This window comes from Synechococcus sp. Minos11, assembly GCF_014279855.1.
Lineage (GTDB): Bacteria > Cyanobacteriota > Cyanobacteriia > PCC-6307 > Cyanobiaceae > RCC307.
This window is the reverse complement of the sequence record NZ_CP047953.1, coordinates 2100102-2212836: the sequence shown is the minus strand read 5'-3', so window position 1 is coordinate 2212836 and position 112735 is coordinate 2100102. Positions and strand designations below refer to the sequence as shown.

Sequence of the window (112735 nt, the reverse complement as noted above, 5' to 3'; positions counted from 1 at the left end):
GCGCACCCTGCCTTTGATGCAATTCTCCCCCCAAGATTTTCTGCGCCTGGGTGAGCGCTTGGGCGAGATTCGCCAGGCCTTGGGGCTGCGCGACTGTTGTCAGCCTTAAAGCAAGAAGTAGCGCTGGGCCATGGGCAGCACCTCCGCCGGCTCGCAGGTGAGCAGTTCGCCGTCGGCAAACACTTCATAGGTCTCGGGATCCACCTCCACCTTTGGTAGGGCGATGTTGTTTTTCATCTGCGCTTTGCCGATGCCGCGGGTGTTCTGCACCGGCACGCACGGCGTGCGCAGCCCTAAGGCTTCAGGAACGCCGGCATCGAGGCCCGCTTGGCTGAGGAAGGTGAGGCACGAGGGGGCCATGGCCCCGCCGAAGCTGGCGAACATCGGCCGGCCATGCACAGGGCCGGGTGTGGGAATCGAGGCATTGGCATCGCCCATCTGAGCCCAGGCAATTGAGCCGCCCTTGAGCACCAGCTCGGGTTTGACGCCAAAGAATCCCGGCTTCCACAGCACCAGATCCGCCAACTTGCCCACTTCCACCGAGCCCACTTGATGGTCGAGGCCATGGGCGATGGCGGGGTTGATCGTCACCTTGGCGATGTAGCGCTTCAGGCGCGTGTTGTCGTTGCGGCTGTTGTCGCCCTCGAGCACCCCCCGTTGCACCTTCATCTTGTGGGCGGTCTGGAAGGTGCGGGTGATCACCTCACCCACGCGTCCCATGGCCTGGGAGTCGCTGGCAATGATGCTGAAAGCGCCCAGGTCGTGAAGGATGTCTTCGGCGGCAATGGTTTCGCGGCGAATCCGCGATTCAGCAAAGGCCACGTCCTCGGGAATCGAGGAATCCAGGTGGTGGCACACCATCAACATGTCGAGGTGCTCCTCGAGCGTGTTGCGCGTGTAGGGCCTGGTGGGATTGGTGCTGCTGGGCAGCACATTGGTTTCACCGCAGATGCGGATGATGTCGGGGGCATGGCCGCCGCCAGCACCTTCGGTGTGGAAGGTGTGAATCGTGCGGCCTTTGATGGCGGCGATGGTGTCTTCCACAAACCCCGCCTCATTAAGGGTGTCGGTGTGGATGCAGACCTGCACATCGAAGCGATCGGCCACGCTTAAACAGCAATCGATCGCTGCTGGGGTGGTGCCCCAGTCCTCATGCAATTTGAGGCCGCAGGCACCGGCACGCACCTGCTCATCGAGGGCTTCAGGGGTGCTCGCATTGCCCTTGCCGAAAAAGCCCAGATTCACCGGCAACCCATCGGCGGCCTGCAGCATGCGGCTGATGTGAAACGCCCCTGGCGTGCAGGTGGTGGCGTTGGTGCCCGTGGCTGGTCCGGTGCCACCCCCCAGCAGCGTGGTGACACCACTGGCGAGCGCCGTTTCGATCTGCTGCGGGCAAATGAAGTGGATGTGGGTGTCGATGCCGCCGGCCGTGAGGATGTGCCCCTCACCGGCAATGGCTTCGGTTCCAGGTCCGATGGGGATGGTCACCCCATCGCTGATGTCAGGATTGCCCGCTTTGCCGATGGCGCAGATGCGGCCGTCTTTGAGGCCCACATCGGCTTTGACGATGCCCCACCAATCCAGGATCAGGGCGTTGGTAATCACCGTGTCGACGGCACCCGCAGCGCGGCTGGTCTGGCCTTGGCCCATGCCATCACGGATGACCTTGCCGCCGCCAAACTTCACTTCATCGCCATAGACGGTGTAGTCCTTCTCGACTTCGAGGATCAGCTCGGTATCGGCGAGCCGAACCCGGTCGCCTGTGGTGGGGCCATAGGTCTCGGCATAGGTCCGACGATCAATCCGATACGGCATCAGAGGTCTCCGTTGATCTGGGCGTTAAACCCCACGACGCGGCGGGCGCCGCTGAAGGGGACGAGTTGCACTTGGCGTTCATCACCAGGCTCAAAGCGGATCGCCGTTCCAGCGGCGATGTCGAGCCGTTGGCCGCGGGCCGCCTCGCGATCGAAGCGCAGGGCTGCGTTGGCCTCCGCAAAGTGGAAGTGGGATCCCACCTGCACCGGGCGATCACCGGTGTTGGCCACCAGCACGGTGGTCACGGGCCGGCCGGCGTTGAGCTCCAGCTCGCCGGGTTCGGGAAGCAATTCGCCGGGAATCATTGCTGCCATGGTTCAGCGGATCGGTTGGTGCAGGGTGACGAGCTTGGTGCCGTCGGGGAAGGTGGCTTCCATCTGAACCTCACTGACCAGTTCAGCCACGCCGTCCATCACTTGATCACGGCTGAGCCAGGTGCTGCCCACCTGCATGAGTTCCGCCACGGTTGTGCCGTCACGGGCCCCTTCCAGGATTTGCAGGCTGAGGAAGGCCACCGCTTCGGGATGGTTCAACTTCAGGCCCCGCTGCAAGCGTCGCTCAGCGAGCAGGGCGGCGGTCACCACCAACAGTTTGTCTTTCTCCTGGGGAGAGAGATGCATCACAGAGCGGCTGCTTCTGACACGCTGGCAAAGAAGCGTGAGCCGTAAAGGTTTGCGCTGAACCTTTTTGCCAAGGCCCAGTGCTGCAACTGATGCTGGAACTGTTGCCCTGCCTGGGCTTTGGCCTGCTTTTTGGTTGGCACCGCCCGTTGTGGCCCGTGCGCTTGGCACCGCCTTTGGTGCGCTTTGGCGTGCCCTTGAGCATTGCGGGGTTGGTGCTGCGCTCGGGCGTGCATTGGGATGTGCTGGGCGCGGCCCTGCTCACCTTGGGCTTGATTGGCGGCAGCCTGCTGCTGCTGTTGTGGCCGCTGTGGCGTCGTTGGTTGCCCTGGGGGGTAACGCGCCTGGGAGCGGTCACGGGGAACACGGGTTATTTCGGTGTGCCGGTGGTGCTGGCCCTGTTGCCCCCGGCTGGCCTGGCCTTTGCCGTCATCTACGACATCGTCGGCAGCCTCATCACTTGGACGGTGGGGCCGCCCTTGATCAGTGGTGTCCGGATCTCAGGCCGCAGCCTGGTGGCTCATCTGGTCCGCAGCCCCTCGGTGCAAGGCATGACCCTGGCTGTGCTGCTGCAGCTCACGCCCCTGGCGCCAGTCATGGCGAGTTGGTTGTGGTGGCCAGCTCGGGTCGTGATTGTGCTGGCCTTGTTGCTGCTGGGCATGCGGCTTGGCGTGATGCTGCGCAGCGGCGAGGTCAACGCCCCTGCGCTTGAGGTGTTGCGTCCCGCATTGCTGGCCAAATTGCTGCTGCTGCCGGCTGTGATGTGGGCTTTGGCGGCCATGACGGCTCAGCCGGCGTTGGTGCGTGATGTGTTGGTGTTGCAGGCGGCGGCCCCAACGGCGATCTCTGTGTTGTTGATCGCTGAGGCATCGTCGCGTGATGTGAGCGAAGCGGCGGGCTTGGTGTTTGCCAGCACGCTGTTGGCGCTGTTCAGCGTGCCGCTGTGGTGGCTGTTGTTGCAGGCTCTGGGTTGAGGGCCAATTCAGCTTCTTGAAATGGCCAGGTGCGCGGCCAGCTCGGTTCACTCAGGCCCTGCACGGCGCGAATGCGCCGCCACAGCCGGAAGAACCAGAGGCGTGCGGCTTGGCTGGACCCACCTCGGTAGCGCGCGATCAGGCCAGGCTCGAGTGGCCCGATGGCCATCGTGCCGCTGAGCCCCTCGCGGTCGGCTCTTCCACCCTTCAAAAGCTGGGCTAGCTGTTCGTTTTCCAGGGGTTCTGGAGCGATCCAGATCAGCGTTCCCAGCACCGGCTCGCCGCCCATGCCGTGGGGATTGGGCAGTTGTTCCTGCTCCAGGGAGAGCCGCTCCACCACAGACCACTGCTCACCGCGGCGAATGCTGAGGCTGTTGCAAAAGCGCCCGGCGCCCAGGTCTTCGCCGCGGGCCGTGCGGCCCAAGCGCACCACATCAGCCCCCAGCCAACTGGCGCCAGGCGCCACCGTGATCTGTTGCTGCTGCTCCAGCAAGGCTCCGGCGAACACCACGGTTTCCTGCGGTAGCCATTCCAGATCGGCGCCGGCTTCGAGCTCGGCCTGCAACGTGATTTGGGCCCAGCGCCCCTGCGGTTGCACCCGGGAGCGGCCGCGACTGCCATAGATCTTTTGGGCCGCCACGCTGGTGAGGAAGCTGCGGCTGCCGGCGGCGGCGTGCAGGGCAATCTCGAGCTGATCGCCGCCCACCAGTCCGCCAGCGGTGTGGAGCAGCGGCATCACACAGCGGCCATCGCCGGCTGTGAAATGACGCAGCAGCTTGAGCGGTGAGCGGGCTCCCCCCTGCCATTGGGTGGTGCCATCGGCTGCTAGTTCAAAGTCCAAGCTCACCGAACCACGCCAGGGCGGCAGCTGGTTTGGGGTGTCGGTCATGGTTTGGTTGGTAGCGGTTATGACCGGATTGGCGCCATCGCGCCGCAAAGCTGACCCAAAGAGGACGTGCTTTTGACCCAAGGCGACACTCCCATGGTGCTGACGCAGCAGTTGGATGGTGATGCATCCGCCACCTTGCCGCGCTTGCCGTTGAGCGCTGCTGAACGGCGGGTCTGCCGAGGTCGCCGCTATTTGGAGGATGGCCGCGCCGTGTTGCTTCAGTTGCCGCGCGGTCAACAGCTGATCCCCGGATGCGGCCTCGCCGATGCCGAGGGCACACCACAGGTGGTGGTGGCCGCGGCGCCAGAACCAGTGGTGGTGGTCAGAGCGTCTCAGCCGTTGGCTCTGCTGCAGGCGGCGTATCACCTGGGGAATCGCCATGTGGCGTTGGAGGTGCACCCCCAGGAATTGCGTTTGCTGGCGGATTCGGTGTTGGAGCAGATGCTGCGCCAACGGGGACTGCAACTCGACCAGCAAGAGGCGCCCTTTTGCCCCGAGGGAGGCGCCTACGGCTCAGCTGATCATCACCACCACGCATGAGTGCTCCTCTAGCGCTGCTGCAGTTGGTCAGCCCTGCCTTGCCGGTGGGCGCGTTCAGCTACTCCGAAGGCCTTGAGGTGCTGGTGCAACGCGGCCAGCTCGCTTCGCCGCAGGACGTGGGCGATTGGCTTGAGGCTGAGTTGCGTCAGGGCGTGGTGCGGCTGGAGACTGCCGCGCTGGAACCCATGCAGCAGTGGTTGCAGCAGTGGCAAACCGCTGCTGAAGCCGGCGCTGAAGCACAACTCCGCGATCTTGATGGTTGGTTGCTGGCGCAGCGCGAAGCCTTGGAGTTGCGCCAGCAACAGCGGCAGATGGGCCGCTCTCTCTTGCAACTGCTGGCTGAGTTGGGCTGGCCCTTGCCCGATGGCGCCTTGGATCTGAGCTGGCCGGCGGCCTGGTGCTGGGCTGGCTGTTGTTTGGGTGTTGAGGCTGAGGCCCTGCGCCAGGGCTATTTGTTCAGTTGGGTGGCCAATCAGATCAGCGCTGCTGTGCGCTTGGTGCCGCTGGGCCCCACGCAAGGTCAGCGCTTGCAACTGGCGCTGGCTCCAGTGATTGATAGCCAGGCCAAGGCGTTGGCGGGGGTGGATCCCCATCAGCTATGGAGTTCCGGGGTTGGAGCGGGGTTGGCCCAGCTCCAGCACGCTGAGCTCTACAGCCGCCTGTTTCGCAGTTGAGCCTTCTAGGCCAAGGCTCCCATCAGGTTTTGCGGCAGCCCAAGGCGCCAGAGGAAGCTCAGCACTTCCAAGCCCACCACGGCAATCAGGGCGCGGAAGATCAATTGCGTGGCCCCATCCCCTAGGGCGAGCCTGGCGCCGAGATGGGCTCCGGCCATGCCGGATAGGGCCAGGGGCAGCGCCCAGAGCCAGTTGATGTCGCCCCTGAGCCCAAAAATCAGCAGGGCCACCAGGCTGGAGCTCAAGCGCACAAAGCATTTGAGGATGTTGGCGGTCTTCAACGGGATGCCGCCGGCGAGCACCAACACCAGCAGCGTCATCACACCCGAACCGAGGGCGATGAAGCCGGCCCAAAAGCCGGTGGCGGCCATCAATAGATAGAAGAGTGGCCCGAGCTGGGTCTCGGTTGCCTCGGAGCTGGGCTCGTCTTGCTGCAGCAGCCGTGTGGGCTGGCTGATCAGGCAGATCAGCACAAACAGCAGTGAGCCTGCAATTGCCCAGGTGATCCATTGATCACTGAGGGCTGTGGCCAACAGGGACCCCGCGATCGCTCCAGCCACCATTGGCACGGTGGCTTTCAGCGTGAGCAGCCAGGGGATGGCACCGGCTTGATGGAAGCGCCAGGTGGCTGTGGCCAGGCCCGCCACTGCGGCCAGCCGGCTGGTGCCATTGGCCACTCCAGCCTCCAATCCCAGCCCAATCATTGAAGGCACCACCACGGTGGCCCCACTGGCAGCCACGGTGTTGATGAAGCCGCCTGCGAGGCCGCAGATGATCAACGCCAGCAGGGTGATGGCGTCGATGACCTCTCAGCGAAGAAATTCAGATTACGAGGCGCTTTGGCTTGCCAACATGCAGCTAGTGCACGCTGCGCTATGAGTCGTTTGCGGGTTGGGGTGGCTGGCCCCGTGGGGTCTGGCAAAACAGCGCTGGTTGAGGTGCTCTGCCGCCGCTTGCGGGATCAGTTGCAGCTGGCTGTGGTCACCAACGACATCTACACGCAAGAAGATGCCCAGTTTTTGACTCGCGCTGGAGCGCTGGAGCCCCAGCGCATTCGCGGTGTGGAAACCGGCGGCTGCCCCCACACGGCCATCCGTGAGGACTGCTCCATCAACCGGGCGGCGGTGGAAGAACTCGAGCAGGCCTTTCCTGGTTTGGATCTGGTTTTGGTGGAGAGTGGCGGCGACAACCTGGCGGCCAGCTTCAGTCCTGAGCTGGTGGACCTTTGCATCTATGTCATTGATGTGGCGGCCGGCGACAAGATCCCGCGCAAAGGCGGGCCAGGAATCACACGCTCTGATTTGTTGGTGATCAACAAGATCGATTTAGCTTCCTTGGTGGGCGCTGATTTGGCTGTGATGGAGCGCGACACCGTCATGATGCGAGGTGATCGCCCCTGGTGTTTCACCAACCTGCGCAGTGGTGAAGGCGTCACCGAAGTCGAGTCATTTTTGTTGCAACAGCTACCTGGAGCGTCAACTTTGGCTCGCTAAGAGCAAAACGGTAGCTGTCATTACAAGAAGGGCATTTGTGATCCGTATTGTCGATTCTTCGCCCTTTGGCGTTCCGCTTCATTCCGTACGGATTGACTCATGAAGTTCTCCCTTTCCCGGCGCCTGATGGCCGCTGCTGCGGCTTCGGCTCTGGGCCTGAGCGTCACCGCTTGCGGTGGTGGTGATCAAGCCTCCAACGTCGAGTACGACGACACCGTGACGGTGGGCATCCTCCACTCGCTCACCGGCACGATGGCCATCTCTGAGTCCACCCTGGTGGATACCGAGAAAATGGCGATCGATGAAATCAACGCTGCTGGCGGCGTTGAAGTCGACGGCAAGAAGTACAAGATCGAGTACATCGTCGAAGACGGTGCCTCGGATTGGCCCACCTTCGCTGAGAAGTCCAAAAAGCTGATCGATCAGGACAAGGTGCCTGTGGTCTTCGGTGGTTGGACCTCGGCGAGCCGTAAGGCCATGCTGCCGGTCTACGAGTCGAAGAACGCCTTCCTCTACTACCCGATTCAGTACGAGGGTCAGGAGTGCTCCAACAACATCTTCTACACCGGTGCAACTCCGAACCAGCAGTCGGAGCCTGCGACGTTCTTCATGTACAAGAACTCGCCCGCCGCTGGTAAGCCCTTCTTCCTGGTGGGTTCGGACTACGTCTTCCCCCGCACCTCCAACACCATCACCAAAGAGCAGCTCAAGTCGCTCGGCGGCGAGGTGGTGGGTGAGGACTACCTGCCCCTGGGCAACACCGAGGTGGCTCCGATCATCGCCAAGATCAAGAAGGCTCTGCCCGATGGCGGTGTGATCATCAACACCCTCAACGGCGACCAGAACGTCGCCTTCTTCAAGCAGATCCAGGACGCAGGCATCACCCCTGCCAATGGCTACTACGTGATGAGCTACTCCATCGCGGAAGAAGAGATCAGCACCATTGGACCTGAGTTCCTCGAGGGCCACTACGGCGCTTGGAACTACATGATGTCCATCGACACCCCGGCTTCCAAGAAGTTCGCTGCTGACTTCAAGGCCAAGTACGGCGCTGACCGTGTGGTGGCTGACCCTCAGGAGTCGGCTTACAACATGGTTTATCTGTGGAAGAAGGCGGTTGAGAAGGCCGGCACCTTCGACGACGACAAAGTTCGCGAAGCCCTGGTTGGCGTCACCTTCGACGCTCCCCAAGGTCCGATCGAAGTGCGTCCGAACCACCACATCTCTCAGATCGTGCGGATCGGCAAGATCACCTCAGATGGTCAGTTCGAAATCATCGAGGAGTCCGACAACCCCATCGATCCCCAGACCTGGAACCAGTTCGAGCCCACCTCCAAAGGCTTTGCTTGCGACTGGACCGATCCCAGCAAGGGCGAGAAGTACAAGCTCTGATCCTTTGAATCAGGCTGACTCACTCCTTTGAGTGATTCCTCTGGAGGAGTCCCCTTTGGGGCTCCTCCTTTCGTCTTTTCATTGGCTGTTTTCGTCTCCCCCCACTTCCGTGCAACTGCTTTTTGAAAGCTTGTTCAACGGGGTTGCCATCGGCTCGGTTTTGCTGGTGGCAGCACTTGGACTGGCGATCGTCTTTGGCCTGATGGGTGTGATCAACCTCGCCCATGGCGAGCTGATCATGCTCGGGGCTTACACCACCTATGTGGTTCAGCTGATTTTCAAACTGCCTGCGCTGCAGCCGGTTTACAACCTCTACGTCTTGGTCGCGATCCCGATTGCCTTTATCACCAGCGGTGTGGTGGGGATCCTGCTCGAGCGCACTGTTATTCGCCGTCTCTACGGCAGTCCACTGGAAACTCTATTGGCGACTTGGGGCGTGAGCTTGATCCTGCAGCAGTTCGTGCGCAGCGTGCCGCTGGCCCAAGCCGCCGGTGTGGTGCTGGCCTTGGTGCTGGGCTTTTCGCTTCCCTTGGTGCTGCCGCAGGATCTCTTGCAAGGTCCCCGCAGCCGTTGGGTGCGGGCCGGTAGCTGGGGCGTTTCGGCTCTTGCTGGAGTGCTGTTCGGCAGCGTGTTGGCCTCCCAGATCAGCAAGATTGCCCGTGCCACATCCCGGAACGTGGATGTGACCGCACCGAAATGGATGCGTGGCGGCATTGAATTTATGGATCTCACCTTCCCGGTGCCGCGCCTGGTGATCATCGTGATCACGATCCTTGCGGTGGTCGGGGTCACCTGGTTCTTGAATCGCAGCGTCTGGGGGATGCGGATTCGTGCGGTGACCCAAAACCGCGAGATGAGTGACTGCCTTGGCATCCCCACCGACACGGTGGATGTGCTCACCTTTGGCATCGGCTCTGGCCTAGCTGGGATCGCCGGAGTGGCCGTGTCGTTGCTGGGATCGGTGGGCCCGAATGTGGGCACCTCCTACATCGTTGGCTGCTTCATGGTGGTGGTGCTCGGTGGTGTGGGCAATTTGCTTGGCACCGTGATCGCCTCCTTTGCGATCGGCTTACTCACCGACTTGATCGGCGCCGGACGCTTGTTGACGATCTGGCCCGACATGCCGGCACCGCTGGAGAGCACCGTTCAGTTTTTTGCCACCACGAGCATGGCCCAGGTGCTGGTCTTCGCCTTGATCGTGGTGTTCTTGCAGTTCCGTCCCGCGGGCTTGTTCCCGCAGAAGGGACGCATGGTGGAGGCCTGAGCTGATGTTCCAAGCCTTTCAACAACAGCGCTGGCGGTGGCTGGTGTTTTGGGCGGTGATCGTGGCCGTGGCCATCGCCGCCCCGGCAGTGCTGCCAGTGTTTCGCCTCAACCTGCTCGGCCGCTTTCTATCGCTGGCCATCGTTGCTTTGGGAATTGACCTGATCTGGGGCTTCACCGGATTACTCAGCCTCGGTCAGGGCATCTTTTTTGCCTTGGGTGGTTATGGGGCTGCGATGTATTTGCAGCTCAACAGCTCGTCTGGCCAACCCAATGGCATCCCTGAGTTCTTCAGCTTGTACGGCGTAGATCGGTTGCCGTTTTTCTGGGAGCCGTTTCACAACCCGTTGTTCACGCTGATTGCCATCTGGTTGGTTCCATCACTGTTGGCTGCGCTGCTCGGGAACATGGTGTTCCGCAATCGCATCAAGGGGGTCTACTTCTCGATCCTCACCCAGGCTGCGCTGTTGGTTTTTTTCAACTTCTTCAACGGCCAGCAGAAGCTGATCAATGGCACCAATGGCCTCAAAACCGATGTGACTCAGCTGTTTGGTCAGATGGTGGGCTCCCCAGAGATGCAGCGGTACTTCTTCTGGGTGACCTGTGTTCTGGTGTTTCTGGCTTGGCTGTTCGTGCGTTGGGTGGTGAAGGGCCGCTTTGGCGATGTGCTGATTGCCATTCGTGATGACGAACCACGGCTGCGCTTCACCGGCTTCAATCCCACGCTGTTTAAGACCATTGTCTTTGCCATTGCTGGTGGCTTGGCCGGCATTGGCGGCGCGCTGTTCACCGTGCAGTCCGGCATCGTTTCACCGCAATACATGGCGGTTCCCTTCTCCATTGAGATGGTGATTTGGGTGGCCGTGGGCGGCCGCGGCACGCTCGTGGGGGCGATCTTCGGCGCCGTTGTGATCATGTATGCCAAGAGCCTGGTGTCTGAGGCTTGGCCTCAGGGCTGGCTGTTTATCCAGGGCGGTTTGTTCATCCTGGTCGTCACGGTGTTGCCGGAGGGAGTGATCGGGTGGTTCAAAACCGATGGCCCTCAAAATCTGCTCTCAAAGGTGGGCTGGGTTCGCAAGTTGGCGACCTATCCCAAGCTGGAAATTGATGGCAATGAGGAGGTGCAGCCATGACGGCTCCTCTCTTGGAGTTGCGCCAGATCACCGTCAGCTTCGACGGCTTTCTGGCCCTGCGGGATCTCAATCTCAGCCTCCAACCGGGCGAGCTCAGAGCGGTGATTGGCCCCAATGGTGCTGGCAAAACCACGTTCTTGGATGTGATCACCGGCAAGACCAAGCCCACCGAAGGCCAGGTGGTGTTCAAGGGACGCTCGTTGGTGGGTGCCCGTGAGCACCGCATCGCCCGGCTCGGCATTGGCCGCAAGTTTCAAAGCCCGCGGGTGTTTGAAAAGCTCAGCGTTCAAGAAAACTTGGCTCTGGCGGTCAGTCGCCCGAAGCAGCCCCTGGATTTGCTCTTCGGCCGGCTCACGGCTGATCAGCGTGATCAGGTGCAGCACTTGATGGAGATCGTCAATCTGCAGAACCGCGCTGATTGGCTAGCTGGCTCCCTCTCACACGGCCAAAAGCAGTGGCTGGAGATCGCCATGTTGGTGGGCCAAGACCCCGACCTGCTGCTGGTGGATGAACCGGTGGCTGGGCTGACTGATGAGGAAACCGATCTAACGGCTGACTTGCTCAAGTCGTTAGCCGGGGATCACACCGTGTTGGTGATTGAGCACGACATGGAGTTCATTCGCCGGCTCAACAGCCCGGTCACGGTGCTGCATCAAGGCCATGTGTTGTGTGAGGGGTCCATGGATCAGATCCAGCAGGACCCCCAAGTCATTGAGGTTTATCTCGGCACCCAGGAGGAGATGTGATGGAACAGCTCGAGATTCGCGCCTTGAACACCTACTACGGCGAGAGCCACATCCTGCGGGATGTGGACCTCACCGTGAATTCTGGGGAGATGGTGTGTCTGATCGGCCGCAATGGCGTCGGCAAAACCACCTTGCTGAAAAGCATTATTGGTTTGCTCAAGCCCCGCAGCGGTCAGATCAACTTTGCTGAGCAGTGCCTCGACCGGCAGCCGCCCCATCAGCGGGCTCGCGCCGGTGTGGGCTATGTGCCACAGGGGCGCGAAATCATTCCCCAACTCACTGTTGAGGAAAACCTGCTGTTGGGCCTAGAAGCGCGGCCGGGGGGGATGGGCCGTCAGAAACGGATTGATCCTTTTGTGTATGAGCTGTTTCCGATTTTGCGTGACTTCTTGCCCCGCAAAGGAGGCGACCTCAGTGGCGGGCAACAGCAGCAATTGGCGATTGCCCGGGCCTTGATGGGCAAGCCGTCGCTGTTGCTGCTGGACGAACCCACTGAAGGCATTCAGCCCAACATCGTGCAAGACATTGAACAGGCGGTGCGGCGCATCATTCGCGAGCAAGGAATCAGTGTGCTGCTGGTGGAGCAGCACCTGCATTTCGTGCGGCAGGCTGATCGCTACTACGCGATGCAGCGCGGCGGGATTGTGGCAAGTGGTCCCACCACCGAACTCAGTCAGGACGTGGTGGAGAAGTTCCTCAGCGTTTAAACCGCAGCGTTAGTTGCTGCTCACCAACTCGGCTGGTTCTGGGGCGACAAGTTCTCGAATGGGATGCGTCGCCACCAGTTCGGGGCTGCCGATCGAATGGCTCCAAATCTCAACTTCAGCCTCTGGAGGAGCCACAAAGTTCAGAACTTCAAATGGGAAGATGACGCGCTCGAGATAAAAACCATCGCTGCCAAAACAGCGCAGGATCACCATCCGATCGTCGTCGTTCCTGTAGCTGCAGCAGCCCAGAGACATGGATCAAGACCTGTTGGACCACCATCAATGCACAAGCACCCATGGGAAACCGTGTCAATCGTCACGCCCTGATGATTCCGGCGTGGATTTTCATTTTTCTTTCAAATTGAAAAATTGAACGGTTCAATCTGAACCCAAAAGTTGCACAAACAGAGGCTCCGCGAGCGGCTCAGCGATGTGATTTAAGGGGCGGCAATCCAGGCTGTTGAGCAGCAGCGCGGGTTGCTCATTCGGGAGCGAGTCGGCCAGGCGCGCTTCTTGGATCAGCCCCATCGCGACACCGCGAGCTCGCATCACTCCGGGCAAGGCGCCGCTGCTGAGCGGCGGCGTGAGCCATTGCCCGCCCTCTTGCACCAGCAGATTGGCGCTGCTGCCGCAGCAAAGACCGCCTTGGCTGCTGCGCAGCAGCACATCGCTGGCACCGGCTTGGCTGGCTTCCAGTCGGGCCAGCACCATGGCGCTGTAGTCGAGGGTTTTGCATCCTTTCAATGGGTCGTCGGCCCAGCGCTGCACCCGTTCGCTGATCACCACTTGTTGCCGCTGGAAGCTTGGTTGGTGGGGATACAAGCTGCCCCAGCAGCGCCCTTTTGCTTGCGCAGGAGGTTGCAGGCCGCGGCCGCCGCTGCCCCGGCTCCAGTTGATGCGCAGGGCTCCATCGGCAATGCCGCTGCGGCGAATGGCTTCGGCGATCCATTGCTCCACCTGCTGTTGATTCGGTGGTTCGGGAAGCTGCAGCCAAGTGGCCCCATCCCGCCAGCGCTGCAGATGCTCGCCGAGCAGTTGAGGCACGCCGCCTCGAATCAGCAGGGTTTCAAACACTCCATCGCCGAGGCCGAGGCCGCGATCACTGACGGGCACTCCTAAGCGGTCGGGATGCCCCCATTGCTGCTCAACCCAGGCGATGGCGTGGCTCATCTCAACTCAAGGCCCGCAGCAGTGGTTGCACTTTCCATCCCAGTTCTTCGGTTTCCAAAGCTGGGTCGGAGTCGGCCACGATGCCGCAACCGCCATGGACGCGCACGGTTGAACCTTTGAGCAACAGGCTGCGAATCAGGATGTTGCTGTCGAAGCTGCCATCGGGGCGGCGATGGAAAAAGCTGCCGCAATAGGGACCGCGCGCCACAGGCTCCAATGCATTGAGTTGCTGGCAGGTGCGAATTTTTGGGGCACCAGTGATCGAGCCGCCAGGCCAGCAGGCCCGCAGCAGTCCAGCTAGATCGCTGGGATCGTTCAGTTGGCCAGTCACGACGGAGGTGAGGTGATGCACTTGCCGGTAGCTCTCAAGCCCCACCAATTGGGGAACCTCGATGCTGCCGCTGCGGCAGACGCGGCCCAGATCGTTGCGCATCAGATCGACAATCATCACGTTCTCGGCGCGGTCTTTGGCGCTGCAAACAAGCTCGGCAGCTGCATCGGCATCGCGGCTTGGATCGCTGTGGCGGGGCCGGGTGCCTTTGATTGGTCTGGTTTCCACCAGGCCATGGGCGCTCACCTGCAGGAACCGTTCCGGTGATGTGCTCAGCACGCCTTCATCGCGGCTAGCCAACATCAGCCCGCCAAAGGGGGATGGGCACTGGCGGCGTAGGCGCCTGTAGAGGGCCAGGGGGTCGACCGGGCCGTTGAGCTGCTGTTCGGCGCAGGCCGTGAGGTTGGCCTGGAAGAGATCACCAGCGCTGATCCATTCGCGCACCTGCTGCACTTGGCGGCCGTAGTCGGCATTGCTGGTGAGCCACTGCCACCCCGTGAGAGGGATCGCCTCATCGCAGCTCTCCAGGCTGGGTTGTGGTTGCAGCAGCAACTGCTCCAGTTCCGAGCGTTGTGGGCCTTCACCGCGCAACTGCAGTTGCCGTTGCTGCAGATCCAGTTCGACCACCACCTCGTAATGGCCGGCCCAGAGCTGAGCCATCGCCGGGCGGTGCCAGTGCTCTCCAGGTTCAATCCAGGCGGCGGCCTCATAGCTGAGCCAGCCCAGCCAGTGCCCGGGTCCGCGGGCGAAGGCCTGCTGTAAGGCTGCAAACGGATTGCTGGCTCCTGGGTCATTCGGCAAGCCATCGCATCGCACCTGCTTGCTGGGGCCAGCTGCCAGTACGGCATAGCGGCCCCGCTGACTGCCATCGCCATCAAGCCACACCAAGCCCTGGTGCCCGTAGCGCTGCTGCAAGGCCGCCGCGAGCTGCAGCGGCTCCCACCAGGGCAGCGGGTTCATCGGCTGGCGAGATCAGGGCGCCCGGCTTCGCGCAGGGCCGCATCACGAATGCGGCAGCTGTCGCAGACGCCGCAGGGATGGTCCCCGCCGGCGTAACAGCTCCAGGTGCTGGCAATCGGCACGTTCAGCCGCAGGGCCTCCTCCACGATCTTGGTTTTGCTCCACTCCACCAGCGGTGCCCAAAGCTGGGTGCCATGACCCTCGCGGCCGCTGCGGCTCGCTAGATCCGCCAGGTGCTGATAGGCATCGAGGTAGTCCGGCCGGCAGTCGGGATAGCCGGAGTAGTCGATGGCGTTGACCCCCAGCACCAGGCGCTCGGCGCCTTTGGCTTCCGCCAGGCTCAGCCCCAGGGCAATGAACACGGTGTTGCGGCCGGGCACGTAGGTGCTTGGGATCACGCCGTCTTGCACGCCTTGATCGGGAACGGGTTGATCCAGGTCGGTGAGGGAGGAGCCACCCCAGGCCGCCAAGTTGACATTGATCGTGTGGTGCTCAGCGAGGCCCAGAGCTTGCGCCACCTCAGCGGCCGCCCTGAGCTCCCGTTGGTGGCGCTGGCCGTAATCAAACGACAGGCCAATGACGCGATGGCCGGCTTCTCTGGCTAAGGCTGCGGCGGTGGCGGAATCCAGCCCGCCCGACAGCAGGGCAATGGTGGTGCTGCTCATAGCAACGGCTTAGCGCACCCCCAGCCATTTGTGGCTTTGCAGGCTCAGGCGCCAGAGCGGGTGGTTGCGCACAAACTCAACGGCTAGCTGCTGTCCTTGGGGGCTGTCCCAACCGGGCTGCAGCAACCAATGCGCTTGGGGTGCCTGGGCGGCCATGGCCTCGGCAAAGGCCAAATCCTCGGGCCCATGCACCACCGCTTTGAGTTCATCGCAGCAAGCCAGCAGCTCTTGCGTCGGTGGTTTGTGGGCTTTAGGAGAAAGGGTGATCCAGCTAAAGCTTCCGCTTAGGGGGTCCACTCCGCTGGTTTCCAGATGGCGCGGCAGGGTTGGCGCCATCTCCGCGAGGGTTTGGCAGAAGCCATCGAGGTTGTGATGCAAGGGCTCACCACCGGTGATCACCACAAAGGCCGCCCCTTGCTGTTGGGCCTCCGCGGCTTCGGCGGCGAGGGCTTGGGTCTCCAAGGCTGGGTGAGCCGTTTGCGGCCAGGAGTGTTTGGTGTCACACCAGCTGCAGCCCACCGTGCATCCGCCCAAGCGGATGAAGAAGGCGCTGCGGCCGGCATGCAGACCTTCCCCCTGCAGGGAATGGAAGGTTTCCACCACCGGCAGGCTGCTCACGCGCGCTGGCTGATGGCTTCGCTGGGGGATTGGGGCAGCCGCTGGCTGGCGGCTTGGATCAAGCCGGTGAACAGTGGATGGGGCCGGCCCGGTCGCGACAGGAATTCGGGGTGGTACTGGCAGGCCAGGAAGTAGGGATGCCCTTTGAGTTCGATCAGTTCCACCAAGCGGCCATCCGGCGACACACCGGAGATCTCGTAGCCCGATTCCAGGAACAGATTGCGGTAGGCGTTGTTGAACTCATAGCGGTGACGGTGGCGCTCGTAGACCACCTCTTCGCCATAGAGCTCATGGGCTTTGCTTCCTGGTGATAGCCGGCAGGGGTAGACGCCAAGGCGCATGGTGCCTCCCAGATCAACCACGTCTTGCTGCTCAGGCAGCAGGTGAATCACCGGATGGGTGGTGGCTGGTTCCAGCTCGGCGCTGGTGGCCCCCACCAGCCCGGCGGTGTTGCGGGCCCACTCGATCACAGCTGTCTGCATGCCCAGGCAGAGGCCCAGGAAGGGCACGCGCTGTTCACGGGCCCAACGGATGGCAGCGATCTTGCCGTCGACGCCGCGATTGCCGAAGCCGCCTGGCACCACCACCGCGTCCATACCTTTGAGCAGGCCATCGGCACCGTCTTCTTCGATCTGTTCGGCGCAGATCCAGTGCAGATCAAGGGCGCTATCGCAATGGATGCAGGCGTGGCGCAGCGCTTCAACAACCGAGAGGTAGGCGTCGTTGAGTTGCACGTATTTGCCCACAAGGGCCACCTTCACGGCGGGACCGGGATTGCGCAGCTTCTGCACCAACGCTTCCCAGGAGGCCATGTCGCTCTCATGGTCCTGCAGGCTCAAGACATCGAGCACCTGACGGCAGAGCCCGCCTTTCTCAAGGGCAATCGGCACGGCATAGATGCTGTCGGCGTCGAGGGAGGGCACCACCGCTTTGGTGGGCACGCCGCAGAAGCCGCCGATCTTGGCCTTGAGTTCGTCATCGATCGGCCGATCGCTGCGGCACACGAGGATGTCGGGCTGGATGCCGATCGAGCGCAGCTCCTTGACGGAGTGCTGGGTGGGCTTGGTTTTCAGTTCACCGGAGGTGCCGATGTAGGGCAGCAGGGTGACGTGCACATAGGCCAGGTCGTTGCGGCCCACATCGCCGCGGAATTCACGGATGGCCTCCAGGTAGGGCAGCGATTCGATGTCACCGACGGTGCCGCCGATCTCGGTGATCACCACATCGGCATTGCTGTTGGCGGCCACCCGGTGGATGCGCTCGCGAATCTCGCCCGTGATGTGGGGGATCACCTGCACGGTGCCGCCGTTGTAATCACCGCGGCGTTCTTTGTTGATCACCGATTGATAGACCGAACCGGTGGTCACGCTGTTCAGGCGTGACATGGCGGTGTCGGTGAAGCGCTCGTAGTGGCCCAGGTCCAGATCGGTCTCGGCGCCGTCTTCGGTGACGAACACTTCACCGTGTTGGAACGGGCTCATCGTGCCCGGATCCACATTCAAATAAGGATCCAGCTTCAGGATCGAAACCCGGTAGCCGCGGCTTTTCAGCAGCCGGCCCAAGCTGGCGGCCACGATTCCCTTGCCGATGCTGGAGACAACTCCGCCGGTGACAAAGACGAACTTGGCCATGGGCTGATCGGCAACATGCCAATTTACCGCTGCAGTCCACCAGCTTTGTCGCCGTGCGCACCCTCTTGATCAGTGGCGCTAGCCGCGGGATTGGCCGGGCCATTGCTGAGCGCCTGCTGGCCGATGGCCACCGGCTCAGCTTGGGGCTCAGAGATCTGCAAGCCTTGGCTGGCACCGCCTTGGATCCAGCCGTTGCTGGCGCTGATCGGGTGCTGCTGCATCCCTATGACGCCGAGGACCCGGCGGCGGCGGACGCTTGGGTGCAGGCCAGCGCCGCTCACTTCGGTGGGTTCGACAGCGTGATCCACAGCGCTGGGATCTTCAGCCGAGCAGGGGTGCTGTTTGAGGCGGGCCAAGAGGAGGAGATCAATCGCACCATGGCGGTGAATTTGATGGGGCCCTGGTGGCTGACGCGGGCCGCTTGGCCGCAGCTGGCGGCCCATGGCGAAGGGCGCTTGCAGGTGCTGGTGTCGATGAGTGGCAAACGCAGCAAGGGGCGTTTGGCGGCCTACACCGCCAGCAAATTTGCCCTGCTGGGGCTCTGCCAAACCATGCGCAACGAAGGTTGGGAGGCGGGCATCCGCGTGACCGCCATTTGCCCAGGCTGGGTGAACACCGACATGGCCGCGGCCGTTCAGGCCATCCCTGCTGAAGCGATGACCCAACCGCAAGACATCGCTGATCTTTCGGCGGACTTGCTGCGTCTGCCCAATTCGGCAGTGCCGTTTGAGCTGGCGATCAACTGCACCCTGGAGCGCTGAGCTCAGCCCTCGAGCAGCGCCCGCAGCATCCAGGCGGTCTTTTCGTGGATTTGCAGGCGCGCATTGAGCAGATCAGCGGTGGGACCATCACCAGCGGCTTCTGCTAAAGGCAGCACGCCGCGGGCGGTGCGGGCCACAGCTTCATGGCCCCGCACCAGCTCAGCCACCATGGCCAGGGCTTCCGGTGATTCGTTGCACTCTTCAATGCTGGAGAGTTCGGCGTAGCGGCGGCCGCCAGTCGGGGCCAGCTGGCCGAGGGCGCGAATCCGCTCAGCGATTTCATCGAGGGCTGTCCACAGCTCGGTGTACTGCTCCATGAACATCGTGTGGAGCGAGGTGAACATCGGCCCGGTCACGTTCCAGTGGAAGCCGTGGGTCTTGAGGTAGAGCACGTAGCTATCGGCCAACAGGCGGCCTAAGCCTTCGGCAATTTCCAGGCGTTGGTTGGTGGGGATGCCGATGTCGATGGGTGGAGCGAGATGGGCCATGACGGCTGGGGTTGGAGATGAGGCGGTGGGTTGGTGGAAGAACAGGGAGACCTAATCAAGGTCTTCCATGTAGTCGCGGACGCGGCCGCGGCGTTCGGGCAGGCGCAATTTGTGCAGGGCCCGCGATTCGATTTGGCGCACCCGCTCGCGGGAGAGATCCAGGGTTTTGCCAATTTCCGCCAGGGTTTGGGGCGTGTCGTCATCGAGCCCGAAGCGCAGCCGGATCACGCGGGCTTCGCGGCCGCTGAGCTCATTCAGCAGCACGAGCAGGTCGTCGTGCAGCTTTTCGCGGGTGAGCCGCTGCTCGGGGGTGGGCATGCCGTCTTCGAGCAGGTCGCCCAGTTCGGTGTCCATGTCACGGCCAACGCGGGTGTCGAGTGACACCGAGCGCGGCACGCGCATCAGGGTCTGGCGCACCACCTCCTCGGAGAGCTGGAGTTCTTGGGAAAGATCCTTGAGCGTGGCGGTGCGGCCCAGGCGGCTGGCGATATCGCGTTGGGCTTTTTTGATGCGGTTGAGCTTTTCGGTGATGTGCACCGGCAAGCGAATCGTGCGGCTTTGGGTGGCGATGGCACGGGTGATTCCCTGCCGGATCCACCAGTAGGCGTAGGTGCTGAAGCGGAAGCCGCGGGTGGGGTCGTATTTCTCAACGCCCCGCTCCAGGCCGAGGGTGCCCTCTTGCACCAGATCGAGCAGTTCCATGCCGCGGTGCTGGTATTTCTTGGCAACGGCCACCACCAGGCGCAGGTTGGCTTGGATCATGCGCTCTTTGGCGCGGCGTCCATGCAGCAGTTGCCGTTGCAGATCGCCGGGGCTCATGTCGAGCAATTCGGCCCAGGCCTTGTTGCCCGCCTGCACCTGGGCGCGCAGTTCACCCGCGCTTAGCCCGCAAGCCTGAGCCCATTGGCTTTGGGAGGGTTGATGGCCCAGCTTTGAGGTTTCCCGTAGCCGTTGCTCCTCAAGAGCCTCCAGGCGAGCCACGTCGGGATGTTTGCTGCAAAGGCCGCGGCGCTCCACCACAAGCTGCTCTCGCTTTTGGACAAGCCGGGCGAGGGTGAGCTCTTCTTCGTGGCTGAGCAGGTCGACGCGGCCAATGTCCTGCAGATACAGGCGCACGAGGTCCGCTGTCGAGCGGCGTTTGGAACTGGCCTGACGGTTTGTCATGGCCGCTCCCATAGGACAGTCTCAACTTGGACTTATCTGCGACAAGAGGAAAATTCTGATTCAGTTTTCTTCCGGTTCCACCCAGGTGCTGGCCACATGCAATTCCTCGAGTTGCTTGTCGCTGGCACCGCCTGGGGCAGATGTCATCAGGCAGCGGGCCTGTTGCGTCTTGGGGAAGGCAATCGTGTCGCGGATCGACTCCTCACCCGCCAGCAGCATCACCATGCGATCGAGGCCAAAGGCAATGCCGCCGTGGGGTGGGGCGCCCATCTCCAGGGCTTCGAGCAGGAAGCCAAATTGCTCTTGGGCTTCCTCTTGGGCCAGGCCAATGGTCTGCAGCACCTGGTTCTGCAAGGCCGCATCGTGGATGCGCAGCGAACCCCCGCCCAGCTCCAGGCCATTGAGCACCAGGTCGTAGGCCTGGGCGCGAGCCGTGGGCAGCCGCTCGCTCCATAGGGCTGGATCGTCGCCAAGGTCCTCGGGGTTGGCAGCGCAGAACGGGTGATGCAGCGCTTCGAGCCGGTTCTCGTCGGCGTTGAATTCGAACATCGGGAAATCCACCACCCAGAGGAAGTTCCAGGCCTCAGCCGGCACCATCTCCAGCTCTTTGGCCAGGTATTGGCGCACCCGATCGAGAGCCTTGTTCACCGTGGCGGTATCGCCGGCACCGAACAGGATCAAGCTGCCGGGCTCGGCGCCGGTGCGCTGCAGCAGCTCAGCTTTTTTCTCATCGCTGAGGTTGTCTTTGATGGCGCCGATGGTGTCGATCTCACCGCCGTCGCGCACCCGGATGAAGGCCAAGCCGCCTGCTCCAGCCTTTTGCGCTTCGCTGAACACATCACCGCCGGGCTTGATGCGCACATTGCTGACCTTGTCATTGCCGCCGGGCACGGTGATGCATTTGACCGAGCCACCAGCGGCAACCGCGCCGGAGAACACCTTGAAACCCATGTCAGCAACGATGTCGCTGACGCTCACCAGCTCCATGCCGTAACGGGTGTCGGGCCGATCGGTGCCGTAGCGCTCCATGGCCTCATGCCAGGTCATGCGCGGTAGCGGCAGCGAGAGCTCCACACCTTTCACCAGCTTCCAGATGCGGGCGATCAGGCGCTCATTGAGATCGAGGATCTGCTCTTGATCCAGGAAGCTCATCTCCATGTCCAGCTGGGTGAATTCCGGCTGGCGATCGGCCCTGAGGTCTTCGTCGCGGAAGCAGCGGGCCACTTGGTAGTACCGCTCCAGTCCGCCCACCATCAGCAGCTGCTTGAACAGCTGTGGTGATTGGGGCAGGGCAAACCACTCACCACCGCACACGCGTGATGGCACCAAGTAGTCGCGGGCGCCCTCTGGGGTGGAGCGGGTCAGCACCGGCGTTTCCACTTCGATGAAGCCCTCGTCTTCGAGGAAGCGGCGCGCGGTTCGCACCGTTTGGTGCCGCAGGCTGAGGTTGCGGCGCATGCGCTCGCGGCGCAGATCCAGATAGCGGTGCCGCAGGCGCAGCTCCTCGCGCACCTGCTCGTCGTCGTGCACGGAAACCGCAAACGGCAGGTTGCGGCTGGGGGCATTGAGCACCTTCAGGCGCTGGGCCAGCACTTCCACCTCGCCAGTGGCCAGGCGCTCGTTGCGGGATTCATCGGGGCGGGCGCGCACCCGCCCTTCCACCTGCAGCACCGTTTCATTGCGCAGGTGTTCAGCAACAGCGAAGGCCTCGGCGCCGAGATCGGGATCCACCGTGATCTGCACGGTGCCACTGCGATCACGCAGGTCGATGAAGATCACCCCGCCATGGTCTCGGCGGCGATCCACCCAGCCGCTGAGCAGAACGGTGCTGTCGATGGCATCGCTGCGCAGATCGCCGCAGGAGTGGCTGCGCATGGTGGGGGAACGTCAGTAACCCCGGATGATCCCACGCGGGGGGTGCCTACCCCTGCCGCCGGTAGAAGGGCCGCTTGACCACCACCGCTGGTTCTTGGCGGCCGCGGATCTCCACCATCAGTTCGTTGCCGAGCTTGGCCAAATCCGCCCGCACCGAGGCCAGGGCGACCGGGTGCTCCAGGGTTGGCGAGAAGGTGCCGCTGGTGACAACCCCCACGGGCTCACCGTTGTGCAGTACCGGGTAGTCGTGGCGAGCAATGGCCCGGCCTTGCAGCTGTAGCCCCACCAGCTTGCGGCTGACGCCTTCGGCGGTTTGGCGCTCGAGCGCTTCGCGGCCCACAAACTCGATCGGCATCTCCAGGTGCACCAGCCAGCCGAGGCCGCATTCCAGCGGGCTGGTGTTGGCATCCATGTCGTTGCCATAGAGGTGCATGGCCGCCTCCAGGCGCAGGCTGTCGCGGGCGCCCAGGCCGCAAGGCGCCACGCCGTCCTCAAGCAGCTGGCGCCATAGGGCTTGGCCGGCGCTGGCTGTGAGCAACAGCTCAAAGCCGTCTTCACCGGTGTAGCCGGTGCGGGCGGCAAACACGGGCTCTCCCTTGATGGTCAGGTCGCGGTGGCCAAAGCGCGGCACGCCCGCCAGGCTCTCGCCGCAGAGCTGCTCCAGGCGCCCCACGGCTTCAGGGCCCTGCAGCGCCAGCAGCACGCCACCAGCTTTGCGGTCGCTAACGCTCACCCCTTGGGGTTCGAGTTGTTGCTTGATCCAGGCGGTGTCGCTGTCGGCGCAGGCGGCGTTGATCACCACCACCACTTCGGTGTCGCTGCGGTCGTAAACGATCAGGTCGTCGCGGATGCCACCGGCTTCATTCAGAAGAACCGTGTATTGGGCTTCGCCGGGGCCAATGCGCTGCAGATCGCTGGGCACCAGCCCCTGGAGGTTGTCTTTGACGCCTGATCCCGTGAGCGTCAGCACGCCCATGTGCGAGATATCGAACACACCGCAGCGTTGCCGTACAGCCCGGTGCTCGGCCATCAGGCCCTCGAATTGCACCGCCATCTCCCAGCCGGCAAACGGCACCATGCGGCCACCGGCTTCACGGCAGAGCTCAAATAGGGGGGTGTGCAGCATCGCGGCGGGCCACAGATTTGCTTCAGTCTCCCGTAGACAACCTGGGGATTGTGGTGCGGACCATTGGCGCCACTGGTGACGTCATTACGTTGAAACCACTTCAGTTGGGTGGATGTCAGCGAGGCCTTGCTGCCGCAGTTGTCGCCACTGCCATCCGGCAGCGGATTCCTCCTGGTGCCGCCTGCGCAGGGTGATGCTCCATCCCGACCTGACTGCGGATTTGAGCTGCCACCACTGGACCGCCAAGCCGCCAGAGCTGCCGGACTGGGCCCATCACGAGCATCAAGGCGTCAAACCCGCCGATAGTCAGCAGCTGCGCCTCTCAGGCCTCACGGCGCCGCGAGGCTGAGCAGCAGGCTGCGCACCACCTTGGCGGCCAGCACGCTGCTGCAGCCACTGGAATCGAGTCCGGGGGCTAGCTCCACCACATCAGCGGCCACCAGGTTCTGCCCCTGCAGCAGAGCCGTGAGTTCAGCGAAATCTGCCCACAGGTAGCCGCCTGGTTCGGGGGTGCCAGTGCCGGGCATCACCGAGGGATCAAACCAATCCAGATCAACGGTTAAGTACAGCGGCCGGCCTTGGATGGCCTGCAACCGCGCGGCGAGCTGTTGCATCCCCACCAGCCGTTGTTCCCGCCGCAATTCTTGGAATTCCTGCTTGGTGCCGCTGCGGATGGCGAGCTGCAGGAGCTCACCGCTGGGCAACACCTCCAGGCAGCGCCGCATGGCGCAGGCATGGCTATGGCGGCCTCCTAGCCAGCTCTCGCGCAGATCGGCATGGGCATCGAGCTGGAGCAGAACCAGATCCGGATAGCGCTCCGCCACAGCCGCCACCGCGCCGCTGCTGATGGAGTGCTCGCCGCCGAGCATTAAGGGTTTGAGCCCAAGGTCCAGCACGGCATTGGTGGCTTGCCGCACGGCCTCCACCACCGGCTCAGGAGCCCCAAAGGAGATCTCAACAGCGCCCAGATCCGCGAAGGCGATGTCCTCGAGATCGGCATCCAGTTGGGGGTCATAGGTCTCCAGGCCATCGCTCACCTGGCGGATGGCGGCCGGGCCAAAGCGGGTGCCGGGGCGAAAGGAGGTGGTGCCGTCGTAGGGCACGCCAAACAGGCCTACCTGGCAGCCGGCTGGATCGCGCTGGGCCCCCATGTAGATGGCGCCGTCGCGGTTGAACAACTCTTTGGGTATCGCCGTCATCGTTTAAGTCTCCAAGGCCCGCTCGATGCCGGCGGGAATCGCATCAAACCCCCCCCGTTGCCAGCGGGGGCTCCAGATCTCACAGCTGGCGGCCACGGCAGCAGCGCGTTCCGGCTTGGCCTGGCGGTAGCGGGCGCCATCCGTGGCGGCGAAGGTCCAGCTCCACCAGCCGCTGGGATACATCGGCACCCAGCCATAGAGCGGATCGGCATGGCCGAACACCTCCCGCAGCAGCTGCACCGTGTCGAGATGCACCTGGCGGAAGGCCTCAGGTGATTCGCTTTGGGTGCCAAACACACCGCCAGGCCGCAATAGGCGGCGGCAATGTTCAAAAAAGGCGCGATTGAAGAGCCCTTCGGCGGGGCCAGCTGGATCGGAGCCATCCACCAGCACCACGTCGTAGCTCCCGTCAGCGGCATTGGCGGCCCAGGCAATGCCATCGCCAATCGTGAGCTGCAGCCGGCGATCGCTCCAGGCACTGCCGCCGATGCTCGGTAGGTGCTGCTGGCTGAGCTCCACCACACGGCCATCGATCTCCACCAAATCCAGCTGCTGCACCTCCCCATGGCGCAGGCACTCGCGGGCTGTGCCGCCATCACCGCCGCCGATCACCAGCACTCGCTCAATGCGCTCGGCGCTGCACAGGGCCGGATGCACCAGGGCCTCGTGGTAGTGCCGTTCTTGCCGCTCAGCGGTCATCCAGCAGCCATCGAGCAGCAGCCCTTTGCCGTAGCGGTCGCTCTCAATGATCGTGACGCGCTGAAACGGGCTGTGCTCTTCGTGCAGCACCGCACCGGCTAGGCCGTAGCGCACCCCGTTGTGGTGTTCATCAATCCAACCGGAGCTGGTCATGGCGGGTTGTGGTGGCGGCCGATCACTCCAGCTAAGAACGGAGCAAGCACCCTTGTCAGGAGGGACCTCGATGGGCAGCAGCCGCAGGCAGCTTTTGCAGACCTTGGGACTGGCGAGCTTGGGGTTGGCCTGGCGGCCGCAGCCGGCGGTCGCCGGCGCTGCGGACCCTACGCTGATGGAGCGGCTGGCTGTGTGCAGCCCCCACGACGACCCTCTGCAGGCCTTGCAGGCGGGCAATGCCCGCTTCGCAGCGGCCTGGAGCCGGGCGGCCCAAGAGCAGGACCCGCAGCTGCGGATGACCTTGCTGCAGGCCTTGCTGGGGGAGCACTGCCAGGTGGATCCCAAGGCCCTGGCCAAAGGCCAGCACCCCTGGGCGGCCGTGCTCACCTGCGCCGATTCACGCATTCCAGTGGAGTGGATTTTTTGTGCTGGAGCTGGGGAATTATTTGGTGTGCGCAGTGCTGGCAACACCGCCTTCAACGAAGGGGTGGCCTCGCTGGAATATGCCGTTGAGCTGCTGCAGGTGCCGCTGATCCTGGTGATGGGCCACAGCGGCTGCGGTGCAGTCACGGCGGCTTTGGGCAAAGACCCGTTAACCCCCTTGTTGGAGGAGTTGGTGACGCCGATCCGTGCGGCTTTAGAACCGCGCGATGACCTGCCGCGAGGCATTCAGCACAACGCGGTTTATGCCGCTGCCCAGCTCTCTGAGCGCAGTGCGGTGTTGCAGCAGGCCGTTGCTGAAGGCCGGCTCAAGATTCAGCCGAGTTATTTCGATATCGCCTCAGGCGCCGTCACCTTGCTCTGAGCGCAGCTCAGCTTTGGCTTTCTGCCAGAGGCCTTCGAGTTCTTTGATGTTGCGGCCGGAGAGGTCACCACCCAGGGCGGCTTCCACCTTGGCGAAGCGCTGCAGGAAGCGCTGGTTGGTGCCGTTGAGGCCTTCTTGGGGGCTGAGTTCACACCAGCGCGCCACATTCACCAGGGTGAACATCAGATCGCCGAGCTCGCTTTCGGCGTGGGCTTGATCGCCGCTGGCCACCGCTTCTTTGAGCTCATCGAGCTCCTCGTGCACCTTCTCCCAGACCCCCTCCATCGAGTCCCACTCGAAGCCCGCTGCTGCCGCTTTGCAGGAGATCACCATGGCCCCAGCCAAGGGCCCTAAGCCGCGCACTTTGCGGCGTAGGCGATCACTGAGGCTGGCGTCGCTCTGGCCGCGGGCTGCTCGCTCCTCAGCTTTGATCTCATCCCAGCTGCGGGCTTCCCCGCCAAAGACATGGGGATGGCGCCGCACCAACTTGGCGCTGATGCCGTCAGCGATCTGGGCCAAATCAAAGGCCTGACGCTCGGCAGCGATCTGGGCATGCAGCACCACCTGCAGCAGCAGATCACCGAGTTCATCGCCGAGCTCTGTGTCATCTCCCGAGCGCAGGGCATCGGCCACCTCGTGGGCCTCCTCCAGCACGTAGGGCAGCAGGGATTGGTGGGTTTGCGCCAGATCCCATGGGCAACCGCCCTCGGGGTTGCGCAGTTGGGCCACCACGGCCATCAGCTTCTCGATGGCGGCGCTGCTGGTAGAGGGATCAGTCACCGGCGCAACGGGGGTGGCATCGGGTCGCCATCCTGCAGCAGATGCAGCCAGGCGCTGGCTTCAATCGCCACTAGGGCTGTGATCAGTTGCTGTGGATAAGCCCGCCACAGCGTTTCGATTTGTTGGATGCCCCACAGCGGCCCTGGCCCGCCGATGGCTTGTAGCCCAACCAGGGCCAGCAGCAGCCAGCCCAGCAGCAGCAGCAGCCGGCAAGCGCTACCCAGCAGTGGGGTGTGGGACATCCAGCCGCGATGGCGCACCAGGCGGCGGTAGGGCCACCAAAGCACCGCTAGCCAGCCCCAACGTTTGCTGGGGCGGCTGAGGGTGTCGAGATCCGGTGAGAGCCACAGCCCACCAACCAGAAAAGCCAGCCCGGCCGTGAGCCCGGTGGGCCAACCCAGCAGGAGTGCAATGACCAGCCCCAGCAGCCAGCTGATGGCCCAGGTGGCTTGATCGTGGCGGCGGCCGCTGGCCAGGTTGCGGTGTTCCAGCTGAGCTCAGGATCCAGGCTCAAGCCACTTGGCACAATGGTCAAACCGCCCGGTTAGCTCAGCGGTAGAGCGCCTCTCTTACAAAGAGGATGTCGCTGGTTCGAACCCGGCACCGGGCATGGTTCTCAGGCAATGTTCAGCCCATTCATGGCTGCCCTTTCATTGCGCCGGGCTTGCCGGAGCGAAGGTCGATCTAGGTGCTCTATCGACCCATGCATGGCGAGTTCATTGCCTTAATCGCGGTTGTCCTGGCGCTGATGCCGTTGGGAGCTCCCGCATTGGCACAGCACAACTCTGCGGCATCCCAGGCGCGAAGTGTCAGCTGGCTTCTGAATCGCATGCAGTCGCCCCAATACAGCGACTGGCGAACGTCGATGGAGCAACCAAGCTCCAAATTTCGCTCGCATTACTGCATGGATTGCTCGATGGATCAGCGCTGGCGCTGATCCATCTCCTCAGATGTGGGAGTGAGGATCGGCGTTGGGGTTCAGCACAAAAGAGCCCTTACCAGTGTTTTGGTATTCAGCGGCGAAGGCTTTGAGCCGTTCTTTGGATGCGGGGTTGGGATCACCCCAACAGCGGCACGACACCTTGCTGCAGCAATCAATCAGCTCCCCCAGTGGTTTGCTGGCGGCAGGGTCATCGAGGTGGGAGGCGAAGGTGTCGTCGTTGGCATAGATCTCCACCCATTCGCTCAGATTCGGCTCGGGGTAATCGGCGTGGTAACAGATCACTCCGGGGTGATGGGGCATCACCTCGGCCAGTGCTTTCTCGCTTTGGCAGAACTGGTTGTGTAGGCCCGGCTTGATCTCCCAGCGGACCTTGAGCAGAAAAGCCATGGGTGTTGCTCCTATTGGGGGGCGCCGTTGTAGATGACCTCTTTGACCTGGTTGCCTTCTGGGCCGATCAAGATTTTGGTTTGCACGGAGGCTGGCTGCTGATTCACTTCCCAGCCAGGTGCTCCACCCAGGAAGTTGAACAGGTAGCCATCGGCACTCTCATTGACGAGGCAGTTGCCGCCGCCTGAGCGGTGCATGCAATTGGCGGTGAAGTATTTGCTGAGTCCGCCATTGATGCGTTCAGCCTCCATGCGAGCCAAATTGGCTGCTCGCACTTGGCTGGGGGGAACTTGTGCCAGAGCCGAACCTGCAGTGGCAACAACGAGAAGAGCTGCACTGGTCAACGCTTTGAACATGGCTCAAACAGCAATACCTGTTGCTCTTAGCTACCGCTTGGGCTGGTCAATGCCTGACGCCTAAATGGATTGTTTTTAGGGTTCTGATATCTCGTTACCAGAGCTGTGCAGATCACCCAGCAGCAGCAGGGGTTGATGGTGGATGGCTCGCTGATGCGGCTCCATGTCGCCCAGCCCAAGCCTGAAGGCCGCTATCCGGGGGTGGTGTTCTTCTCCGACATCTACCAACTCGGTGAGCCGATGCTGCGCTTGGCAAACCGTTTGGCTGGATACGGCTACGTCGTGGCGGCACCGGAGATCTTTCACCGACTTGAGCGCCCCGGCACGGTGATGGAACCCGGTGGTGTGGGCCGCCTGCGCGGCAATGCCGATGCCAAAGCAACGCCGGTTTCCGCTTACGACGCTGATGCTGGTGCCGTACTCGATTGGCTCAGTGAGCAATCCAGTGTTGATGGGCAGCAGTTGGCGAGCTTTGGTTTTTGCCTGGGGGGCCATCTAGCCCTGCGCGCAGCCTTAGATCAGCGCGTGAAGGCGGCTGTTTGTTGCTACCCCACTGGTTTGCAAGACGGGGTTCTCGGTGCTGATCGTGCCGACACCCTTGAGCGTTTGAACCAGATTCAAGCGGCGGTGTTCACCGTGTTCGGCAGCCTCGATCCCCACGTGCCACCTGAAGCGTTGCAGCAGGTGCTTGCCGCTTTTCAAGCCAGCGGGATCAACCACAGCAGCAGGCTGTTTGAGGCCGATCACACGTTCATGCGGGATGACGGGCCCCGCTGGGACCCTCAAGCTGCCGATGAGGCCTGGTTAGCTGCGATGCGGTTCCTGGTTGATCAGCTCTCGGGGAACAGCAGGTTGGTCAGCTCGTCGGCGTCCACGTCGTAAGCCAAGGCCAGGGTGCTCTCCACGGTGGATGTCACTTCCGCCGGCAGGAAACGCAGGGCGTTCATGGCGTCTTCTGAGATCTCATCGGTGGCGAGCTTTTCGCCCTCGGGATTGAGCTTTTCGTCGTTGAGGACCGCCAGCACCCAGGTCTGATAGGCGAACAGCAAATCGGACAGCTCGAGATCGGGATCGTTGAGGTCGAGGGCCATGGGAAGGCGTGTAACAGCATCAGTCTGCCTGCAGCAGGCCCAGCTGCTGGCCTTTGCGGATCGCGAGGTGGCGGCTGGGCACCTCCAACTTCTCGTAGAGCTCCCGCACATATCCCTTCAAGGTGCTGTGGGCCACGCCCAGCTCCTGGGCCAGATCAGCCAGGGAGTGCTGGCTTTGCAGGCCCTCAAGCACCTGCTGTTGCCTTGGCGATAGGTGCGGATGGCGCTGGGCATTCACCCGTTTCAAGGCTGGATCGATGAAGCAGGTGCCGTCGTCTTGCAGGTGCTCCAAGGCCTGCAACAGCACGCCACGGCCCAATTGCTCGCTGCTGCAGGCAGCATCCACGCCCAAGCTCAGCATTTGCCGCCAAGGGAAGTGCTGTGGCCGGCTGACGATCAACAGCGTCTGCAAACTCGGTTGCATCTGCTTGCAGTGGCTCACCAGGTTGAGCCCGGATCCCTGTTGCAGCTGGTCGTGGCTGATCAGCAGGTGCGGGCGGCGCTGCTGCACGTGCCGGCGGGCTTCCGCTTCGGTGGTGCAGGCCGCCACCACATCAGCGCCGCCTTGCAGCGCTGTGGACTGGCTCACCAGCAGCGGCCAGCTTTGGCTGCAGAGCACCACCCGCTGCCCTGCGAGGAGGGCTTGCCCCCTCTGGCGCCGTTCCCGCAGCATCCCCAGTTGGGTGGTGCAGTCCATGGCCGGCGCGCGTCTGATCTGCTGGTAGGAGAGATGGATTGTGGTGCGGTTAGCCAGTGGCGGAAGCGCAGTCCAACAACGATTTGCAGGGGGCATTGCTGCACTTTGCGGTGCAGGAATTGGTGCGCCATCAGCGTGAGGAGTTCCCGCCGCTATGGACCCGGGAGAGCTGGGCCAAGTTTTTGATCTGGTTGGCGCTGCAGTGCGGCGCGGGCGTGCAACAGCAGGAATTGGAAGCCTTTGCCCATGCCTTGGGGCCGGTGTTGACCGGCCGTTTGCGGCGTTTGTTTTTTGAGCGCGAATTGAGTGATCTCGATCTCAAAGTGATGGCGGATCCGGCTGAAGCCCAGGTGCTCGTGATGCCGCTGGGCCCAGCGCGGCCTTTGGCTAAAGCTGATGTGCGAGCTGCTCTCGAGCAGGTCCAGCTCACTGAGCTGGTGGTGGTTGATCCCGGCAGCTGGCAGCAACTGGATGCGTTGGTGGCGATTCCGTGGCGCGCCGCCCCAGAAGCCTGAGCTGCCTTTTGCGAGCATGGCCGCTTCGCGCGCGCCGCTGCAGTGATCGAACTGGCCAAGACCTACGACCCCCAGGCCACTGAGGCGCGCTGGCAACAGGCCTGGGAATCTTCAGGGGCGTTTCACCCAGATCCTGAGGCGCCTGGCGAACCGTTTTCGCTGGTGACGCCGCCACCGAACGTGACCGGCAGCCTGCACATGGGCCATGCGTTCAACACGGCGCTGATCGACACGATCGTTCGTTTTCAGCGGATGCAGGGCAAAAACGTGCTCTGCCTGCCTGGCACCGACCACGCCTCGATTGCGGTTCAGACAATCCTGGAAAAACAGCTCAAGGCTGAGGGCAGCAGCAAAGAGGAGCTGGGCCGTGAGGGATTTTTAGAGCGCTGCTGGGCCTGGAAGGGCGAAAGCGGCGGGCGCATCGTCAGCCAGTTGCGGCGTCTTGGTTTCTCGGTGGATTGGCAGCGCGAGCGATTCACCCTTGATGCCGGCTGCAGCCAGGCCGTGATCGAAGCCTTCGTCAACCTGCATGAGCAAGGCCTGATTTACCGGGGCGAATACCTGGTGAATTGGTGCCCGGCTTCCGGTTCAGCGGTGAGTGATTTGGAGGTGGAGATGAAAGAGGTGGATGGTCACCTCTGGCATTTCCGCTACCCCCTCAGCGATGGCAGTGGCCATCTTGAAGTCGCCACAACGCGCCCCGAAACGATGCTGGGCGACACGGGCGTGGCGGTGAACCCCAGCGATGGGCGCTACAGCGCCCTGGTGGGTCAAACCCTCACACTGCCGTTGGTGGGGCGCCAGATTCCGATCGTGGCCGATGAGCACGTTGATGCTGAGTTCGGCACCGGGTGCGTCAAGGTGACGCCCGCCCATGACCCCAACGACTTCGCTATTGGCCAGCGCCATGGTTTGCCGTTGATCACGGTGATGGCCAAGGACGGCAGCATGAACAGTGAAGCCGGCCGCTTTGCCGGTTTGGATCGCTTTGAAGCGCGCAAAGCCGTGGTGGCGGCCATGGAAGAGCAGGGCTTGCTGGTGAAGGTGGAGCCCCACCGCCACAGCGTTCCCTATTCCGATCGCGGCAAGGTGCCAGTGGAGCCGTTGCTCTCCACCCAGTGGTTTGTCAAAGCCGAGCCGTTAGCGGCCCGTTGCCGGGAGGCGCTCGATCAGGCCAAGCCGCAGTTTGTGCCGGAGCGTTGGAGCAAGGTCTACCGCGATTGGCTCACCGACATTCGCGATTGGTGCATCAGCCGCCAGCTGTGGTGGGGCCATCGCATCCCGGCCTGGTTTGTGATCAGCGAAAGCGGTGGCCGCTATACCGACACCACGCCCTATGTGGTGGCGCGCAATGAAGCTGAGGCGCTGGAGAAAGCGCGCGCCCAGTTCGGCGCTGAGGCGCAGATTGAGCAGGACGAAGACGCCCTCGATACTTGGTTTTCCAGCGGCCTGTGGCCCTTCTCGACCCTGGGTTGGCCTGACCAGAACGCGGCTGACCTGCAGCGTTGGTATCCCACCAGCTTGCTTGTGACGGGCTTCGACATCATCTTTTTCTGGGTGGCCCGGATGACGATGATGGCCGGCGCGTTCACCGGCGAGACGCCGTTTGCCGACGTCTATATCCATGGGTTGGTGCGCGATGAAAACAACCGCAAGATGAGCAAATCAGCGGGCAATGGCATTGATCCATTGCTGCTGATTGACCGCTACGGCGCTGATGCCCTGCGCTTTGCCCTGGTGCGCGAAGTGGCTGGGGCCGGACAAGACATTCGCCTGGATTACGACCGCAAGAGCGATACCTCCGGCACGGTCGAGGCCTCCCGTAACTTCGCCAACAAGCTCTGGAACGCCACACGCTTTGCCCTGATGAATTTGGGCGGCAAGACCCCAGAGAGCCTTGGTAAGCCGGACCCTGCGGCGCTGCAGTTGGCCGATCGGTGGATCCTCTCCCGCTTGGCCCGCGTCAACCGCGAGACGGCAGCCCGCTACAGAAGCTATGGCTTGGGGGAAGCAGCCAAAGGCCTCTATGAGTTCGCCTGGAACGAGGTTTGCGATTGGTATCTGGAGCTCAGCAAGCGGCGGCTCAACCCTGGTGAGAACCCCAGCGCTGAGGCCTTGGCTGATCAGCGCACTGCCCGTCAGGTGCTGGCCCAGGTGATGGAGGAGTTGCAGCGGATGTTGCACCCGCTGATGCCCCACCTCAGCGAAGAGCTCTGGCATGCCCTCACCGGCGCTGATGACGCCACCTATCTGGCGCTGCAGAGCTGGCCTGAGCTGGATGAGGCCGCCCTCGATGAGGCCCTGGAGCGTTCCTTCAGCGAGCTGTTTGAAGCCATTCGCGTGGTGCGCAACCTGCGCGCTGTGGCGGGGTTAAAGCCCTCGCAAGCCGCACCGGTGCGGTTCATCACCATGCGTTCTGATTTGGCCGAAAGCCTGTGGCGCGCCAGCGTTGATATTGCGGCACTCACCCGCGCTGAATCCGTTGAGGTGCTGGCGGATGCCCCGGCTGGCCGCGCTTTAGCAGGCGTCAGTGGTGAGCTGCAGGTGCTGCTGCCCATCGATGGCCTGGTGGATCTTGAGGCCCTCAAGGGCCGCCTGTCGAAAGACCTCTCCAAGGCGGAGAAGGAGATCGCTGGGCTGCAGAAGCGCCTCGACAACCCCAACTTCGCCGATAAGGCCCCAGCCGCCGTGGTGGCTGAGTGCCGCGCCAACTTGGCCGAGGCTGAAACCCAAGCCCAGCTGGCCCGCCAGCGCTTGGCTGATCTGAGCTGATTAGGCCACGTTGAGCTTGCGGATCGCGTTCTCCTCAGGCAGCTGGGGCGCTGGGTAGAAGGTGGTGGCGGGGAAGGCGAAATCAGCGCCTGCGCCTTTGACGATCTGGGCAATATCGAGGAACACCTGCTGCTGCACATCAAGCCACTCTTTCCACACCGTGGTGTGGGTGAAGCAGTAGATCATCACGTTCACCGACGAGCTATCCCACTCGTTGAAGTTCACCAGGATCGTCTGGTTCTGGTCGATCTTGGGATGGTTTTCCAGCATCGAGCGGATCTGCTCGGTGACGGTTTGGACCCGGGTGATGTCTTCGTAGCGAAGGCTCAGGCTGGTTTTGATGCGGCGGTTGTACATCTGCCCCGGGTTCTCAATCGGGTTGGTGGCAAACACTGCATTGGGGATGTACAGCGGGCGGCGGTCAAAGGTGCGCAAACGGGTGTGGTACCAACCGATGCTTTCAACGGTTCCCTCCAGGCCGGTGGTGCTGATCCAATCGCCTTCTTTAAAAGGGCGATTGAAAAACAACATGAATCCGGAGAGGAAGTTTTGGGAGATGTGTTGGGTGCCAAAGCCGATGCCGATGCCCGCGCCGCCCAGCAGCGTGGCGACAGCGGTGGTGGACACACCGAAGGTGACCATCAGCGCAGCGCTGGCTACCACCAGCACGCCGATCACATAGAGCCGGTCCAAGAGGCTGATCAACATCGCCTCGTCTTTTGGATCTTCAACCTTCAGCCACTCTTCAAAGCTGCGGGAGCGCAGCACGGCATGGCCCAGGCGAATCGTTGCCCAGCTGATGGCCACGATCATCAAGCTGGCCGACAGCCGCGCACTGGCCAGGCCATTGAGTTTGCTGGTGGCCGGCTCCAGCAGTTGGGTGATCCAGCCGGCGTAGAGCGCAGCAGCTAGGCCCAGGGTGAGCGGGCGCTTCACCGTGCGGGAGACCAGCGCACCCACCCGGCGGCCGCGGCGTTCCAGCAGCGTGAGGGCGACCCACAGCACCACCAAGCCAGCGGTGCCGATCAGCACACCCTGGTTGCTGTGTAAGAGATCGAGTTCGCCAAAGAGCGGCTGCGACATCCAGCGGGATTCGGTTACGGCCAGCCAGTCTCAACAATCTTATTGATTAATGCAAGTTAATTCCGGATGTCCTATCCACTCGGCTGGTCAACGCGCCTGACGGCAGAACCGGTCACCATGGCGGGATCCTTTTTGTTGGCGGTTCTGGCCATGGCCGAGCTGACCCCCGCTCTGGACACGGTTTTGGAGCTGCTGCGCAGCCCCCTGGGGGCTGTGTTGTTCGTGCCGCTTTATGCCCTGTGGGTAACGCTGTTGCTCCCTGGGGTGTGGGCGTCGATGTTGGCCGGAGTGCTCTATGGCACCTGGGGCGGCAGCGCTTTGGTGTTTTTAGGGGCCTGCTTGGGTGCGGTGGCAACGTTTTTGCTGGGCCGCCATTGGTTGCATGACTGGGCTAGCCAACGGCTGGCCAGCTGGCCGCGGCTCCAGGCGATCGAAACGGCCGTTAGCCGTGAAGGGTTGCGGCTGGTGCTGCTCACACGGCTCTCCCCGGCTTTCCCCTTCAGCCTGCTCAACCTGGCCTATGGCCTCAGTGCCGTGTCGCTGCGCGACTACAGCATTGGCTTGATCGGCATTCTTCCGGGCACGGTGCTGTTCTGCGCCCTGGGTGCGCTCGCAGGCGATGTGGCCCGTTTTGGTGAGGTGCTCTCCGGGGAAGCGGATGGCTTCACCTGGGCTTTGCGCATTGTTGGTGTGCTGGCCACCTTGGCCGTGGTGTGGCTGGTGGGCCGGGCAGCGCAGCGGGCTTTGCAGAGTGATGGCCCCAACGCAGATGGCTAAGCAGCAAGCGGCCTGCCAGTCAGATCACTCAGGCTTGATCAGTGCTCTTGAGGGGTAGATCGCGCAGTGCTGCAATCAGCACAAACCAGCCCAGCCGCAATTTGGAGGCAAACCCTTGCCGGCTTGCCAACTCGGCGTATTTGGCACGGCCGCAGTCGGTTTTGATCCAGCGGTGAATGGCAGAGCGGCTCATGGGTTGATCAGGTCTTGCAATGCCGACTCGTCGATGATGGCAACACCGAGTTTTTCGGCTTTTTGCAATTTGCTGCCCGCTTCGCTGCCGGCCACCACGTAGTTGGTTTTTTTACTGACGGAGCCCGTCACCTTGCCGCCTGCGGCTTCGATCAAAGCTTGTGCCTCAAGGCGGCTGAGGTTGGGCAGCGTGCCGGTGAGCACCAGGGTTTGACCCGTTAGAGCGCCGATGGCACCAGCAGCCTCTGCACTGTTGTCGTCGCTGGCTAGCGGCAGTTCTAGGGCTGCGAGCTCAGCCATCAAGCTTTGATTGGCCTCGGTGCTGCACCACTGCTGCATGGATTGGCTGATCTCGGGGCCAATGCCATAGAGCTCGTTCAGCGCTTCTTCGCTGGCGCTTTGCAGCGCCTCCCAGCTGGGGAAGGCGGCGGCCAATGTTTTGGCATTGACGCTGCCGATGTGGTGGATGCCGAGGGCATAGAGCAACCGGTGCCATGGCCGTTGGCGTGAGGCGGCAAGCGCTTCAATCAAGTTGCTGGCTGATTGCTCACCCATGCGCTCGAGACTGGCTAGCAGGGCGGCATCGAGTCGGTAGAGATCGGCGATGGAGCGCACCAAGCCGCGGTCGACGAGCTGTTCAATCAATTTGCCTCCCAAGCCATCGACATCCATCGCCTGACGGCTCACCCAATGGCGAAGAGCACCGCGAAGGATGGCCGGGCAGCTGCTGTTCACGCAGCGGGTGGCGGCTTCTCCGCTCTCACGCACCAGCAATGAACCGCATTCCGGGCAGTGGCTGGGTAGCTCTAGCCGTTCGGCTCCCTCGGGCCGCAGTTCAGGCAGCACCCGCAGCACTTCCGGGATGATCTCGCCGGCTTTGCGCACCACAATCGTGTCGCTGCTGTGGAGATCCAGCTCCTCGAGCCGATCAGCGTTGTGCAAGGTGGCGCGGCTGACGCTGGTGCCCGCGAGCGGCACCGCTTCAAATTCCGCCACGGGAGTCACCACCCCGGTGCGGCCCACCTGGGCTACCAGGCGCAGGAGCCGGCTGGGGGCTTCTTCGGCGGCGTATTTCAGGGCGATGGCCCAGCGCGGCGCCTTTTGCGTGAAGCCCGCGAGCTGCTGACGCTCGAGCGCATCGAGCTTCACCACCACTCCATCGGTGGCGTAGGGCAACTGATGGCGCTGCTCCTCCCAGCGGTCATAGAAGGCCACCACGCCATCGGCTCCGCTGGCGCGTTCGCGGTGGGGATTGACGCGGAAGCCCGCAGTTTCCAGCCATTGCAGAGCATCCCATTGGCTCTTGGGCCCCATTGCATCGGCTGGCAGGTGCACCGTGTAAGCGAAGAAGTCCAGCCGTCGGGCGGCCACCACCTTGGGGTCGAGCTGCCGCAGGGTGCCCGCGCAGGCATTGCGCGGATTGGCAAAGAGGGCTTCCCCGCGCTGCTGGCGCTCGGCGTTGATGGCCTCAAAAGTGTCGTCGGGGATGAAGGCCTCGCCGCGCACTTCCACCCAGGCCGGTGGCTGCTTGAGCTGCAATCGCAGCGGCACCGCTTGGATGGTGCGCACGTTGGCGGTGATCTCCTCACCGCGGCTGCCATCTCCGCGGGTGGCGGCGCGCACCAGCACCCCATCGGCGTAGCTCAAGGCCAAGGCATTGCCATCGATCTTGAGCTCGCAGACGTACTCGCGCTGGCGCTCAGGGTTGTCCTCCAGCTGGCGCCCCAGGCGTCCATCCCAGGCCTGCAACTCTTCGGCGTTGAAGGCGTTATCAAGGCTGAGCATGCCGATGCGGTGCTCAACGCTGCTGAACCCCTCAGCTGGAGGGCCGCCCACCCGCTGGGTGGGACTGTCAGCGCTTAGTAGTTCGGGGTGTTGCTGCTCAAGGTCCAACAACTCCCGGTAGAGCCGGTCGTAGACGGCGTCTTCAAATTCAGGGGCATCCAGCACGTAATAGGCGTGGGCTGCCCGGTTCAGGAGCTGCCGCAGTTCGGCAGCCCGCAGCTGCTGCTGGGCGGTGAACGCCATGGCTTGCGGGCTCAGTCGCTGATAGGGCTAATGCGCTCAACGCGCCAGCTGTCCTCGGCTTTGACGAAGGTGAAGTCCAAGGGCAGCTCCTCGCCGCCTTCGCTTTTGAGCTTCACGGTCAGCATGATCTGACCCTCTTGGATGCGGGGGCGGCCGGAGCGCAGGTTGCGGTATTTGTTCAGCTTGAGCCCGGCCAGGAAGCGGATGAACTGCTGGCGGTTGACGTGTTGCCGGTAGGTCTTGGTGGTGAGCAGGTAGGCCCCATCGATTTGACCGGAGGCCACCTTGGTGAAGAACTGCTTGATCAGTGGGTTGATGCCCCGGGCGCTGATGACCAGGCGCACCGCGCTGACGGTCCAATAAAGAAGCAGCGCGCCGCCGCCAGCGAGCAGCAGCTTGGTGCCGAGATCACGGGCTAGTGACCAATCCATTTCCATGGCAGGGGCGGGGCATCAGCTGGGCTGGCACGAGTCTGCAGGACTGAGGCCACGATTGCGCGCACAATCGCTTCAATGCCCGTCGCGCCGCTACCGCCGCTGTTCCACCGGCTCGACCGGGAGCACTTTTCCGGTTGTCTGGGAGAGCTCGGGCGGCCAGCGCTGAAATTGCGTTGGAGTGATGGCCGCATGACCCGCACGGCCGGTCTTTATCGGCGGGGTCCAGGCATCTGCGAAATCGTCTTGTCTCGGCCGGTGCTCGCGCCGTTGCCCCCTGAGGCCACCCTCAGCACGCTCTGCCACGAAATGATCCATGCCTGGGTGGATCGGGTGCAGCGGGTTAAGGAGGTGCATGGCCCCCAATTCCGGACTCGCATGGCCCAGATCAATGGGGCCCAGCAGGAGTTTGAGGTGAGCCTGCGCCATAGCTATCCCTTGCCAGCGGTTGTGGCTGGCTGGATTGCTGTGTGTCCGGTCTGTGGACGCACGGCGGCCTACCGGCGCCGGCGCCAGGGGTTGGCCTGCCGGTCCTGCTGCGAGCAGCACAATGGCGGCCGCTGGGATGCGCGCTTTCTGCTGCGCTTTGAGCGGCCTCAGGAGGTGTGCAGTGGCTGAATTTCTGGCGGGCGTGGTGGTGAGCGGCTGGGTGATCAGCTGGCTGGGTCTGCGGCGTGAGGCGACCTTGCGGCCCCGCCTGCCTAAGGTGCCTCAACGGATGAATGGGTGATGGTGGATCGGTTCTTCGACGGTGGTCTGGAGGAGCGCCTCGAAGGTTGGATCGATCGCGGTCGCGAGTTTGTGGATGGTGTGGCTGCCAACGCAGCAGCCAGCAATCGGCCCCGTCCGAGCTTCTCTGGCACCTCCAGCAATTCGCGCCGGCGGCCCCTTGATGCCATCTCCAGGCGCGGTCAACGCCCAGCTCCTACTGAGCCGGTGCCGGGCTGGAATGATGCCGATAGCGAGTGGCCTGATGACGATGTCTTCAGCCTGCCCCGCTGGCAGCGCCCGGAACCGGCGCGTCAGCCTGCGCCTGATCCGTTAAACAGTGCGCCGCCGCGGCGCCAGCCCAGCAACCAGCGTCCGTTGCCCCGTTCGTCTCGGCGTCGCAGCCAGGGCTAGGTCTGTTCACGCGGGCTTAACCCAGCGGTCAAAGGCTCAAGGGACAACGCCGTGTTGCTCATGGGCCAACTGATCGTGCTCGGGTATCCCGATGCCGCCGAAGCAGAAGAAGTGCGCCGTGAGCTGGTGGGCTTGCAGCAAGACCATCTGATTGCCCTGGAAGATGCCGTGGTGGTGGTGCACCACAGCGAGGGCAAGGTGGAGCTGCGCCAAGCCCTCAACCTCACGGCCGCTGGTGCGGTCAGTGGTGGCTTTTGGGGCACGTTGGTGGGCTTGTTGTTCCTCAATCCCCTGGTGGGAGCAGCCGTCGGTGCCGGCGTGGGTGCTGCCTCAGGTGCCATGACCGATCTCGGCATCAATGACGGTTTCCTCAAGGAGGTGGGCGAAGCTCTCAAGCCCGGCAAGGCAGCACTGTGCTTGCTGGTCAAAGAGGCCACCACCGATCGGGTGATTGAGAAATTGCGCCGCCATGCCGGCCATACCCAACTGCTGCAGACCAACCTCAGCCACACCGATGAAGACCATCTCAAGGAGTTGCTGGATCAGGCCAAGCAGCAAGCTGAGGCGCTGCGGCTTAGCTGAGCAGCGCTTGGCCGTTGCGGCGGTGGATCACCACCACCCCGGGCTTGGGTAAGCCTCCGGTCGGCCAGTTGGAGCCCAGGGGAACCCAGCGCAATTGCTCCAGTGGTTCGCCATTGGTGAGTTTCAGCTGAAAGCTGCGCGCTTCTTCGGCGTTCTGCTCTCGTCTGCCGTGGCGCTCGCCAGGGTGCTGCACGGCTAAAAACAGCTGATCAGCTTGGGGAGTGAGGGCCAAGCCGGTGAGCTCGCATTCCATGGGTCCTGTGGCAAAGCAGAACGCCTCTCCTGCTTGGCTGCCGCTGGTGGGAATCACCCAGCAGCTGTTGTTGCCAAAGACGCCGCCATTTTGTTTGTCGTTGTTCTGGCTGCCGGTGCCGATATCGGTGACCATCCACAGCGCGCCTGTGGGATCCACCGCCAGGTTGTCGGGATTGGCAAACCCCAAACCACCATCTGCTGGCTCGCCACCGGTGGCCACCATCTGCCAGCGAAAGCTGTTCTCGCCCTGCTCGCTGAGGCGCATGATCCAACCCTCATTCCAGGGGCTTTGGCCTTGGGGACCGCGGAAGATCGCTGGATCGGGAGTGCCGTCGTTGCCGGGCATCCCTGAGGTGAAGGTCACCAGCAAATCCCCAGTCGCTGGGTCAAGAACCGTGTCTTCCGGCCGCGCTGTGGGGGTGATGCCAGCGGCATTGGCGGCCAGGTGGGCATCGATCAACAGAGCACCGAGTTGAGCCTCGCCTTTGCCTGCGTAGAGATCGCCCAGGGTTGAGTAGCGCTGGCGGTAGGCGGCAGTGGCAGCGGGGCTATCGAGGCTCTCGGCGCCGGCCCGCGTGCGGTCGCTGTGGGGCACCTTCACTGGGGCCGGCAGTGGGTTCACTGGGGTGTTGGCTGTGAGAGCCACCCAGCTGCCGGTGCCATCGGAGTTGAACACAGCTCCATAGAGGGTGCCGCTGTGAAACAGGCGGCTGTTGGCTGGATCACTGGGGTTGTTGACGATGCCATCGCTGAGGAACCGGTAGAGGTGGCCGCCGCGGCGATCGCAGCCGGAGTAGACGTGCAGCGGCTGCCCTGCGCGGGCTCGCACGGCCACAGCCTCATGGCGGAAGCGGCCGAGGGCGGTGTGTTTCGTTCCAGGGTCGCCGGGGTTGGCTGGATCGATCTCCACCATCCAGCCGTATTTGTTGCCAGCCAGGCCAAAGGGATTGCCCAACCCATAGAGCCGTTTGGCCTGACAGGTGAATGGCCGCGCTGACGGTGCCATTGCGCTGCCGTCGGCGTAGACATCTTCTGGCACTTGGCTTTGGAAGTTCTCTTCAGCGCTGAGCACCGTGCCCCAGGGGGTGGTGCCGCCGGCGCAGTTGGCGAAGGTGCCAATGATTCGATCGCCGAGGCCATCCTCGTAGCCCTGGCGTTGGGCGAGACGGAAGACGGCGCTGGCAGGACCGGTGGCGCGCAAGCGGCGCTCAGGATCATCGAGGCCAGCAAGGCCCGTGATGCGGCGGTCTTCTGGGCCGGGCTGCCGCTGCCAGCGGCCTTGGCCATCGCGTTTTAGGCGGATCACGCCGATGCCCTGATCGGCGAGGGCTTCTGCGGCAACGCTGTTGATGGCGGCTGTTACATCTGCAGCCGGTGCATCCGCCCAAACATCGCGCTTGCCGTTGCTGCCAGCGAGTGCCTGCACGACTTGTTCGTAAGGCAGGGCTGATCCGGTGACCTCAGCGAAGCCTTGGCTCCAGGGCAGCGGGCTGATGTATTCGAAATTGACGGTCAGTAGGGCGCTATTGGTGTCGAGTTGGCGAAAGGCCAGGAAGTCGTTGTTGAAGCCAAAGCGGCTGGAGCCAACGGGGTCGCCCCAGCTGGCGAGCAGTTGTTGGTCGTATCCCTCGGGCAGGCTGAGGGCATCGTTGATGCGCACCACCCGGTAGGCCTCGCGTTGCTGGCTGGGGGTTAATCCGTCGCTTGGTAAGGGCAACGGCGTGCGAACGGGTGCAAAGGGCAGCTGGGTTTGCTGCTGGCTGCAACCGGTTGTGGTGCTCAAGGCAACGCCGCCCACTCCAGCACCAAGCAACAGCAAAAACTGCCGTCGTTGCAGGGCCATGTCTGGGATGGTTGGGGATGGCCTTGAGCCTAAAGGGATTGGATCGTGAGCATTCCCCAAAGCAGTGGCGCGAAGGCCGAATCCTTGGCTAAAGAAAAATGAGACTCACTTAAGACTCATGGACCCTTCCGTGCTCGGCCTCTTGGCCATGGGCGTTGGGATGGCTGCCGCTGATCCCGCTCAGATCGCAGCAGCCCCTGATCCGGTTCTGATGCAGCCGATGGTGATCGAAGTGGCCAACCCCTGCGATCAGGGCGTTGAGTTCCTGCACGACTACGGCAGCTTCACGTTGCAGCAGTACGGCTACCAGAGCTGCCCTGTGCCACTGTTTTGAACTGACTGACCTGAAAGCCGCAGCCCAGCAATTGCAGCCGGGCATTGACGGCAGCCACTAGGTGCTTGGGCATGTCCTCAGCCATTTGCTCAGCTGAGGCGCTGATGGAGGGTGAACCTTCATCAAGGGCTGAGAGCAGATCGGCCCACTGGCTCACCAGCTGCTGTTCATCAATGGCGTGCAAGCCCAGGCTTTGCAGCAGCTCGGTGCAGCGCTCTTCATGCCAAAGCACGGAGCGGTTGGCATTTTGATCGGGGCGCCGGTAGGCGTAGCCGCCATCGAGGGCGACATCGCTGGGCAGTCCATCGTCATCGCGCATGCCAGCGGTGCTGAGCATGCGGCCGCAGCTCACCGCTGAGAGGCCAAAACGGCGTCCCAGGTCGGTGAGCGTGAGCCAATTGACTTGGGATTCCATAAAACCCTCGTCGGATGCCTTAATGCTGACGCGAGGGAAAAAGCGCGCAACCTGTCAACAGGGTTTCGCAGCATTACCGAACATATTTAAAAAAACTTCATTATTTTCTGCGTCGATGGCCCGCCCCAGCCAGCGCTCCAATTTTGGTGAAAACACCTCGCGGATCACAGTCAGGGGCTGGCCTTTGCGGAAGAAGCGGTAGTGGCGGCTCCAAAACGGACCCTCCCCTTGCAAACGCTCATTCAACCAATCGGCTTGCACCAGCGCTACCCCATCCACCTCGCGAAACAGCTCGGCGCGGTTGCTGGTGAGGCTGCGCCAGATCGGTTGATCCTTTTCCTTGAGATGTTCTTCGGCTTGCTGCTGGTTCCACCAGCTCTCAGCCCAGGCCAAGGTTTCACCGCCGCAGGTGAGCCACACCTGGCGGCGCAGGAGTGGGGCTTGCAGCTCCTGCACCTCCCTGGGGGTGTGCAAATCGCTGCCGGTGTCTGGAGCCATGGCCGCCAGATCAATGGTCACCGGATGGCCGGTTAGGAGCTGCAGGTGGCGCGTGGGGCTGCCATCACCCAGCAGCCACAGCCGCCAGGGGCCTCGGAGCAAGCTGCCGCTGAGGCTTAGATCACGCCACAACACCTCTGGTGAGGCGCGCAGCAGCCTTGTTTGAGAAGTGGACGGCAAAGCGTTGATGCCAGGCCAACTGTTTTGACGCTAACGGCCCAGGCTCAGTTGCAGCGTGTCGTTGCCTTGGCGGATCACCACCCGATCGGCCTGCACCTGCTCAAGGATCCAGCCGCTGCTGCCAATCGGTTCGCCAACGCCGGTACTCAGTGAATTTCCGCCTGTTGTGAAGATGGCGCTACCGCTGCGGCCGGGCACTTTGACCACACCCAGCAGTTCTGGCACCACAGCACTGACGGGTGAAGGTGAACCAGGCTGCTCAGCTGCAGGATCCAGCGTTGCGGCCGGGGGAATCACCGGCGGAATTTCAACGCGCAAGGGCGGCATCGGGGCCGGAGCATGAGCGGGCTCGCTGGCGGGCTTGAGCCGCTCGATTAATTGCAGTTGGCGCTGATGCTGCAGCTCATCGCGGGCTTGCATCCAGCCGCGCCATAGGAGCCCGGCAGTGATCGCAGCGCTGCTGCTCAATAGGCACAGGGCTCCCAGCAGTAGCCACCAGCGCCGCTGCCGCCAGGGCGAGGGGGGTGCTGCAACGTCGGCGTCCTCTTGAATTGGAGCTGTTGCAAGAGCCGTTGGCTCAGCAACGGCTACCAGAGCCGTGCCATTGAGGGGGTTCACAGCGGCAAACACCCGGTCCATCACTTCTTCGGCGCGCAAATCCCAGTAGGCCAGATGGCGGCAATGCCGTTGGTGCAGATCTGGCAGGGTTGAGCTGGTCAGGGATTGGGGCGCGAACGCACCAACCTATCGATCAGCTCAAGGTCTGGCGAGGGTGGTGGTAGCCGCTTGGCGATCCTGCAACTCCAGCCACAACAGCAGCGCTGTGACATCGGCTGGGCTCACCCCCGGCAGGCGGGAGGCTTGGCCCAGGTTCAGCGGTTGGGCTGCGGTGAGCCGTTCGCGGGCTTCCCGGGAAAGGGTGGTGATGCTGTGAAAGTCGATGCCGCTGGGGATCGGGCGCTGGCCTTGGCGCTGCACCCGTTCGATCTGCTGGGTTTGGCGGGCGAGATAGCCGCTGTATTTCACATCGATCTCGGCGCCTTCACGCACGTCGACCGGCAGCTCGCCATCGGCGAGGCCGTGGCGCACCAGATCGTTGCTGTGAAAGCCCGGCCGGCGCAGCAGATCAGCCAGGGTGATCGATCCTTTGATCGCCGCGCCGGTTTGCTCCACCACCGCTGGTGCAACGGGATCGCTGACCTTGAGCCGCACGGCTTCCAGGCGCTTGGTTTCCGCCGCAATGCCCTCTTGTTTGCGCTCATAGATCTGCCAGCGCCGCGCATCGATCAGGCCCAGCTCGCGGGCTAATGGCGTCAGCCGCCGGTCGGCGTTGTCGCCGCGCAGCACCAGGCGGTATTCACTGCGGCTGGTGAGCACCCGGTAGGGCTCACGCAGATCCTTGGTGACCAGATCATCAATCAAGGTGCCGATGTAGCTGCCTTCGCGGGGGAAGTGCACCGGTGTTTGGCCGCGAATCAAGCGCACCGCATTGAGCCCAGCCACCAAGCCCTGGGCCGCCGCTTCCTCATAGCCGGTGGTGCCATTGAGCTGCCCGGCGCTGAACAGCCCGGCGACCCGTTTGGTTTGCAGCGAAGGCAGCAGTTGGGTGGCGGGCAGGTAGTCGTATTCGACGTTGTAGGCCGGGCGCAGCATCACGCATTGCTCCAGTCCAGGGAGGGTGCGCAGCAGCTCCAGCTGCAGCCGCTCCGGCAGGCCGGTGGAGAAGCCCTGGATGTAGAGCTCAGGGGTGTCGCGCCCTTCTGGCTCCAGAAAAATTTGGTGCGAGTCCTTATCGGCAAAGCGCACGATCTTGTCTTCGATCGAGGGGCAATAGCGGGGCCCTTTGCTGTCGATGAAGCCGCCGTAGATCGGGGTGAGGTGCAGGTTGTCTTTGATCAGTTGATGGGTGGCCGCGGTCGTGCGGGTGATGTGGCAGCTCATCGGTTCACTGCTCACCCAGGCTTCTGGGTCAAAGGAGAACCAGCGCTCATGGGCATCGCTGGGCTGCTCCTCCAGGGTCTCGAGCGCCACGCTGCGGCGATCCACCCGCGCCGGGGTGCCGGTTTTGAGCCGATCGGTGGCAAAACCCAAGGCCTGCAGCGCTTCAGTGAGGCCTTCAGCGGGTTGCTCGCCGGCCCGGCCAGCTGGCATTGATTGGTTGCCCACCCAGATGCGTCCGCCCAGGAAAGTGCCGGTGGTCAGCACCACCGCTTGGGCGTTGTAGATGCTGCCGAAATAGGTGCGCACGCCCGTGATGCGCAGATCACCGCCCTCTGTGCTGCCGCTGGTTTCCAGCCCCGTGACCATGGCTTCGCGCAGGGCCAGATTCGGGGTGTGCTGCAGCAGCTGCAGCATCTGGCGGGCGTATTGGCGTTTATCGGTTTGGGCGCGCAGGGCCCAGACCGCTGGGCCGCGGCTGGCATTAAGCACCCGCTTTTGCAGGGCGGTGGCATCGGCCAAGCGGCCGATCACCCCGCCAAGGGCATCCACTTCATGCACCAGCTGGCTTTTGGCAGGACCGCCCACGGCTGGGTTGCAGGGCTGCCAGGCGATGCGATCAAGGTTGAGGCTGAACAGGGCCGTGGAGATGCCCAGCCGCGCGGCGGTGAGCGCTGCTTCGCAGCCGGCATGACCACCGCCGACAACGATCAGCTCAAAGGATTCGGTGGGCAGCGCAGCTGGCTCCATCTCTTCATTATCGGAACCGGCTTAGAAGCCCTGGGCTGTCTGATCAGGCCACCAAGGATCGGCCTGGGGTTGCAGTGGCTCGAGCCCCAAGGCGGCAGGGTTGGCCATCGGGTTGGCTTGGGCCTGCGGCGCCATGCCTTGAACGCCGGTTGGTAGCGGCAGTGCTGGTGCTTGCTGCTGCTCAAAGTCGATTTGGGAGCAGAACTCAGAACCTGCCCAGCTGTCAGCGCCTTCGCAGACCTCTTGAGAGCCACTGCCTTTGAGGTTTTCCAGGAAGGCGCGGATGGCTTCGGCGGGATCGAGTAGGGCCAGCAAGGTGACACCAAAGATGTTGAGGGCGGTGCCGATGCCATCGCCAGAGGTGCCCAGCTCCATGTCGCTGTTGCGGCTGGTGAGCCCGAATTGATTGAGGTCTTGCCCCAGCCCGGTGTCGCGCTTTTGAGCGGCGGGCATGGAGCGATAGCGCTCTTGCAGTTGCCCATCGCTGGTCAAGGTTGAGAAGGAGTTGGTTTGACGCTTGCTGCTGAGCAGTGTGCTGTCGTCTTGATCGCTCGTCGTTGACGACGATGATGAGCCGTTGGATCCGCTGCCTGAGTCTGTGGAACTGCTTGGGTCGGTGGCTCCAGTGATGTTGATCTGGAACGACTGGGTGGCGTTCAAGCTGCCGTCTGAGGCATAAAGCGAGAAGGAATCAGACACGCTGTCCCCCGCACTCAGGGCTTCAATCGCTGCACTGTTGGGGGTGTAGTTGTAAGCACCGGTGGAGGTGTTGAGGCTCAAGGTTCCGTAGGTGCCCGCCTGGGTGCTTGTGGCATTGAGGCCGATGTCGTTGCTTTGAGAATTCAGCTCTGAACTGCTAACCGAAAAGATCCCAAAACTCAGCGAAGCGGAGGCATCGGGGTCGCTGGCTGTGAGTGTGCCTGTGAGGTTGCTGGTGACTAAATCAGTGGAGTTTTCTTGATCGCTAATGGTCCCTGCTGGGATTGCAGCCAGTGTTGGTTGATCGTTGACACCAGTGACCTTGATGGCAATTTCAGCGGTGTCTGTCGTTTCACCATCACTGATGGTGTAGGTGAACAGATCCGTGACCTCATCGCCGGGATCTAAGGCATCGGCGGCGTCTTGATCGGCTGTGTAGCGATAGGAGCCATCCTCATTAATCACAATCGTTCCGTAGGTGCCTACCGCAGTGCGGCTGAGGGTGTTGCTGCTGATATCAAAGGTGGAGGTTTCAGCGCCCGTTCGCACGGTTGAGATGGAGAGAGAATCACCATCGATATCGCTGTCGTTTGAGATCAAGCCTTGAACAGTCGGCCTGAATTTGGAGCTGTCTTCCTGAACTTCGAAGGCATCATTGGTGGCCACGGGGCTGTCATTGATGCCAGTAATGGTGAATGTAATTTCACCGGTATCCGTGTCTTTGGAGTCAGAAACGGTGTAGGTAAATGTTTCGGTCCGCGTCTCACCTGTCAGTAGACGTTTGGATGCAGTCTGATCGGCAATGTAGGTGTAAGAACCATCTGATTCGATGGTCATCTTTCCGAATTGGCCTGTGAGGGTGTTTCCCGCTTGAAATTCGGCGCTGCTCTGTTGCTCTGTGCCTAGGCGGAATTGCTGGATCGTTAGCGAATCCCCTTCTGGATCGGTGTCATTGGCAAGCAGTTTGGCCTGTGATTCCGTTGAAACCGTCGAACCTGCTTCCACGGCAACCGCTTCATCAACACTTTCGGGTGCGTCGTTGGTGCCGCCCACGTCAACGATCGAAGTAATGGGCGTTGAGTTGGACTCGCCATCGTTGACGGTCCACTCAATTTTGCGGTCGCCAATCACCGGATCAGCATCATCGGTATTGGTGTAGGTGACTGTTTCAAGCGCTGCGATGTAATTGGAGAGGGAAGCGGTGCCGGTTAAAGAGAGCTCTCCTGTTGTGTTCTCCCAATTGCCAATGATGCTGTAGACATTGGTGAAGCCAAGAACATCTTCTGATGCTTGATAAGTATCTGAACTGAATTTGATCGTTGCGCTTGCAATCTCTGTGTCATCGGGGTCAACAATGTCCAGGCTGCCGTCAATCACGGTGACATTGCCTTGCCCTTCGGTGTATTTCTTTTTCTTGGTGGCATCAACGAGCGATGGCGCATCATTGATGCCTGTGATGGTGAATTTGATATCAGCTGTTTGCGTGAGCTTGTTATCCGTTAAGACGTAATGGAACGAGTCCACAGCTGTTTCGCCTGAACCGAGTGCATTGGCGTTATCCGCTGAATATTGATAGGAGCCGTCCGCATTAAGCGTGAGTAATCCATAGGTGCCGTTAATGGCTTGGCCAAGGATTCCTTCTGTTGGTGAGGTTTCTGTGCTTTCTCCGAGGTAGAACTTGTGAACCGTTAAGGAATCGCCCTCTTGATCGCTGTCATTGCTTTGAATGATGCCACTGGCTGCAGCAACATCAACGCTGCTGTCTTCATTCAGGGTGATGGCATCATCAACTGCAACAGGGGCTGTATTGGAGTCTTGAACATCAATGGTGATTGTTGCTGTCCCTGATCGTCCGCCGCTATCTGTTGCTGTAATCGTTAAGGTGTGTTGATCTGATGTGTCGTAGTCCAGTGATTTTCCAGTGGCTAGCGATAGCTTTCCTGTTGTTTTATTGATCGCAAAGAGTTTATCTTCATTGCCAGCCGTGATCGAGTATTGGATGGCATCGCCGTCGCGGTCGGTGTCATTCGAGGTATTGGAATCCTTGAGGTCGGCCAGTTCTGTGCCAGCACTGATGGAATCCAGAACGTCAACACTTTGTGCCGCTAGGGCTGGGTCATTGTCATTGACATTGCCAACATTGATTTGGAAGGTTTCCTCTGTTGTTTTGCTACCGCCGTTGCTGTCTGTGGCAGTGCCAACAACTTTGATTGAATGGCTCGTGGCAGTTTCATAGTCCAGGCTCCCTGCGAGCGTGACAACGCCTGTTGTTGCGTTTAGGTCGAATAAAACGTCGGGGTTGCCATCGCTGGCGAAGGCATAGGAGAAGCTGGTTCCAGCATCGCCATCACTGCCCTTGGCTGTGACCCCCACAGTGGTTCCAGCCGTTGCATCTTCTGCAACTGTGTTGGCTGTGCTATCCCCATCACTGAGGCTGGGAGTGAATTCATCAATGTCGGTAACGGCAATGGAGATTTCTTTGGTGGCGGTTGAGGTGTCGCCGTTGGAGTCGGTGGATGTGGCGCGAACGGTGACGGTGTGGGACTGGGCGGATTCGTAATCGAGTGTTTTGCCAGTCGCGAGCGTGATGACGCCGGTTGAGGCGTTGATGGCAAAGAGGTTGCTTGGGTTGGAAGTGAAGTCGTAGGCAATGGAGGTGCCGTAATCGGCATCGGTGCCGAGTGCGGTGACACCAACGCCATCACCAGCTGTGGCATTTTCAGCAATGGTGTTGGTGGCTGAATTGCTGTCGGTTACCGAGAGTGTGTTGTCATCAAAGTCGGTGACATTGATGGTGATCGTGGCTTGATCGGTTTTGCTGCCATCACTGGCTTGAACAACCAATCGGATGACTCGGTGATTGGCATTCTCATAATCCAACGACTGGCCATCAGCGAGCGTGATCTGCCCTGTTGAAGCATTAATGGCAAACAGGCTTCCTGGATTTCCGTCACTGGTAAAGGTGTAGGTGATGGCATCGCCATCGTTGTCTTGGTCTTGGCCAGATCTCTCATCATTGATATCGATGACTTCTGTGCCAGAGCTGATGCTCTCAGCAATGCTCTTGGTGGCATCTTCAATGTCAGGTGCGCTGGTATCAACGTTGCCGACCTTGATGGTGATGTTGGCTGTGTCGGTTAGGGCGCCATCACTGGCTTGAACAACCAGGATGTATTGATTGCTTCCTCCTTCGACATAATTGAGGGATTGGCCGCTGGCAATGGACAACTCACCTGTGTCCCCATCAATTTGGAATAGATTGTCAGTATTGCCGCTTTGGATTGTGTAGCTGAGGTCGTTATTTTCGGCATCAACATCATCATCTTGGCTGCTGTCATTGATGTTTAAAAATGCCGTGCCAGCTGCAACGTTCTCTTTGACCGTTACGATTTGATCATCAATGACTGGCTTGATGTCATTGACATCACTGACGGCAATGGAGATTTCTTTGGTGGCGGTTGAGGTGTCGCCGTTGGAGTCGGTGGATGTGGCGCGAACGGTGACGGTGTGGGACTGGGCGGATTCGTAATCGAGTGTTTTGCCAGTAGCGAGCGTGATGACGCCGGTTGAGGCGTTGATGGCAAAGAGGTTGCTTGGGTTGGAGGTGAAGTCGTAGGCAATGGAGGTGCCGTAATCGGCATCGGTGCCGCTGGCGGTGACACCAACGGTTGTGCCTGATGAGGCATTTTCAGCAATGGTGTTGGCGGCTGAATTGCTGTCGGCTACGGAGAGTGTGTTGTCGTCAACGTCGGTAACGGCAATGGAGATTTCTTTGGTGGCGGTTGAGGTGTCGCCGTTGGAGTCGGTGGATGTGGCGCGAACGGTGACGGTGTGGGACTGGGCGGATTCGTAATCGAGTGTTTTACCAGTCGCGAGCGTGATGACGCCGGTTGAGGCATCGATGGCAAAGAGGTCGCTTGGGTTGGAGGTGAAGTCGTAGGCAATGGAGGTGCCGTAATCGGCATCGGTGCCGAGGGCAGTGACACCAACGGTTGTGCCTGATGAGGCATTTTCAGCAATGGTGTTGGCGGCTGAATTGCTGTCGGCTACGGAGAGTGTGTTGTCGTCAACGTCGGTAACGGCAATGGAGATTTCTTTGGTGGCGGTTGAGGTGTCGCCGTTGGAGTCGGTGGATGTGGCGCGAACGGTGACGGTGTGGGACTGGGCGGATTCGTAATCGAGTGTTTTGCCAGTAGCGAGCGTGATGACGCCGGTTGAGGCGTTGATGGCAAAGAGGTTGCTTGGGTTGGAAGTGAAGTCGTAGGCAATGGAGGTGCCGTAATCGGCATCGGTGCCGAGTGCGGTGACACCAACGCCATCACCAGCTGTGGCATTTTCAGCAATGGTGTTGGTGGCTGAATTGCTGTCGGCTACGGAGAGTGTGTTGTCATCAACGTCGGTAACGGCAATGGTGAAGTCTTTGGTCGTTGCCGAGCTATCGGAGGACGTTGCTTTGACCGTGATCGTGTGTGATTGCTTGCTCTCGTAGTCAATTGATCCGTTAACGGTGACAACTCCGGTGGAGGAGTTGATGGCAAACAGACCGCCGGCGTCATCGGTTAGTGCATAGGAGCTGATCGTTACGCCGCGGTCAGCATCAGTTCCTAAGGCTGTGATTCCAACGGTTGTTCCGGTGGACACATTTTCCGCAACTGTATTTTGACTACTGTTGTTGTCACTTAAGACAACATCATTGTCATTGAACGGCGTGATGTTGACCGTGATAACTGCTTCTGTCGATGCATTGCCGGCTTGGGCGCCGATAGTGAGTGCATAGCTGGTTACTGTTTCGTAATCCAGGTTGGCACCAGCTTTAATTGTGATGATGCCAGTGTTGGAGTTGATAGCAAATAAGTCCGTATTGCCTGACTTGATGCTGTAGTTAATGGCTTCACCATCTGGACTCTTATCTGTGAGGGTGTTGGAGTCCTGCAGGTCAATGACTGTGACCTGAGATGTTGTGTCGGTGTTTTCAGCAAAGCTTTTGGTGGCTGACTGGATGCTTGGTGGAGCGCTGGTGGCAATCGCTAAGTAATGGATACTCTCATTTGAGTGTTCAAGTTCACCGCTGGATGAACTTTCTTCTTGGAGGCCAACCGTAAAAGTACTGGTGTTGAGATCATAAACACGGCTAAAAGCCGTGTTGCTATCTTCAAATGTGCGCAGACCAGCCAGTAAGAAAGGGGTTGATGCGTAGCTGTTGAGAAATGATTGTTGTTTGGGCGTATGGGTGAAGACTTTGTCTAGTGCTTGTCCTTCAAGTTCAATGCCGCCACTGTTGCTGTTGCCGCCCGAGTAGGCCATCCAGGCAAAGGTTTCCTTGGCTGGGTGACTGCCTTTATTCTCTGCCTCCTGCAAGCTGTATTGAAAACCTGTTTTACTGACATTCTTGGTGCGTGTGGTGATGAAATCTGCGCCAGCATGCGTTTGTGACTGACCAAAGAGAACAGGAATCTCGTTGAAACTGGCATCAGCGTATGAGATCGTGCTTGACCAGCTTTGTGATTTCGTTGAGGGGTTGCTGGGATGCCTCTTTTGGCCTTCTGATTTTGCGTAAAAGACTTTCTTATCGGCAAGTGTGTGTTTGCCTGCTTCGATAACAAAGTAACTGATGATTTCATCGGTGTGGAAGCTCTTTCCTTTGGAGGTCCCGTAATACTTTGGTTCGTCGAGCTGTACTTGGAAGGAGTTGCTGGTGACGGCATTTAACCTTGTCGCCACCGGGTCTCGCTCGTTGCGGCTGACAACGTTGCTAAAGACCAGAGGAGATGAGAAGCCCCCTGAAAGATTGAGATCAACCTGGGTAAAACCAGGTCCAACTTTGGCGTAGCCATACTCTGCAAACTTATTCCCATCTTCATCCACTAAGAATCGGCTGCCGAGGTCAATGACGGAGAGATTGGCGACTGCTTGATTGCTAAACGAGCTGGCGTCATTGCCGCTGAAATCCTGTGCTGCAGCACTATCGTCACCGCCTGATGCGTCGCTGTAACTAATTTGAATGTTGGTATCGCTGCTCTTAATCGCTTGGTCGAGGGTTAGTTCAATGCTTGGACCCTTGGCCTCAATCCCCGTGATTGTTCTGTTTGATCCATTGACCGAAACGCTGAATTGACTGCTGTTTGGTAGATCCGCTGACAGGTTTTCGCTAAATGTGACAATGATTTTTTCGCCATCAATCGATGTTTGGCTCGAGCTCAGTGTTGGTGTGACGCTGTCATGGAAATTGAAGATGCGAACCAATCCTTCAACATTTGGGGCTGAGTCATTGGAAGCCGGAGATCCAATTGCAAGATGGGTGCCATCACCCGACAGGCTGATCGCGATATTCTCGTTATTCCGAAAACTTTGTTGGGTCGGCCCATCAAGGTCAATGCCCTGCTGTTGCCATGAGCCATCAATGAATTCGTAGAGCCGAACATGGCCTGAATCAGTTCCCCCACCATCATTGAGGTGGGCTGCAATGGCTACTCGCCTGCCATTATCGGAAAGGCTTACTGCAACACCTGATTGGTCATCATTGGCTTCTCCATAGATGGGCAAGCCAAGCGGTTGCAGGTCCCCGCTTTCTGATAGTTCAAAAAGATCAACACGGCCTATGTTGCTGCCGGCATCATCATTTTCCGGTCCACCAACCGCTAGAACTGAGCCATCAGCGGAGATTGAGAGTGACCGACCAAAGCGGTCTTCACTGGCCTCTCCCCACTTGCCTCGGCCAAGTATCAGCCAGTTGTCAGAGCTTTCGTTGTATCGGTAAACAACAACTCGACCTTGATTGCTATTGCTTGTATCGCCAGGTCCTCCCACCGCAACCGTTTTACCGTCAGCCGAGACTGCTATTTCTCCGCCAAAATGGTTATCCTCTAGCGATCCTCTTTTGAATAATTTTCGGACCCATTGGTTTGAATCATTGAGGTGATATATTTCTATATAACCAACATCGCTTTGGTTGCTGTAGTCGTGCCCGCTTGCGCCAGCGGCTAAGACCTTTCCGTCAGCTGATAGCGAAACTGAGACGCCAAAAGAGTCGCTGATGTTCCGGCCTTTGATTTCATGATTGCTGCCATATTCGCTATAGTTTGAACTTGAAGTGTCATATTTGAATGTGCGAACATGTCCAGCATTCGATTTGCTCCCGTTGTCATAAGCCGCGGCGCCAATCGCAATAATGTTTCCATCGGCTGATAGTGATATGGCGTGCCCTTGCTGAGCGAGGTCTTGGGTTCCATTAATCGTGTCAATGAGGTTCCAATCGTCTCCACTGCGCTTGTAGATACGAACTTGGCCTCTTCTTGTTCCGCCTCCAGCTGCTCGCGGTACACCAACAGCCATCGTGCTGCCGTCTTTTGAGAGGGTGACAGCAGTGCCATACCAATCGTCTGTGGTGCTGCTTTTGAGTGTGCTTTGGTTGCCTGCTTCTTCGAAGGCCCTGCCTTCCACCGTTGAGTTATTGGTGACGGAAGTGCTGCTTAGCGATGCAGCGTCAATGCCTTGGCTGTCTTGAACCGCATTGCTGTCGTTGGAACTCGATGGATCGGCGTAAGCAACTGCCAGTGCGTGCCAGCTGGGAATGGGCCTGCTGACGGTTAGCTCAACGGTGGAACCGGAGACGGCAACAGCGGTGACGTCGTTTCCAATGCCGCCTGAGGTGACTGTGAAGGCAGAGGCGGCAGCTGTTGTGGCAGAGAGCGCCTCGTCGTAGGTGAGGACAACTTTGGTGCCGTCGGTGTTTGTGGCGGCGGATTGGAATATTGGACTTGACACCGCTACACCTTTTCAGGGCGTGCGAGGCGATCGCCTTTCCTCAGGCTGAGGAGTTGTCTGGACCCCCAGCAATCTCGAAGCAGCACCAGCATGGAGTCAGGCACTGGAGCGTCTCAGGGATCTCTTAGTGATTTCTCAGGTTAAAAGCTTGCATTTCCATTGCAACGACTGGTGATCCCATATGTGCACGATTTGCCCAGACGCATTCAAAGCTGGCTGACGCGTGGCGTTGTCTGCGGTAGCTCAGCGAATTGCTCGCGGTAGCGGCGGGCGAAATGGCTGCGGCTTTGAAAGCCGAATTCAGCCGCTACAGCCCCGATGCTGCCATCGCCTTGGAGCAGTTCTGTGCGCACCCGGTCCAGCCGGATGGAGCGCTGCAGCTGGGTCGGCGTGAGCCCGAAATGTTCTTGGCAGCCTTTGAACAGTGCTGAGCGGGACACCGCCAGTTCTTCGCTGAGCGCATCGCTGCTCACCAGATCCTTGGGGTTGGCCATGCAGCGGTGCAGCATCTTGAGAGCTGCGTTGTGCCGTTCTTGTCGCGGTTGGTTGAGGCCGGTTTGGGCCGTTGGCTCTGCAAAGGCGGTCAAGCTCACATCCAGCAGCCCCTCAGTGATGGGCTCTGGCGGTTGACCGGTTGGGCTGTTGATCAGCTCATTGAGCCATGCGGCCAGCTCAGCCTGCTGCTGCGCCTTGAGTTCAAGCAGGTTGCACTGCTGCAATCGTTGGCTAACGAGGGTGCCTTGTGTTGCGCGCGGGTTGTCTTGCAGCAGTGCCTTGGGCAGCAGCAGCGTGGTCAATTGACTCCCAGCTGGCAGGTGTAAATCAAAGTCAGTGAGCTCCTGGTTGAAGCCCAAAAATCCAGGCCATGGCATGGCAGCGCCCTGGGCACGCAGGTTGCTCAGATCGCAGGTGCGTCCAAGCTCAAACGCCAGCGTCAGTCGATCGCTGCGCCTTGGGCCGCTGAGGAACAGCGTTTGTGATGTCTCCAGAACCGAGACGCGAAAGCGTCCGAGCCCATAAACCCGCAAGCGTCCTTGGGTTGGGCCACAGCTGAGCTGCAGCACCGCCATCGCCGGTGACACCGGCTCCATCAGAGCGGCCAGCTCAGCGCAGCTGTTGAAGACGGTGTCGCTCAGTTTCAACGTCAACCTTGGCCTTGGCGTCAGTGCTTGGCGGCTGCGGCCTGCGGCGGCTGTGATCTACGGGCTGGTTTTGGCGAATGGCGTTGCTTCAAGGTGGAGCAAAACACTTTGGTGGCCAAGCGGCGGCTGCGGTGCCGCCCCCGCGGCAGCCAACCGGTGGCTTTACGAAAGGCGCGCAGCCAACCAGCCACATAACGGCGGTGCTTAGCGGGGCTCATCGTCCAACGCGCCACGAGCGAGGACAAATAACCCAGCAGCAAGATCCGCCCGATCCACATGAGCTGCTCGCCTAGCCCCCAGGTGCCGCCAGGTTGCGGAAGCGGGTGAACTGCGCTTCGAACAGCAACTTCACGGTGCCAACTGGGCCGTTGCGGTGCTTGGTGACGATCACTTCGGTGATGCCGCGATCGGGCGTTTCCGGGTTGTAGTACTCATCGCGGTAGATCATCATCACGATGTCCGCGTCCTGCTCAATCGAGCCGGATTCCCGCAGGTCACTGAGCATCGGCCGCTTGTTGGTGCGCGCTTCCACGCCGCGGCTGAGCTGGGAAAGGGCGATGACCGGCACATTGAGTTCGCGCGCCATTTGCTTCAGCCCCCGCGTGATGCGCGAGAGCTCCTGTACCCGGTTATCGGAGCCGGAGCCTTCCATCAACTGCAGGTAGTCGATCACGATCAAGCCGAGCTCGCGGCCTTGTTCGGCCATCAAGCGCCGGCAGAGTGAGCGCATCTCCAGCACGCCGGCGTTGGGTTTGTCGTCGATGAAGATCGGCAGCCGTCCCAGCGTGCTGATGCCTTGCCCCAACAGCGGCCACTCCTCTTGATTGAGCCGGCCGGTGCGCAGCCGTCCGCTTTCGATGCCCACCTCCATCGACAACAGCCGGTAGGTGAGCTGCTCTTTGCTCATCTCCAAGCTGAAGACGCAGACCGGTAGGTCGTGCAGTTGCGCCACGTTCTTGGCGATGTTCAGCACGATCGAGGTTTTACCCATGGCAGGGCGGCCGGCCACGATGATCAGGTCGCTGCGTTGCAGGCCCTGGGTCATCGCATCGAGGTCGTAGAAGTTGACCGGGATGCCCGCCACCGAGGTGCCTAATGAGCGGGTTTCAATTTCTTCAAAGGTGCGGGTGAGGATTTCCGCGGTGGGCGTCAGCCCCAGACTCGGTTTGGACTGGCTGATCGCAAAGATCTTCTGCTCGGCTTCATCGAGCACCTGATCCATGGGCTTGCTTTGATCAAAGCCAAGGCCAATCACCTCATTGCCGGAGCGGATCAGCTGGCGGCGCAGGTGCTTGTCCATCACCAGCTTGGCCACCTCTTCAATCGAGGCGGTGCTGAGGGTGCGGTCCACCAGCTCACTGAGCCGGCTGCTGCCGCCCACCTTCTCCAGCTGGCCGGTGTCCGCGAGCCAGGCCACCATCGCTGTCAGGTCGGTGGGCTTGCCCTGGCCGTGCAGCATCAAGGCGGTGCGGAAGATCTCCCGGTGGGCACCGGTGTAGAAGGCTTCCGGTTGCAGCACATCAGCGACTCGGCCGATGGCATCGGGGTCGAGCAGGATGCCGCCGAGGATCATTTCCTCGGCTTCTAAGTTCTGCGGTGGAATCTGCTCGGGCGTCGCCTCAAACAGTTCCGCATCTTTGCGGCGCGTGCGTTCCCTCTCTGGTTCATTCAGGGGAACAGAAACCATCGCGCCGTTCCATCGTTCAAGGGACAACCATGCTGCCCCGTTTCGGGCGGTTTGGCCTTAGTGGCTGACCACTTCCAGATTGATCTCGGCGACCACTTCAGGGTGCAGCTTGACCTGGACCTTGTAGTTGCCGGTGCGGTGCACCTCAGGGACGGTGATGTCGCGCTTGTCCACCAGCTTCTTGGTGGCCGATTCGATGGCCTCAGCCACATCGACGTTGGTGACGGTGCCAAACAGCACATCGTCGCCGCCGGTCTGCTTCTTAACGGTGAAGCGGCCGATGGTGTCGAGCGCAGTGCGGAAGGCCACGGCGTCGGCTTTCAGGGCTGCCAGGCGCTCAGCTTCCTTGGCGCGGCGGTGCTCCACTTGCTTGAGCACCGCTGGGGTCACAGGCAGTGCTTTGCCATGGGGAAGGAGGAAGTTCCGGGCATAACCCGGAGCCACCTCCACAAGATCACCGTCCTTGCCCAGGCTCAGGATGTCTTCGCTGAGAACAACTTGTACGCGCTTCGCCATGGGTGAATCCGGGTGCTATTCGACTGCCAAAAGGCCAGCCGTTGATCTTACCTTCCTGACCTGAGCCTCAGCCCGCCGGCAGGCGGACTTGCTTGGCCAGGCCGAGGGCGCGCATCAGCCGGATGTGCTGCCAGGTGAGATCGATCTGACCGGGCTCCAGGCCGTGCTTGGCCGAGTGGGGGAAGGCGTGGTGGTTGTTGTGCCAGCCCTCGCCGAAGGTCAGAGCCGCCACCCAGGGGTTGTTGCGTGACTTGTCACCGCTCTCATGGACGGCTTCGCCCCAGCAGTGGGTGGCCGAGTTCACCAGCCAGGTCACGTGATAGACGAGCACCAGGCGCAGGGGGATGCCCCAGAGCACCAGGGCCCAGCCGCCGGCGCCGGTGAGGCTGCCGATTAAGAACAGCAGGCCAGCCAAGGGCAGCTGCAGCAGCAAGAAGTTGTTGTTCAACCAGCGGTAGTAGGGGTCTTTGGCCAGATCGGCTGAGAAGCGGGGCACCGCGCCCATGGCGGGGATTTCCTCGAACATCCAGCCCATGTGGCTCCACCAGAAGCCGCGGTTGCTGTTGTGATGATCAGCATCCGTATCAGAGAACTTGTGGTGGTGGCGGTGCAGGCCAACCCAGTCGATCGGCCCGTGCTGGCAGCTCAGGGCGCCGCAGGTGGCAAAGAAGCGCTCCAGCCATTGGGGTAGGCGGAAGGAGCGGTGGCAGAGCAGGCGGTGGTAGCCGATGGTCACGCCCAGGCAGGCGGTGACCCAGTAGAGAACCGCCAGGCTGGTGACGGCCTGCCAGCTCCAGAACATGGGCAGAAGTGCCACCACAGCAAGGATGTGGATGCCGGCCATAAAGCCAACAGTGCCCCAACGGCGGCCGGGACCATCGCAGTGGGTGGACTTGTCAGGGTGCGGCGCACTCAACACAGCCGAGCGGGCTGGTGCTGAGATGGTTGCCGCTGGAATAGCGACGGTCATTGGACTGATTCCGTATCAATGAGCCAACAATAACAATACGAATCCATATTGCATATCTATGCGGGTTGGGATTACCGCCCTTACTCTGGGCAAAGTGAATTGCCAGCCCGATGGGCTACCGCGAACAGCTCGAAGCCGGACACGGCGCCTTTGCCGCCATGCTCAAGGCCTGGCATGAGCGCAACAGCTGGTCGCACCGGGTGTTGCCTGCCTTGGCGGAACAGCTCGATTTCGGCCGGCTGCATAGCTCCCAGCTCTCCAACCTGCGCAACCGCAAGCTGGCCTCTCCAGGTCCTGAGGTGTTTTTGGCCTTGGGCAGCTGCAATCGCTGGTTGGCGGAAGCTGCCAAGGGCGGCGATGCCCTGGAGCAGCTGGAAGGCCAAGAGGAGTTGCTCGCAGCGCTGAAAATCTCGGCGTTGCCATTGCTGGATGCCTCAGGGGCCCCGCTGAAGGCGGGCGAGTTGCTGGAGATTTTCATCGGTTTGCGTCCGTTGCCACCTGGTTTTGACTTGCGCATTAGCGATGAGGAAGCCCCGGCGCTCAGTGCGGCTTTGGCAGAGCTGCTCAGTGGCGGTAAGCCCTGGCGCCAATGCCGTGAAGCGGTTTTGCAGGCCTATCCAGCGCAAAAGCGGCAACGCCGGGAGCGCTTCGCTGAAGTGATGGCTGGCCTGCGGGATTACGGCGCCGCCGAGTTCGATAGCGAGCTCGGCGATCTGTTGATCACCCTGGAAGCCCTTGGCATGCAAGAGCTGGTGGCCTCAGGGCCCGAGGCGCTATTGGAGCGCCTGCGTCAGGGCCGGTAGTGGGCCAGGCGAATCCGCTTGGCCAAGCCCAGGCTCTTGAGGGCCCGGATGTGCTGCCAGGTGATGTCGAACTCAAACCAGCGCAGGCCGTGGCGGGCTGAGTGGGGAAAGGCGTGGTGGTTGTTGTGCCAGCCCTCGCCAAAGCTGAGGATCGCTACCCACCAGCAGTTGGTGGAGCGGTCAGGGCAATCGAAGTTGCGATAACCCCAGACGTGGGTGGCGGAGTTCACCAGCCAGGTCACGTGGTACACAACGGTGAGGCGCAGGGGGATCGCCCACAGCACCAGGCCCAGGCCTCCGCCATGCACGCCGGTGTTCTCGCCGATCCAGTAGAGAGCCGCGCCTAGGGGCAGCTGCAGCAGCAGGAAAAAGCGGTCGAGCCAGTTGTAGAAGGGATCGCGGCGCATATCGCCGGCGAAACGATCCAGGTGCTTCAGGGCCGGAATGGAGTGCAGCATCCATTCGCTGTGCGACCACCACAGGCCCCGGCCGGCGTCGTGGTGATCGTTCGGTTGATCAGAAAACTTGTGATGGTGGCGGTGCAAGCCAACCCACTCCACCGGGCCGCCTTGGCAGCCGAGGGTGCCCATCACCACCAACACCCGCTCGAGCCATTTGGGGGCTTCAAAGCTGCGGTGGGCCATCAGCCGGTGCAGGCCCAGGGTCACCCCCAGCACGGTCATCCAGTAGAGGACGCCAAAAGCCACCAGGCCCTGCCAGCTCCAGAAGCGCGGCAGCAGCGCAAACACGGCGCCCACATGCATCGCCAGCATGAACAGGGTCGTGCCCACTTTCAGCTTGCGCTGACTGGCCGGCAGTGGAGGCCGGCGTCCGTAAAGCCGCTCGTGCAGATCATCTGCAACGGGTGCGGCTGTCGGCGCGGTTGTAGGGGCTACGACCAAAAGAGACTCCGTAAACGGCTGATGCCGTGTCGCAGTTGCGACGCATAAGCCGGATGAACTTAGCTCCCGTTAAAGAAAACCGTTGCTGAAGCAGGCTGGCTTTCAGTTGCCCCTTGGCTTTGCTGCCCTCCTGGCCCGCTGCTTCTTCCCAGGCTTGGGAGGCCGTTGCCGCCGCCCAGCAGCAACTCAGCGCCGCTGCGGCAGCTCGCACCGCTGCGGTGCAGCCACAGCTGGCCAAGGTGCTGGCGGCCTTTCAGGCCGAGCGGGTGGGCACCCACCACTTCGCCTCCGTCAGCGGTTACGGCCACAACGATCTGGGCCGCGACACGCTCGATCGCGTCTTTGCCCGGGTGCTTGGCGCTGAAGCAGCGGCGGTGCGGCTGCAGTTCGTCAGCGGCACCCACGCCATCACAGCTGCCTTGTTTGGCGTGTTGCGTCCAGGCGATCGGTTGCTGTCGATCACCGGCCGCCCCTACGACACCCTCGAGGAGGTGATCGGTCTGCGCGGCAGCGGCCAGGGCTCCCTGGCTGAGTTCGGCATCCATTACGACGAACTCGAGCTCACCACCGATGGCCGCGTTGATGAGCCGGCCTTGGCTGATGCCCTCAGCCCGGTCACGCGGATGGTGCTGATTCAGCGCAGCTGCGGCTACAGCTGGCGGCCATCGCTGGCGGTGGCCCAAATCGGCCGGCTCGTGGAGCAAGTGCGTCAGCACAGCCCAGCCACCTTGGTGTTTGTCGATAACTGCTACGGCGAGCTGGTGGAAGCGGCCGAGCCCACGGAGGTGGGCGCTGATCTCATGGCCGGCTCCTTGATCAAAAATCTCGGCGGCACCATTGCTCCCACGGGCGGCTATGTGGCGGGCCGCGCTGATTTGGTGGAGCAGGCTTGCTGCCGCCTCACCGCTCCAGGCATTGGCGCCGAAGGCGGCACCGGCTTTGATCTCAACCGGCTGCTGTTTCAAGGCTTGTTTTTGGCGCCGCAGATGGTGGCCGAGGCGTTGATCAGCGCTGATCTGGTGGCCCAGGTGTTTGCCAACCGGGGGTTGCCGGTGCAACCGCTGCCCGGTGGGAAGCGCAGCGATGTGATTCAAGCGGTGAAGTTCGGCGCTCCGCAGCCGCTGCAGGAGGTGTGCCGCGCCTTCCAGGCCTGCTCACCGATCGGCGGTTATGTCGATCCGGTGCCGGCGCCGATGCCTGGTTACGCCAGTGAATTGGTGATGGCTGGCGGCACCTTCATCGATGGCAGCACCAGCGAGTTCTCCGCCGATGGCCCCTTGCGGGAGCCCTACGTGCTCTACAGCCAGGGGGGCACCCACCGCACTCATGCGGCTTTGGCATTGGCCGCCGCACTCACGAGATTGGAGGGTTGTCCGACAGACTGAGCGCACTTTTAAAGCCAACAGCCGATGGCCCTCACCTTCCCGGCCGAGCTGCGTTACGCCGATAGCCACGAGTACGCCGGCCCCAGTGACGAGGGGATCAAAGTCGGCATCAGCGCTTTCGCCGTTGATCAGCTCGGCGACATCGTTTTTGTTGAGCTGCCCGAGGTGGGCGCCAGCATCGAGAAGGGCAGCAGCTTTGGGACCGTTGAATCGGTCAAGGCGGTGGAAGAGATGTATGCGCCGGTCTCCGGCACCGTGGTTGCCGCCAACCAGGCTGTGATCGACACCCCTGAGCTGCTGCAGAACGATCCCTATCAAGAGGGTTGGCTGCTCAAGATCACCCCTGCTGATCCCAGCCAGATGGAGCAGCTGATGGATGCCACCAGCTACAGCGCCAAGGTGGAGGGAGGCTCTTGAGCGCTGGGTTTGTTCAACGCCATCTCGGGCCTTCGCCTGCAGAGCAGGCCCAGATGCTGCAGCGTTTGGGTTGCCGCGACCTCGAGCAGCTGCTGCAGGAGTGTGTTCCTGCCGAAATCCTGATCGATGCTGATCAGGCGCGCGATGCCTTGCCGCAGGAGTGCGATGAGCGCCAAGCCCTGCGCGAGCTGGAGCAGCGCGCGGCGGCCAACACGGTGCTTCGCAACCTGATCGGCCTTGGCTACTACGACACCGCGACACCAGCACTGATTCAGCGCCATGTGCTGGAAAACCCGGCTTGGTACACCGCCTATACCCCCTATCAAGCAGAGATTGCCCAGGGCCGTTTGGAGGCCCTGCTCAATTTCCAAACCCTGATCAGCGAGCTCACCGGCCTGCCGATCGCCAATGCTTCGCTGCTCGATGAGGCCACCGCTGCCGCTGAGGCGATGACCTTGGCCTACGGCGCCTGCCGCCGTAAGCAGGCCCGCCGGTTCCATGTGCAGGCCGATCTGTTCCCCCAGACCCTGGCGGTGCTGCAGACCCGCGCTGAGCCCCTCGGCATTGAGTTGGTGGTGGCCGATCCCGCCGCGATGGACTTCGGCGATGACAGTTTTGGTTTGTTGCTGCAGCTGCCAACGGCCAGTGGCGCTTGCCCGGATCCAACCGAGGTGATTGCCCGCGCCAAGGCCGCTGATGTGCTGGTGATCGCGGCGGTGGATCCCCTGGCCCAGGTGCTGATGCCACCGGTGGCGCAGTTGGGTGTGCAGATCGCTGTGGGCAGTGCTCAACGCTTCGGTGTGCCCCTCGGTTTTGGCGGCCCCCATGCCGCCTTCTTTGCCACCACCGAGGCCTACAAGCGTCAAATCCCCGGACGGCTGGTGGGCATGTCCCGCGATGCGGCTGGTGAGCCGGCCCTGCGTTTGGCGCTGCAAACCCGCGAGCAGCACATCCGCCGCGACAAGGCCACCAGCAACATCTGCACCGCTCAGGTGCTGCTGGCTGTGATGGCTGGTTTTTATGCCGTGCACCACGGCCCCGATGGCCTCACCGCCATCGCCCGCCGCGTGCAGCGCCTGACAGCAGCCCTAGCCGCTGGCCTGCAGCAGTTGGGCCTGGATGTGGCTGCCGCTCCTGCCTTTGACACCCTGCGCCTGCGGCTGGATCAGCCAAGTGGCTGGATTGAGCGTTTGGAAGCGGCTGGCTTCAACCTGCTGCCCCTGCCCGATGGCGCTGGCATCAGCCTCGATGAATGCAGCGATGAGGCTGAAGTTCAGGCGCTGCTGGAGTGTTTTGCCGCTGGTTGCGGCCGCACTGCCCCGGCCATCAGCGAGTTGCTGGCTGCCACGCCGCAGGCCAAGAGCGTTGGCGAGCTGCCGGTGCGTCCCGCTGGTTGGCTTCCCCAGGAGGTGTTCCAGCTCTACCGCTCAGAAACCGAGCTGCTGCGCTACATCCAGCGGCTGGTTTCCAAGGACTTCTCCTTGGTGCACGGGATGATCCCGCTGGGCAGCTGCACCATGAAGCTCAATGCCGCTGCTGAGCTGCAGCCGGTGAGCTGGGCTGCCTTCAACCGCTTGCATCCCTTTGTTCCGGCAGCTCAGCGCCAGGGCTACGACCAGCTGATCAACGAGCTGGAGGCGTGGCTCGCCACGATCACTGGTTTTGCGGCGGTGTCGCTGCAGCCCAATGCCGGCTCCCAAGGCGAGTACGCCGGCTTGCTGGTGATTCGCGCGTGGCATCGCCAGCGCGGTGAAGGCCATCGCAACATTTGCCTCATTCCCACCAGCGCCCATGGCACCAACCCCGCCAGCGCCGTGATGGCGGGCATGCAGGTGGTGGCGGTGCAATGCGATGAGGCCGGCAACATCGATCAGGCCGATCTGGCGGCTAAGGCCGAGCAGCACGCCGATCAGTTGGCGGCCTTGATGGTCACCTACCCCTCCACCCATGGAGTGTTCGAGCAGGGCATCAGCGACATCTGCGCCCTGATTCATCGCCACGGCGGCCAGGTCTACCTCGATGGCGCCAACCTCAATGCCCAGGTGGGTGTTTGCCAGCCGGGGCGCTTTGGCGCGGATGTCTGTCACCTCAACCTGCACAAGACCTTCTGCATCCCCCATGGCGGCGGCGGCCCTGGCGTCGGCCCCATCGCTGTGGCGGCCCATTTGGCTCCATTCCTGCCAGGCCATCCTCTGGTGCCCTGCGGCGGTGAGCAGGCCATTGGCCCTGTCTCAGCAGCCCCTTGGGGCAGCGCCAGCATCCTGCCGATCAGCTGGATGTATATCCGCTTGATGGGTGGCGCCGGCCTGCGCCAAGCCACGGCGGTGGCCCTGCTGGCTGCCAATGACTTGGCTGAGCGACTCGAGCCCCATTTCCCGGTTCTGTATCGCGGCGCGAATGGCCGCGTGGCCCACGAGTGCATCCTTGATTTGCGCCCGCTCAAGCGCAGCGCCGGCCTTGAGGTGGATGACCTGGCCAAGCGCTTGATGGACTACGGCTTCCACGCTCCCACCGTGTCCTGGCCCGTGGCCGGCACCGTGATGGTGGAGCCCACCGAAAGCGAGTCGCTGCTGGAGCTCGATCGCTTTGTTGAAGCGATGATGGCGATCCGCGCGGAGGCCGCCGCCATCGAGGCCGGCCTGTGTGATCGCGATGACAATCCCCTGCGCCGGGCTCCCCACACCTTGGCGGCGGTGACAGCTGATGTTTGGGAGCGGCCCTACAGCCGCGAACAAGCGGCCTATCCGGTTCAGGGATTGCGCAGCAACAAGCTCTGGCCTGCGGTGTCACGCATCGATAATGCCTTTGGTGATCGCAATTTGATCTGCACTTGCCCCTCAGTGGAGGAGTTGGCGAGAGCGGCCGGTTAAGTCTCGGCAAGAGGAAATTTAAGGTTTTCCTCTTGATTTATGTCTTGCCTTTCCGGCATCATCTGTTGCAACTGCGGACGAGGGCCTACAAGCCTGATTCCGTTATTGAGCGAGACCATGAGCACCAACGATCACGGCTCTCACACCAGCGGCCCCAACTTGCCTTTCCAAGATCGGTTGGCACGCGGTGAAACGGTCAATGTCTCAGGCACCAATGTCGTCCGGGTTCCCTTCGGTGTTCGCCGTAGCCGCCGCGATCGCCCCGAGCGTCCCGATAACTGGCACACCCTGGTTCTGCCTCTCCAGCGCTTTGATCCCACGCCTCCGCCCCGCGCAGCTTGAACGAGCGGGGTTGGGAGAAGCCAAGTCCAGCTTGTGATCAACCGCTTGAGCTTGCTGGCTCAGGCGGTTTTTTGTTGGTCTTGCATGTCAGTCAGCTGCCAGCCGTTGCCTTTTGATTTGGGCAGTAGCTCCGCCTTGGGCTGGGGCCTGCGGTCGCGGCCCAAACGGGCCAGGCGCCAATCCACCAGCGCTTTCACATCGGCAATCGAGCAGGCCGGCGTGCGAAACGGCAGCACGTGCATGGGGCTGCGCTCGGGTCGCACCTGCCAGCTCAGGTCGTCTTCTGGGATGAGTACAAAACCGCGGTAACGCTCGACCTGCCCAGGAGTTTGGATCTCCAATTCCGAACGTTTCGCCTCAACGCATTAGAGCCGCAGTTGGGGTGGTCTGCATGACTTTTTTGGGTGTGCACAAATGGGCCTATCAGTAGTTGCTGCCGCTGCGGCGGTGATGTAGCGCCGTCACTCCCTCCTCGTCGAATAGTCCGCCAGCACTGACTTCGGCGTACACCACCCAGTGATCACCAACGTCCATGCGCTGCTTGACCGTTCCCTCGAGCCAGGCCAGGGCTTCCGGCAGCAGCGGCTGACCGCCGGGGCTGCGTTCGAGCTCCAAACCGGCAAAGCGATCGTCACCGGGATTGAACGGCTGCAGGAATTGCTTCATCGGGCCGGTTTCGCGGCCTTCGGCCAGCACGTTGAGGGCGAAGCGGTCGCCCACATGCAGCAGCGCTTCCACAGCGCGGTCGCGGGCCACCGCCACCGTGATGCCTGGAGGCGTGAAGCTGGCCTGGCTCACCCAGCTGGCCACCATGGCGCCGCCGAGGGCTTGCTCGCCTTCCCCTTTGCTGGCCGTCAGCACGCAGAGCGACCCCACCACGCGGCCAAGGGCGAGTACGCCCGGATCGCTGCGGCTTTCGCTCATGCCGCCACCAGCGCGTTTTTGCTGGCGCTTCTGCTGTTGCTGCAGCTTGCGGGCCAGGCCCATGCCGGTTTCTTCGCAGCGTTTCAGCGTGGGTGCATCAGGGCTGAACTTCACCCGGATCGGTTCAAAAGCCTGGCTGAAGCCGCCGTCGGTGAGCTTGGTTTCCAGGAGATCCAGCGCTTCGCCGCTCCAGCCAAAGCTGCCGAATACCCCCACCGGTTTGCTGCGGTCGCCTTCGGCTAGCACCGTGCCCAGGGCCGAAACGATCGGCGTGGGTGCATGGCCGCCGAGGGTGGGAGAGCCAATCAGTAGCGCATCGCAACCCTGGATCGCCTTGAGCAGCGCTTCCGGCTCGCTGAACTCGCAGTTGAGGCTGTTCACGCGCACGCCGGTGCGGGCGATGCCTTGGCCGATGGCATCGGCAATCGAGGCGGTGTTGCCATAGGCGCTGGCATAGAGCAGAGCCACCTCCAACTTCGAGCGCTGCTGGGCTTCCCCCCAGCGGCCGTAGTCCGCCAGCAGGCTGCGCCAGCTGTCATCAATGGCGGGGCCATAGCCCGGCGCGATGCTGCGGATCGGCAGCTCCTCAAGGCGGCTCACCACGGCTTCCACCTGGCTGGCCATCGGTGCCATCAGGCAGTCGTAGTAGTAGCGGCGGTCTTCTTCGGTGCTGCTGCGGTTGGTTTCGGCGTAGCTGTCGCTGTAGAGGTGGGCGGCAAAAAAGCGGCCACTCATCAGCAGGCCGTTATCGGGCAAAAACGCCACAAGCCCGCCAGGCCAGCGTGGTGTTGGCACCGCCAGCACCTCCAGCTCGCGGCCATCCGGCAGCGGCAGGCTGCTGTCTTGTTTGATCACCGTTAGCGGTGGCTGGGGCGGCGGAGGCGGGGCGTCACTGCCGGGCTTTTGCCTGCTCCAGAGCTCATCGAGCAATTTGGCGCCGGCATTGGAGACCACCAGCTGCACCTGTGGGTTTTGGCGCACCAGGGCGTGCAGCAGAGCCACCCGATCGGGGTTGACGTTGCCCTGCAACACCTGCAGCGGCTGCTCGGCCGTGAGCAGTTCCTTGAGGCTGGCCAGGAAGGGCTCAGTGAAGGTGGCTCCAGGGGGGTGCACCAGCACTGCTGGCTTGGCCGGATCGCTGCTGTTGAACAGAAAGCTGTTGTGGCAGCTGCCCCGCTCGAGGGCGTACTCCACTTCAAAGCGGGTGCGCCGCGGGCTGAGGCCGCGTAGGCAGATCAGCCCCCCGTCGATCGGCAGCTGCAGGACCGAGCGCTGATCGCCCATCAGTAGTGGTTCCCCACTTTGCGGTGGTGCACGGCGGTGCTTGCTTGCTGATCAGCCACATTGCCGCCATTAACGACGGCGTAGATCAACCAGTGGTCGGCACATTCCATGCGCTGCTGCACTTGGCAATCGAGATAGGCCAGAGCCTCACTCAACACCGGTCCCCCCGCGGCGGTGCCTTCCAAGGTGGCTACGCCAGCAAAGCGATCGGCTCCAGGCGGGAAGCGCTTGAGGAAATGGCGCAGCAAGGGCTGGTGGTTTTCTTCGGCCAGCACGTTCAACACAAAGCGATCACCCACCTGCATCAAGGCTTCGATGGCGCGGTCTTTGGCCACCGCCACCGTGAGGCCGGGTGGTTCAAAGCTGGCCTGGCTCACCCAGCTGGCCACCATGGCGCCACTGCGCATTTCGCTGCCCTCGCCTTGCTGGGCGGTCACCACATAAAGCCCGCCGCTGAGGCGGCCCAGGGCTTTATCGAGATCGCCATCGAGCGACTTCATCGCCTTGATGGTTTTGGCGCGTTGCACCAGCTGACCTAAGTCGGTGCCGGCCTCTTCGCAGAGCTGATAGGCCGCGGCATCAGGAACGCTGCGGATGCGCAGGGGCGCAAAGCCCTCGGGGTGGCCGAGTTCGCGCAGTTGGTTGGCGACCGCATCAATCGGCTCGTCATTGCCGCCGTAGGCGTCGTAGAGGCCAACGGCTTGTTTGGCTTTCAGCGCTGCCAGCAAGGTGCCCCAGTTGGCTTGCAAATCGCTATCGCGATCAGCCGGTGGGGTTGGCAGCACCAAGGCGGTGGCCTCACTGATCAGGGCGGTTAGCTCCTGGGGATCAGTGCCGCGTAGATCCACCAGTTGCACCGGCAGTTCGGTTTTGCTGATGCCGCGGGCAATGGCCTGGCTGAGCCGATCACAGAAGCCGTATTGGCTCACATAAACCACTGCGGCGTAGCGATCACCTTTGCTTCGCTCGCGGCTCCAGTCGCCGTAGTCGGTGATCCAGAGGTTGAGGTGATCGCGCAGTAGCGGCCCGTGGCCGGTGGCGATCATCGTGATTTCTGGCAGTCCCTCCATGCGCTTGAGGGCCTGCAGCACGCTGCGGGCGTTGGGGCCCATCAGGCAGTCGTAGTAATACCGAAAGTCCGGTGCGATTGAGCCGGGGTCGGTATCGAAGACCTCATCACTGCAGTAGTGCAGGCCAAAGGCATCACAGGTGTAGAGCACCCCGGTGCCGTGATCAAAGCTGAAGATCGTGTCGGGCCAGTGCAGGTTGGGGGCACTGAGGAATTCAAAGCGGTGCTCGATGCCGCTCTCGGGGTTGGTGCCCAGATCCAAGGTTTCGCCACTTTTCACCGCCCGGCTGTTGAAGGCCCGGTGAACCTGGCTTTGCAGGTAGTTGATGGCCACCTTGGAGCCCACCACCTCAATCTCGGGATTGAGGTCCAGCAGATCGCCAATCAGGCCGGAGTGGTCGGGTTCGGTGTGGGAAACGATCAGCACATCGATCGTTGTGGGGTCCACCATCTCCTGCAGCGCAGGGATCCAGCTGCTGCGGAATTTGGCGTGGCTCGAATCAATCAGTGCGGTGCGCTCACCGCGCACCAAAAACGCGTTGTAGGTGGTGCCGTTGCGCAGGCCGAACTCAATGTCAAAGCGGCTGCGGTCCCAATCGAGGGACCGCAAAGTCCTGGTATCCGCTGCAATCTCTTGCTGCTGCAGCGTCAGCCTGGGTTGGATCGCCACCATTGCCGTTTCATGGCTCCTGGGGATAAAACCTAGGACCGAACTTCGGTGGCTGGAGGCTGGCTCAGGCGGCTACCAATTCGGAGGCGCAGTCCCTCAGGCTCAAGATGCTGTCGTTGGGCACCAAGGCTGCGACCACATCACGCATCTGTTGCAGGGTCTCATCGGTGCCGGGCTCGCCGCGCCACTGCAAGCGGGTCAGCAGCTCCAGCCCGCCGGCTTCGCGATCGGCTTGCAGCGTGGCATCCAGACAAAGCACCCCTTCAATGTCGGGGTGGGTGGACTTGAGCGATACCTGAACCGGCCCGTTATCGATCACCTCAACGCGGTAGCCCTGGCCGCTCAATCCCTTGCGCAGGGTCTTCAACCAGAGGCCCAGACCAGGGGCTGAGGTGGTGCGGACGCGGACCAGTTCCATGGTGAGGCTGCGATGGCTCGAGATGAGCCTCAGCTGTCGCAGCCTGTTTTGTCTGTGTGCTCCGCGACTTCAGGCCTCAACCGTGATGCTCACAGCCGCGTTGCTCTCCGCTTTGGGGGCGGTGATGCGCAGCAGGCCATCGCGGTAGCTGGCCTTGAGTTCATCGCGTTGAATCCCTTTGGGAAAGCGGAAACTGCGGCTCCAGCTGCCATAGCGAAACTCGCTGACCAGGGGTTCGCCATCGCGTTCGCCCTCCGGTTGAGCTCTCTCAGCACTGATCACCAGGCTGCGGTCGGTGGCTTTGACATCAATGGAGTCCTTGGCGGCGCCAGGAAGTTCAACGGCGATTTGGAAGGCGGCGTCGGTTTCCATCACTTCAGCGGCAGGCACGCGCTCGGCCTGGGCCAGCTGCTGCTCGAGCTTTTCAAATAGATCGAACGGGGTGGCATGACGGGAAAGCATGGTGGTGTCCTCACGGGGTGGTGGGGCTGGCTGATTGCCGCCCCGTTGACCTCAGTGTTCGACGCCTCCTTCGCTGCGGCGATGAGGAGAACCGGCGTTTGCAGTGCGGTCCACCACACCCATTACGGTTCCCACCACCACTGGCTGAAACAGGCCGCCTGGCCGCTGTAGTGGCGCTCTTGATCGATCAGGCTCCAGATCCGCGCTCCGCGGATTTGAAAGCGCCGGCCCTGGCTATTCACCCGCACGCCGCTGTAGTTCTCGAGCTTGTCTTGGCGTCTGGCGAGCTCCAGCTGTTCACGCCGGCTGAGGCGTTGATTGGCGCTGGCACTGAGCCGTGATGGCATGCCCACCATCTGCTCCCAGTTACGGCTGAACAGCTGCAAGGCCGCCCGGTTGGCATAAAGAAAGCGGGGGTCTTCGCTGCCGTCATGGCAGAGCACCACCTGATCGAGCACAAACAGCTCCTGGGCCGCCAGCCGGATGCCGGTGCTGCGGACGAGTGGGCGTTGAAAGAGCCGTTGGTGGGATTCCAGCAACAGTGCCGTGAGCCCGAAGAGCTGCGGGGAGAGCCAAGGAGCCTCCGCCGCTTCACTCATGGCTCAGCGCCAGCTGCCATTGCTTCCATCATGGCCATCTGCCCCACCATGGTTCCGTGCTGCCGCAGTTGATCGAGGAAGCGTTGGTTGGCCTCGGGGAAACGGGGTTCAGCGGCTAGGGGTAGGTCGCCCGCCTCATCAAGGCCGGTGCTGCCCTCCATGGCTGGGGTAATCACCACCAGGTCGGGATCGAGGGCAGCGCTGTAGCTCCACCAGCGCGTCGGATCCGGTGGCGGTGCCACCGTTGGGCTCAAGGCTGCGGGTGCTTCTCCGCTCTCCCTTTGCTCTTGCAGCCGTTGCTTGCGCCGTTCGGCGAGTTCTTTGAGCAGTTGGCTGCGGCTGCGGCCCCGCAACTGGAACAGCACGAATGGGTCTTCGCTGAAGCGATCGCCCATCAAGTAGTAGACGGCGCTGATGTGTTTGCAGGGGTTGGCCTTATCGGGGCAGCTGCATTCGCTGCGCACCTCCTGCAACTTGAACGGGAACAGCCGCTTGCCGCTGGCTGCGAAGGCCCGCTCGATGTCATCGGGCATCACCCCAGCCAACAGCTGGCAGGTCCACCGCGCTTTTTGCAGCAGCGCCTCGAGCACAAAGTCCCAGTCTTCGTCGTTGAGCACATCAAGCCAGAGCTTGAGCTTGTAGGGCTCTGGCTCAGTGCCTTGCACCCTTGCCTGCACGCGCCGGCCTTCAAAACGAATCGAGAGCACGTTGCCCTCGCGGGCATAGATCCAGGCGCGCTCAAGCCGTTTTTTGTAGCGGTAGGAGTTGATCAGCTCCATCCACTCGACAACCCACCAGGGCTGTTGCCCCAGTCCTTCCTGGCCCAGGGTGGTGTTGGTCATGGTGTGGCCTCCAGCGATACGAGATCGCGCAATTGGCTGAGCTCCAGCCCGCCCAGCCATTCCTCACCACTGCCCACGATGTCAGCGGCCAGGGAGGCCTTCTCCTGAATCATGCGATCGATTTTTTCCTCGAGCGAGCCGGTGGTGATGAATTTGTGCACCAGCACCCGCTGGGTTTGGCCAATGCGATAAGCCCGGTCGGTGGCTTGGTTCTCAACAGCTGGATTCCACCAGCGATCGATGTGGAAGACATGGCTGGCGCGGGTGAGGTTGAGCCCTACACCGCCGGCTTTGAGCGAAAGCAAGAACAGCTGCGGCCCGCGGGGATCCTGCTGGAAGCGATCCACCATCGCTTGACGCTCGTTCTTACTGCTGCCTCCGTGCAAGAAGGGCACCTCCTGGCGCCAGCGCTGCTGCAGATGGGTTTTGAGTAGGTGGCCCCAGCTGGCGAATTGGGTGAACAACAGGGCGCGATCCCCTGCTTCCATCACTTCTTCGAGAATCTCCTCAAGCCGTTGCAACTTCGCCGAACGGCTGCCGAAATCAGGGCCCACCTCCTCTTCCCCCAGCAGCAGCGCCGGGTGGTTGCAAATCTGCTTGAGCTTGGTGAGCAGTCCCAGCACTTGGCCATGGCGTTGGCCGAGCGGTGCCCGCTGGATCGCCTCCAGGGTGTCGTCGACAGTCTTGCGATACAGCTTGGCCTGCTCGCCGCTGAGCTCCACCCATTCGGCGAGCTCCAGCTTTTCAGGCAGATCGGCAATGATCGATTTGTCGCTTTTCAGGCGCCTGAGGATGAAGGGGCCGACGCGGGCTTTGAGGTCCTTGAGCGATGAGGTGTCGCCATAGCGCTCAATCGGTAAGCGGTAGCGCTGGCGGAAGAAGTCCTCTTCGCCCAGCACACGCGGGTTGAGGAAATCCATCAGGGCCCACAGCTCACTGACCCGGTTCTCCACGGGTGTGCCGGTCAGGGCGATGCGGAAGCGGCTCTGGCGGCTGGGCCGCGCCAAGCTGCGGGCCGCTTTGCTCTGCTTGGAGCCAGGGTTTTTGATCGCTTGGGCTTCATCGATCACCAGTCCTTGCCAATCGAAGTTGCTCAGCAGTTCGCTATCCCGTTGCAGCAGCCCGTAGCTGGTGAGCACCAGATCAACGCTCTTGAGCGCCTTTTTCAGGGCTGCATCGGTGCTGGCGCGTTTGGGGCCGTAGTGCTCCAGCACCTGCAGCTCCGGGGTGAACTGGGCGGCCTCGCGCTTCCAGTTCGTCAGCACTGAGGTGGGCGCCACCAGTAGCACCGGGCGTTTGAGTTCTTGCTCGGCCTTGAGGTGTTGCAGGAAGGCCAGCAGCTGGATCGTTTTGCCTAGGCCCATGTCATCGGCCAGGCAGGCGCCTTGATCAAAGCGGTGCAGGAAGGCCAACCAGCCGAGGCCGCGCTCCTGATAGGGCCGCAATTGGCCTTCAAAGCCTTCCGGTGCCGCCAGCGGATCGGGTGCTTTTTGCTGGTGGTATTGCTCCAGCACCGCCTGGAGCCTGGGGCCCGCTTCAAAGCGGTGCACCGGCATGCGCATCAGTGTGTCGCCTTCGCTGGCGGTGAGCCTTAAGGCGTCATCGAGGCTCAGCGGTGGATCAGCCGCGCAGAACTTCTCGGCGTTTTTGAGATCGCTGGGCCGCAGCTCGATCCAGGCGCCTTTGTGTTGCACCAAGGGGCTGCGCTTACCGGCCAGCCGTTCGAGCTCCTTGAGCGTCAAGGTGACGCCGCCGATCATCAGCTGCCACGACCACTCAAGGTTTTCGCCGAGGCTGAAGCCACGGCCTTGTTCCGGCAGCTCGGCCTTGATCGCAAGGCCCAGCCGGCTGGCGAGGCCCCCACTGAGGCTGGGGGGCAACACCACCCCAACCCCCACATCTCGCAGCTTGGCCGCGGCAGTGCGCACCAACACAAACGCTTCCGCTGGTGCCAGCTCCATCGCTTCTGGGGCTGCTGCATCCAGCCCGCGGGCCAGGGGCTCAAAGGCCACCAGGGCACGGCCCAGGCCTTCCAAGAGCAGTTCACCGGGCTGCTCCACCTGGATTTCACCCAGTTGCAGCACGCCATCACCGGCATTCCAAACAGCTGTGGCGCTTTGGCGCAGGTTGGCGTCGGCTTCGGCTTGCAGGCCAAAGCGCAACGGCCAGAGCTCACTGCCCTGGGGTGGTGTGTCGAGCTCCAGCAGGGCCCGCGCCGGTGCCACCTGGCCGGCCACGGTCTCGCGCCAGCGGGAGGTGGCACTAATCAGCCGGGCGCTGTCGTCGTCGCTGAGAGCCAGGATTCCATCGCCTGGCCCCAGGGCTTGTTGCCAGCCCGCCAGCAGTGGATCCAATCCCTCCGCAGAGGGTTGAAAGCCTTTGCGCAGTTGGCCATCGAGCAGGGCCCCAGCGATTTGGGCCACTTGCAAACGTTTGGCGCTGGGCCGGCGGCAGCCCAGGGCGCCTGGGGTGTCCGCTGCGCTGACCACCAGCGGCATCTGGCTGGCGAGATCCTCCAGGCGGCGGCGGTCTTCTTCGTGGTTGAGCAGGGGCTGCCAGCTGGCCTGCACATGGCCGGGTTCCAGCCGCCGCACCACCGGCAACCAGCGGCCGCGGGCCGCCAAGCTCAAGGCCCAGCGCTGCAGATGGGCCCACCAGCTCAGGTCATCACCCAGCTCCGCTGGGCTGCTGGCCAGTGGCAGCTGCCCCAGCCAGCTGGCGGCATCCGCCGGAGCCATGGCCAGGGCGGGCACGCGCCAGGGCCACCACTGCACTGCTTTCGGGATCGCTTCACCAGCCATCAGCGGCAGGCCATTGCTGCGGCTGGGCAGGGTCAGCTGCACTTCGATGGCTTGCGCCTCAGCCGGCAACCGATCGATCTCTTCCAGCCAAGCCTTGAGGTCGCCCGCCTCTAGCGCAAGGGGGTGCAGCAGTGGCGCTTCGAGGCCGTCCAATTTGCGTGGTTTGGCCACGCGCCAGGTATCCGCCCAGAGGGCCAAATGGGGCGCTCCGGGGTTGGGCAGCCAAACGGCGTGCAGCAGGCTCATGGCTGCGGCAGCGGAGAAACGGCACGGGAAGCCATCTCCACACTATGGGCGTGCAGGTGTTGCGGGATCATGGCCGCTGGCTTGCAACGTGTTCACCATGGCCCCTGCCGTCGCCCGTCCCCGCCGTGGTGCCGAGATCCGTGCAGCGTTTCTGGAGTTCTACGAATCCCGCGGTCATCAGCCCATCCCCAGTGCCTCGCTGATTCCTGAGGACCCCACTGTGCTGCTCACCATCGCCGGGATGCTGCCGTTTAAGCCGGTGTTCCTGGGCCAGCAGGAGCGTCCAGCGCCGCGGGCCACCAGCAGCCAAAAGTGCATTCGCACCAATGACATCGAAAACGTGGGCCGTACCGCTCGGCATCACACGTTCTTCGAGATGCTCGGCAACTTCTCCTTTGGGGATTACTTCAAGCAGCAGGCCATCGAATGGGCTTGGGAGCTCAGCACCCAGGTGTTTGGCCTTGATCCCAAGAACTTGGTGGTGAGTGTCTTCCGCGAAGACGATGAAGCCGAGGCGATCTGGCGTGATGTGGTGGGGGTGAACCCCAAGCGCATCATCCGCATGGATGAGGCCGACAACTTCTGGGCGTCGGGTCCCACCGGCCCCTGCGGTCCCTGCTCCGAGATCTATTACGACTTCAAGCCTGCACTGGGCGATGAGGACATCGATCTTGAGGACGACAGTCGCTTCATCGAGTTCTACAACTTGGTGTTTATGCAATACAGCCGTGATGCGGAAGGCACGCTCACGCCGCTGGCCAACAAAAACATCGATACCGGTTTGGGCCTTGAGCGAATGGCTCAGATCCTGCAGGGGGTGCCCAACAACTACGAAACCGATCTGATTTATCCGTTGATCGAAACGGCCGCGGGCTTAGCCGGTGTCGACTACCGCCAGCTCGATGTCAAAGGACAGACGTCACTGAAGGTGATTGGTGATCACAGCCGCGCGGTGACGCAGCTGATCTGTGATGGCGTCACCGCCTCGAACCTCGGCCGCGGCTACATCCTGCGGCGGCTGCTACGCCGGGTTGTGCGCCATGGGCGCCTGCTCGGCATCAGCAAGCCTTTTTTAGTGGCCATGGGCGAGGCGGCCATTGCCCTGATGCAGGCGGCCTACCCGCAGCTCGATGAACGCCGCGAGCTGATCGTGGCGGAGCTGCAGCGCGAAGAAGCGCGCTTCTTGGAAACCCTGGAGCGTGGGGAGAAGTTGCTGGCCGATGTGCTGGCGGCTAAGCCCAAGCAGATCAGTGGTGAGCAGGCCTTTGAGCTCTATGACACCTATGGCTTCCCCCTGGAGCTCACCGAGGAAATCGCCGAAGAGCACGGCTTAAGCGTTGATTTGGCCGGCTTTGAGGCGGCCATGGAGGCCCAACGTCAGCGAGCCAAGGCCGCGGCAGTGAGCATCGACCTCACCCTGCAAGGGGCCATTGAGCAGATGGCAGCTGACCTGGAGGCCACCGCTTTTAGGGGCTATGAGGCCCTGGAGCACCCCAGCTGTGTGGTGGCGTTGGTGGTCAACGGTGAACCGGCCCAAACGGCGAGTGCCGGTGATGCCGTTCAGCTTGTGCTGGATTCCACCCCCTTCTATGGCGAAGGCGGTGGCCAGGTGGGTGATCGCGGCAGCTTGAGCGGTCAAGACCTGATCGTCTCGATTGAGTCGGTGAACCGTCAGCGCGATGTGTTTGTGCATCACGGCACCATCGAGCGCGGTCATCTGTCGGTTGGTGATCTGGTGACTGCGCAGGTGGATCGCACCTGCCGGCGCCGGGCCCAGGCCCATCACACCGCCACGCACCTGCTGCAGGCAGCCCTCAAGCAGGTGGTGGATTCCAGCATCAGCCAGGCCGGCTCGTTGGTGGACTTCGATCGGTTGCGTTTCGATTTCCACTGCCCCCGCGCCGTCACACCCGCTGAGCTCGAGCAGCTGGAGGCTTTGATCAATGGCTGGATCACCGAGGCCCACAGCCTTGAGGTGCAGGAGATGGCGATTGAGGCGGCCAAGGCCGCTGGGGCCGTTGCGATGTTTGGCGAGAAGTACGCCGATGTGGTGCGCGTGGTGGATGTGCCTGGGGTGTCGATGGAGCTTTGCGGGGGCACCCATGTGGCCAACACCGCCGAGATCGGTCTGTTCAAGATCGTTAGCGAAGCCGGCGTGGCTTCCGGAATCCGCCGCATTGAGGCGGTCGCCGGGCCGGCGGTGCTGGCTTATCTCAATGAACGTGATCTGGTGGTGAAGCAGCTCAGTGAGCGCTTCAAGGTGCAGCCCGCTGAGATCACCGCTCGCGTGGCTGGCCTGCAGGAGGAGCTCAAGGGCGCCACCAAAGCCCTGGCGGCGGCCCGCTCAGAATTAGCTGTTGCCAAAGCCGCAGCCTTGGCGGCTCAAGCCGAGGCGATTGGCGAGCATCAACTGCTGGTGGCGCGCCTCGATGGGGTTGATGGCGGCGGGCTGCAAAGCGCTGCGCAAGGCTTGGCTGATCAGCTCGGTGATGGTGCAGCTGTTGTGCTGGGGGGTCTGCCCGATCCAAGCGATCTGGGCAAAGTGATCCTGGTGGCCGCGTTCGGCCAAGCGGTGGTCGCCAAAGGCCAGAAAGCCGGGCAGTTCATTGGCGGTGTGGCCAAGCTCTGCGGCGGCGGTGGCGGCGGTCGTCCGAACCTGGCTCAAGCAGGCGGCCGTGATGGGGCGGCCCTTGATGGTGCCCTGGAGCAGGCCAAAAGCTCGTTGCAGCAGGAGCTGCAGGGCTAACTAATTGCCCTGCAGCTTGTTGTGCAGCTCTTGGAGCTGATCACTGGCTTTGCCCACGCAGAAATGGATGCCGCCGAGTTGATCGCTGGTGTGCTGCAGCCTGTCGCTTTGGCTTTTGTGCACCGCTTCGATGCCGTTGAGCAGGAGTCCGATCACGCGGTTGCCGCGGCGGCAGCGTTCACTCACCAACGACAGCAGCTCTACCACCAGATCGGTGTCGTAGAGCATGGCTTTGAGCAGCTCCTCACCTCGCATCGTGGCCAGCTCCGCTGGGCCATTCACCACCCGCATATCGGCGTAGTGCTGCCCATTGGCGAAAAAGCCCACCTCGCCGAGTAGCTCCACCGCATCAATCTCGGCGAGTGTGTGCACCAATGGCCCTTGGTGGAGATCGACGGCCACACGTCCTTTTCTCAGCAGCATCAATGTGTCGACCGGCTCGCCTTGGCGGCACAGCACCGTGCCTTCCTCGGCCGTGATCACCTGCGGGTTGAGATCCTGTTCATGGGCCTCCAGCAGCACCTTGAGGCGCTCACGGAAGGCTTCCAGTTGTGGTTCGTCGCCCCACATGCGCTACCTCGCGATGGGGTCCTACCCACCAGAGTCCAAAACTAGTTCTAGGAAAATATTCTCGCTATTGATAATTATTTGATGATGGTGATCCGCTGATTGGGATTGTTGATTATCAGTTGATTGATGGAGTTTTTATTGACTCTTTCAATGCGGCTTGTCGTTGTACTGCTGACTTCAGTTGGGACAGTGTAATTCACTGTAGAGCCTCCTGATGAGTAGGAGTAGTTGCAAGAAGAACTCGAAGCACCCCGGATAAAGTTGAACTGAGTTGCTGAGTTGATGCTGTCTGTTCCAGTTGAATTGCTGCTTACGTAATAAGTTCCTAAGCCTAGGCTCATCGCAAGCGATGGATTATTGGTCTCGCAGACGTAGTTGACCTTGGTGGTTTCTAATGAGATAGTTTTTTTCTTGTCTTTTTTTGGAAGCTTGTTGTCTGGAATTTCAAGATTGTTGGCGCCCCTCAGGCGAGGGTATGGAGTCCGCGCTGCGATTAGCCAGTTGGCTCCGGTAACAGCCATCAGGGCTGGTGAATTCAGGCCATACAAACTTTGGTAAGTTGAGTTGATGGCATTGCCCTCTGGAAGGAGGCTTTGACCTGTGAGGTGATTGAGGACTAATGCTTTATATTCCGCTGCTGTCAGTTGACCTCGACTAATCACAGCTCCTTGCGGGCTCAGAGTGGCTTTCTCGCCAGCTTCAAACAGGGTCCCCGTTGTTTGGGTGATCAGCCCTTCTTCGTCTGCTGATGGTTGTTTGGTTTCTCCCAGAGCGATTTGCCATGGTTGGCCAGTGTTGAACTGACGCTTTGCCATCGGCAGTGGCGAGCGCTGCTGTGGTGTCTGAAGGTTGGGATCATTCACAAACCCACCGCCCAGGCCAAAGCTCAGTCGGAGTTGCCCGCCGACCACCGTGTCGAGAAGTTCGTCGTATTGCCCGTAGCCCATCAGCTGCACAGCGGGGCTAAGGGGAATGCCGAGGCTGGCGCGCCCTCCTCCGTAATTCTCCCCTAACCCGTGCAACAAGTACGGCGCCAAGGTGAGTTGGATTGCTTGTTCGCCAATGGGCATCAAGGGGACACCAAATTGCGCCATGGCGAAGCCCAATTGACTTTCACAGTTGTCGACAGGGACACCACCGTTGATGCCAACTTGAACCCCTTCGCGTTGCCACATGGCTCCTGCAGAGATCTGGGAGTGTGTGCAACTGGGTTGCTTCCAGCCGTCATATCCAACCATCAGCGTGTTGCTGCTCTGGTTGTTGGGGTTAAACCAGCTGTAGCCGATTTCGCTGCTGCCCCCCCAGAAGCCATCGAAATTGCTGGAGCCAGTGCTGTAGCTGTAGAAAACTTCTCCCGGCAACTGTTTGATGGGGACATAGAAGCCCAAATCGCCAAGGACCAAACCAGCGGCTTCGCCAAGGCTCAATCCATTGGTGTTGCTTCCCCAGGCGCTTGATCCAAAGCTGACCACCGGGTTCAGCCGCGGGTAGGTCTCCAGGATGTCTTTTGTGATTGCTGACTCAGCAGCACTGCTATCTGCTACCGAGGCCTCACCATGGAGGACAGCAAGGTCATAGTTTCCATCTGTGTTGATGCTGAGCGCATAGGTGGTGCCGCGCACACCCAACACCTTGCTACCGAGACAACTTTGCTGAGAACCATTGATCAGCACACTGCCGCTTTTCAGGCGAAAGCAATCTTGCCCAAGAGTGATCAAGCTGTTTTTGCCAAGAAAGCCAATGGCGCGGCGGTCAAAAAGCAGTTCTGTGCGGCTAATGCCCGTACTAACTTGTTGGCCCTTGGCGGCCGTTGCGTTAACTCGGGCTGGTTGGCGATCAATAAAGACTTCCTTGCCTTCGACAAGTCTTACAACCTTGGCGGTATTGAATGGAGCGGCCTGGACTGGCGCAAATATCGATAACATTCCCAGTAATCCAATTATCGAGAAACGTTTTCTTGCCATTCTTTAGACAATTTTCTCAAAGCTAGCTAGTTAAGCTTCTTGCGCTAGGGAAGGTGGACGCTTGCAACCGTGTACACGTGTTGGTGTGCTTGACCTCGTATAGGAAATTCTCCTAGATCTTCTAGATTCCAAGTTGGCTTCAGTAAGTTGGCAACTGCCTCGCTTAAGACGATGGTTTTTTGACATTCTTTAGCTACTTTTTCAAGCCTGCTCGCTGTATTAACTGCGCTACCTATGACTGTATAATCCATCCTCGAGCTTGAACCAATATTGCCACTGATAACACTGCCAAAACTCAAGACAATGACTTGTTCCCAGCTTGGCTCACCATCTTTCTTCCATTGTGAGTTTAATGTTCGCAATCGCTTCTCTATGTCTAGTGCGGCACGGATCGCTGACTCAGCTTCCTGCTGATTGCCTCGATGGATCGGTGCGCCAAAGACAGCCAAGCAGGCATCTCCAATGAACTTGTCTACTGTCGCACCTTCCTGGTGTAAAGCATCAACAACCTCAGTGAAATAGTAATTTAAGCGCTTGACTAAGTCAGGGACTCGCTTCGCTTCGCTCATTTGCTGCGTAAATGACGTGAAACCTCGAATATCGCTCATCAAAATGACAACATCAGCTTGCTGTCCTCCGAGTAATTCATCGGCTTCTTCTGGTTGGCTAGCAATTTGGGCGGCCACTGCAGGTGAGAGATAGCGTCCTAAACTGTTCCTTAAACGGCGACGTTGCCATTGCAGCTTCAAGGTAGCTTCGCTGCTGCTAACAATCCCAGTCATGAGAATGGCTCCTGACAGCGTTAGTAGCCTTACACCAAGGCCAAGTTGGGCAATGAGTGCAAAGCCAATCAATAAAAAGCCTGCAGAAATCGCGGCCAAGGCTGCAAGACGAGTAATCGGTTTCTCCCAGCGCTCCACACTAATTGCTGTAGTAATCACAACTAGCCCTAGGAGGCATGACCAAGCCCACGAATTGGGCTGGAAGAGCAAACTCCGTTGCTCAAGACGATTGGCTAATTCAGTGGCGTGAATTTCCACGCCTGGCATCCCTGTTTGACCTGAAAAAGCTGTTTGGTGTAAGTCCTGGAGCACCGCTGCTGTGGGACCAATTAGCACAATGGCCTGATCAAAGATTTTGGACTCTCTAAGTTGTTGAAAACGGTCTGGATCGAGAACATCCCAAATAGGAATGGTTGGAATGGTCCCAGCAGGTCCATACGGATCCAGTAAGGACTGCCAACCATGCCATGGAGTTTCTGCGGCTATGGGATGCCCAGCGGCTTCTAGTAACGAAACAGCTAGACTGCTAGGAACTGACGAACCTAGGGTGGTTTTGAGTTCCTTTGCGTAGTCATTTGGACGATGCCTGATTGCCCCATCACGATCCATATAGCCGTTCAAAAGGCCAAGTTGGAACTGGCTTCCATCGCCTACAAGATTTCGATGTGGTGTGTGTAAGCTCAGACCTGCAATATTGCCGCGACTTTCCAGCACTTGCGCTCCCATAACGACTGTTGGAATGTGTTGCTGCAGGGCTATCGCTAGGGCATCGTCATCGGTCTTGCCATGACTACTTGGGGTGTCTAGTAAGAGGTCCAGTCCAACTGCCTTAGCACCGGACTCCACTAGTCGTTCGATGACCAACCCGTAGGCCTTTCTTGGCCAAGGCCAAGACTGTAGTGTTTGTAGTTCAGCCTCTTTGCTGAGATCACTATTGGCTGCCTGCACGAGACTGAAATCGTCAATTCCAACGATCACGACCCGATTGGGCACTTTTCGGATACCGCGGAGTTCTTGAGCCTCCTCCATCAGTCCGAGCTCTAAGCGATCGAGTTGTTGGGGAAACAGCAGAGCGAGCGAGCTCATGGAAGCACCAAGGCCCAGAATGAGCCAGCGTTTGGAGGCCCATTGCAGTAGCAATTTCCCTTTGGTTTTTGTGGTTGCTTTCATTGGAGTAGTTGTGAGAATATTTTTCGCATTCTCTGGATCACATCTTGCGATGAACGAGGTACTACTTGTGATTCCAGCTGCTTAAGCTCTTTTTGCCGCAGGCTGATTAAACGGCCAAAGCTTTCTAATAGCTCGGGCTTTTGCTCCATCAGTTTGGCTAGTGTATTTCTGCTTACCTCTAAAACTTCAACTTCAGAAATGCTGCGTACGGTGGCATTGCGAGGTTCCGCTGTAAATAATGTCATTTCTCCGAAGATGTCGCCTCGGTATAAGTCAGCAACGTCTAATCCATTCGTAGAGTCAGATGACCTGCTTACTTTTGCCTTTCCGTCAAGCAGTATAAAAAGTGAATCGCCAGGCTCATCCTCGCCGACAATGATTTCTCCTGCCCCGTAGCTATGAATCGCGCTGAGATCAACAAGCTTTTGTTGCTGTTCTGAGGATAAAATAGCAAATAGGCTATTGCATTGTACTAACTTGACTGCATTTTCTTCGCCGTTATTTTTTGCCTTGCGTCCCTGTTGGATTTGATGAAGCCTAACATCGCGGATGGGAAAAGGAATGCTCAGGCCTGCTCTGCCTAGTGCATACCAAAGCTGTTCTTTGAGTTCACCTCGAAGCCGTAGTTCTTGTTCATAGCTTTCTTGCCAAACCAGCCATTCGTAGTTGATTGAACTCTCGTCAAATGCATGAATCCGAACCAACGAAGCAGGGCTTTTTAGTACTAAAGGATGATGCTCTGAAATACGCAGCATGAGTTGTCTTGCTTGCTCAGGAGGTACGCTGTAGTCCAAGCCAATAAATAGTCGATTCCCATAAATTCCATTGCTTGTGAAATTACGGACTAGGCTTGAACTCACTGTCGTGTGAGGCATGACTAGTCGTGATCCGTTACGAGATCTCAACTCAACATCTCGCCAGCTAATGGATGTGACCTGCCCGACCTGATCATCAATCTTGACCCAGTCACCCTCCTTAATGACTTGTTCAAGTTGTATGCTCAATCCGCCAATAAAATCTTTCAATGGATCTTGAGCGGCAAGGCCTAAAACAGCAGTGAGTACCGCTGAAGTTGTGACAAGGCCAATGAGGTCAATTTGGGACTGTTGGCGTAGGTTAATGATGATCAGCAGTCCGCTTCCAGCGATAAAAAGAACATCTCTTAGGATTCTTGGGGTATGGGGTAGGAGATGAAACCTCGGCAAAAGTTCTAATAGCAGCCAAACTAACAATCTGCTTGCTGTAACTGCATAGATGACTTGGCTAATAATGGCTAGCTCTGCTCTTGCTTGATTAATAACCAGCAGATTTTGGCTTGATTGTGCTACTGCCCAGGCAACGAGTGCAATCGATGCTAGTTGCCAAGGGAAGCGAGGTATGTGCAGCTGCTTGGAGAAGCGATTCAACAAAAAGCTGATCAGCACGCCCGATAGGGCTGTCACCCATTCAGACACCCAGGTCATGGTCGCCAGGCCTTTGTCATGTCATTTTGTCCTTAGAAGCTTTGCAGTGCATGGGATTGGTCGATTTACTCTTGCTTCTGGTGATGGGGCATTTCCTTTGCGACTTTCCATTGCAAAGCTCCCAAATGGCCATTGAAAAATGTCCAGGTTGTGACAAGGCGTTGCCCTGGCCTTATTGGCTGATCTCGCATGGAGCTGTTCATGGCTTTGCTGTTGCCCTCTTGACTGGTATCCCCTTGCTCGGAGCGGCAGAGTGGTTCTTCCATTGCGCTATTGATTTTTCTAAGTGCAGATTCGGGTTCTCGTTATTGTTTGATCAACTGTTGCATCTTATTTGTAAGTTTGTTTGGGTAATGATTGCTTTGTCTTTAACCTTTGGGTCATCACCACTGCTTTGAGCGGCTTATGAACTTGTGTGTTCGCTTAGGCTTAGCGATTTTAATAAGTGAATTCCACTCCCCTTGTTGCTAGCCATCGGGATATGGCAAACGTCACAGACACGTTGCAGTGCACCAACATCCATGAAATGCGGTTGCGCTGTTAGAGGATCTGGGAAAAACAACACTGCTTGAACTAACCCCTCAACGACCAATGTGCCGACTTCTTGATCTCCTCCTGTAGGTCCGGAGTGAACCACTCGAGAAATGTTTAGTCCTACATCATTTTGCATACGATCTCCTGTGTGCTTAGTGCTTAGCAGGGGCTGATGACTGAGATAGTCGCTGAATTTATTGGCTACTTCAACGAGATCATCTTTGCGTCCATCATGGGCGACTAATGCGATGTATGGTTTGCTATGAAAACGGTTTCTTAGACGGTCGCTTTGAAGTCGGTTGAGTGTTTTTAATATCTCGGGACCTTTGGTTTCATTTTGGATGTAAGTCCAGAATTTTTCTGGCGTCAATTGCGTGCTACTTACATTGCCAATGCATTGGACCTTGGCATTCGTTTCTCTCCCGGTCAGTAATGACTGTTCGCCAACGATTGTTGGGCCAGTCAGGATTAATTCGCTGCCCTGTGGTGTCGTGATTTTGACGCGCCCACTCTGTATAACAAAAAGGTCAGTCTTGGACTGCCCAGATTCGATTAATGTTTCTCCATCCATGTGATGGATCGTTTTCTCTTGGCTTGCTTCCCCTAAGTTGACTAGTAGCTGATCAAATGAGGTATCACTAGTTGAGTCCATAAGAACAGATTTATGGTCGTTGACCTCATTATGACTCCACTTCTGAACTGCGCAGCTTGGCTTTAGTCCTTGTTAGGTTTTTCTTGTTGAGTTGCGCATAAGACCCCTTTCCAGAGAGCGCCATCGAGGTCCACCATTCTTCGCTCCTTTGTTGCCAGTGCTATGGGGACATGTGTAAAAAAATTATTCCAGTAACCAATGAGAAGATTTGTTTTACCTGCCATGGCTGCGTGCACTGCATATTCAGCTAGTTGATAGCAAAATACCGCATCTGCCGCATTAGCTTGCACGCTCCTGATGTGATAACTCGGATCAAGATATTTGATGCTAACTGGGTTGTTGATTTCCTTGAAGTGGCTGGCTATGCAGTTTTTCAAAAGCTCTCCGATGTCCTCTTTGAGAATGTTTCCAGATTGGTCCATGCGCTGGTTTGAGTTGCTGAAGAGTTCTTGTCCAGCCCCTTCGGCCACGACCAGGACGGCGTGGTTGTTTTGATCAAGTCTCTTCCCTAGCGCAGCGTATAAGCCATTAACACCATCAAGTTCTACAGGTATTTCAGGAATCAAACAGAAATCCACGACTGAGTTGGCCAGTGATGCAGTCGCAGAAATGAAGCCAGAATCACGGCCCATCAATTTGACGATTCCTACTCCCCGTTCTGCCCCTTCAGCTTCGCTATGGGCGCATGTGATGATTTCGCTAGCAACTTGAACGGATGTTTCAAATCCGAAAGTCTTTTCAACAAAGCCCAAGTCGTTGTCAATCGTTTTGGGAATCCCAATTACGCTGATTTGTGCCTTGCGTCGCATCGCCTCCTCGGCGATCGCTTTGGCTCCTTTGAGTGTTCCATCGCCTCCGATGCAGAAGAGTAGATTGATTCCCTGCTCTTCGAGCTCATCTACCATTTCACAGGGATCTTGATTTCCGCGTGAGGAACCAAGAATGGTTCCCCCTTGTTTGTGGATTTGATCGACGACCCTTGAATTCAAGGTGGTCGCTTCTGTTGTGGCTTTTTTAGTTAAGCCCTTATAGCCATATCTGATCCCAATGATGTGGTTTATTCCATATTCTTTTTCGAGGACGTTAACGACTCCCTTGATGACATTATTCAGCCCTGGGCATAGTCCGCCACATGTGATAACGGCGGCTCTGCTTTGCTTTGGCGCATGGAAGAGTTTCTGTCTCGGGCCTGCCTTTTCAAAGCTGGGAAATGTCTTGCAATTTTTGATCTGGCTTTGAATATTTTTAACTTGGCTTGAGAAGCTAATTCTGTCATCTTCGTCGATGAAAACTTGTTGCTGAATTGGAGTCTCGTATGTTCCTTGGCCGAGTGCATCAATGCGAAAGTCAAATCCATCCGGGTTGGCCAGAACGTGCTCATAAACCATCGCTGTTCACTGCCCTCGTTAGTTGAAATTTGGCTCTTGCCTCCCGGACTGGCAACCACAGATTGGTTAAGGCAAACGGCTCTCTGTTATTCCTCGAGGTAGGTGGTTTGCCGCAGGCTGCCTTCCAAGTGCTGCATCAAGCGCCTAGCGGCACTGATGGAAAGATCACCGCTACCGATGGCTTCTTCGCTGGCTTGCCGCAGTCGTTCCAGCAGAGCTTCAGGGTCATGCTCCATGGCCTCGAGCACATCGGAGTTGGTTTGGCCGCGCACCACATGCTCGACCCGGTAAGGCCCCCCCGGGCTGAGGCGTATTGAGACGGCATTGGTGCTGCCAAAGAGGTTGTGCAGGTTGCCCATGACCTCCTGATAGGCGCCGCCAAGAAACAAACCAATCCAGTAGGGCTCGCCGTCTTTGAGCTCATGGAGTTCGAGCAACGGCTTGGCGCTGCCGCTGGAGATAAAGCGGGCCAGCTTGCCGTCGGAGTCACAGGTGAGGTCGGCAAAGCTGCCGAGCTCTCTTGGTTGCTCCTCCAACCGGTGAATTGGCATCACCGGGAACAGTTGATCAATGGCCCAGGTGTCGGGGGCCGAACGGAAGACCGAGAGGTTGGCGTAGTAAGTGCTCGCAAAGGCAGCCTTGAGGCCTTTGAGCTCATCGGGCAATTCGTCTTCGCCAGGCAGGAGCTCAGCGATGGCACTGCAGCAGGCCCAGTAGAGCTGCTCGGCTTTGCCCCGTTCGGTCAGGCTCAAATAGCCCAGACGGAAAGCGGCCAGGGAGTCATCTTTGAACTTGAGCGCGTCGTTCCAGGCTTCCTGGAGGTTGTCGGGCCCGATTCCAGAGAGAGTTTCGCGCAGGTTGCGCACGATCAAGGCCTCACCTTCCACCGCCTCGGGGATGGATGGTTGGTTGACGCCGCTTTGCCCCAACACGTTGAACACCAGCACCGAGAAATGGCTGGCGATGGCACGGCCGCTTTCGCTCACCAGAGTGGGGACGGCAATGCCCTGGGGTTCGCAACACTCGCGGATGGTGGCCACCACATCGTTGGCGTAGTTCTGCAGCGAGTAGTTCGTTGATGCCGCTGTGGCGCTGCGGCTGCCGTCGTAGTCGACGCCAAGGCCGCCGCCCACATCCAGGAAGCCCATCGGTGCGCCCAGGGAAGCCAGCTGCACATACAGCTGACCGGCCTCCTGCAAGGCGTCTTTCAGCACGGCGATATCGCAGATCTGGCTGCCGACGTGAAAGTGCAGCAGACGCAGGTCACCGAGTAGATCGGCGTCACGCAGGGCTTCCACCGTCGCCAGTAGATCAGGGATGGAGAGACCGAACTTGGCTTTCTCGCCCACCGAACTGCCCCAGCGACCGGTGCTGCGGGTCGACAACTTGGCCCTTACGCCGATCAAAGGTGCTGCCCCAAGGTTGCGGCTGGCTTCGATGATGCGCGGCACCTCATCGGCTTGCTCGATGACAACCACGGGCTGACGCCCCAGTTGACGCGCCAGGATCGCCGTTTCGATGTAGCGCTGGTCTTTGTAGCCATTGCAGATCAGCAGCGCCTTGGGGTCATCCAGCAGCGAGAGCGCAATCAGTAGTTCTGCTTTGCTGCCGGCCTCCAGGCCGAAGTGCCAGCGGCGGCCGCTTTCCACCAGTTGCTCCACCACGTGGCGCTGCTGGTTGCATTTCACCGGGAAAACGCCTTGGTAGTGGCCGCCGTAGCCGTACTGGGCAATGGCCCGCTCAAAGGCGCCATGTAGCCGCTCTAGGCGGTCTTCGAGGATGTCTTCAAAGCGGATCAGCAGCGGCAACTGCAGATCGCGGCTCTGCAAGCCCTCCACCAGCTCCACCAGATCCAACGACCCGCCGCGATCACCGCGGGGCTGCACCAGCACGTGGCCGCGCGCATTGACGCTGAAATAGGGATCACCCCATTGATCGAGCCCATAGAGCTGAGCGCTGGCGGCCGGCGTCCAGTTCTGCTGTTCCACCTGGCTTGGGGCCACCACCATCGACGCCGCCCATCAATTGATCTGATGAGTGAAATGTAGGAAGGCTCGGCCGTCTGCGCTCCCACTGATGTGGGTGTGCTTGCCAAGCGGTAGGGCGGCCACGGACGATGGCGCCCGTCTTACCAGCCAAACCATGTCCACCGAACGGACTTTCATTGCCATCAAGCCCGATGGCGTCCAGCGCGGTCTCGTCGGAGAGATCCTTGGCCGCTTCGAGCGCAAGGGCTTCAAGTTGGTGGGCCTCAAGCAGCTCACCGCGAGCCGAGAGCTGGCTGAGCAGCACTACGGAGTGCACAAGGAGCGTCCGTTCTTTGCTGGTTTGGTGGACTTCATCACCTCCGGCCCTGTGGTGGCCATGGTTTGGGAAGGTGATGGCGTGATCGCCAGCGCCCGCAAGCTGATTGGTGCCACCAAGCCCCTGGAAGCAGAGCCCGGCACGATCCGCGGCGATCTGGCGGTCAACATCGGCCGCAACGTGATCCATGGCTCCGATGCTGCCGAAACCGCTCAGTTCGAAATTGGTCTGTGGTTCCAGCCCTCCGAATTGAATGATTGGACTCCTTCTGATCAGGGTTGGCGCGTTGAGGGCTGATCCCCTCGGTTAAATCGGTCCCAAGCAAAGGCCCCCAGTAGTGCCGCGTCGGCGCTGCTGGGGGTTTCTTGTGTGATGGCCCCCGCCAGCAGCTCTGCGGTGATGGCCGCTAGCAGCACGCCATTGCGGTGGTGGCCGCAGGCCAGCCATAGCCCTGCCATTGGGCTTGCCCCCAGCAGTGGACCCTCATCGGGTGTGCAGGGGCGAAAGCCCCACCAGCGCTCCATCGGTGGCCATTGGCTGGCTTCCGGCAGCAACGCGGCGATACCGGCCTCGAGTTGTTTTTGTCCTTCAGGTGTTAGCCCTTCGCTGAATCCGGCGTCTTGTTCGCTGGTGGCTCCCACCACCAACAGTCCGTCTTCCCTGGGCACCAGATAGGTGCCCGGGCCAAATAGCACCCGCCGCAGGGCTTGGCGCGGGGCTTGCAGCGACAGCATTTGGCCTTTGACCGGGAACACTGGCAGCTCCGGCAGCAGTTGGCCGCTCCAGGCGCCACTGCAGAGCACGGCCTGCTGGCAAGGCAGCAGTTGCAGCTCGCCGTCAGCTCGCCGCAGGCTGATCGCTTGCAGAGCGCCTTGGCCATCGGCTTGCAGGCTTTGAACTTCAGCGCCTTCTTCGAACTGCACCCCCAGCCGTGAGCAAGCCCGCTCCAAAGCGCGCATCAGCCGCCGGCGGTTATCGATTTGGCCGTCCTGCTCAAACAGCAAGCCTGTGCTCCAGCCTTTGGCAATACCGGGGATTTCACGTTCCAGTGCATCTCTGTTGAGCGCGACGCCGCAGCTGGCTGTGGGGAAGGCATCCCGCTCCAGCTCACTGCGAAACGGCACAACGATGCCGCAGGGCCTATACCCGCAATCCAGATCGCTATCGGCTTCTACTTGCTGCAGCCAGCTCGGCACCAGTTCCAAGCTGCGTTGGCCCAAGGCCAGTAGGTGTCCGCTGAGGCCTTCGGCGTGGGGGGCCAGCATCCCGGCAGCGACAAAACCAGCTGCTTCGCTGCGGCGGCGGCTGATCACTAAAACGCTTTGGCCGCGCCTGGCTAGCTGATGGGCCAGGGCCAGGCCCATCAAGCCACCTCCAAGCACCATCACGCCAGACGAAGAGGTGCGGCTCATCGGTGGCTGCACGTGATCAGGAAGGCTTGGCGATTGATGCTCTCAGGCTGCCCAACAACTCAGCAGCTCGCACCATGCTCTCAGTGCTGCCATTCAGCTTTTCAAGGATGGGTGTGAGGGCTTCTGCATCGTTCGCGGCGCAAGCTTCCAGTCCATCCAGCAGCAAGCCAATCATTTGATTGCTCTGGCGGCAGCGTTCACTGCTCATGTGCAGCAATTCGGCTGAGAGGTCGCCATCAAAGAGCAGGGCATCCAGTACTGCAGCCCTTTCGATACTCAGCAACACGGTGGGTTCTTCTACAACCCTGACCCTGGCGCTGTGCTCCCCACCGCCAAAGAGAGCCATCTCCCCCAACAGATCTCCAGGCCCGACTTCGGCCAAGGTGCGCATGGCTTGACCTGGAAGCTGCTGCTCTACGGCAAGGCGGCCTTGGCTAACAATCAAAATTCGGGTTGCGCGGCTGCCTTGCTCAATCACCACGCTGTTGAGCGGCGGCTGCAGCTTTTTGGCTTTCAGCTCATCGATGTGCGATTCCAGCAATAACTGCAAGCGTTGTCGCCAGCTACTGGCCTCTGGTGTGGCAGACACCCCTGCGGGTATGCGGTTAGGTCAATGCTGATCAGGATCTCTTTGGTTCCATAGGATCTCGGTAATTGCTTCACAGAGACGGCCCATGGCGGCAGCTGCAACTCAACCGGCTTGGGAGGCCGTGATCGGCCTCGAAACCCACGTGCAGCTGGGAACGGAGAGCAAGATTTTTACTGCCGCCTCAACTGCTTTTGGCGATGACCCCAACACCCACATCGATCCTGTGGTGTGCGGCCTGCCAGGCACCTTGCCAGTGCTCAATAAAAAGGTGCTCGAGTATGCGGTGAAGGCAGCCCTGGCGCTGAACCTTGAGATCGCCGAGCACAGCAAGTTCGACCGCAAGCAGTACTTCTATCCCGATCTGCCAAAGAACTATCAGATCTCCCAGTTCGATGAGCCCATCGCTGAAAACGGCTGGATCGAGGTGGAAGTCGCCGAGAAAGGCAAAGACACCTACCTCAAGCGCATTGGCATTGAGCGGCTGCATATGGAAGAAGACGCCGGCAAGCTCGTGCATGCCGGCAGCGACCGCTTGGCTGGCTCAACCCACTCCCTGGTGGACTACAACCGCGCCGGCGTGGCCCTAGCGGAGATCGTGAGTAAGCCCGATCTGCGCACCGGCCGTGAGGCGGCGGAATACGCCTCCGAGATTCGCCGGATCATGCGTTATCTGGGTGTTTCCGACGGAAACATGCAGGAGGGCTCGCTGCGTTGTGACGTGAACATCTCCGTGCGGCGGGGGCCGGATGCTCCCTTCGGCACGAAGGTGGAGATCAAGAACATGAACTCCTTCTCGGCGATTCAGAAGGCTTGCGAGCACGAGATTCAGCGGCAGATCAAGGCCTATGAAACCGGCGAGCCGGTGGTGCAAGAAACGCGCCTGTGGGACGAGGGCAAGCAGCTCACCAAGAGCATGCGCAGCAAGGAAGGATCCAGTGACTACCGCTATTTCCCGGAACCGGATCTTGGTCCAATTGAGGTGAAAGCCGATCAGCGCCAAGCCTGGCTCGATGAGCTACCGGAACTCCCGGCTGCCAAACGCCATCGCTACGCCGATGCCCTGGGGCTCTCCCAATACGACGCCCGCGTGCTCACCGATGAGCGGCCGATGGCGGAGTATTTCGAAGCCGTGGTGGCTTCCGGCGCTGACGCCAAGTTGGCCGCCAACTGGATCACGGGAGATATCGCTGCCTATGTGAATTCCCAGCGCTTGAGCTTCAGCGAATTGCCCTTCCGCCCCGAGCAGCTCGCCGAGATGGTGCAGCTGATTGATGGCGGCAAGATCAGCGGCAAGATCGCCAAAGAAATCCTGCCGGAACTGCTGGAGAAGGGCGGCTCCCCGAAGGCCATCGTCGATGAGCGCGGTTTGGGGATGATCAGCGATCCTGCTGCCATCACCGCCATCGTCGATGAGCTGCTGGCGGCCCATCCCGATGAGGTGGAAGCCTTCCGCGGCGGCAAGAACAAACTGCAGGGCTTCTTCGTTGGTCAGCTGATGAAGAAGACCGGCGGTAAGGCTGATCCCAAGTTGGCGAACCAAATCCTTAGTCAGAAGCTCAAGGGCTGAGGGCGTCTTCCAGCTGCGCATTGAGGGCAGCGGCATCTCCGCGGTTGCTAATCAACACATCGGCGAGAGGACGCTTGCGGGCTAAGGGCCACTGGGCATTCATGCGCGCTTGCGCTTCTGCTTCGTTGAGTTGGTCGCGGGCCATCAATCGCTGCAGCTGTTGGCTTTCATCGCAATCCACCAGCCAGGTTTCACTGCAGAGCGCTTCAAGCCCGCTTTCAAACAGCAGCGGAATCATCAGCACCACAGCAGGGTTGGTGTCCAGCTGCACGAGCTCCTGGTCAAAGCGCTGGCGCACGATTGGGTGCACCAGTTGCTCCAGCCAGCGGCGTTCGTCTTGGTTGTTGAACACAATCGCTCCCAAGGCGCGGCGATCCACCACCCCACCGCTGCTCACCACCCCAGGGCCAAAGCGCTCAAGCACCGCCTCTGTGGCGGGTTGGCCAGGTTCTAAGGCTTGGCGCGCGTAGAGGTCAGCGTCGAGCACCGGCAGGCCATGGTGCTGTTCAAGCAGCCGCGCGGCGCTGCTCTTACCAGTGGCAATGCCGCCAGTGAGGCCGATGCGGCGCTGGGCCACGGGAGAATGGTGCAGTGTGTTGGGTTGGATGATGACGCACCCCTGGCGTGCCATCGAGGGTGGGATCACGGCACCGGCTGGATTTCAGGCTGCCGGCATCACTGCCGGGCTCAAGGCCAGTGGCCGCTCTGATTTGGCCTTGTTGCTGGCACCAGCCGGAGCGGTTTGCGGGGGCAGCTTCACTACCAACCGTGTTCGCGCGGCGTGCGTTGATCTCTGCGCGGAGCGGCTCGAGGCCTCAGGCGGCAAGGCGCAGGCGGTGCTGATCAACTCCGGCCAGGCCAATGCCTGCACGGGCGACTTGGGCTTGATCGATAGCCACAGGGCCACCCAGGCAGTGGCTGATCAGCTGGGGCTGAGCCAAGACGAGGTGCTGATCTGCTCCACCGGGGTGATTGGCGTGCCGATTCCGATGGACACGCTGCTGGCCGGGGTTGCGCCATTGGTGTCGGCCTTGGGTTCATCGCCCCAGGCAGCGGCTGCGGCAGCTGATGCGATTCTCACCACTGATCTGCTTGATAAGCAGGTGGCCCTGGAGGCCGAGCTCGGAGGCCGCACCGTTCGCATTGGTGGAATGGCCAAAGGTTCGGGAATGATTCATCCCGACATGGCCACGATGCTTGGGTTCTTTAGTTGTGATGCAGTCGTGCCAGCGGATGTGTGGCAAGCGATGGTGCGCCGTGCGGTGCAGCGCTCGTTCAACAGCATCACCGTCGATGGCGACACCAGCACCAACGACACCGTGCTGGCTTATGCCGCCGGAGAGCCATTGGCGACTGAGCACCACAACGCCCTCGAGCAAGGGCTGACCACGGCGATGCAGCAGTTGGCCCGCGCCATTGCCCGCGATGGGGAAGGGGCCACGTTGCTTCTGGAAGTCCAGGTGGAAGGCGCTGCCGATGAAGCGGCAGCCCAGGCCATTGCCCGCACGGTGTGTGGCTCCTCGCTGGTGAAGACCGCAGTGCATGGCCGCGATCCCAACTGGGGCCGCATCGTTGCGGCGGCTGGCCGCGCTGGGGTGCCAATGGATCCTGATGCCGTGGCCCTTTGGCTCGGCGAGCATCAGCTGATGGCCGCTGGTCAGCCGTTGGCATTCGATCGCGCAGCAGCCAGCGCATATATGCGAGAGCGCGCGGCGAGCACGTATTTGCTGGATGACACGGTCGTGATTCGCCTGGTGGTTGGCCAGGGCCCAGGCACGGCAACGGCCTGGGGCTGCGATCTCTCTGATCAATACGTGCGCATCAACGCCGACTACACCACCTAGGCTCAGAACCACTGCAGTGCAAGGGATATTAGCCGCGGCCAAAGTCTGGTTACAGTTTGGTTACAGTCTTCAACCACTTAAATTTGGGACTCAATAACGGGAACAGATCGCGACTGACCAAGGGAAAGCCGCTCCACAGCCCTCAGAGCAACCAAAGGGGTGCCATGGGGGGGTGCTCGGCCCTGCTGGGTCGTTAAAGGCGGCTAGGAAATTTGCGGCAAAAACAACCGGAAAGCACTTAGTGCAACTTAAAAAATTTTCATTAGAGGGATTTCACCGAGACTTAAAATCATCTAAATGAAAGTGAACTCAAACAGTGAGCTGGCAAAGCACTGCGCTATCAGGAGGCTTTGCAGTTGCAATTATTGCCAGCGATACTCAGCTTTTAAGAGCGGTAGCCACACCTGCTATAGCGAAAAAGGCAGACTCAATCACCGTGCGAGTCGAGGGAGCCACCCAAGGCTCTGGAGTAATCACTGAAAAAAAAGATGATAAATACACTGTAATCACAGCGTGGCATGTAATCAAAAATATTGGCCCGAGAGAAGATATTGAGGTGTACACAAATGACGGGAAAAAGCACAAAGCAAAGAGAACAGGAACGACAAAAATAAAAGGAGCAGATCTTGCAAGAATTTATTTCAAGTCAAGAGACGAATACCAGACAGCAGAAACAGGAGACCCTTCAAACATCCAAGCCGGGGAAAATATATATGTCTCCGGCTTCCCATTAGCCACAACATCTGTACCTCGAAGAATTTTCCGTTTCTTGGGAGGCGAAGTAATAGCCAATTCAAAAGCGCAAATTAAAGATGGCTATCAACTGCTGTATTCAAATATGACTATGCCTGGAATGAGTGGAGGCGCTGTACTGGACAGAGAAGGCAATTTGATAGGAATCCATGGAAGAGCAGAGACTGACACTCAAATGTCAACAGAAAGGGGCTATGCAATTAAAACTGGCACAAACCAAGGCATGCCAATTACTTATATCAAAAAGGAGTCCAAAGTACAGAAGCAAGATGAAACTTGGTGGGCCACATGGCTGGGATCAATTGATTTTTTAAATATCTTTCAACCAAGAAGAGAGGAAGAAGAGGCAACAGAACAAAGCGATAAGGTTTCCGGCCTACTAGCAAAAGCCACACAACTACTAAATGAAAGGGGCGCTGTACTTCCAGGAGCCAACACCTTTATGCATAGGAAAGTCAATGGCAATGAAAAAGAAGTAATCAAGATTACAACTGAAGTAATAGCAAAGCAGCCAAAGAATTACTATGCATACATGCTCAGAGGTGCAGCCAACGAAAGACTGCAGAAGAGCGGGGTTTGCGAACAAGCAGCACTACTTAGAGGAGTAATTAATTATACCCAGTCAAAGCCATTTGAATGCAAAAAAGACAAAGCACACAACTCAATTCAAACACTTAAGGCATATTCAGACTTCGTACTAGCATCCAGCATCAAACCAGATTCAATCCAGCCTCGAATCAACATAAGCAACCTTTACAACAATCTTATGTACGATCAGCAAGATTCCATCAAAGCGTATAAATACATAGGCATAGCAGCTCTTGACGACGCTATAAAAAACAACCCAAAGGATACCCAGTTGTATATCAAAAGAGCATACTTAAAATCAGGCCTAGACAGAAGACTAGATGGCTGCAAAGACATGATGAGAGCTTTAAGCCTGGGATCAGATAAAGCCGCTCAATGGCTGAGTCCCGTATCCCGATACGCAAATGACTGCAGGAATTACGCCATAAAGAACATCGACGGAGACGTTGCAGACGAAACTCTTGAGAGACTAAATACTAGAATTAAGAAACTAAAGCAATGGCTTGAGCCATATCGAACAGGGCCAGACTTATATCCATCGAAGGCAATGTCCAATGGAGACATTAGATATTGCACCTTAAAAGGAGAAGGTGGATCTGGCCATCCAACATGCCAAAGACTAGACAAAAGCACGGGCGAATTCAATGCAGCGATGACTTACCGCTCACTACTTCAAACAATGTATACAATGGGGACTATTCAATCGCTGGTCAACAAGAAAGAACAGGCATGCAAAAATCTACTTAGAACATATACGGAAATGGCAAACAACAAATATTTCCTAAAGTATGATCTAGGCTTCTGGAATAGCAACAAATACTGCAGGGCTAACGAAGAGCTAGCGAAAAGCAATCCATTTATATTCCCATTTGGGACAACTCAAGAATAGCTTCTAATTAAATGAACTACACAACCAAATCAACACCTGGTCTTTTGAGATTTATTAACTCAGTTAGCTTTAAAGGTTGCTTACTTCTAAGTAGCTTGTGCATCAATCAGGCATTGGCATCACCTGAGGTTGCAAAGAAGGCAAAGGGACTAACTGTTCGTATTGAAGGAGCAACACAAGGATCTGGTGTTCTTGTTGAAAAGCGCGGGTCCGTTTACACAGTCCTAACTGCTTGGCACGTCCTTAGTTCAAATAGGCCGGGAGAAGAAATAACCATCGTGACAAGTGACGGAAAGTCACACAACAAACAACAAGGAACGGTCAAGAGAATTGGCAGCTATGACTTGGCAACACTGAAATTCAAATCATCAACATCTTACAAACTACCAGTAATTGGAAGCTCAAGCGATGTAAGATCAGGAGAGAAAGTTTTTGTCTCGGGCTATCCGTTAGCAACCTCAGCTGTACCTACAAGCATCTGGAGGTTTCTCGAAGGCAAAGTAATTGCCAATGCAACAGGAATTGGAATACCTGGAGGATATCAGCTTCTGTACTCCAACCAAACGCTTCCTGGAATGAGTGGTGGTGCAGTAATGAATTCAGCAGGCCAACTAGTTGGCATCCATGGACAAGGCGAAGTAGACACTAAAATGACGCAGCAACAGGGAGTTGTTGTAAAGACGGGAACCAATCAAGGAATTCCTATTAGCTATTTCAAGTCTTCAAGTCAACAACTATCTACAACAGCCACAACCCTCTCTAGCAGTGATTTCCTTGCCAAAGCGGTATCCCTTCTAAATATTCCCGGGCCGTACACTGGTGGTAGTGGAGGTTTTCGATATCCCAGCAATGGCTATGAGAAGGAGGTCATACAATTAACAACTAGAGCACTACAGGAAAATCCTCAAAATTCAAATGCCTATCGAATTAGAGCAGCTGCTACTTTTAGGCTACAACCAGAGTCCTTTAATAGATTTGCGCGAAAGAGCAGAGAATGGAGGAAAGCGTTTGATTCTGGGAAACCAACAAACAATATGGATACTGGCTATAGCGACCACCAATCATGGGGAAGTCAAACAAACTGGGGGAGACTTAACCAACAAACCAGAGCAATTGACGCGCTTTCAGACCTAAAACTGGCACATGTTTTTGATCCCTCATCAATAGATACATCAAGAACGATGAGAGACATCTACTCTGAGATAGGAGACGACCAAAGAGCGATTGAGTACTCATTAAAAATATTGGCATCATCTCCATTTAATGCCGAAGACTGGAGTGTGATTGGGAATCAATATCTTGCATTAAATCAAAGGTCTAATGCTTGCGATGCTTTTCACAAAGGAGCTAATTATGGATCGATCGGCTCGATAATGCAGCTCTTAGGATTCTTTGATGGAAAAGGGCTCAGGCAGCAATGCAGGACTTACAGTTACAACTGGGACCAACCAAGACTTGCAGAAATATTTGAGAATATGAATCAAAGAATAAAGCAACTTAGCCAATCAACAAACCGCAAAGACAAGTATGAATATCACCTTGCACGGTACAACAGAGGCGCACTCAAACTAATAACAAGTACAAGGGGAACTCCCTGCGAGGACTTATCTTATGCGAATAAAAATGGGGTGTTCATTAAATATCGAGCAATGCCGAACTCGTTTAGCGAATGCAGTTGATTCACTCTTTGATCAACTACAATCATGTGAACAAAGGCTCTTCGATGCTTAACGTTGCCCGTAAGACCTTCAGCGCCAGTGCATTCATCTTGCCTGTCGTTTTGCTTATCACTCCAGCAATAGGGGCGGAGCCACAAGCCAAATCCTTCGTCTGCAGCTCAGCCAACGGCGTCCCAGCGACAAGCGCGGTAACCCCTAACGGAGAAGTGCCTGTCATCCGCTGGACCAGCACAACCTTTAGCGGTGCTGGTTGGTCACCGGAGCGACGATGCCAAGAGGTGACAGCCCGCTTCAACAGTTACATGGAGAAGGGGATGCTCGAGTACATCACCACCGGACGCATGAACAGCCTGCCGGTCATCTGTGTGACACGAACAGAAGGTGGTGGCTGTGATGGCTTGCTCTACACCCTCAAGCCAGGCCAGAACGCCACAGCAACCCTCAAGAAGCTCTTTGACATCCGGACTAAGCCAGGCGCAGCTCCGTTAAACGAGACCACCTCACGCATATACGTGAAAGTGGATGACCTGATCCGTGGTGGAAGCCCCGTCTCTCCAGCACCAACACTCAGCCCAGCGCCTACTGCTGCTCCTGGACGACTGTTCTGACCGTTGACTGTGAAAGCTGTCTGACCATGAAAACCACCCTCAAACCACTAAGCAGCCTTCTTGCCGCGATAGCTCTAGTGCTGGCTCAGGCACCCTCCGCAAAGGCGGACACCCAGAAGGACATTGAAGACCTCATCACCATGGTGGCCAAGACAGGTACCAAGGTCCTGAAATCCAATAAATGTGATGAAGGAGTGATGGGGTATTACCAGTTTTCAAAGGAGAACAATCTTGATCAGCTGGTGCTCTGCACAAACAACGTCAACATCAAAGACCCAAGCGCTGTCTGGGAGGTCGTGAGCCACGAGTCAGCCCATGTCATGCAGGCTTGCAATGGCGGTCCTCTATGGAAAGAGGACTATCACCCCAGGATGCTGAGAGGACTGAAAGCGCATGCTCCTCACTACGCACGCATCCTCAAGCAATACAGAGGTGCAGACAAGATTGTTGAGCTTGAAGCCTTTGACATGGAGCTAAGGACTCCAAGTGAGGTCAAGGAGCTCTTCTACGAGTACTGCATGAAACCGCAGGACAAATCCCAAGGCTCAACAGCAGAGACGCTGATTGATCAAATGGAAGCTGTTGTTGGCGGGAAAGAACCGTTGAAGGCTCTACTGGGTTGGGCCACTAAAACCTTGCCACCTGAACAGGTTCAGATGATTAAAGACACCATTACTTCTGGTGATTTCAGCAGAATCAAGCCAATGCTGATGAGCCTGGTGAAGCAATACAATGATGCGATGAATTACAGCAATTACAGGTTATTTTAGTTGCAATAGCTTTTCAAGGTCCATACAACTGGACGCAGCCTTTGTAAATATCAGATTTCATGATCCGGGCCGCTTCAACCCAGTCAACTCCTGAATTAGGCCCATCAGAAACATGCTTTTTGGCATACCTCATGGCGAATCTCAGGTCTTCGCATCCTCTTTGTACATCTTCCTTGATTTGGAAATAATAAATCGATCTCATTTGCAAACCTCTCATTGAGAATGGATCTATATCTAGTGCAATATTTATGTCTTCTAGCATTCCGCTGATGTCTCCTAAAGAGTACTTGGAGCCACCTCTCAGTAGGTAGAGAGTAGAAGAGCTAGATCTATCGTCTTTAATCCTAATGGCCATATTGTGATCGCTGAGAGCTCCCGCATGATCTTTAAGCAAGTCCTTAATCATGCCACGATTTGAAAACAACCAATACTCTCGAGGCTGCATATCAATTGCTTTATTGATGTCAATAAGTGCATCTTTCAGCAGGGCCTGATCAACCCCTTTTGCGAGCGCTTTCTTTGCGGATGCTCGCTTGCTATATGCTTCTGCACTTGGTTTTAGAGCCAGCGACTTTGTGGAAAGTTCAAGTGTTTCTTGAGCATTTCCGTCGGTCCATGCCTTTCCTGCAAGTACCAAAAAATCATCAGCACTAGAAGGATTCTGCGCTGAAAAAATTACTGGCTTTCCTTTAGACCACAATTCATAATAGGTTATTGGAACAGCCTGGTTCACGCCTGACGCGACATTCTTTCCGCTTTGTCTGCTTACAGCGGCATCCCTTTCCGCGCTTGCATGAATTCCAATTAGCACTGAATCATTTGATAGCACAGCTCCACCGCTCATTCCAGGTAATGTTGGGTTGGAATAAAGCAATTGATGTCCGCCAGGGACAGCAACATTTGCATTGGCGACAATGTCCCCTTTCGTGAATCTAAATATCCGAGCAGGGATAGAATTAGAAGCTAGCGGATATCCCGAGACAAAGACTGAGTTGCCGGATTGGAAATTCTCTACTTGCCCGAGCCTGGCAAGCTGGTAATCATTGACTGATTTAAACTTAAGAACAGCCAGGTCAATCTTGCCAAGCCTGGAAATACTTTCAAATGCAACTAGATGACTAGAGTTATCATTGGTAATAATGGACAACTCTTCTCCAGCTTTTTGTCCACTTACTACATGCCATGCAGTCAAAACTGTGTATGTATTCCCTTCCTTCTTGACCAGAACTCCTGAGCCCTGTGTTGCACCTTCAATCCTGACTGTGATTGCTTGGGCTGTATGAGCAACAGCCTCCGCTGTTTGTGCTTGGACTCTTGAAGCGATCACTACCTGTGCTGCTAGGCCCAGTAGCACCCCCGATGGCTGAGCCGCTGCCAATAGAGCTGATCCAATAATCAAAGAAAGGTGCTTACGCATAGCCCTGCTATTGGGAGTGATTACTTTATTAGAGTCCTAGAGCCGCTTAACAAGGCTTATGGACTCGGGCTAGGGCTTGACTGCTGATCTTTTTTGCTACGCAATCTGATTGCTCCATCTTCGGTATACAGCTCTACCTGCCAAGGCAGTTCAAGTTGTCGTGACTGTGGTGTTGGGTCTGAAGTTTTCTCAGACTCACTTTGTCTGGATTGATTTGGTTGTTGGTTGTTGTACATAGTTTTGTAGTTGGTAAAAAAGTTCTTTCTTAGTTGCAGGCCACCTGCCTTGTCTCAACCATCCGGTCAGCGTTGAGTACGGAACCTTGATAAGCGACGCCGCTACTCGTGTAGTGCCAAACGTGCTGACAATCTGACTGTGAAACTCGGAAGGTATCTGCAGTGATGACCTTTTGGGTGTCATTGCAAGGAGAGCCATCAAGCGAGTCTGTCAGTCATCAACCCCGACATGTCTTGAGCAATGTCCTTACAGCGTTTATGGATGGTCTCACGAACGAAGCTGGAGACGTCCGTATAGCCAGCAGCACTAATCAATCCAAGCATTGACGAATAAACCTCTGGATCAAAACGTGCTGTGACTACATATCCTCCATACTTCTGTCGTTGTTTTGAGCAAAGTATTTTCATAAATGGTAGATAAAAGATTGTTTGTTTGATGCTGGTCTTACACAGCACTGCTGAAGCCAGTTGGTTCATTGCCGATAGAACGGCAGGCTCAGGTATGTGGATGTCAGCTTCTGCAGCTCACTGACAGAGTTGACCCACTCGCTGTTGCGGTACTGCTCATCAGCCAGGATCTGCATTGCAGCTGCCAAAACCGCAGCTTTACTGGGCTTGCTGTCGTACACAGCAGCAGCCTTTGGGTTTCCTAGGTATCGCTTGTCCTGGTACTTCTCGAGCAGGTCTTGGTCCTGCTGCTGCTTCTCAGTCGACAGCTTTGGTTGCTCAGAGTTTCCCGGGGAAACTTTTTCTTCAAAATACTTTCGAGTAAATGGATGTCCCCAAAGCATTCGGTCCTCAATTTCGTATGGGCTTAAACGAGTCATGTAGTACTGGACAGTCACTGGGTGGCCATCAAAGAAAGCGAGTAATGCAGGGCTATCCGGGAGCTTGGCATTTCTAAAATCCATGATTGCCTGAACCTTGCTGAGGTAACCCTTTGAGATATCGAGCTGATCCATGATCTCTTTGTTCACCTCTCGTGCCTCAATGCTCCAGCCATCACGGCTGTTGAGGAAGAGCTTGGCTATCTGATGCTTTGCGTGATAACCCTGCTGGTATTCGCGTAGAAGCGGCATCAAGTCATCAATAAATTCCTTGACGCCTGCTTGGGTCTTGATGTCGTACGAATCGACCTGGACATGATCGAATACACCTTCATATGCAGCTAAGGCGTGTTGTTGTTGTTCCAATTGTTCTTTGATCTGATAAATACTGTTGAATCCGTATGAACTGGTTGTCCATTCAGAGGACAACGCTTTCATTCCGATTCAGATGGTCTAGTTAAATGATGTACACACATCAATTCCTGTACTCAATCACTCGCCTTCGGCTCACTCTTGAACAGTCATTGATGTCTTGTTAGCTTTTTCTCCCTTATCAGGACTCATCAGCATTGATGGTCTGTATTCGCAGTCAGTCTCCCGGGATTTCTGGTAGGCGACCATCCAGCATGTCTTTTGCATAACTCATGGTGTTTTCGCACCAATACTTGATGCCGTCGTAGCTCCAGTGATCGGTCTCCTCTTTCCATTTTTGCCAGTGGTCATGAGAGATGCGATACATCAGCTGGTAGTACTCAAACCATTCCTGCTCGTCCCATTGCTTCATCGGGATCAGCTTCTTGTGCTCGATGCGTGGCGGGAACCCACCAAGGCAAATGAACTTGCGAGTTGAGTACCTGGCCCTCTCCTGCTTTCGCTCCTCGTATTCCTTCCTGCTGATGTGAGAGGCAAGATCTGAGTCGTCAGCTAATCGCTCCGCTTCTCTGTCCCACCAGTTGGCTTCACGGATGTGAGCCGGTGTTGGGTTGTAGCTCAGGATCAAGGTCTGAACGATGCGTGCCTTTGAGTAGCCCGTGGCGTTCTTGTGGCATTCCAGCTTGTTGGCAGCAGTCGAGGTGATGTCGTAGCTGAGCTGCTTATCCCCTGACGTCCCTTTGTATTTGAAGGACTTCGGCGGCCTGATGGTCGGCCAGATGTAGCGGTGCAAAGGACTGTCACTCGTTGAATGGCTGGCGTATCGCGGCAACCCCTTGAGGATCATCCGCGTGAGCATGGCCCACAGCTCAAGTCCAGCAGCTTTAGCTAAAGCGCTCAGTCGTTCGTATGCCTCTTGGCTGACGTTGACCTTGAGGCGGCGACGGGTGACCCGGACTCCGTTCCAAGGTCCATCCTTTTTGACGGTTCTGAAATCTCGTTGACCGTCCTTCTTTCGTTTTCGGTATTGGCGTTGGTGTTTGGTTAGTTTCTTTGGCATAGGCGTCGTATTTGTTGTGTTCTTTGATCATTAATTTGCTACACTTTTGACAACGGCAACACTTCTAAGTATTCAGTTGTCAAGGTGCATCAATCTTTATGGCTTAAGCAACCCGCCAATGGGCCAATAAGTGGACAGTTTGTTTTAAAATTCCCTCAAACTCCTAGTGTTTTTAGTAAAACCTAGAAAAAGCGTCACAAGGTCAAGATCCTCCTCTGTGACAGCGTTTTGACCCGTGCATGCCGGATTGGGTCTGCACCCTTGCTGGCTGGCCTTGCAGGCGCTTCTAGGCGCCTCTGAGAGGCATCTGTTCATCACCTTCTGCTCGTTAACTATTTAGCCTTGTATGACTGTGAATTCCTAGCCTGTCCATCCCAAGTGTTCATCAGCAGACCGCAGTCCTTTCCTTCCTTTGCCAAGGATCTCGGTGCTTTCGTCAGCTCTGTAGTGGAAGTAATGGTCTTCTATGTACTTCATGCTCGTATCTGTATTTGCAGCCAGCACAGGGACAGGAGTACCAGCCTTGAGGCGCATGGTGATGTGAGTGTGGCGGAAGCTGTACCAAGTCAGGTTTTTACCTGAATGGATATTGATCTTGCGTTGGTTGTTTGAGTCGTCTTCAGCCCAGCTCGCAATTCCTGTCTCAACCATCACCTCACAGAAAGCATCCCTCCATATTCGTTCGCTGAACTGTCTTCCGTCTCGTTGATTGCAGAATAGAAAGTCATCCTGCTTTTTATGTTTAGTTGCTTCCCGTAATTTCTCAAGGTGTGAAGCGATCGGAGCAGATATTCTGTAGTACCTACCTGTCTTTGTGTTTTCTGGCGGTACTTCAATAATGACCCAGGTTTTTCTTTCTTCTTTTGGAATAGCAGTGTTTTCGGATATGTGCTTCCATTGAATCTTTCTCAGTGAGCCAGGACGAATGCCAGTATCCATCGAGATACGCATAGCCCAGTAGATCAGCTGCCTATGAATTAGTTGATTCTTTCCTCTTCCAACTGGTTTGACTGTGACATGGGTTTCATATCTTCCTTTTGAGTTCTTGAATGGCTCGCCTGATTCGTCAAGTGTGCGGGATATTCCTTTCAGCCAGTACTGTCGAGCACATCTTTCAACCTCCAGCCACTCTTTCTCTGTTAGATCATCTCGCCTGTGTTTCTTGTTCTTAGGTAGTTTGATGTTTGGTAGTTCAGGTATTGAATCGCGAGAAAGAAACCCACGAGCGACAGCTATTTCATTGAATGCTCTTCCAAGGGTCGAGATCTCTTGAGCAATGGTTGTTTGAACTGGAATTGATTTCCCGGATTGAATGGCTCTTTCTTTTCTCCAGATTTCATAGGTAAGAAAGGTAGAGCGCCTCAACCTGTGCACCTGCTTTCTATCGTCCTGAATGAAATCTCTGCACCAACGCAGCTGTGTGGAGAGTAGACGAAACCTTGTGGCTGAAATTCCTTGATGTGGGATGGAGCTTATCTTTTTACGTTCCTTGTCTAAGAACTCATTGCACATCTCGCCAAATGTAAGCGTTTTTATTGACTCACCACGCTCCACCTTCGCTTTTAATTCCATATACTTCATCAGACCGAGAACGAATGCATCGTCTTGTGCTTCTGTCTCTGGCTTCGGTATCACTCCGTCTTCATTCTTCAGGATTACTCGATGCCGAGTACCTGCAACTCTGTCGTAGTAGTAAAGAAACCACTTCCCGCCACGATCCAACCGTCGAAAGATGTAGGCGTTCGGATCAGTCGGGATGGCTTTTTTGTCCGCAATGAGTGCAGCGGTAGAGCTGCTCATGGGTTCTGGAGGATGATTTGGTTACGGTGTGGTTACACCTCCACCGCCACCACTGGTGTCTCGGTGTTTTCGACTCCCGCATCTTACCCTGGTTACACCTTGGTTACAACAGTGCGAAACCCGAGACCCCAGTCCACCACTCAAAGTGGTGCTCATGTGCGCATCAACGCCGACTACACCACTTGAGCGGGCTGTGGATCGCGATCTAGTGATTCATCAACGCTTGGCGATCCCTGCCGCTGAGCTGCAATGGCGCTTTACGCGCTCCTCCGGCCCAGGCGGGCAGAACGTCAACAAGTTGGAAACAGCTGTTGAGCTGTTGTTTGACCTGAAGGCTTCCTCGGTCTTGGGAGAGGTTCGGCGCCAGCGCCTGCAAGAGCGCTTGGGCTCCAAGCTCAGTGGTGGGGTGTTGCGGGTTGTGGCCGCTGAGCATCGCTCCCAATGGCGCAACCGGCAGTTGGCCCTCGAGCGGCTGGCGGAGTTGTTGCGGGAAGGCCTCAAGCCACCGCCGAAGCCTCGCCGTGCCACCAAGCCCACGCGCGGTTCGCAGCGCCGCCGCTTGGATGCCAAGAAACAACGCGGCCAGATCAAGCAGCAGCGCCAAAGGCGCCATCACAGCGACGACTGAGGCTTTGTCAGCACACCAGCAGCAGCCCCTTGCGTTTCACTTTGTGCTGCTTACTCTTTGCCGAAAAAGTGTTCGTAACTGTTTTTGGCCAGAAAGGCGGTGTAGCGAAGACCTGCACCAGCATTCACTTAGCCAGTGTTTGGGCCCAGCAGGGCTGCGCCGTCTGCGTCGTTGATGCTGACCGCAACCGCTCGGCAACCGCCTATGGAGCGAGGGGTCTTCTGGGCTTTGACGTGGTGCCTGTGGAGGCTGCTGCCAAAGCCACCCGCACGGCTCAGATCGTGATCACCGATGGCCAGGCCAGTAGCCATGAAGATGAATTGAAGAACCTCTCGGCTGGCTCCGACATCGTTGTGCTGCCCACCACTCCGCAAGCCCGCTCGGTGGAGCTGACCATCGAGATGTCGGCGATTTTGCGGGGCTACGGCATCCGCCATGCCGCCTTGCTGGTGAAGGTGGACACTCGCAAGCAGCGCTTTGCTGATGAGGCGCGCGACACGCTTGAGGGTTTTGGCCTTGAGGTGCTGGATGGCTCCATTCCTTTGCTCGCTGCGTTTGACAAAGCAGAAGTTCAGGGCGTCACCGTGCGTGAGGCCGTCGATGACAAAGGGCGTTCGGATCCGCGCCGCATGATGGGCTGGGCGGCCTATTGCGCTGCCGCCAACCAATTGCAGGCCATTTTGAAAGCAGATTCAGCCGATAACCTGGCCGCCTGATCCCAGGCTGAATGCGAGCGCTCCGCGCCAATCTGCTGCTGCTGCTGTTCAGCTTGGCGTTTTGCTTGGTGGGGGCTGAGCTGGCCTTGAGATTGCTGCGGCTGGGCTTTAACCACACACCGCTGAACCCCAGCGCAACGCGTCACCACCAGCATCCAACCAACTACATCTTTCAGGCCTATTCGCTGCAGGACGAATGGGGCGGCTTTGAAATCCAAACCGATCGTTTTGGTAACCGTTCCCTCAAGGGCCTCTGTGAGTTCCCAGCTGCTGGCCCCAAGCGGCATGTGCTGATGTTGGGGGACTCGTTTGTTGAAGGGTTTCAGGTCAGTGATGCCGACAGCATGGCTGGCCAGTTGCAGCAGCAACTCTGCGGGGCGGGTGTGGCCGTTCACAACCTTGGGGTGAGCAGTTACTCCCCGGTGCTCTCAGAGATCCAGTTGCGTGAATACCAGCAGCAACACCCCCAAGGCCCGGTGCTGTTGGCCGGTGGAGTGGTTGTTCATGTTCTCTACGACAACGACCTCGATGGCGATCAGGGCTACAGCAGTCAGCTCCAGCCCGATTCCAACGGCGAGATGGTGGTTTCCAGTGAAACCCAGCTCTCGCCGTTGGAGCGATTGGCACGGGTGTCGTATTTGGCGCGTTTGTTGCGCCGCGCTCAGCTCACCGTGACCGAGCTGGGGCGCCGCCAGGAGATCACCACAGCCCAGAGCCCAGTTGCCTCCAGTGCTGGTGATCAATGCCCGCGCTCAGCAGCCGAGCTAGAGCCCACGCGCCGTGCCTTGCGTGCCATCCGTGACCGGGTTGCAGCTGCCGGCGGCCGCTATCTGATCTCTGCGGTCCCCAGCGATCCCCGCAAAGCCCCGCACCTTGAGCCTTGCTTTGCTCAGTTGGCTCAGGAGCTTGAAGTTCCCTATGTGCCCATGGCGCCAGAGTTGCTGCGCCAGCCCGAGGCGTTTTATTTCACCCATGACATGCACCTCAATCCCCAGGGGAATCGCTATGCGGCCGGTCAATTACTGCTGGCCCTGCCGGAGGAGGTGAAGTCATGACGATGATGAGTTCCAAGAAGCGCACCTCGCGGCCTGTGGCGGTTCAACCAGCTCAGAAGCAGCGCAGGCCAGTGCGGCGCTCCAACCCTTGGAATCCCATGGGTCCCTTGTTGGTGGGGCTGTGTTTTGGTTTGGCCTATGTGGTCACTGGGCGGCTTTTGGAAGATCGTCTTGGTGGCCTGGTCCCATTGGGCCGGCGTTTTTCCAGCAAGCCCGTGCCCGGTTTGACGCTGGAGAGTTTGCGCATGCGTTACGGCGCCGAACGGGTCAATTTGCTTGGCCCATCGCCGCAGTTGCTTCCCGAGCCAGAGCCGACCGATGCCGCTGTGCTCCCCGCTCCAGAGTTGTTTGTGGAACCTGAGGCTGTCGATCCCTTAGCGCTTCCAGTGCCGCAGTTGTTCCCAGAGCCTGATGCGGTTGATTCCTCGGTGCTTCCAGCCCCTGAGATTGTCGACAGTCCTCAGTTGCCTTTGGTGGATCCGCTCGAGGATCTGCCCCCTTGGCCGCAGCCTCTGCCACAACCACCGTCGTCTTCTGCCACAGTCGGAGCGCCGCCTCCTGTTTGGCGATGAGCACCCCTGAAACTTTGGTGCAAGCCGCGTTGAATCGTTTGGCTGCCCGTCTTGGCAGCAGCGCGATGGACGCGGCTGCTCAGTTCAGCGTGATGGCGCAGGACGCCCCGCAAAAACTGCAGCAAGAACTGGAACTGTTTTGGCAAGAGGTGCAGCAGGAAGCCGAACGCATCGAACAACCGCCAACCGTTTCCAGTGAGGTCACTGTGGCGGGCCCTGAGAATCTCCAGGAGCAGCTCGATGGCTTGCGCGCTCAAGTGGCCGAGTTTTCTCGGCGCCTTGAGGAGCCCAGCTAATGGCGCGATTGCGCAGTGTGCTGCGCTCGTTGCGCATCTGGTCGGTCGTGGTGGTGCTGCTGAGCCGCCTTTGGTGGGATGGCCGGCGCTGGACCTACGTAGGCGGCCCTAGCGAAGCAGCGGTGGAACGGCGTCAGCGCCGTTTGGCCCGCTGGCTGTTGCACGAGCTGCTGGCTTTGGGATCAGCCTTCATCAAGCTGGGGCAGTTGCTTTCAGCTAGGCCTGATCTGCTGCCGGCTCCCTGGGTGGAGCAGTTGGCGCAACTGCAAGATCGGGTGCCGTCGTTTCCTTTCCCGCAGGCGGAGGCTCTGCTCGAAGCGGAGTTGGGGGCGCGCCGCAGCGAGATCATGCGGATCGAGCCCAGGCCCTTGGGGTCCGCCAGCTTGGCTCAGGTGCATCGCGCCACCTTGCACAGCGGACGCGATGTGGTTCTGAAGTTGCAGCGGCCGGGGCTGGAGAAGCTCTTCCGCCTCGATTTGCAGGTGATGGAGCAGGTGGCTGCCGTGCTGCAACGTCACCCCAATTGGGGCCGCGGGCGCGATTGGGTGGCGATGGCCCGTGAATGCCGGCGCGTGCTGCTGCGGGAGTTGGATTTCCGCTTGGAAGCCGAGCATGCGGCCCGCTTTCGGCAACAGTTTTTGGATGACCCCGATGTGCGTATTCCCGCGGTCATCTGGGAGCTAACCACAAGGCGCGTGCTCTGCCTTGACTATGTGCCTGGCACCAAGATCACCGATCGCGAGGCTTTGTTGCAGCGCGGCATTGATCCGGCTGCTGTTGCTGAGAAAGGAGCAGCTAGCTACCTGCAGCAGCTTGTGCTCTACGGCTTTTTCCATGCTGATCCCCATCCCGGCAACTTGGCGGTTGCCGATGACGGGGCACTCATCTACTACGACTTCGGGATGATGGGGCAGATCCCTCCCCGGCTGCGCAGTCGTTTTGGCTCGATGGTGACGGCGGCCGCGGCGCGCGATGCCGGCGGCTTGGTGGAGGAGTTGCAGGCCGCAGGAATCATCAGCACCAGCATCGATACCGGTCCGGTGCGCCGATTGGTGCGCGTGATGCTCGATGACGCCTTGACCCCGCCCTTCCCGAGCAATGTGCTCGATCGCCTCTCTGGTGATCTTTATGCCTTGGTCTACGGGCAGCCGTTTCAGCTACCGGTTGATCTGATTTTTGTGATGCGGGCCCTCTCCACCTTTGAAGGTGTTGGCCGCGCCTTGGATCCCGGCTTTAGCTTGGTGGCGATCGCCAAGCCCAAGCTTCTTCCCCTCATGACTGCCAGCGGTAATGGCCCCAACGAGCTGATCAATGAGCTGGGTCGTCAAGTGGGTGCCTTGGGCACGCGGGCTGTGACCCTGCCGCGGCGCCTGGATTCCAGCCTGGAGCGTCTTGAGCAGGGTGATCTGCAACTGCAGATTCGCCTTGGTGAATCCGATCGGCAATTCCGCCGCATGGCGACTGCTCAGCACGCCATTGGGCAATCCGTGTTGCTCGGCTGTTTGGCTTTGGCGGCCGCACTGCTCGGAGCCAGTAGTCGTCCGGTTTGGGCCGTTGCGCCTTTGGTGGCTGGGGTTCCTGTGGGGTTGGGTTGGCTCAAGCTGCAGTTGAGGCTGCAGCGTGATCAACGGCTCGAGCAGCTTCCTGGCCAGCAGCGCTAATCAGCGGCGGCCGCGGGGGCCGCGGCCTTGGGTACCGGCGTACACCGCTTGGCTACCGAGCTCGTCTTCGATTCGCAGCAGCTGGTTGTACTTGGCGATCCGCTCAGAGCGGCTGAGCGAACCGGTCTTGATTTGGCCAGCACCGGTGGCCACGGCCAGATCGGCAATGGTGGTGTCTTCGGTTTCGCCGCTGCGGTGGCTAATCACGCTTGTGTAGCCGTTGCGGCCTCCCAAGTCGATGGCTTGCAGGGTTTCGCTCAGCGAGCCGATCTGATTGACCTTGATCAGGATCGAGTTGGCCACGCCCAGATCAATGCCGCGCTGCAGCCGGGTGCTGTTGGTGACAAACAGGTCGTCGCCCACCAGTTGCACGGAGCTGCCCAAGCGCTCGGTCAACAGCTTCCAGCCATCCCAATCGTCTTCGGCGAGGCCGTCTTCGATCGACACAATCGGGTAGCGGCTCACCAGCTGGGCCAGCTGATCCACCATTTCCGCGCTGCTGTAGTTGCCGCCGCCAAAGCTGTAGCGGCCGTCTTTGTAAAACTCGGTGCTGGCCACATCGAGGGCCAAGGCAATTTGCTCACCGGGCTTGTAGCCGGCTTTTTCGATGGCGCGCACTAGCAAGTCGCCGGCGGCATCGTTGCCATCGAGGTTGGGAGCAAAGCCGCCCTCATCACCAACGGCTGTTGACAGGCCCTGCTCGTTGAGCAGGCCCTTGAGGGTGTGGAACACCTCAGCGCCCCAGCGCAGTGCATCTCGGAAGCTGCCAGCGCCATGGGGCACGATCATGAATTCCTGGAAATCCAGGTTGTTGGTGGCGTGCTCGCCGCCATTGATCACATTCATCAGCGGCACCGGCAACACCGTTGCTGACGGGCCACCCAGATAGCGGTACAGCGGCAGGCCAACCCCATTGGCGGCTGCGCGGGCCACGGCCATGCTCACCGCCAGGATCGCGTTGGCTCCCAGGCTGGATTTATTCGCGCTGCCATCGAGTTCGTTCATGGCGCCATCGACGGCCACCTGATCGAGGGCGCTTAGTCCGCAGAGGGCCGGAGCGAGCCGCTCTTCCACATTGCTGACGGCTTGGTTGACCCCTTTGCCGAAATAACGCATGGCGTCGCCATCGCGCAGCTCATGGGCTTCGTGGGCACCGGTGCTGGCTCCGCTGGGCACGATCGCCCGGCCGCTGGCGCCACCCTCAAGCAACACCTCGGCTTCGACGGTTGGGGTGCCGCGGGAGTCCAACACTTCCCGTGCCACCACGGTGTCGATCACAAGGTCGAGAGAGTCGAACACAGCGGTCTCATCTGGCGGGCTCATTATGCAGATGGGCCCTGCACAATGAGCTCAGCTAGAGCCATCAACGCCCCATGCGTTTGCTGCACACCATGCTTCGGGTGGGCGATCTGGAGCGCTCCCTCGCCTTCTATACCGATGTGCTCAAGATGAGCCTGCTGCGTCGCAAGGACTACCCCAGCGGGCGCTTCACCCTCGCCTTTGTGGGCTATGGCCCAGAGTCCGATCAAACGGTGCTGGAGCTCACCCATAACTGGGACACCAGCCGCTACGAGCTGGGGGAGGGCTATGGCCACATCGCCCTGGGCGTGGATGACATCTATGGCACCTGCGAGCAAATTCGCCAGCAGGGCGGCAAGGTGGTGCGTGAACCCGGTCCGATGAAGCACGGCTCCACCGTCATCGCCTTTGTGGAGGATCCGGATGGCTACAAGGTGGAACTGATCCAGTTGAGCTCTCGAGCCGATGCGGCTGCCTGATTCCCGTTTCAGCCTCACCACCGAGCCAGAACGCTTCAACGATCTCGCTTGGGATCTGCTGCTCGGCGCCCAGGAGGAAGCCCGCCGCTGGCGTCACGGTGAGATGGATGTTGAGCACTTGGTGCTGGCCTTGCTCGATGAGCAACGGCTGCGGCCGCTGCTGAACACCCTGCGTCTGCAAGGTGGGGAGCTGCGCGACGACCTCGAAGACTTTTGTGCCCGCCAGCCCACCCGCAGCAGCAACACGCTCTATGTGGGCGATGACCTCGAGCAGCTGCTGGATGCGGCTGAGCAGGAACGCCAGCAGCAGGGAGCCGCCAGCATTGATGAACGTCATCTGCTGCTGGCCCTCGCCAGTGATGAGCGCCTTGGTGGCGCCCTGTTGCAGCGGCAGGGGCTGAGCCGCTCCCAGCTCGATGAGCAATTGCAGCCTGTGGGCGTGGCGATGGCCGAACCCATGGCTGCTTCGGTGCCGGCGGCTGCATCACGCCCTGTTGCCATCGATCAGCCCAGCGCTCAGCCCACCCAGCCCAGTGCCGACGCTGGCGCTTTGGCCCAATACGGCCGCGACCTCACCGCCTTGGCCAGGGAAGGCAGCCTGGATCCTGTGATTGGCCGCAGCGCCGACATTCGGCGGTTGATTCAGGTGCTCTCGCGCCGCAACAAAAACAACCCGGTGTTGATTGGTGAGGCCGGCGTTGGCAAAACCGCCATCGCTGAGCTGCTGGCCCAGCGGATGGTGGCCGGTGAAGTGCCCGATTCCCTCAAAGGACGCCGTTTGATCTCGTTGGATCTCGGCGCCTTGATCGCTGGCGCCAAATACCGCGGTCAGTTCGAAGAGCGCTTGCGCAGCGTTCTTGAGGAGATCGCCGCCTGCGATGAAGGCAGTGAAGGGGTGGTGCTGTTCATCGATGAAATCCACACCCTGGTGAACGGTGATCGTGCGGGCGCCGATGCCGGCAGCGTGCTCAAACCAGCCTTGGCCAGAGGTGAGTTGCGCTGCATTGGGGCCACCACCATCGAGGAATACCGCCGCACGCTGGAGAAAGATCCTGTGCTGAACCGGCGCTTCCAGCAGCTGCTGATTAAGGAACCAGCCCTGGATGTGTCGCTGGAGATCCTGCGTGGTGTGCGCGAGCGCTACGAGCTGCACCACGGCGTCAGCATTGGCGATGACGCTCTCGAGGCGGCCGTGCGTCTGGCGGATCGCTACATCAGTGATCGCTGCCTGCCCGATAAGGCGATCGATCTCATCGATGAAGCGGCCGCTGATTTGAAGATGGAGGCCACCTCCAAGCCGGCGGTGGTGGAAGCCGCTGAGGCCGAATTGCGCCGCATCGAACGCTCGCTGTTGGCCGCTGAGCAGGCGC

106 protein-coding genes and 1 tRNA gene (2 of these 107 only partly in view) are annotated in these 112735 nt (G+C 59.5%); 44 read left to right on the top strand and 63 right to left on the bottom strand.

Going from position 1 to position 112735, the window contains the following annotated elements:
* Window positions 1-109: the end of a hypothetical protein gene (locus SynMINOS11_RS12420; protein WP_011936876.1), read on the top strand. The gene continues 404 nt to the left of window position 1, outside the view; 109 of the gene's 513 nt are visible here — the last part of the coding sequence; its start codon lies beyond the left edge, outside the window; its stop codon occupies window positions 107-109.
* Here the strand turns inward: SynMINOS11_RS12420 and ureC are convergent.
* From ureC to SynMINOS11_RS12405, 3 genes are read right to left on the bottom strand one after another with little or no spacing between them, the layout of a single operon-like run.
* Window positions 106-1815, bottom strand: coding sequence for an urease subunit alpha (ureC, locus tag SynMINOS11_RS12415; RefSeq protein WP_186548877.1), 1710 nt, complete (start codon window positions 1813-1815; stop codon window positions 106-108). The genes SynMINOS11_RS12420 and ureC overlap by 4 nt on opposite strands.
* The gene (locus tag SynMINOS11_RS12410) at window positions 1815-2129 is read right to left on the bottom strand and encodes an urease subunit beta (RefSeq protein WP_011936874.1); all 315 of its coding nucleotides are present in this window, start codon (window positions 2127-2129) and stop codon (window positions 1815-1817) included. The genes ureC and SynMINOS11_RS12410 overlap by 1 nt, the downstream gene beginning before the upstream one ends.
* 3 nt (window positions 2130-2132) lie before the next feature.
* The gene (locus SynMINOS11_RS12405) at window positions 2133-2435 is read right to left on the bottom strand and encodes an urease subunit gamma (protein ID WP_186548875.1); all 303 of its coding nucleotides are present in this window, start codon (window positions 2433-2435) and stop codon (window positions 2133-2135) included.
* Between the two features lie 92 nt (window positions 2436-2527).
* Here SynMINOS11_RS12405 and SynMINOS11_RS12400 point away from each other — a divergent pair, with 92 nt between their 5' ends.
* Window positions 2528-3409: an AEC family transporter gene (locus SynMINOS11_RS12400; RefSeq protein WP_255445418.1), complete on the top strand. Its 882-nt coding sequence runs from the start codon at window positions 2528-2530 to the stop codon at window positions 3407-3409.
* On the opposite strand, the gene SynMINOS11_RS12395 is transcribed toward SynMINOS11_RS12400, so the two are convergent.
* Window positions 3366-4298: an urease accessory protein UreD gene (locus tag SynMINOS11_RS12395; RefSeq protein ID WP_043738481.1), complete on the bottom strand. Its 933-nt coding sequence runs from the start codon at window positions 4296-4298 to the stop codon at window positions 3366-3368. The genes SynMINOS11_RS12400 and SynMINOS11_RS12395 overlap by 44 nt on opposite strands.
* A gap of 66 nt (window positions 4299-4364) precedes the next feature.
* Between SynMINOS11_RS12395 and ureE the strand changes: the two genes are divergently transcribed.
* Window positions 4365-4838: an urease accessory protein UreE gene (ureE, locus tag SynMINOS11_RS12390; RefSeq protein WP_011936870.1), complete on the top strand. Its 474-nt coding sequence runs from the start codon at window positions 4365-4367 to the stop codon at window positions 4836-4838.
* The gene (locus SynMINOS11_RS12385; RefSeq protein ID WP_011936869.1) at window positions 4835-5512 is read left to right on the top strand and encodes an urease accessory protein UreF; all 678 of its coding nucleotides are present in this window, start codon (window positions 4835-4837) and stop codon (window positions 5510-5512) included. The genes ureE and SynMINOS11_RS12385 overlap by 4 nt, the downstream gene beginning before the upstream one ends.
* Before the next feature lie 5 nt (window positions 5513-5517).
* Here SynMINOS11_RS12385 and SynMINOS11_RS12380 read toward each other — a convergent pair whose 3' ends face one another.
* Window positions 5518-6291, bottom strand: coding sequence for a sulfite exporter TauE/SafE family protein (locus SynMINOS11_RS12380; RefSeq protein WP_186548871.1), 774 nt, complete (start codon window positions 6289-6291; stop codon window positions 5518-5520).
* 96 nt (window positions 6292-6387) lie between these two features.
* On the opposite strand from SynMINOS11_RS12380, the gene ureG reads away from it, so the two are divergent.
* The 6 genes from ureG to urtE all read left to right on the top strand — a co-directional run bounded on the left by ureG (window position 6388) and on the right by urtE (window position 12246).
* Window positions 6388-7005, top strand: a complete 618-nt coding sequence (gene ureG, locus SynMINOS11_RS12375; protein ID WP_186548869.1) for an urease accessory protein UreG — start codon at window positions 6388-6390, stop codon at window positions 7003-7005.
* A 99-nt stretch (window positions 7006-7104) separates the two neighbouring features.
* On the top strand, window positions 7105-8397 hold the full coding sequence (gene urtA, locus SynMINOS11_RS12370; protein ID WP_011936866.1) for an urea ABC transporter substrate-binding protein: 1293 nt from the start codon (window positions 7105-7107) through the stop codon (window positions 8395-8397).
* Between the two features lie 109 nt (window positions 8398-8506).
* A complete protein-coding gene (locus SynMINOS11_RS12365) occupies window positions 8507-9661 on the top strand; it encodes an ABC transporter permease subunit (protein WP_043737512.1) in 1155 nt (384 codons plus the stop codon).
* A gap of 4 nt (window positions 9662-9665) precedes the next feature.
* Window positions 9666-10793, top strand: coding sequence for an urea ABC transporter permease subunit UrtC (gene urtC, locus SynMINOS11_RS12360; protein ID WP_011936864.1), 1128 nt, complete (start codon window positions 9666-9668; stop codon window positions 10791-10793).
* Window positions 10790-11539 (top strand): urea ABC transporter ATP-binding protein UrtD, encoded by a 750-nt coding sequence (urtD, locus tag SynMINOS11_RS12355; protein WP_186548867.1) that lies wholly within the window; start codon window positions 10790-10792, stop codon window positions 11537-11539. The genes urtC and urtD overlap by 4 nt, the downstream gene beginning before the upstream one ends.
* Window positions 11539-12246, top strand: a complete 708-nt coding sequence (gene urtE / locus SynMINOS11_RS12350; RefSeq protein WP_011936862.1) for an urea ABC transporter ATP-binding subunit UrtE — start codon at window positions 11539-11541, stop codon at window positions 12244-12246. The genes urtD and urtE overlap by 1 nt, the downstream gene beginning before the upstream one ends.
* Before the next feature lie 9 nt (window positions 12247-12255).
* Here the strand turns inward: urtE and SynMINOS11_RS12345 are convergent, their stop codons facing one another.
* From SynMINOS11_RS12345 to SynMINOS11_RS12320, 6 genes are all read right to left on the bottom strand, one after another.
* Complete coding sequence (locus tag SynMINOS11_RS12345; protein ID WP_186548865.1) at window positions 12256-12501, bottom strand: DUF1830 domain-containing protein; 246 nt, start codon at window positions 12499-12501, stop codon at window positions 12256-12258.
* Window positions 12502-12624: 123 nt separating this feature from the next.
* Window positions 12625-13416, bottom strand: a complete 792-nt coding sequence (locus tag SynMINOS11_RS12340) for an aminotransferase class IV (protein WP_186548863.1) — start codon at window positions 13414-13416, stop codon at window positions 12625-12627.
* Window position 13417: 1 nt separating this feature from the next.
* A complete protein-coding gene (locus tag SynMINOS11_RS12335) occupies window positions 13418-14707 on the bottom strand; it encodes an anthranilate synthase component I family protein (protein ID WP_186548861.1) in 1290 nt (429 codons plus the stop codon).
* Window positions 14704-15372: a 7-cyano-7-deazaguanine synthase QueC gene (gene queC / locus SynMINOS11_RS12330; RefSeq protein ID WP_011936856.1), complete on the bottom strand. Its 669-nt coding sequence runs from the start codon at window positions 15370-15372 to the stop codon at window positions 14704-14706. Before queC ends, SynMINOS11_RS12335 begins: the two co-directional genes overlap by 4 nt.
* A 9-nt stretch (window positions 15373-15381) precedes the next feature.
* Entirely contained in the window at window positions 15382-15990 is a 609-nt protein-coding gene (locus SynMINOS11_RS12325) for a 7-carboxy-7-deazaguanine synthase QueE (RefSeq protein WP_186548859.1), read from the bottom strand.
* Entirely contained in the window at window positions 15987-17621 is a 1635-nt protein-coding gene (locus SynMINOS11_RS12320; RefSeq protein WP_186548858.1) for a CTP synthase, read from the bottom strand. Before SynMINOS11_RS12320 ends, SynMINOS11_RS12325 begins: the two co-directional genes overlap by 4 nt.
* A 53-nt stretch (window positions 17622-17674) precedes the next feature.
* Here SynMINOS11_RS12320 and SynMINOS11_RS12315 point away from each other — a divergent pair, with 53 nt between their 5' ends.
* A complete protein-coding gene (locus SynMINOS11_RS12315) occupies window positions 17675-18382 on the top strand; it encodes an SDR family NAD(P)-dependent oxidoreductase (RefSeq protein WP_186548856.1) in 708 nt (235 codons plus the stop codon).
* A 2-nt stretch (window positions 18383-18384) separates the two neighbouring features.
* Here the strand turns inward: SynMINOS11_RS12315 and SynMINOS11_RS12310 are convergent, their stop codons facing one another.
* From SynMINOS11_RS12310 to gcvT, 4 genes are read right to left on the bottom strand one after another with little or no spacing between them, the layout of a single operon-like run.
* Window positions 18385-18870 carry a Dps family protein gene (locus SynMINOS11_RS12310; RefSeq protein ID WP_011936852.1) on the bottom strand — a complete coding sequence of 162 codons (486 nt, stop codon included), beginning with the start codon at window positions 18868-18870 and terminating at the stop codon, window positions 18385-18387.
* Between the two features lie 51 nt (window positions 18871-18921).
* Window positions 18922-20034 carry an RNA polymerase sigma factor, RpoD/SigA family gene (locus tag SynMINOS11_RS12305; RefSeq protein ID WP_011936851.1) on the bottom strand — a complete coding sequence of 371 codons (1113 nt, stop codon included), beginning with the start codon at window positions 20032-20034 and terminating at the stop codon, window positions 18922-18924.
* A 60-nt stretch (window positions 20035-20094) separates the two neighbouring features.
* The gene (gene aspS / locus SynMINOS11_RS12300; RefSeq protein ID WP_186548854.1) at window positions 20095-21909 is read right to left on the bottom strand and encodes an aspartate--tRNA ligase; all 1815 of its coding nucleotides are present in this window, start codon (window positions 21907-21909) and stop codon (window positions 20095-20097) included.
* A gap of 46 nt (window positions 21910-21955) precedes the next feature.
* Complete coding sequence (gcvT, locus tag SynMINOS11_RS12295) at window positions 21956-23035, bottom strand: glycine cleavage system aminomethyltransferase GcvT (protein WP_186548852.1); 1080 nt, start codon at window positions 23033-23035, stop codon at window positions 21956-21958.
* Window positions 23036-23147: 112 nt separating this feature from the next.
* On the opposite strand from gcvT, the gene SynMINOS11_RS12290 reads away from it, so the two are divergent.
* Window positions 23148-23384 carry a hypothetical protein gene (locus SynMINOS11_RS12290; protein WP_186548850.1) on the top strand — a complete coding sequence of 79 codons (237 nt, stop codon included), beginning with the start codon at window positions 23148-23150 and terminating at the stop codon, window positions 23382-23384.
* Here the strand turns inward: SynMINOS11_RS12290 and speB are convergent.
* Window positions 23365-24234, bottom strand: coding sequence for an agmatinase (gene speB, locus SynMINOS11_RS12285; protein WP_186548848.1), 870 nt, complete (start codon window positions 24232-24234; stop codon window positions 23365-23367). The genes SynMINOS11_RS12290 and speB overlap by 20 nt on opposite strands.
* A 3-nt stretch (window positions 24235-24237) precedes the next feature.
* A complete protein-coding gene (gene speE, locus SynMINOS11_RS12280) occupies window positions 24238-25086 on the bottom strand; it encodes a polyamine aminopropyltransferase (RefSeq protein ID WP_186548846.1) in 849 nt (282 codons plus the stop codon).
* Between the two features lie 175 nt (window positions 25087-25261).
* Here speE and SynMINOS11_RS12275 point away from each other — a divergent pair, with 175 nt between their 5' ends.
* Window positions 25262-25891, top strand: a complete 630-nt coding sequence (locus SynMINOS11_RS12275; protein WP_255445417.1) for a carbonic anhydrase — start codon at window positions 25262-25264, stop codon at window positions 25889-25891.
* Here the strand turns inward: SynMINOS11_RS12275 and mazG are convergent.
* Together mazG and SynMINOS11_RS12265 are read right to left on the bottom strand one after the other, a co-directional pair.
* Window positions 25868-26671 (bottom strand): nucleoside triphosphate pyrophosphohydrolase, encoded by an 804-nt coding sequence (gene mazG / locus SynMINOS11_RS12270; RefSeq protein ID WP_186548841.1) that lies wholly within the window; start codon window positions 26669-26671, stop codon window positions 25868-25870. The two genes, SynMINOS11_RS12275 and mazG, sit on opposite strands and share 24 nt — an antisense overlap.
* The gene (locus tag SynMINOS11_RS12265; protein ID WP_370586205.1) at window positions 26668-27084 is read right to left on the bottom strand and encodes a metal-binding protein; all 417 of its coding nucleotides are present in this window, start codon (window positions 27082-27084) and stop codon (window positions 26668-26670) included. Before SynMINOS11_RS12265 ends, mazG begins: the two co-directional genes overlap by 4 nt.
* Before the next feature lie 125 nt (window positions 27085-27209).
* Between SynMINOS11_RS12265 and SynMINOS11_RS12260 the strand changes: the two genes are divergently transcribed.
* A tRNA-Val gene (locus SynMINOS11_RS12260) sits at window positions 27210-27281 on the top strand.
* 336 nt (window positions 27282-27617) lie between these two features.
* Here SynMINOS11_RS12260 and SynMINOS11_RS12255 read toward each other — a convergent pair.
* The gene (locus SynMINOS11_RS12255) at window positions 27618-28001 is read right to left on the bottom strand and encodes a hypothetical protein (protein WP_186548839.1); all 384 of its coding nucleotides are present in this window, start codon (window positions 27999-28001) and stop codon (window positions 27618-27620) included.
* A gap of 11 nt (window positions 28002-28012) precedes the next feature.
* Entirely contained in the window at window positions 28013-28357 is a 345-nt protein-coding gene (locus SynMINOS11_RS12250) for a hypothetical protein (protein WP_186548837.1), read from the bottom strand.
* Between the two features lie 105 nt (window positions 28358-28462).
* Between SynMINOS11_RS12250 and SynMINOS11_RS12245 the strand changes: the two genes are divergently transcribed.
* Window positions 28463-29239, top strand: coding sequence for a dienelactone hydrolase family protein (locus SynMINOS11_RS12245; protein ID WP_186548835.1), 777 nt, complete (start codon window positions 28463-28465; stop codon window positions 29237-29239).
* Here SynMINOS11_RS12245 and SynMINOS11_RS12240 read toward each other — a convergent pair.
* Both SynMINOS11_RS12240 and SynMINOS11_RS12235 read right to left on the bottom strand, forming a co-directional pair.
* Window positions 29188-29448: a hypothetical protein gene (locus tag SynMINOS11_RS12240; RefSeq protein ID WP_011936832.1), complete on the bottom strand. Its 261-nt coding sequence runs from the start codon at window positions 29446-29448 to the stop codon at window positions 29188-29190. The genes SynMINOS11_RS12245 and SynMINOS11_RS12240 overlap by 52 nt on opposite strands.
* A gap of 19 nt (window positions 29449-29467) precedes the next feature.
* Window positions 29468-30145 carry a helix-turn-helix transcriptional regulator gene (locus SynMINOS11_RS12235; protein ID WP_186548833.1) on the bottom strand — a complete coding sequence of 226 codons (678 nt, stop codon included), beginning with the start codon at window positions 30143-30145 and terminating at the stop codon, window positions 29468-29470.
* A gap of 56 nt (window positions 30146-30201) precedes the next feature.
* Between SynMINOS11_RS12235 and SynMINOS11_RS12230 the strand changes: the two genes are divergently transcribed.
* Together SynMINOS11_RS12230 and SynMINOS11_RS12225 are read left to right on the top strand one after the other, a co-directional pair.
* Complete coding sequence (locus SynMINOS11_RS12230) at window positions 30202-30660, top strand: protein phosphatase (protein WP_186548831.1); 459 nt, start codon at window positions 30202-30204, stop codon at window positions 30658-30660.
* Between the two features lie 42 nt (window positions 30661-30702).
* A complete protein-coding gene (locus SynMINOS11_RS12225; protein ID WP_186548829.1) occupies window positions 30703-33432 on the top strand; it encodes a valine--tRNA ligase in 2730 nt (909 codons plus the stop codon).
* On the opposite strand, the gene SynMINOS11_RS12220 is transcribed toward SynMINOS11_RS12225, so the two are convergent.
* Entirely contained in the window at window positions 33433-34515 is a 1083-nt protein-coding gene (locus tag SynMINOS11_RS12220) for a mechanosensitive ion channel family protein (protein WP_186548827.1), read from the bottom strand.
* Between the two features lie 150 nt (window positions 34516-34665).
* Between SynMINOS11_RS12220 and SynMINOS11_RS12215 the strand changes: the two genes are divergently transcribed.
* Entirely contained in the window at window positions 34666-35292 is a 627-nt protein-coding gene (locus SynMINOS11_RS12215) for a TVP38/TMEM64 family protein (RefSeq protein ID WP_186550879.1), read from the top strand.
* Window positions 35293-35320: 28 nt separating this feature from the next.
* Here SynMINOS11_RS12215 and SynMINOS11_RS12210 read toward each other — a convergent pair whose 3' ends face one another.
* The 3 genes from SynMINOS11_RS12210 to SynMINOS11_RS12200 are packed head-to-tail and all read right to left on the bottom strand — an operon-like array spanning window position 35321 to window position 37943.
* Window positions 35321-35485, bottom strand: coding sequence for a hypothetical protein (locus tag SynMINOS11_RS12210; RefSeq protein ID WP_186548825.1), 165 nt, complete (start codon window positions 35483-35485; stop codon window positions 35321-35323).
* On the bottom strand, window positions 35482-37512 hold the full coding sequence (gene ligA, locus SynMINOS11_RS12205) for an NAD-dependent DNA ligase LigA (protein ID WP_186548823.1): 2031 nt from the start codon (window positions 37510-37512) through the stop codon (window positions 35482-35484). Before ligA ends, SynMINOS11_RS12210 begins: the two co-directional genes overlap by 4 nt.
* A gap of 11 nt (window positions 37513-37523) precedes the next feature.
* Window positions 37524-37943: a hypothetical protein gene (locus tag SynMINOS11_RS12200; protein ID WP_043738467.1), complete on the bottom strand. Its 420-nt coding sequence runs from the start codon at window positions 37941-37943 to the stop codon at window positions 37524-37526.
* 81 nt (window positions 37944-38024) lie between these two features.
* On the opposite strand from SynMINOS11_RS12200, the gene SynMINOS11_RS12195 reads away from it, so the two are divergent.
* The 3 genes from SynMINOS11_RS12195 (at window position 38025) to SynMINOS11_RS12185 (ending at window position 39650) form a co-directional block, all read left to right on the top strand.
* Window positions 38025-38564 (top strand): SprT family zinc-dependent metalloprotease, encoded by a 540-nt coding sequence (locus SynMINOS11_RS12195; protein ID WP_186548821.1) that lies wholly within the window; start codon window positions 38025-38027, stop codon window positions 38562-38564.
* Between the two features lie 114 nt (window positions 38565-38678).
* The gene (locus SynMINOS11_RS12190) at window positions 38679-39068 is read left to right on the top strand and encodes a hypothetical protein (protein WP_186548819.1); all 390 of its coding nucleotides are present in this window, start codon (window positions 38679-38681) and stop codon (window positions 39066-39068) included.
* Window positions 39069-39128: 60 nt separating this feature from the next.
* Window positions 39129-39650: a DUF1269 domain-containing protein gene (locus SynMINOS11_RS12185; protein ID WP_186548818.1), complete on the top strand. Its 522-nt coding sequence runs from the start codon at window positions 39129-39131 to the stop codon at window positions 39648-39650.
* Here SynMINOS11_RS12185 and SynMINOS11_RS12180 read toward each other — a convergent pair.
* Window positions 39643-41748: a PhoX family protein gene (locus SynMINOS11_RS12180; protein WP_186548816.1), complete on the bottom strand. Its 2106-nt coding sequence runs from the start codon at window positions 41746-41748 to the stop codon at window positions 39643-39645. The genes SynMINOS11_RS12185 and SynMINOS11_RS12180 overlap by 8 nt on opposite strands.
* A gap of 118 nt (window positions 41749-41866) precedes the next feature.
* Here SynMINOS11_RS12180 and SynMINOS11_RS12175 point away from each other — a divergent pair, with 118 nt between their 5' ends.
* Window positions 41867-42082, top strand: a complete 216-nt coding sequence (locus tag SynMINOS11_RS12175; protein WP_186548814.1) for a hypothetical protein — start codon at window positions 41867-41869, stop codon at window positions 42080-42082.
* Here the strand turns inward: SynMINOS11_RS12175 and SynMINOS11_RS12170 are convergent.
* From SynMINOS11_RS12170 to SynMINOS11_RS12125, 10 genes are all read right to left on the bottom strand, one after another.
* Window positions 42033-42497, bottom strand: coding sequence for a hypothetical protein (locus SynMINOS11_RS12170; protein WP_011936814.1), 465 nt, complete (start codon window positions 42495-42497; stop codon window positions 42033-42035). The genes SynMINOS11_RS12175 and SynMINOS11_RS12170 overlap by 50 nt on opposite strands.
* Window positions 42498-42551: 54 nt before the next feature.
* Window positions 42552-43148, bottom strand: coding sequence for a chorismate lyase (locus SynMINOS11_RS12165; RefSeq protein WP_186550877.1), 597 nt, complete (start codon window positions 43146-43148; stop codon window positions 42552-42554).
* A gap of 57 nt (window positions 43149-43205) precedes the next feature.
* Window positions 43206-43832, bottom strand: coding sequence for a hypothetical protein (locus tag SynMINOS11_RS12160; protein ID WP_186548812.1), 627 nt, complete (start codon window positions 43830-43832; stop codon window positions 43206-43208).
* 99 nt (window positions 43833-43931) lie between these two features.
* Window positions 43932-45863, bottom strand: coding sequence for a tRNA uridine-5-carboxymethylaminomethyl(34) synthesis enzyme MnmG (gene mnmG / locus SynMINOS11_RS12155; protein WP_186548811.1), 1932 nt, complete (start codon window positions 45861-45863; stop codon window positions 43932-43934).
* A 21-nt stretch (window positions 45864-45884) separates the two neighbouring features.
* A complete protein-coding gene (locus tag SynMINOS11_RS12150; protein ID WP_186548809.1) occupies window positions 45885-54326 on the bottom strand; it encodes a beta strand repeat-containing protein in 8442 nt (2813 codons plus the stop codon).
* A gap of 206 nt (window positions 54327-54532) precedes the next feature.
* A complete protein-coding gene (locus tag SynMINOS11_RS12145) occupies window positions 54533-55474 on the bottom strand; it encodes a helix-turn-helix transcriptional regulator (RefSeq protein ID WP_186548807.1) in 942 nt (313 codons plus the stop codon).
* A 14-nt stretch (window positions 55475-55488) separates the two neighbouring features.
* A complete protein-coding gene (locus SynMINOS11_RS12140; RefSeq protein WP_255445416.1) occupies window positions 55489-55686 on the bottom strand; it encodes a hypothetical protein in 198 nt (65 codons plus the stop codon).
* A gap of 71 nt (window positions 55687-55757) precedes the next feature.
* Complete coding sequence (gene dnaB, locus SynMINOS11_RS12135; protein ID WP_043737471.1) at window positions 55758-57155, bottom strand: replicative DNA helicase; 1398 nt, start codon at window positions 57153-57155, stop codon at window positions 55758-55760.
* 57 nt (window positions 57156-57212) lie between these two features.
* Complete coding sequence (gene rplI / locus SynMINOS11_RS12130) at window positions 57213-57671, bottom strand: 50S ribosomal protein L9 (RefSeq protein ID WP_011936808.1); 459 nt, start codon at window positions 57669-57671, stop codon at window positions 57213-57215.
* Window positions 57672-57738: 67 nt separating this feature from the next.
* Entirely contained in the window at window positions 57739-58515 is a 777-nt protein-coding gene (locus SynMINOS11_RS12125) for an acyl-CoA desaturase (protein ID WP_255445556.1), read from the bottom strand.
* Window positions 58516-58751: 236 nt separating this feature from the next.
* Here SynMINOS11_RS12125 and SynMINOS11_RS12120 point away from each other — a divergent pair, with 236 nt between their 5' ends.
* Complete coding sequence (locus SynMINOS11_RS12120) at window positions 58752-59444, top strand: hypothetical protein (RefSeq protein ID WP_186548803.1); 693 nt, start codon at window positions 58752-58754, stop codon at window positions 59442-59444.
* On the opposite strand, the gene SynMINOS11_RS12115 is transcribed toward SynMINOS11_RS12120, so the two are convergent.
* On the bottom strand, window positions 59432-60295 hold the full coding sequence (locus SynMINOS11_RS12115; protein WP_050815562.1) for an acyl-CoA desaturase: 864 nt from the start codon (window positions 60293-60295) through the stop codon (window positions 59432-59434). The genes SynMINOS11_RS12120 and SynMINOS11_RS12115 overlap by 13 nt on opposite strands.
* A 164-nt stretch (window positions 60296-60459) precedes the next feature.
* Between SynMINOS11_RS12115 and SynMINOS11_RS12110 the strand changes: the two genes are divergently transcribed.
* The 4 genes from SynMINOS11_RS12110 (at window position 60460) to SynMINOS11_RS12095 (ending at window position 65360) form a co-directional block, all read left to right on the top strand.
* A complete protein-coding gene (locus SynMINOS11_RS12110) occupies window positions 60460-61731 on the top strand; it encodes a methionine gamma-lyase family protein (RefSeq protein ID WP_186548801.1) in 1272 nt (423 codons plus the stop codon).
* 24 nt (window positions 61732-61755) lie between these two features.
* Window positions 61756-62148 (top strand): glycine cleavage system protein GcvH, encoded by a 393-nt coding sequence (gcvH, locus tag SynMINOS11_RS12105; protein ID WP_011936803.1) that lies wholly within the window; start codon window positions 61756-61758, stop codon window positions 62146-62148.
* On the top strand, window positions 62145-65018 hold the full coding sequence (gcvP, locus tag SynMINOS11_RS12100; protein ID WP_186548799.1) for an aminomethyl-transferring glycine dehydrogenase: 2874 nt from the start codon (window positions 62145-62147) through the stop codon (window positions 65016-65018). The genes gcvH and gcvP overlap by 4 nt, the downstream gene beginning before the upstream one ends.
* 117 nt (window positions 65019-65135) lie before the next feature.
* Window positions 65136-65360 (top strand): hypothetical protein, encoded by a 225-nt coding sequence (locus SynMINOS11_RS12095; protein ID WP_043737462.1) that lies wholly within the window; start codon window positions 65136-65138, stop codon window positions 65358-65360.
* A 59-nt stretch (window positions 65361-65419) separates the two neighbouring features.
* On the opposite strand, the gene SynMINOS11_RS12090 is transcribed toward SynMINOS11_RS12095, so the two are convergent.
* From SynMINOS11_RS12090 to SynMINOS11_RS12055, 8 genes are all read right to left on the bottom strand, one after another.
* Window positions 65420-65701, bottom strand: coding sequence for a hypothetical protein (locus SynMINOS11_RS12090; protein ID WP_186550907.1), 282 nt, complete (start codon window positions 65699-65701; stop codon window positions 65420-65422).
* 82 nt (window positions 65702-65783) lie between these two features.
* Complete coding sequence (locus tag SynMINOS11_RS12085; protein ID WP_186548797.1) at window positions 65784-67568, bottom strand: flavin reductase; 1785 nt, start codon at window positions 67566-67568, stop codon at window positions 65784-65786.
* A complete protein-coding gene (locus SynMINOS11_RS12080; RefSeq protein WP_186548795.1) occupies window positions 67568-69310 on the bottom strand; it encodes a diflavin flavoprotein in 1743 nt (580 codons plus the stop codon). The genes SynMINOS11_RS12085 and SynMINOS11_RS12080 overlap by 1 nt, the downstream gene beginning before the upstream one ends.
* A gap of 61 nt (window positions 69311-69371) precedes the next feature.
* On the bottom strand, window positions 69372-69725 hold the full coding sequence (locus SynMINOS11_RS12075) for a hypothetical protein (protein ID WP_011936797.1): 354 nt from the start codon (window positions 69723-69725) through the stop codon (window positions 69372-69374).
* 69 nt (window positions 69726-69794) lie between these two features.
* Entirely contained in the window at window positions 69795-70187 is a 393-nt protein-coding gene (locus tag SynMINOS11_RS12070) for an Hsp20/alpha crystallin family protein (RefSeq protein WP_011936796.1), read from the bottom strand.
* Between the two features lie 122 nt (window positions 70188-70309).
* Entirely contained in the window at window positions 70310-70786 is a 477-nt protein-coding gene (locus tag SynMINOS11_RS12065) for an MEKHLA domain-containing protein (RefSeq protein WP_186548793.1), read from the bottom strand.
* A complete protein-coding gene (locus tag SynMINOS11_RS12060; RefSeq protein WP_186548791.1) occupies window positions 70783-71628 on the bottom strand; it encodes an SWIM zinc finger family protein in 846 nt (281 codons plus the stop codon). Before SynMINOS11_RS12060 ends, SynMINOS11_RS12065 begins: the two co-directional genes overlap by 4 nt.
* Window positions 71625-74675: a DEAD/DEAH box helicase gene (locus SynMINOS11_RS12055; protein ID WP_186548790.1), complete on the bottom strand. Its 3051-nt coding sequence runs from the start codon at window positions 74673-74675 to the stop codon at window positions 71625-71627. Before SynMINOS11_RS12055 ends, SynMINOS11_RS12060 begins: the two co-directional genes overlap by 4 nt.
* Window positions 74676-74772: 97 nt before the next feature.
* Here SynMINOS11_RS12055 and alaS point away from each other — a divergent pair, with 97 nt between their 5' ends.
* Window positions 74773-77421, top strand: coding sequence for an alanine--tRNA ligase (gene alaS / locus SynMINOS11_RS12050; protein ID WP_186548788.1), 2649 nt, complete (start codon window positions 74773-74775; stop codon window positions 77419-77421).
* Here the strand turns inward: alaS and SynMINOS11_RS12045 are convergent, their stop codons facing one another.
* From SynMINOS11_RS12045 to SynMINOS11_RS12030, 4 genes are all read right to left on the bottom strand, one after another.
* Entirely contained in the window at window positions 77422-77991 is a 570-nt protein-coding gene (locus SynMINOS11_RS12045) for a cyclic nucleotide-binding domain-containing protein (protein WP_186548786.1), read from the bottom strand. It lies immediately after the preceding gene.
* A 74-nt stretch (window positions 77992-78065) separates the two neighbouring features.
* Entirely contained in the window at window positions 78066-79916 is a 1851-nt protein-coding gene (locus SynMINOS11_RS12040) for a hypothetical protein (RefSeq protein ID WP_186548785.1), read from the bottom strand.
* Between the two features lie 83 nt (window positions 79917-79999).
* Window positions 80000-81907, bottom strand: coding sequence for a CHASE2 domain-containing protein (locus tag SynMINOS11_RS12035; RefSeq protein ID WP_186548783.1), 1908 nt, complete (start codon window positions 81905-81907; stop codon window positions 80000-80002).
* Entirely contained in the window at window positions 81904-83331 is a 1428-nt protein-coding gene (locus tag SynMINOS11_RS12030) for a mechanosensitive ion channel family protein (protein WP_186548781.1), read from the bottom strand. The genes SynMINOS11_RS12035 and SynMINOS11_RS12030 overlap by 4 nt, the downstream gene beginning before the upstream one ends.
* An 89-nt stretch (window positions 83332-83420) precedes the next feature.
* Here SynMINOS11_RS12030 and SynMINOS11_RS12025 point away from each other — a divergent pair, with 89 nt between their 5' ends.
* The gene (locus tag SynMINOS11_RS12025; protein ID WP_186548779.1) at window positions 83421-83768 is read left to right on the top strand and encodes a DUF3307 domain-containing protein; all 348 of its coding nucleotides are present in this window, start codon (window positions 83421-83423) and stop codon (window positions 83766-83768) included.
* Window positions 83769-83773: 5 nt separating this feature from the next.
* Here the strand turns inward: SynMINOS11_RS12025 and SynMINOS11_RS12020 are convergent, their stop codons facing one another.
* From SynMINOS11_RS12020 to speA, 3 genes are all read right to left on the bottom strand, one after another.
* Window positions 83774-84556, bottom strand: a complete 783-nt coding sequence (locus SynMINOS11_RS12020; RefSeq protein WP_186548778.1) for a methylglyoxal synthase — start codon at window positions 84554-84556, stop codon at window positions 83774-83776.
* A 62-nt stretch (window positions 84557-84618) separates the two neighbouring features.
* A complete protein-coding gene (locus SynMINOS11_RS12015; RefSeq protein ID WP_186548776.1) occupies window positions 84619-85944 on the bottom strand; it encodes an ATP-dependent 6-phosphofructokinase in 1326 nt (441 codons plus the stop codon).
* An 86-nt stretch (window positions 85945-86030) separates the two neighbouring features.
* Window positions 86031-87953: a biosynthetic arginine decarboxylase gene (gene speA, locus SynMINOS11_RS12010; RefSeq protein ID WP_186548774.1), complete on the bottom strand. Its 1923-nt coding sequence runs from the start codon at window positions 87951-87953 to the stop codon at window positions 86031-86033.
* A 133-nt stretch (window positions 87954-88086) separates the two neighbouring features.
* On the opposite strand from speA, the gene ndk reads away from it, so the two are divergent.
* Entirely contained in the window at window positions 88087-88545 is a 459-nt protein-coding gene (gene ndk, locus SynMINOS11_RS12005) for a nucleoside-diphosphate kinase (protein ID WP_186548772.1), read from the top strand.
* Here the strand turns inward: ndk and thiO are convergent.
* Both thiO and SynMINOS11_RS11995 read right to left on the bottom strand, forming a co-directional pair.
* Window positions 88521-89660: a glycine oxidase ThiO gene (gene thiO, locus SynMINOS11_RS12000; RefSeq protein ID WP_186548770.1), complete on the bottom strand. Its 1140-nt coding sequence runs from the start codon at window positions 89658-89660 to the stop codon at window positions 88521-88523. The two genes, ndk and thiO, sit on opposite strands and share 25 nt — an antisense overlap.
* A gap of 16 nt (window positions 89661-89676) precedes the next feature.
* Window positions 89677-90249: a cyclic nucleotide-binding domain-containing protein gene (locus tag SynMINOS11_RS11995; protein ID WP_186548768.1), complete on the bottom strand. Its 573-nt coding sequence runs from the start codon at window positions 90247-90249 to the stop codon at window positions 89677-89679.
* Between the two features lie 85 nt (window positions 90250-90334).
* On the opposite strand from SynMINOS11_RS11995, the gene gatB reads away from it, so the two are divergent.
* Window positions 90335-91816 (top strand): Asp-tRNA(Asn)/Glu-tRNA(Gln) amidotransferase subunit GatB, encoded by a 1482-nt coding sequence (gatB, locus tag SynMINOS11_RS11990; RefSeq protein WP_186548766.1) that lies wholly within the window; start codon window positions 90335-90337, stop codon window positions 91814-91816.
* Here the strand turns inward: gatB and coaE are convergent.
* A complete protein-coding gene (coaE, locus tag SynMINOS11_RS11985; protein ID WP_186548764.1) occupies window positions 91806-92447 on the bottom strand; it encodes a dephospho-CoA kinase in 642 nt (213 codons plus the stop codon). The genes gatB and coaE overlap by 11 nt on opposite strands.
* On the opposite strand from coaE, the gene argJ reads away from it, so the two are divergent.
* From argJ to SynMINOS11_RS11960, 5 genes are all read left to right on the top strand, one after another.
* The gene (argJ, locus tag SynMINOS11_RS11980; RefSeq protein WP_186548762.1) at window positions 92425-93660 is read left to right on the top strand and encodes a bifunctional glutamate N-acetyltransferase/amino-acid acetyltransferase ArgJ; all 1236 of its coding nucleotides are present in this window, start codon (window positions 92425-92427) and stop codon (window positions 93658-93660) included. The two genes, coaE and argJ, sit on opposite strands and share 23 nt — an antisense overlap.
* Before the next feature lie 316 nt (window positions 93661-93976).
* Window positions 93977-95890: a S1 family peptidase gene (locus SynMINOS11_RS11975; RefSeq protein WP_186548760.1), complete on the top strand. Its 1914-nt coding sequence runs from the start codon at window positions 93977-93979 to the stop codon at window positions 95888-95890.
* Between the two features lie 113 nt (window positions 95891-96003).
* On the top strand, window positions 96004-97569 hold the full coding sequence (locus SynMINOS11_RS11970) for a tetratricopeptide repeat-containing S1 family peptidase (RefSeq protein WP_186548758.1): 1566 nt from the start codon (window positions 96004-96006) through the stop codon (window positions 97567-97569).
* Window positions 97560-98177, top strand: a complete 618-nt coding sequence (locus SynMINOS11_RS11965; protein WP_370586167.1) for a COP23 domain-containing protein — start codon at window positions 97560-97562, stop codon at window positions 98175-98177. The genes SynMINOS11_RS11970 and SynMINOS11_RS11965 overlap by 10 nt, the downstream gene beginning before the upstream one ends.
* A gap of 26 nt (window positions 98178-98203) precedes the next feature.
* Entirely contained in the window at window positions 98204-98947 is a 744-nt protein-coding gene (locus SynMINOS11_RS11960) for a hypothetical protein (protein WP_186548754.1), read from the top strand.
* Between the two features lie 13 nt (window positions 98948-98960).
* Here SynMINOS11_RS11960 and SynMINOS11_RS11955 read toward each other — a convergent pair whose 3' ends face one another.
* The 5 genes from SynMINOS11_RS11955 to SynMINOS11_RS11935 all read right to left on the bottom strand — a co-directional run bounded on the left by SynMINOS11_RS11955 (window position 98961) and on the right by SynMINOS11_RS11935 (window position 104659).
* Window positions 98961-100364: a tetratricopeptide repeat-containing S1 family peptidase gene (locus tag SynMINOS11_RS11955; protein WP_186548752.1), complete on the bottom strand. Its 1404-nt coding sequence runs from the start codon at window positions 100362-100364 to the stop codon at window positions 98961-98963.
* 434 nt (window positions 100365-100798) lie between these two features.
* Window positions 100799-101077 carry a hypothetical protein gene (locus SynMINOS11_RS11950; protein ID WP_186548750.1) on the bottom strand — a complete coding sequence of 93 codons (279 nt, stop codon included), beginning with the start codon at window positions 101075-101077 and terminating at the stop codon, window positions 100799-100801.
* On the bottom strand, window positions 101074-101865 hold the full coding sequence (locus SynMINOS11_RS11945; protein ID WP_186548748.1) for a hypothetical protein: 792 nt from the start codon (window positions 101863-101865) through the stop codon (window positions 101074-101076). Before SynMINOS11_RS11945 ends, SynMINOS11_RS11950 begins: the two co-directional genes overlap by 4 nt.
* A 151-nt stretch (window positions 101866-102016) precedes the next feature.
* The gene (locus tag SynMINOS11_RS11940) at window positions 102017-102859 is read right to left on the bottom strand and encodes a hypothetical protein (protein ID WP_186548746.1); all 843 of its coding nucleotides are present in this window, start codon (window positions 102857-102859) and stop codon (window positions 102017-102019) included.
* Window positions 102860-103219: 360 nt separating this feature from the next.
* A complete protein-coding gene (locus SynMINOS11_RS11935; protein ID WP_186548744.1) occupies window positions 103220-104659 on the bottom strand; it encodes a site-specific integrase in 1440 nt (479 codons plus the stop codon).
* 154 nt (window positions 104660-104813) lie between these two features.
* Between SynMINOS11_RS11935 and arfB the strand changes: the two genes are divergently transcribed.
* From arfB to SynMINOS11_RS11905, 6 genes are all read left to right on the top strand, one after another.
* Window positions 104814-105287, top strand: a complete 474-nt coding sequence (arfB, locus tag SynMINOS11_RS11930; protein WP_255445413.1) for an alternative ribosome rescue aminoacyl-tRNA hydrolase ArfB — start codon at window positions 104814-104816, stop codon at window positions 105285-105287.
* 68 nt (window positions 105288-105355) lie between these two features.
* Window positions 105356-106003, top strand: a complete 648-nt coding sequence (locus SynMINOS11_RS11925; protein WP_186548742.1) for a ParA family protein — start codon at window positions 105356-105358, stop codon at window positions 106001-106003.
* 11 nt (window positions 106004-106014) lie between these two features.
* Window positions 106015-107058, top strand: a complete 1044-nt coding sequence (locus SynMINOS11_RS11920; RefSeq protein WP_186548740.1) for an SGNH/GDSL hydrolase family protein — start codon at window positions 106015-106017, stop codon at window positions 107056-107058.
* A 5-nt stretch (window positions 107059-107063) separates the two neighbouring features.
* Window positions 107064-107630: a hypothetical protein gene (locus tag SynMINOS11_RS11915; RefSeq protein WP_186548738.1), complete on the top strand. Its 567-nt coding sequence runs from the start codon at window positions 107064-107066 to the stop codon at window positions 107628-107630.
* Entirely contained in the window at window positions 107627-107926 is a 300-nt protein-coding gene (locus SynMINOS11_RS11910) for a hypothetical protein (protein WP_011936777.1), read from the top strand. The genes SynMINOS11_RS11915 and SynMINOS11_RS11910 overlap by 4 nt, the downstream gene beginning before the upstream one ends.
* Window positions 107926-109587, top strand: coding sequence for an ABC1 kinase family protein (locus tag SynMINOS11_RS11905; protein ID WP_186548736.1), 1662 nt, complete (start codon window positions 107926-107928; stop codon window positions 109585-109587). Before SynMINOS11_RS11910 ends, SynMINOS11_RS11905 begins: the two co-directional genes overlap by 1 nt.
* On the opposite strand, the gene eno is transcribed toward SynMINOS11_RS11905, so the two are convergent.
* Entirely contained in the window at window positions 109588-110886 is a 1299-nt protein-coding gene (eno, locus tag SynMINOS11_RS11900) for a phosphopyruvate hydratase (RefSeq protein ID WP_186550873.1), read from the bottom strand.
* 74 nt (window positions 110887-110960) lie between these two features.
* On the opposite strand from eno, the gene gloA reads away from it, so the two are divergent.
* Both gloA and SynMINOS11_RS11890 read left to right on the top strand, forming a co-directional pair.
* Window positions 110961-111365: a lactoylglutathione lyase gene (gene gloA / locus SynMINOS11_RS11895; RefSeq protein WP_186548734.1), complete on the top strand. Its 405-nt coding sequence runs from the start codon at window positions 110961-110963 to the stop codon at window positions 111363-111365.
* Window positions 111352-112735, top strand: the 5' portion of a protein-coding gene (locus SynMINOS11_RS11890; RefSeq protein ID WP_186548732.1) for an ATP-dependent Clp protease ATP-binding subunit. It continues 1271 nt past the right edge of the window; only the first 1384 of its 2655 coding nucleotides appear in the window; the start codon lies at window positions 111352-111354; the stop codon falls past the right edge of the window. The genes gloA and SynMINOS11_RS11890 overlap by 14 nt, the downstream gene beginning before the upstream one ends.

Excerpts from the sequence above, each read along its gene's own strand:
- ureC (WP_186548877.1), bottom strand. The coding sequence starts at position 1,815 with ATGCCGTATCGGATTGATCGTCGGACCTATGCCGAGACCTATGGCCCC.
- SynMINOS11_RS12410 (WP_011936874.1), bottom strand. The coding sequence starts at position 2,129 with ATGGCAGCAATGATTCCCGGCGAATTGCTTCCCGAACCCGGCGAGCTG.
- SynMINOS11_RS12405 (WP_186548875.1), bottom strand. The coding sequence starts at position 2,435 with ATGCATCTCTCTCCCCAGGAGAAAGACAAACTGTTGGTGGTGACCGCC.
- SynMINOS11_RS12400 (WP_255445418.1), top strand. The coding sequence starts at position 2,528 with ATGCTGGAACTGTTGCCCTGCCTGGGCTTTGGCCTGCTTTTTGGTTGG.
- SynMINOS11_RS12395 (WP_043738481.1), bottom strand. The coding sequence starts at position 4,298 with ATGACCGACACCCCAAACCAGCTGCCGCCCTGGCGTGGTTCGGTGAGC.
- SynMINOS11_RS12385 (WP_011936869.1), top strand. The coding sequence starts at position 4,835 with ATGAGTGCTCCTCTAGCGCTGCTGCAGTTGGTCAGCCCTGCCTTGCCG.
- ureG (WP_186548869.1), top strand. The coding sequence starts at position 6,388 with ATGAGTCGTTTGCGGGTTGGGGTGGCTGGCCCCGTGGGGTCTGGCAAA.
- urtA (WP_011936866.1), top strand. The coding sequence starts at position 7,105 with ATGAAGTTCTCCCTTTCCCGGCGCCTGATGGCCGCTGCTGCGGCTTCG.
- urtC (WP_011936864.1), top strand. The coding sequence starts at position 9,666 with ATGTTCCAAGCCTTTCAACAACAGCGCTGGCGGTGGCTGGTGTTTTGG.
- urtD (WP_186548867.1), top strand. The coding sequence starts at position 10,790 with ATGACGGCTCCTCTCTTGGAGTTGCGCCAGATCACCGTCAGCTTCGAC.
- urtE (WP_011936862.1), top strand. The coding sequence starts at position 11,539 with ATGGAACAGCTCGAGATTCGCGCCTTGAACACCTACTACGGCGAGAGC.
- SynMINOS11_RS12345 (WP_186548865.1), bottom strand. The coding sequence starts at position 12,501 with ATGTCTCTGGGCTGCTGCAGCTACAGGAACGACGACGATCGGATGGTG.
- SynMINOS11_RS12340 (WP_186548863.1), bottom strand. The coding sequence starts at position 13,416 with ATGAGCCACGCCATCGCCTGGGTTGAGCAGCAATGGGGGCATCCCGAC.
- SynMINOS11_RS12335 (WP_186548861.1), bottom strand. The coding sequence starts at position 14,707 with ATGAACCCGCTGCCCTGGTGGGAGCCGCTGCAGCTCGCGGCGGCCTTG.
- queC (WP_011936856.1), bottom strand. The coding sequence starts at position 15,372 with ATGAGCAGCACCACCATTGCCCTGCTGTCGGGCGGGCTGGATTCCGCC.
- SynMINOS11_RS12320 (WP_186548858.1), bottom strand. The coding sequence starts at position 17,621 with ATGGCCAAGTTCGTCTTTGTCACCGGCGGAGTTGTCTCCAGCATCGGC.
- SynMINOS11_RS12310 (WP_011936852.1), bottom strand. The coding sequence starts at position 18,870 with ATGGCCCATCTCGCTCCACCCATCGACATCGGCATCCCCACCAACCAA.
- SynMINOS11_RS12305 (WP_011936851.1), bottom strand. The coding sequence starts at position 20,034 with ATGACAAACCGTCAGGCCAGTTCCAAACGCCGCTCGACAGCGGACCTC.
- aspS (WP_186548854.1), bottom strand. The coding sequence starts at position 21,909 with ATGCGCAGCCACTCCTGCGGCGATCTGCGCAGCGATGCCATCGACAGC.
- gcvT (WP_186548852.1), bottom strand. The coding sequence starts at position 23,035 with ATGCTGCACACCCCCCTATTTGAGCTCTGCCGTGAAGCCGGTGGCCGC.
- SynMINOS11_RS12290 (WP_186548850.1), top strand. The coding sequence starts at position 23,148 with ATGTCAGCGAGGCCTTGCTGCCGCAGTTGTCGCCACTGCCATCCGGCA.
- speB (WP_186548848.1), bottom strand. The coding sequence starts at position 24,234 with ATGACGGCGATACCCAAAGAGTTGTTCAACCGCGACGGCGCCATCTAC.
- speE (WP_186548846.1), bottom strand. The coding sequence starts at position 25,086 with ATGACCAGCTCCGGTTGGATTGATGAACACCACAACGGGGTGCGCTAC.
- SynMINOS11_RS12275 (WP_255445417.1), top strand. The coding sequence starts at position 25,262 with ATGGAGCGGCTGGCTGTGTGCAGCCCCCACGACGACCCTCTGCAGGCC.
- SynMINOS11_RS12255 (WP_186548839.1), bottom strand. The coding sequence starts at position 28,001 with ATGGCTTTTCTGCTCAAGGTCCGCTGGGAGATCAAGCCGGGCCTACAC.
- SynMINOS11_RS12250 (WP_186548837.1), bottom strand. The coding sequence starts at position 28,357 with ATGTTCAAAGCGTTGACCAGTGCAGCTCTTCTCGTTGTTGCCACTGCA.
- SynMINOS11_RS12240 (WP_011936832.1), bottom strand. The coding sequence starts at position 29,448 with ATGGCCCTCGACCTCAACGATCCCGATCTCGAGCTGTCCGATTTGCTG.
- SynMINOS11_RS12235 (WP_186548833.1), bottom strand. The coding sequence starts at position 30,145 with ATGGACTGCACCACCCAACTGGGGATGCTGCGGGAACGGCGCCAGAGG.
- SynMINOS11_RS12220 (WP_186548827.1), bottom strand. The coding sequence starts at position 34,515 with ATGTCGCAGCCGCTCTTTGGCGAACTCGATCTCTTACACAGCAACCAG.
- SynMINOS11_RS12215 (WP_186550879.1), top strand. The coding sequence starts at position 34,666 with ATGGCCGAGCTGACCCCCGCTCTGGACACGGTTTTGGAGCTGCTGCGC.
- SynMINOS11_RS12210 (WP_186548825.1), bottom strand. The coding sequence starts at position 35,485 with ATGAGCCGCTCTGCCATTCACCGCTGGATCAAAACCGACTGCGGCCGT.
- ligA (WP_186548823.1), bottom strand. The coding sequence starts at position 37,512 with ATGGCGTTCACCGCCCAGCAGCAGCTGCGGGCTGCCGAACTGCGGCAG.
- SynMINOS11_RS12200 (WP_043738467.1), bottom strand. The coding sequence starts at position 37,943 with ATGGATTGGTCACTAGCCCGTGATCTCGGCACCAAGCTGCTGCTCGCT.
- SynMINOS11_RS12195 (WP_186548821.1), top strand. The coding sequence starts at position 38,025 with ATGCCCGTCGCGCCGCTACCGCCGCTGTTCCACCGGCTCGACCGGGAG.
- SynMINOS11_RS12185 (WP_186548818.1), top strand. The coding sequence starts at position 39,129 with ATGGGCCAACTGATCGTGCTCGGGTATCCCGATGCCGCCGAAGCAGAA.
- SynMINOS11_RS12180 (WP_186548816.1), bottom strand. The coding sequence starts at position 41,748 with ATGGCCCTGCAACGACGGCAGTTTTTGCTGTTGCTTGGTGCTGGAGTG.
- SynMINOS11_RS12175 (WP_186548814.1), top strand. The coding sequence starts at position 41,867 with ATGGACCCTTCCGTGCTCGGCCTCTTGGCCATGGGCGTTGGGATGGCT.
- SynMINOS11_RS12170 (WP_011936814.1), bottom strand. The coding sequence starts at position 42,497 with ATGGAATCCCAAGTCAATTGGCTCACGCTCACCGACCTGGGACGCCGT.
- mnmG (WP_186548811.1), bottom strand. The coding sequence starts at position 45,863 with ATGGAGCCAGCTGCGCTGCCCACCGAATCCTTTGAGCTGATCGTTGTC.
- SynMINOS11_RS12140 (WP_255445416.1), bottom strand. The coding sequence starts at position 55,686 with ATGAGCCCCGCTAAGCACCGCCGTTATGTGGCTGGTTGGCTGCGCGCC.
- dnaB (WP_043737471.1), bottom strand. The coding sequence starts at position 57,155 with ATGGTTTCTGTTCCCCTGAATGAACCAGAGAGGGAACGCACGCGCCGC.
- rplI (WP_011936808.1), bottom strand. The coding sequence starts at position 57,671 with ATGGCGAAGCGCGTACAAGTTGTTCTCAGCGAAGACATCCTGAGCCTG.
- SynMINOS11_RS12125 (WP_255445556.1), bottom strand. The coding sequence starts at position 58,515 with ATGGCCGGCATCCACATCCTTGCTGTGGTGGCACTTCTGCCCATGTTC.
- SynMINOS11_RS12120 (WP_186548803.1), top strand. The coding sequence starts at position 58,752 with ATGGGCTACCGCGAACAGCTCGAAGCCGGACACGGCGCCTTTGCCGCC.
- gcvH (WP_011936803.1), top strand. The coding sequence starts at position 61,756 with ATGGCCCTCACCTTCCCGGCCGAGCTGCGTTACGCCGATAGCCACGAG.
- SynMINOS11_RS12095 (WP_043737462.1), top strand. The coding sequence starts at position 65,136 with ATGAGCACCAACGATCACGGCTCTCACACCAGCGGCCCCAACTTGCCT.
- SynMINOS11_RS12085 (WP_186548797.1), bottom strand. The coding sequence starts at position 67,568 with ATGGGCGATCAGCGCTCGGTCCTGCAGCTGCCGATCGACGGGGGGCTG.
- SynMINOS11_RS12080 (WP_186548795.1), bottom strand. The coding sequence starts at position 69,310 with ATGGTGGCGATCCAACCCAGGCTGACGCTGCAGCAGCAAGAGATTGCA.
- SynMINOS11_RS12075 (WP_011936797.1), bottom strand. The coding sequence starts at position 69,725 with ATGGAACTGGTCCGCGTCCGCACCACCTCAGCCCCTGGTCTGGGCCTC.
- SynMINOS11_RS12070 (WP_011936796.1), bottom strand. The coding sequence starts at position 70,187 with ATGCTTTCCCGTCATGCCACCCCGTTCGATCTATTTGAAAAGCTCGAG.
- SynMINOS11_RS12065 (WP_186548793.1), bottom strand. The coding sequence starts at position 70,786 with ATGAGTGAAGCGGCGGAGGCTCCTTGGCTCTCCCCGCAGCTCTTCGGG.
- SynMINOS11_RS12060 (WP_186548791.1), bottom strand. The coding sequence starts at position 71,628 with ATGACCAACACCACCCTGGGCCAGGAAGGACTGGGGCAACAGCCCTGG.
- SynMINOS11_RS12055 (WP_186548790.1), bottom strand. The coding sequence starts at position 74,675 with ATGAGCCTGCTGCACGCCGTTTGGCTGCCCAACCCCGGAGCGCCCCAT.
- alaS (WP_186548788.1), top strand. The coding sequence starts at position 74,773 with ATGGCCCCTGCCGTCGCCCGTCCCCGCCGTGGTGCCGAGATCCGTGCA.
- SynMINOS11_RS12045 (WP_186548786.1), bottom strand. The coding sequence starts at position 77,991 with ATGTGGGGCGACGAACCACAACTGGAAGCCTTCCGTGAGCGCCTCAAG.
- SynMINOS11_RS12040 (WP_186548785.1), bottom strand. The coding sequence starts at position 79,916 with ATGTTATCGATATTTGCGCCAGTCCAGGCCGCTCCATTCAATACCGCC.
- SynMINOS11_RS12035 (WP_186548783.1), bottom strand. The coding sequence starts at position 81,907 with ATGAAAGCAACCACAAAAACCAAAGGGAAATTGCTACTGCAATGGGCC.
- SynMINOS11_RS12025 (WP_186548779.1), top strand. The coding sequence starts at position 83,421 with ATGGGATTGGTCGATTTACTCTTGCTTCTGGTGATGGGGCATTTCCTT.
- SynMINOS11_RS12020 (WP_186548778.1), bottom strand. The coding sequence starts at position 84,556 with ATGGACTCAACTAGTGATACCTCATTTGATCAGCTACTAGTCAACTTA.
- SynMINOS11_RS12015 (WP_186548776.1), bottom strand. The coding sequence starts at position 85,944 with ATGGTTTATGAGCACGTTCTGGCCAACCCGGATGGATTTGACTTTCGC.
- speA (WP_186548774.1), bottom strand. The coding sequence starts at position 87,953 with ATGGTGGTGGCCCCAAGCCAGGTGGAACAGCAGAACTGGACGCCGGCC.
- ndk (WP_186548772.1), top strand. The coding sequence starts at position 88,087 with ATGTCCACCGAACGGACTTTCATTGCCATCAAGCCCGATGGCGTCCAG.
- thiO (WP_186548770.1), bottom strand. The coding sequence starts at position 89,660 with ATGAGCCGCACCTCTTCGTCTGGCGTGATGGTGCTTGGAGGTGGCTTG.
- gatB (WP_186548766.1), top strand. The coding sequence starts at position 90,335 with ATGGCGGCAGCTGCAACTCAACCGGCTTGGGAGGCCGTGATCGGCCTC.
- argJ (WP_186548762.1), top strand. The coding sequence starts at position 92,425 with ATGACGCACCCCTGGCGTGCCATCGAGGGTGGGATCACGGCACCGGCT.
- coaE (WP_186548764.1), bottom strand. The coding sequence starts at position 92,447 with ATGGCACGCCAGGGGTGCGTCATCATCCAACCCAACACACTGCACCAT.
- SynMINOS11_RS11965 (WP_370586167.1), top strand. The coding sequence starts at position 97,560 with ATGCAGTTGATTCACTCTTTGATCAACTACAATCATGTGAACAAAGGC.
- SynMINOS11_RS11960 (WP_186548754.1), top strand. The coding sequence starts at position 98,204 with ATGAAAACCACCCTCAAACCACTAAGCAGCCTTCTTGCCGCGATAGCT.
- SynMINOS11_RS11955 (WP_186548752.1), bottom strand. The coding sequence starts at position 100,364 with ATGCGTAAGCACCTTTCTTTGATTATTGGATCAGCTCTATTGGCAGCG.
- SynMINOS11_RS11950 (WP_186548750.1), bottom strand. The coding sequence starts at position 101,077 with ATGAACCAACTGGCTTCAGCAGTGCTGTGTAAGACCAGCATCAAACAA.
- SynMINOS11_RS11945 (WP_186548748.1), bottom strand. The coding sequence starts at position 101,865 with ATGAAAGCGTTGTCCTCTGAATGGACAACCAGTTCATACGGATTCAAC.
- SynMINOS11_RS11940 (WP_186548746.1), bottom strand. The coding sequence starts at position 102,859 with ATGCCAAAGAAACTAACCAAACACCAACGCCAATACCGAAAACGAAAG.
- SynMINOS11_RS11935 (WP_186548744.1), bottom strand. The coding sequence starts at position 104,659 with ATGAGCAGCTCTACCGCTGCACTCATTGCGGACAAAAAAGCCATCCCG.
- arfB (WP_255445413.1), top strand. The coding sequence starts at position 104,814 with ATGTGCGCATCAACGCCGACTACACCACTTGAGCGGGCTGTGGATCGC.
- SynMINOS11_RS11920 (WP_186548740.1), top strand. The coding sequence starts at position 106,015 with ATGCGAGCGCTCCGCGCCAATCTGCTGCTGCTGCTGTTCAGCTTGGCG.
- SynMINOS11_RS11915 (WP_186548738.1), top strand. The coding sequence starts at position 107,064 with ATGAGTTCCAAGAAGCGCACCTCGCGGCCTGTGGCGGTTCAACCAGCT.
- SynMINOS11_RS11910 (WP_011936777.1), top strand. The coding sequence starts at position 107,627 with ATGAGCACCCCTGAAACTTTGGTGCAAGCCGCGTTGAATCGTTTGGCT.
- SynMINOS11_RS11905 (WP_186548736.1), top strand. The coding sequence starts at position 107,926 with ATGGCGCGATTGCGCAGTGTGCTGCGCTCGTTGCGCATCTGGTCGGTC.
- gloA (WP_186548734.1), top strand. The coding sequence starts at position 110,961 with ATGCGTTTGCTGCACACCATGCTTCGGGTGGGCGATCTGGAGCGCTCC.